Consider the following 115,343-nt stretch of genomic DNA (forward strand, 5'->3'; position numbering starts at 1 on the left):
AGCATTTTTATGATTCATTAACTATTTCCCGGGCAATAGATTTATCAAATGTATTGAAATTGATAGATGTTGGTACAGGAGCAGGTTTTCCTGGCATACCACTAAAGATTGCTTTTCCGCATTTGCATGTTACATTATTGGATTCTTTGTTAAAACGTGTTAACTTCCTCCAAGAAATTGGAGAGGCACTCGGTTTAAGAGATGTAAATTATGTACATGGCAGGGCAGAGGATATCGCAATGACAGATGCACACCGTGAACAATATGATTTGGCGACATCACGTGCAGTTGCAAAACTAAATATATTAACAGAGTATTGTCTGCCATATGTTCGAGTACATGGAAGTTTTATAGCACTCAAAGGTTCGAATGCTGGAGAAGAAGTTGCTTCAGCGAAACAAGCAATGTATTTATTAGGAAAGGCAGAGAAAAAAGTATATTCGCTTGAATTGCCAGAGCAAATGGGACAGCGAAACCTAATTATAATTAAAAAAAGTGAAAAAACGCCAAAAAAATATCCACGAAAATCAAATATAGTGAAGAAATCGCCACTTTAAAGCCTCTTAGGAGGTTTTTTTTAAAAAGAATATCAGAAAGAATAGATTTGACTGGCAGCGGTATATTTTGAGCATGAAAGGTAGAACTGCATAATAAATTTTCTAAAACTAGAATTTCTAGTATGTCTAATAAAAGACAAGGAAATAAAATGGATGGTAAAGGAGATTGCTATTGTCTCAACATGAAGAAGGTACAATTATTTAGAGAGTTATGATTACTTTCCATAAGAGTAGCTGGTTTCGTATCCTAAGAAAAAAATAGTCCTCATCTTGTTTATCAGATGAGGATGTTGTATTAGCATGCACCTAAGTTTTCCTAACAAAGAGGAACATTCTTGTAATGGTTAAGACAAAAAAGGAGGCCATTTCCTAAATGACGATGTCGAAATAGAAGCAAGTCCCTTAATAAATGGGGACTTGCTTCTATGTTAACCTAGGTTATTAATAAGATTGTGAAGTCCTCTCAGAGCAATTTTTCGTTTCTCGATTTTATCCATTTCCTGTCTCTTGCGATCATTACTGCTGGAGAAAGAAGGGAAGAAATCCTCAAAACTATTGTATCCATATGGCTCTTCGAATTCGATGGAATCAAATTTGAGATTGTCTGAATTGGTTTCCACATTATTTTGTTTTTCTTCAGTTTGATTTGTTTGTTCATCTTTTGTTTCTATAGAATTATTTAGTTTGTTTTCTTCATCTTCATCTTCTTCTAAATCTTGATGAATAATTGAATTTTGAACTAGATTAGAAAAAGATTTATCCGTTTTTTGTGTAGCAGAAGGTTGAATGATTGGGTTTGGGATTGTTGATTCCAATGTTGAAAACAGTCTGCTTTTTTTATTCCTTCTCCGAGAGGAGAAAGGCTCCAATGGAAAAACATCTGGCTTTTTTGTTTGTTCATCTTGTACATTATTTTTTGTTTTATCGCGTTTTCCAGGTTCTAACGTTTGTTCCGGTTTCTCTTGATGTAATTGATGGAATGAGAATTTCTTTCGTAAACGCAGATCACGATCTAACAGAAGAGCAGGGGACTCATTTGAGTCAACCTCTTCCTGCTCTTGTTGTGTATTAAGTTGTTCTATTTGTTCCACTGCTTTTTCTTTTGGTGTTTGTAAGTCAACGTCAGATGTTGTTTCATTCGAGTCATTTTCGTCTTCGAGTTGTGAATGAAGAACAAGTTCATCTAAACTAGGCAGTTTCTTTTTCTTTAATGGAGGAGCTTTTAGTGGATAATTTTCTAGTTTTTTCTCCAATTCTTCAAGTCTATCTTTATGTTCCTCTGAAACTGCAACTGTTTCTTCTTTCTTTTCCGTCGTGTCCTCTGCTTCTTGTACAGTATATAATTCTGAAGAGGTGCTAGGATTAGTCATCAAGTGCGGTCCGTGAAAAATAAAATTATTTTTGTTATTTAAAATCGCTATTTTTTCAACGGTATCTTTATCAAATGTTTCATTTTCGTCTTTCTCTTCTTGGGAAACAATCTCTTCTGTTTCCTCTGTTTCATTTTGATTTACTGTGTAAGGAAGTGGTTCAGTTTCTATTACTTCTTCGCCCTCAATTCGGATAGGGTTAAAAAGGTGATAAGAAGCAAGCATAGAACTATTTAATCCCGTTTTGTTCCGTTGAACCCCATATTTATTTGCCCGAATACCAAGCATTCGGTTGTCAATCAGTGAGCTTTCTTTTGCAAGCGGTGTTATCATAGGGAAAGTAAATTCTTTATGCTCCTCGTCAACTTCTTTTTCATTTATTTCTTCTTCTATATCGTCTTCAACTGTATTATCTGTTAATTCCTCTTCTGTCTCTTCTTCGATATCCTCTTTGATTTCTTCTTCGATTTCTTCTGTTTCTTCTAGAATAGAAGTATCTTCTTCGGTTTGATCCTCTTGCACGAAAACTTCTTTGTCTTCTGCCTCTAAGTTTTTGCCCTCAAGATTGATCTCATCTTCTAACAAACTTTCTGTATCGGTCTCTGTATCTAAGGACATATGTAATTCAAAAGTGTTCTCATCTTCCTCTGCGATTTCTTCACGATCTATATAGGTTTCTACTTCCATAACAGGTTGTATTAAAAAAGTAGTAGAACTTTGGAATGGTGTTTGCATGAGATGTTCTTGTATTTGAAGATGAGAAATAGTTTGTTCCGAACTCGGCTGGCTCACCTGCTTTTGCGACATCAATGTTATCATGGTTTGCGGATCTATTGGAATATAGAGTACTTTTTTTCCTTCGTTTTGCAATTGTTCTATTGTTACTTTGGTTTCATCATCAAAACCTAGAACAATGGTATCAAACATTTGTATTTTTTCATTCAACTGATTTCCCTCCTTTTATTTGTGAAATATAGATCGCTCATTTCTTCAACCCTATTATCTCTTTTTTTTCAACAGAAGGCTAGTTTCTTTTTGATATATTAACAGGCAAATAGTAAAGAATACAGCAGAATCCCCCAAAATGTTGGGGGATTCGCTTGAATAACACACTTCAAAGTAGATGAAATGTTGATCCTCTTATTTTTTTACCTTTTGCTGTGGATTCTGCTGTTTTTTATTCATAGCCTCACTTAAAGCATCTGGAACAGTAAATTCTTGTTGAATAGTTGCAGCAGCTTCCAGTAAGTCTTTTACAGGTACAGCTTTTGATTTTGATTGAGAGAATTTGCAAAGACCAAAACCATTCGCAAACTGTGCTTCTATTCCATAATCTTCTGCAAAGATGAGCTTATCACCGAAACGTTCTCTGTAGAATGGTTTAAATGGAATAGATGCTCCACCTGTTAAAATGATGTAAGTAATATCATCACCAAAATCTAATCGCTGCCAAACTTCTTCCACAAGGTTAGCTCCAACTTCACGAACACATTCTTGTACAATTGCGCTAACATCATGGGTTTTTCCTTTGAAACTAATTTCGCCTGAATTTACGATTCGAGGAAGACTCCAAATTGGATATTCTTTTCCGTTGTTTTCTGCATCTGCAGTGCGAGTAAATTCTAGTAATCGTTTGGATAAGAGATTGTATACATTTAACATCGCATGACGAGATGTAAAGCTTTGGCGTTTGATAATTGTTTCACCATGCAGTGTTTCAATGTCAGATGTTCCAAATCCAAGATCATTAATGCTAACTTTTTGAATAAAGAGATCCTCATTTAATAGTTTTCCATCACGATCTAGTGCGATATGGAATAGTGTCGCCATCGGCTGGCTAATAACAAAAAGATTTTCTTTTTTGATTTCAAATTCTATTTTTCTATATGGCAGATTACCTTGTTTTACTTCAAAAGTATGTTTCCCGATAAGACGTCTTTTCAATTCATCTTTGTAATCAATATAACTGTCAGTTGGGAGGGCCACAGATACAACTGGTTCATTATTTCCTTGCAACATCAAGCCAGTACTAACTCGGAACATAATGAGGTATTCCTGTTCACGAAACCAAGTAGGGCTGAAAAGACGACGTTTGTGAGAATCAAATAGTTCATCATCGCCAGATTGTTCCACTGCGAGCTTTCCGCAAAACCATTCACGGTCGCCGTCTGCTTCTCGATACATAATATTGTGGGGATCGTTGTTGTATGTAATTTCACCCACACGGTTAGGGACTACCATATTACGGATAAACATTTTATAGAATTTACCATTAGCACGGCTTACTACCTTCGTACCATAGTAACCTTGGTCATTACCTATGTAGACAGGTGTACTCATTTGGATTTCCTCCTAAAATAGTCACGTAGTTTTCTATGTTCCCTCTCAACGATTCTACCAATTACAAGTAATAGGATCAAGGACTTTCTATTGGGAACCTCTTAAATCCAAAAGAACATTTAGATGATGATGAAATATTAAGAAATGAAACGAGAGAGTTGGAATGAAAAATGTTCCACGTGGAACACCCAATTTTTAACTTTTTTAGCAGGTGCTAACGAATCGATATCGAAATGATAAGAATAAAAGATGTATCCTAATTTTTCTTAGTGACAAATGTAGTTACAAAGAGTACTAGAATAAGATGAACGGCGGTGGAGCGGTATGAAAGAACCATTTAGTCGACTGTTTGGGCTAGCAGAAAAGCAACAATTTGAACAAGTGAAACAAATACCTGTCAGCCTCATCAAACCAAGTCCATATCAACCAAGAGCTATTTTTTTAGATGATAGACTCGAAGAATTATGTCAAACCATCCGGCTTCATGGTGTAATTCAGCCAGTTGTAGTCCGACAAAGAGGGAAACATTATGAGCTCATTGCAGGAGAACGGAGATTAAGGGCTGTAAAGAAACTAAACTTCGTTACCATACCAGCCATTGTTCGAGAACTGAGTGATTCGCAAGCTGCATCAGCATCTTTAATCGAAAATTTACAGCGAGAGGAATTAACTTCGATTGAGGAAGCGCGAGCTTTAGAACAATTATTAGACGTTCATCACTTAACACAGGAGGGATTAGCGCAAAGATTAGGGAAAAGCCAATCGACAATTGCGAATAAGCTGCGATTATTGCAGTTACCGTCTTTTGTTCAAGATGCTTTGCTCGAAAGAGCGATAACGGAAAGACATGCTCGTGCACTTTTGGTTTTGAAAGATGAAGAACAGCAACATAAATGCTTATTAGAAATAATAGAGAAAGAATGGAATGTAAAACAAACAGAAGAGCGGATTCGAAAGTTAACAGAACCAAAATCTACTTCTAAAAAAACTGCTAGACCTTCGCGAGATTTTCGTTTAGCTGTCAATACCATTCGTCAATCTTTGGATATGATTAAGCAGACGGGTATGGATGTTACAGCATCGGAAGAAGAATTTGAGCAATATTATGAGTTGAAAATTCGAATTCCAAAAGGAACCTAACCAATTCAAGTTGTAGGTGATCGGAATCGGCTAAAGAGCGAGTGTAAAAGTTATTTAACATCCTACAATAGCAGTATTTCTTGAATTTTTTATTCTACTAAAAGAGAAGTAGATAAGACAATTGTAACTCAAAATAGTAGTCTAAGTATGAATTAGTTAAATGATTTATATCTCTATCTATTAGAGCATGGACGAGTGGGTGTACTCTTTCAGGAAACCTGATAGAATAATAGAGAAAAATGTTAAAAGTGAGTAGGTGACATCGTGGGCAGAGTCATTGCAATTGCAAATCAAAAAGGGGGTGTCGGCAAAACGACGACATCAATTAACCTTTCAGCAAGTGTTGCAGCAATGAATAAAAAAGTATTATTGATAGATATAGATCCTCAAGGTAATACCACTAGTGGATTAGGTATAAACAAGGCTGATGTAACCGAATGTGTTTATGATGTTTTAATGAATGAACAGAACCCTGCTGAGGTTATTATACCAACCAGCATGGATGGTTTATGGCTTCTCCCTGCTACTATTCAATTAGCTGGAGCTGAAATAGAATTAAGTCAGGCAATATCAAGAGAATTGCGTTTAAAATGGGCTATTCAACAAATAAAAGATCGATTTGATTATATTTTTATTGATTGTCCGCCATCATTAGGAATTATTACATTAAATGCACTGACTGCAGTAGAATCAGTTTTAATTCCTATACAGTGTGAATTTTATGCATTGGAAGGGTTAGGTCAATTGTTAAATACTATCCGGATTGTTCAAAAACATCTAAATAAACGATTAGAGGTTGAAGGTGTATTGCTGACCATGTTTGATGGACGTACTAATCTATCTATGCAAGTGATGGAGGAAGTAAAAAAATATTTTCAGAGTAAAGTGTATGAAACCGTTATTCCAAGAAATGTGCGCTTAAGTGAAGCACCGAGCCATGGTGTACCTATTCTTGCATACGATGCCAAATCACGTGGTGCAGAGTGCTATGTGAACTTGGCTAGGGAGGTAGTGGCGAATGGCTAAAGGTCTAGGTAGAGGTTTGGATGCACTGTTTACAAAGGTAGACGTAGAAAAAGAAGATGTGATCAGCGAAGCAAATGTAGAAGAACTTCGTCCTAATCCATATCAGCCAAGGAAGCATTTTGATGATCAAGGCATCCAGGAATTAGCGGATTCGATAAAACAGCATGGTGTAGTACAACCACTAATTGTGCGCAAAAGTATTCGTGGCTTTGAAGTTATTGCAGGTGAGAGGCGCCTTCGAGCTGCAAGGCTAGCACTTTTGGCAACGGTACCTATTGTCATTCGCGAATTTACTGATGAGCAAATGATGGAGATCGCATTGGTAGAAAATTTGCAACGAGAAGATTTAAATCCAATGGAAATTGCAACTGCTTATCATAAATTAATGGATCGTTTGACCCTTACACAAGAAGAGTTATCGGAACGGGTTGGTAAAAGCCGTCCACATGTCACTAATTTTCTGAGATTGTTACAGTTGCCAATGGAGATTCAATCAGATGTTTCACGTGGAACATTATCGATGGGACATGCTCGTGCAATTTTAGGTGTAAAAGATGAACAGCTGCAAATTCAACTCGCTACAAAAGCTATTAAGGAAAGAGCAAGCGTAAGACAACTAGAAGAGTGGATTCAGCGATTGAATCAACAACCATCGTCAAAAGGAAAAGAGAATCCTAAACGTATAGAGCCCACAATCAAACGTTATGAGGATATGCTGCAACAAGTTTTTAGCGCACCTGTGAAGATAAAACAAGGGCGTAAAAAGGGGAGAATTGAGATTGAGTATTACTCCGATCGAGAGTTAGAGAGACTCATTGAACTCATTCACCAAGATCATATGATTCAGTAGTGTTGTCAGGGAGGGGAAACTCTCCCTATTTTTGCGGGGTCAAATTAAATCTCATTCTCTAAAATGTTAAAGTTGATCTTGGGCTTTCGCTGTTTTCTTCTGTAGACCAATTATCAGTGGTTGGCCGAGTTGCTTGGATAATACTTTCTGCTATCATTTGCGCCATTCGCATTACGGTACTTAGACGGGTATTTTGCAACACCATGTATTCCATAAATCCCGCAACATTTACGATACCAGTAACATGGATCTGTCCGACTTCCGGCAATTGTTTGTTTACACCTGCACCAGGTCTGACAGGACCAATCCCGACTTGTATCGAACCAACACTTTTCAGTTTCCCCAAACATGCATCAATTGCAATAATCAATGATTGTGGATGAAACTGTTGGAGATTTGCTATTTTTTCTGGTAAATTTAAAGCATGAACAGGCTCTTCTAAAGTACCCATCACAGCAAAATTTTCTGACTCATATGGAGAGAGAAATGTTCCTACAAGTGGACCTAATGAATCGCCTGTAGATCTGTCCGTGCCAATACAAACACATACAATTTTTTGATAGGTAAACTGTCTTAGAACAGCGTGAATAGAATTGATAACATCTTGTTTGGCTGCAGGCTTAGTATGAGAAATACTGTAACAATTTATTTGATTCAAGGTTTCTCCCTCCATTGCTTTCAAGCTCCTTAACAGTATACGGAAGAACCCTCTGATTTATACGTGTTCTATCAATTCATTTACTAGATTAAAAGATTTGATAATAAGGGTATAGAATTGGAAGACTTCTGACTGCAAAAAGAAATACACTATTAGTAGGTGATAAATAGTGCAACGTAAAGAGTTTGGCTTAGGGGATGTAGTCCAAATGAAAAAAGGACATCCTTGTGGGACAAATGCATGGAAAGTGATTCGGATGGGAATGGATATCCGGATGAAATGCACTGGTTGTGAGCACAGTGTTTTGTTGCCAAGAACGAGATTCGAACAGCGATTAAAAAAGGTATTAATTTCAGCACCAAAAAATGAAAATGATGAACAGATGAATTGAATTATAAAGGGGCAAAAATGAAGTGGCTTTAATGACTGGAATAGTAGGATTACCAAACGTAGGAAAATCGACTCTGTTTAATGCAATTACAAGAGCTGGAGCAGAATCAGCAAACTATCCTTTTTGTACCATTGAACCGAATGTAGGCGTAGTAGATGTACCAGATGAGCGATTAACGAAATTGGCAGAATTGATAAACCCCCAAAAAGTAGTTCCAACAGCATGTCAATTTGTGGATATTGCAGGGTTAGTAAAAGGCGCTAGCCAAGGAGAGGGGTTAGGAAATAAATTTTTATCTCATATTCGTGAGGTAGATGCCATTTTACATGTCGTACGTTGCTTTGAAGATGAGAATATAACTCATGTTTCAGGAAAAGTAGATCCTGCAAGTGACATGGCTACTATTCAATTGGAACTAATCTTGTCAGATATGGAAACAGTAGAAAAACGTCTGGATCGTGTTGCACGACAAGCAAAAACAGGAGAAAAAGCTGCTGTTCAGGAACAAACCTTACTTTCCAAAGTATTGACTACGTTACAAGCAGAAAAACCAGCAAGAATGACGGAAGTCGATGAAGATGAGCGAAATCAACTGAAGTCATATAGTTTGCTAACAATGAAAGATGTTTTGTATGTAGCAAACGTTAGTGAAGATGAAGTCGCAATGGCTGATGATAACCCGTATGTAAAACAAGTAAAAGAGATAGCAGCTGCAGAAGGCGCTGGAGTAGTAACCATTAGTGCTCAAGTAGAAGCCGAGATAGCAGAATTAGATGGAGAAGAACGGGAAATGTTTTTGGAAGAATTAGGTCTACAGTTTTCCGGATTGGATCGATTGATACATGCAGCATATCATTTATTGGGATTGATCACTTATTTTACAGCGGGGGAGAAAGAAGTTCGTGCATGGACAATCCGCAAAGGAACCAAAGCCCCAGGGGCAGGTGCAGTCATTCATACCGATTTTGAAAGAGGTTTTATCCGTGCTGAAGTAGTAGGCTACGATGCTTTAATAAACTCAGGTGGATATGCAGGTGCAAGAGAAAAAGGGTTAATGCGTCTGGAAGGAAAGGAATATGTTGTGCAGGATGGAGATATTATAACCTTCCGATTTAATGTGTAGAAAGGATTGACTAATGGGTAACTTAGGGACACTGACTGGATTATTAGCTGGAGCATTTCTGCTTGCTATAGTAATTATTGTGGTTTTTGTGGTTATCCTGTTTCTTATTTACCGACAAATAGGACAAATCAAAGGTTTATTGCAAGGGAATAATTTTTATTTGATGACCTTAGTACAAACACTAGGAGAACGAAGAGCAGCAACTCGTGCAGCAATGCATCATTTTAAATTGACGGAAATAGAAGCAATACAATTTTTACAACTACTACATTTGCGTTTCCCTGAAGATGAAGAAAGTGATAGCTAAAGTATGTAAGATCGTATTTAGAAGAGTTGTTCTCGATGAGACAACTCTTTTTCATTTGTATCATGAGACGAACCCATAGCGGATTTTTTGATCTGATGAAAGCAAATATTGTAAAATAGAGATGTCAACGAAACCTCACAGAGGAGTTAATATGCGTTATTGTCCTGGCAATGGGAGATGGGTGACACGAGATAATAAAGAAATTTATCGTATCATCTTGAAGGGATCAGCAAAGGACAATTCAAATGGAGTTCTAGAGATTATTTATTCGTACATCGTAAATGCCAACACACTTGTAGATTGCCAAGTATTTTACAAACCTGTTGATGGAACGAAAGATCAAGGTTTTACAGGAAATTTCCACAGTGTTGAGCTGCAGTACAGCATAATGGAGATTAAGAATAGCAACGGAAAGGTATGCCACAAATTTAAGTTTTATCGTTCTCAAATGATAAAACATATTGTTTATTAGCTACTTTTTGAGGTTTAGCTCCCATTACTTCACTAGTTTTGGGAGCACATTCACTTGAAACATAACACTCATATGGGTATGGACAGCAATCTCCGTTTTTATTGGAGATTTGTTGCTGCTACCAACTATAGATCTAATTAAGATAGGAACACAATGAAATTAGAGGTTGCACGAGTGATCATTCCATTATATAGTAGAACATATATACGTATTGTTGTTTTTAAATCATTTGTCTCTATACATAATGTTAAATCCAATCCTTGCTTTTACTAGGGCTGTTTGCTAGAATAAGATATTGTGTGAGTATAGCTCACTCCTTGCTCTATGTAATCATAGGGCCGCTAGTCCAAAGGGAGGTGTAAATATGACAAAGTATGAGCTGATGTTTATTGTTCGTCCAGATGTGGATGAAGCTGCTCTTACCTCTACCCGTGAAAGAGTACAATCCATTGTAACTGATATGGGTGGACAGGTAGAAGATGTGAAAGACATGGGAAAACGTCGTCTTGCTTATTTGATTGATAATCATCGTGAAGGTTTTTATACTGTTACGACTTTCCAATCAAATGCAGATGCTGTACAGGAAGTTGAACGTGTTCTTAACATTAACGACAGTGTAATGAGATATCTGACCATTAACTTGGATCAAAAATAGAGAAAAAAGTGACGATCATCTTGCAAAAGGGAGAGGTTGCCAGTGCTTAATCGGGTCGTTTTAGTTGGTAGGCTTACGCGTGATCCTGAACTTAGGTATACTGCCAATGGGGCTGCAGTAGCTAAATTTACTCTTGCAGTAGACCGCAATTATACCAATCAACAAGGAGAACGGGAAACAGATTTTATCTTTATTTCCGTTTGGCGTGGTCTTGCTGAAAATTGTGCGAAATATACTCGTAAAGGTTCCTTGATTGCTTTAGAAGGACGTTTACAAGTAAGTAGCTATGATAACCAAGAAGGAAAAAAAGTATGGACTACAGAAGTGGTTGCTGATAATGTACGCTTCTTGGATTCTAGAAATAGCCAAAATAATGACAATAACTTTGGCGACAATACAGGCTACAACCAAAACCAACAAAGACAGCAGTCTAACCAAGACCCATTTCAAAGTGTAGGGAAACCAATCGACTTGTCGGATGATGATCTTCCTTTTTAATAAAAATCGGGAATATGATCAAAGGAGGGACCAAAGATGGCTCGTCGTCGTGGACATAAACGTCGTAAAGTTTGTTACTTTACAGTAAACAAAGTCAGCTACATCGACTACAAAGATGTCGATTTGCTTCGGAAGTTTGTAAGCGAACGTGGAAAAATTTTGCCTCGTCGTGTAACTGGTACTAGTTCCAAATATCAGCGTCAATTGACACATGCAATTAAACGTGCTCGTCAAATGGCATTGTTAGCATATACAAACGACTAAAATGAAGGAAAAACTGCTATTTTAAAGTGGCAGTTTTTTTCGTTTAAAGAAACCTTTTTTAACAAAATGTTTAAGAAAAAAATCAAATCCTAGATCAAATGATTCGGAGAGATCATGATTGTTGTAATATTTATTTCGCAAATAAACGATCAATACTGATCTTCAGGAAGGAATTCCCATTCCATTTGTGGAAATTTCTCCTAGATAGGAGGGATGGGAGTGTCTCGACCAGAACGGGGTATGCAGTTTGCGAAGAATATTCGTGTGATAGATTGGTTGAAAACGGAATTATTGGATCAAATATCAAATTTATTTAAAGGATTGCACCATGCAAATCAAAATATGATAATAGATAGCCTTTCCAGTTTGCTTGTAACAATTTATGTATTGGCTAGGAGGATGGGATTGCCATTTCGTGAATTGGATCAAGCAGTGACAACAAAACTTCGAGAACATGTTTCTGAAGGACATCAATTGGAGAATTGGTATGGTGATTTATCCACATTGGATGAATATTTGACAAAGCGCTAACACACAAAGTTTTTCGGCAATAGTTGATCGGACGTATATCTGGGGTAGAATAGACATATATAGTTCGATGGATAACTCTTTATCCGCTGTGAGGGAAATACGATGCCGAAATTTGTTATAGCTAGATGGCGCGGATTATTTTTTATTTGTGCCTTATTGTGGATAGTTTGGACCAGTTATGCTTGGTGGTCTCATAGATGGCTTATGATGGCTTTTATGGCTGTCAGTTTTGTTGTGCTTATTGTGGGGATAGTCTTTGTAGAGTCGATTTATTTACGACCATTCCGATCCTACACCAAAGATTTAGTTGATCAATTAGATACAGCAAGTAGATTGACACTGACAACATTGCCAATCGGTGTGTTTTTATATGATGAGGATAATAAGATTGTTTGGCATAACGCTTTTATTCAGGAAATGTTTGGTGACAGGCAGTTGATCGATCAACCTGTAACGGAAATTTTCCCAACACCAGAGTCCCCATCTGGTAGATCATTTTCATTAATAATGGGAGAAAACTCTTACCAGTTCACTCATTATCCGGAAAATCGCTTATTTATGATTCAAGATGTTACACCTCTTGCTACGTTGCATAAACGAATAGAATTAGAAAGAACCGTTCTTGGTTTCTTACAATTGGATAACTATGATGAAGCTGGCCAGGGATTATCTGATCAAGAAGAAGCAGAGCTACAAGCCAATATTTTACATACCATTACAACTTGGGCAAAAAAATATGATATGGCTTTAAAACGTATAGATACCGACAAAATGTTTGTTGTTACAAATCAACAAACTTTGGAACAACTCATTCAAAATCGATTTGATATTTTGGATACTGTTAGAGAACAGACTAGGCAGCATAAGATTCCAATTACCTTAAGTATAGGAATAACAAATGTTGGAGCGACTATGGTGGAACGATCCAATCATGCACAATCTGCGCTGCAAGTTGCACTGGCTCGCGGAGGAGATCAAGCAGCTGTACAAGGCAAGGAACGTGTAAAGTTTTTCGGCGGCAAAACAAATGCAATGGAGAAACGAACGAGGGTACGGGCCCGTGTTATTTCTGGGTCACTTGGAAAGATGATCGATGATAGCAAACAAGTACTAGTGATGGGTCATCGTGATCCCGATATGGATGCATTGGGAGCTGCTATCGGCATGATGCGTTTTGCTTCTCTTCATGAAAGACCCTCCTTTATGGTGGTGGATCGACCGGATATGACTACCCAGCGTTTAATGAGAGAGTTAAAAGAACATACATTAGGGGATAATCTTGTCTCTACTTCTGAGGCACTAGAAGTAATTGAAGAACCTGGTACACTACTTATCCTAGTCGATACAAATAAGCCGTCTTTTGCTATGGAGCCAGAAGTGATTGAGAGAGCAGAAAAAATTGTTGTCATTGACCATCATCGCCGAGGCGAAGATTATGTAGAAGATGCGGTGATTACATATATAGAGCCGTATGCTTCTTCTACTTGTGAATTAGTTACAGAGTTACTACAATATCAAGATGAGCTGACATTAGACCCATTAGAATCGACAGCGTTGTTAGCAGGAATTGTTGTTGATACGAAAAATTTTACTGCACGTGCAGGTTCAAGAACATTTGAGGCGGCTTCCTTTTTACGCAGGCATGGAGCTGATTTGTTCTTAGTACAGTCTTTACTGCGTGAAGATCTGCCAGCTTTAATGAATCGTTCAGAGTTATTACAGCATGCAAAAATCGTCTATGATCGCTATGCTATTGTGGCGGGAGAAGAAGATCATTATTATAATCAAATAACGATTGCTCAGACTGCAGATGCACTTGTAAACATTCACGGTATTGAAGCTTCATTTGTGATTGCAAATCGGGAAGATAAACTAGTAGCAATTAGTGCAAGGTCTGCAGGAAGATTAAATGTACAGGTGATCATGGAAGATATGGGCGGCGGCGGCCACTTGACAAATGCAGCTTGTCAGCTCAAAGGTGTTTCCGTTGAACAAGCAGAGGAAAAATTATTATCACTTCTAAAGGAAATGTTAGACAACGAAGGGGAGACGTAAAATGAAAGTGATTTTACTTCAAGATATAAAAGGTACAGGAAAAAAAGGAGAAGTAAAAGAGGTAGCAGAAGGATATGGACGAAATTTTCTCCTTCCACGAAAAATGGCTGTAGAAGCATCTGGCGGTAACATGAATTCTTTAAAAGAACAGCAACGTTTGGATGAAGAACGTAAAAAGAAAGAATTAGAAGATGCGACATCACTGGCAAAACAAATAGAAGAAAAAACATTGAAGCTGTATGCTAAAGCCGGGAAAGACGGGCGTTTGTTTGGGGCTATTACTTCGAAACAAATCAGCCAGACGTTTAAAAACCAATTCCAAATCGCTTTAGACAAGAAGAAAATAGCTTTAAAAGATCCAATTAAAGAAGCAGGGTTTGCTAAAATTCCTGTTAAATTACATCCAAAAGTAACAGCTACCCTAACCGTACAAATAATAGTGGAAGAAGGAAAATAATGAGGGGTATCTTAAGGGGTACTTAAAATGAGTGACTTAATATCAGATCGTCTACCACCTCAAAATATGGAGGCAGAACAAGCAGTATTAGGTGCGATATTATTAAATCCCGATGTACTCACAAATGTTAATGAACGGATACGTGCAGAAGATTTTTATCGCCAAGGTCATCAACGTCTTTTTCAAGTGATGAATGAATTAGCAGAAAAGCGGGAACCAATAGATTTGGTAACACTAACAGCGCTCCTGCAAGATAAAAATTTGTTGGAAGAAGTAGGGGGAGTCAGTTATTTGACTGAAATAGCTGCTCTTGTCCCTGCTATCTCCAACGTAGATTACTATGCTCAAATTGTTGAAACAAAAGCGATGCAGAGAAATTTAATTCGAACTGCTTCGGAAATTATTAGTGATGCATACACAAGTGAAGAAGATATTACTGGTATCATGGAATCAGCGGAAAAGAAAATTCTAGATATTGCCAAACGTAGAATTAAAGGTTCATTTGCTGCGATTAAAGATGTCTTAGTCGAGTCCTATGAACAAATAGAATCTTTACATTACAACAAAGGCGGTTTGAAGGGATTATCTACAGGATTCATTGATCTAGATAAAATGACTTCGGGGTTCCAAAAATCCGATCTTATCATTGTAGCAGCAAGACCGAGTATGGGAAAAACTGCATTCGCTCTTAATTTAGCTCAAAACGTCGCATTACGAACTGGGGAAACGGTGGCAATATTTAGCCTTGAGATGTCATCAGCTCAATTGGTAATGAGGATGATTGCTTCAGAAGGAAATATTGATGCTCAGGCTTTTCGTACAGGTAATCTAAGTGAAGACGATTGGGAAAAATTAACCATGTCGATTGGTACGTTGAGCGAAGCGTCTATATTTATCGATGATACACCAGGGATTACTGTGTTTGATATTCGAGCGAAATTACGCAGATTGCAAGCTGAGCACGGTTTAGGATTGGTGATGATCGATTATCTCCAGCTAATATCTGGGAGAGGTATTGACAGCCGGCAACAAGAAATTTCCGAGATTTCCCGTTCGCTAAAATTGATGGCAAGAGAGTTTAATGTCCCGATTATTGCTTTATCGCAGCTATCTCGAGCTGTTGAGCAAAGACAAGATAAACGTCCAATGCTGTCTGATTTGCGAGAATCTGGTTCCATTGAGCAAGATGCAGATATGGTTGCCTTCCTTTATCGAGATGATTATTACAATGAAGAATCGGATAAAAAAAATATAGCAGAAGTTATTATTGGAAAACAGCGGAACGGACCAGTAGGGAGAGTAGAGTTGTTGTTCTTAAAAAACTACAATAAATTTTTATCACTGGAGATTCGGCCGCAAAAATAACGAATATAAAGCCTATGATTTGGGTTAATGTTCGTTTTTTCATTTGACATGTTCTGTTACACACTATAAAATGTACATGGCTTGAAATGAAATAGCACCCTGGAGGGATTACATGTCTACCGCAGTTGTTGTTGGAACCCAGTGGGGAGACGAAGGAAAAGGCAAAATAACTGATTTTTTAGCTGAGAAAGCAGAAACTGTTGCAAGATACCAAGGCGGTAATAATGCAGGGCATACCATCGTATTTGGTGGAACGAAATACAAATTGCATTTAATTCCTTCTGGGATATTTTACGGGGATAAAAAATGTGTACTTGGAAATGGTATGGTTATTCATCCACTTGCTTTAGTGGAAGAGTTAGATTATCTGGAAGGTCATGGAGTGGATCTTCGCAACCTCAAAATTTCTGATCGTGCTCATTTGATAATGCCTTACCATATCAAATTGGATAAAGCAGAAGAGGCACAAAAAGGAACCGATAAAATCGGAACCACAGGGAAAGGTATCGGCCCTGCCTACATGGATAAAGCTGCACGTATTGGGATTAGGGTCGCTGATCTTCTTACACCAAGTGTTTTTGCTGATAAATTGCGTCGTAATTTAGAGCAAAAGAACCGTTTATTGGAACAGCTTTATCATACAGAAGGCTTGGACTTTGATGAGATTTATAATACGTATATGGCTGTGGTAGATCGCATCCGCCCATATGTAACAGACACTTCTGTTTTTCTAAACGATGCGATTGATCAAGGCAGACGTGTATTGTTTGAAGGTGCTCAAGGGGTCATGTTGGATATCGACCAAGGAACATACCCATTTGTTACATCTTCCAATCCTGTAGCTGGCGGAGTTTGTATTGGATCCGGTGTAGGACCTACGAAAATCCACCAAGTTATCGGAGTGGCAAAGGCCTATACATCTCGCGTAGGTGACGGCCCGTTTCCTACTGAGTTAAATGATGAAATTGGTGAGAAAATTCGTGAAGTAGGTCGGGAATATGGAACGACAACTGGCAGACCGCGGCGTGTAGGTTGGTTTGATTCCGTTGTAGTGCGACATGCAAGACGTGTTAGCGGAATTACAGGTTTATCCCTTAATTCCATCGATGTTCTCACAGGTTTTCCCACAGTAAAAATTTGCACAGCTTATCGTTACAAAAATGAAATCATTGAAAATTATCCAGCTGATCTTAGCATATTAGCAGAGTGTGAGCCAGTATTTGAAGAATTACCAGGGTGGACAGAAGACATTACCGGTGCTCGCACCCTTCATGAGTTACCACTAGCTGCACAGCATTATATTGAACGAATTACCCAATTGACTGGTATCCCATTGACCATCTTCTCAGTTGGACCAGATCGTGATCAAACAATCCAAGTAAGACCAGTATATGTATAAGTTAAAACATCCTCTTATAAAAATAGAGGATGTTTTTTATATTGAATACTTTTTTATTTGTCAGGGATGTTTTTTATGATTGCAAAAGATTTACACTTTTCATTTTTTTAATCTCTATAAACACAATGCAATTAGTGGAGCTCCAGTTCTCCCGAAAAAGAACTGGAGCACTACAACAGTTAAGCATGGTCCAGACGAGTGACCCGCGGAGCCTGCATAATAAGCATTCCATTATCAATGGTAAGCTTATTATCATCGCTAAACTTCCAACCTCTCATTGTCTTGGTAAGGATCATCGTCCCATGCTGGATTTTATCTCCTCGCCTCATCTGTTCAATGTTGGACAAATCGATTCCTGCATAGGTGATCTTTTCGGCAGTGATCCGTCCATTATCATAATTGGCGCGGAGGACGATGGCCTTGACACGGATGATCCCATAGTTGGTACCATTGAGTTCCAATACAAGAGAAGGGTCATCGATGATTTCACGATTGTCGCCATTAATGGTGCGCTTGGACATGCTGAGCCTTTCACACAGTTGTAGGAAATAGCAATCTAACATCAATAAAACATATTAATAAATGAAAAGCAATGTCTCACATTTATTTTGACCAATTGGAATCCTTTTCTGTGGAATATTATATGCTATTGATAGAACCTTAGAATAGGAGTATATGATTTTGAAAAATAGAAAAATAGCACTTGCTACATCTGAGCTTTTTCCAAATGGAGCAAAAGATACATCGGATTTGATGAAGGCATTGAATCGTAGAGACTGGCATACAGAAATCGTTGTTTGGAACGACCAAAAAGTAGACTGGCAAATGTTCAATGCAGTTTTTTTACATACTACATGGGATTACGTCCAACATTTAGCAGAATTTCGCAGCTGGCTGGATAGCCTCTCCAAACAAGTATCTTTTATAAATGAAACACAGCTAATTTTGTGGAATATCGACAAACGTTACCTAATTGAACTACAAGAAAAGGGAGTGGCTGTGCCAGTTACAAAAGTCTTAAAAGGTAGTGACTTACTGAAAAGCGAGGAAGTAGATTATCCAGTAGTAGTCAAGAAGGTAATATCCGCTGGCGGAAGAGGAAATTGGTTATGTTGGAGTCAAAGAGAGCTGGAAAAAGTAATCACGCAACAAGATCTATATGATGAGATAGTACTCATGCAGAAATATGAGGCTTCGATTCAAACAAATGGCGAATATTCTGCTGTATACTTTGATGGTGTATTTCAACATGGTATACACAAATTACCCAAACACGGGGAGTATCGGGTACAGTCTCAATATGGCGGTACGGAAAAACTAATAGTTGTTAATAGGGAAATGCTTGAATTCACAAACTATGTATTACAAGTTCTGCCAATGCATTCAAATTATATGAGAGTAGACTTTTTTCAGAATGAAGAGGGGCAGTACAAACTAATGGAAGTAGAGTTAATCGAACCAGATCTCTTTATGCGTTATAACCCAGTATCATTTGAGAATTTCGTAAGGATAATACAATAAAAAATAATATGATGATCAGACTGCCATTGGGCAGTTTTTTTATTTTTATTATTAGATCTATAAATAAATAAAATTAATTTTTCATTATAACCAATTTATTAAGTAGGTAAGAACTGTAAACGAGAACAATTTATGAAAGATAATAACAATTCAGGATAATGCTAATGGAAAACCTTATAATAAGTAGGGATCAAAAAATAATTTTACTGTTGAGAGGATGTTATTTTAATGGAATTCAAGAGTATCTTTTTAGAAGCTTCTAAAAAGGCTCCTGCTGATGCTGGAAGCCCTTTTCAGAAGGTATCGGACTTTTTGACAAATGATGTTATTGATGGATTGTTAAGTATTGCAACACCAATTGCTATATTAGCTTTTATTGGATTAGGCATTGCTTCTATGTTAGCATCGGATGAACATGCACGTGCAAAACTAAAATCTGGCTTGTGGTGGGTTGGGGCTGCTGCGGCTATATGTTTCATGGCAAAAAGTATTGTTACTTGGTTGCACGGATCTCTTTAAGAGGTTTATTACTATGGCTTCGGAAAAAAAGCGTTTTCTCATTCCAAATCAAATCACAAAATCCTTTCATATTTGGCGGAATATCACACTTCGTGATGGACTTATTCTATTTCCCCTGGGTTTAATTGGAATCGCTTGTTACATGTATATCATTCCTACATCGTGGCAATTATCATACCGCTTATTTTTAGCATTGTTTCCGGTTACGATTGGAGCCGCTATGTTGTTCGTTAAACCAATTCCAGAAAGAAAAAATATTGTGTTGTATCAGCAATTAATTTGGAGATTGCGATTTAATAGACGTCAACGAGTATATCCATATGGCAAAAAAATAGAGGAGAGATAAAGTAAGTTGCGTACTGCCCAAGATTTAATCCCAATAAAGACGATATATAATGAAATGATGGAAACAAATGATAAAAGACTGATTAAAGTGCTATCTGTCAGTGCTGTAAATACTCATTTGATGTCTTATGCGGAAGAAAAAGAAGTATTAGAAGGTTATGAGGCATTTTTACGTGGACTTCGGTATCCTCTGCAAATAGCACGGGTAGCAGAGCCGATGGATTTAGAAGAATACATTCTTCAATTAAAAACAAAGCTAAATCGTCTGCAAAATCCATTTAAGAAAAAAATGCTGGATAGCTATATCACATATGCCAAAGAGCTGCAAGAAGATCGGGATATGATTCGACGTAGCCGTTATGTGATATTGGACGAGTCATTTACGACTGATTCTGGCAAGGAACAAGCAATAGAAAAGTTAAAACAACGAACCAAAGATATAAAGTTAGCCATTGAAGATATGTTATATCGCCATAAGTTACAAGTTAGAGAATTGCTCAATCATGAATTAGCGAAATATATACATATGTTCTTTGACTATGAAAATGCACAGCTCTCTGCTGGAACGTATCAAAGACAATATCCATATATGATTGGACAAAGCAACTTGATAAAAGCTGTTGAACAATATAAGGCAAGGGAGGAACTGTAATCGTGTTTTCCCGTTTTTTTCAAAAGGCGAAACCAGTGGAAGAAGCCGATATTGAGCAATTGGTGACGGAAGAGAATTCATTGCTCGATATTTTTTCCCCAGATAGTATTGAAGAAAACGCGAATTATTTGCGTTTAGGAGGCAATTATGTAAGGACACTAGCAGTTTCTCACTTTGCCAACCAGGTGGAGGCAGGTTTCTTGGAGAAATTGCATACGATTTCGTCCAATGTTTCGGTGATTCATCATATTGTACCAACTCCTTCACATGAAATGATCAAAGCATTGAACAGAGCAGTGATTGAATACAAATCACGTCTACAGGAACCAAGGCTTCGACCAGTGGATCAAATTCAATTAGAAAATGACCTGCAAGATGCAGAAATCTTATTACAAAACTTGGTGAATGGTTCCAGTGAAATGTTTGTCGAGCATATGCTTGTACATATTCAAGCGGATAGTATTGAAAAATTAAATACAATTACCCATCAAGTCAAAACACAGATGAGTAAATCAATAAAATTATTAACACCGAATTTTCGTATGTTAGAAGCATTCCAAAGCGTATTGCCAATTCGCTCACATAAAATTCCTGAGATGACTTACCGCAACTTTGATAGCGAAGCAATCTCCTCATTATTTCCGTTTGATGAATGTGAAATTGTCAGTGAAAAGGGAATTATCAAAGGGAAAAACTTAAAGACCAATAGCATCGTATTGGTCGATCATGATGAATTATTAAATCGAAATGAAGTAGTGATTGCAACAAGCGGCGGTGGAAAATCCACCTATCTTTTTGGTGATATTATGCGCAGGTGGATGCAGGACACAACAATCCGCATTGTTGACCCAAAGGGAGAATTTGGGGAAAAGGTACAAAAACTAGGCGGAGAATGGATTAAGATTTCTCCGATGAATGACAATGTAATCAATCCGTTTGAAATTATGAATGCGACGATTGCCACTGATGAAGCCGGCCAACCGTTAGAAGCATCTTTACTTCATCAAAAAATCTCACGGTTAAAAACGATGTTTACCTTAATGTATAAAAAATTAAAAGAACAACAAGTAGCAATGGCACTGCTAGAAAAAGTGTTAGTAGAAATATACCGGGATAAAGGAATCGACTGGAATACTAACTTTAAATCGAAACAAAGTATCGACTATCCTACCATGTTTGATTTGTATCAAAAAATAGACCTGCTCATGCATACCGATGAGCAATATACTCCTTTAGCGGGTTTTTATCAAGTTCTTTATCCATATGTAGAAGGTTCTTATTCCAAAGCATTTAATGGAGTTACGAATGTAGATTTATCGAATGATTTAATTGCATTTGATTTATTTGACTTGCGTAATGAAGGCGATCTGCAGCAGGTAGCGATGTATAATATCCTTACATTTTTATGGGATGATGTCACAATGGACAAGCGGAAAGTACACCAGATTTTTGTGGATGAAGCACATATCTTGTCTGATCCAAAAAATCCACTGGCGATGGAGTTTCTAGCATCCATGTACAAGCTCATTCGTTCTTTTTCAGGTGGAGTGACTTCTGCTACACAGCAAGTAGGTGATTTTCTTAGTGCAGTAGAAGGTTCACGAAATTATGGGGAAGCAGTCATTTTAAACTCAGTAACCAAGCTGTATTTACCGATGGTACAAGAGGAAATGAACAGCATCAAAGAAAGGACTTCGGAAAACTTCTCTGAGGAGGAACAGCGGCTGCTTGTCATTCAAGATGCAGACAAACACCAGAACGCCGGGAAAGGCATCTATGTAGTTGGCAGTAAGAAGGTGCATATTCAAGTGGAATTAACTCCGGAAGAACTAAAATTGTGGGATGCAAATTGGTATGGGCAGAAATATGGCGGTAGATAGGAAATCCTTTTATGAGTGAAATCGATCCAAAGGACGTGAAGGAACGAAAATATGTTTAGGACAAATTATTTTAATCTTTTTCTTTGCGTCGGTTTTTTATTAATGAATCTTTTTACAATCGAAACTTCTTTTGCAGCGGAAAAAAAGCCAGTTAAGCAGGTAAATCCATTACAAGAAGCAAGAAAAAAGGAAGAGAAAACAAAAGCAAAACAGGAAGAAACCAAGGATAAATTGGATACAGCAAGAGATGATTTAGATGATGCGAAAGATGACTATGAGAATGCCAAAGAAGATGCCCAAGATGCAAAAGATGATCTCGAAGATGTCAAGAAAGATGGGGATGCAGAAGAGATAAAAGCAGCGGAGACAGATGCACAAAAAGCAGAAAAAGAACGAAAAAGAGTAGAAGTAATATACAAAAAAGCAGCAATGAATTATAAAACGGTAGCTGCAGAATATAAAAAAGCTGAACAAGCACATAGCAAAGCAGAAAAAGAACTGGAAAAAGTAGAAGAAGCATATAAAGATTGTGACTTGACAGCGGTAGGATGTCAAATTAAAAAATCGATGATTCATCAATCGAAAACTACGATTAAAAATACTAGTTCTATCTTTGATCTCTACTTATTTACTGGTAATGATTTTAGTAAAATGCCTGGGTTTAATCTTTATGCAAATGGATTGCGCGAGTTTTCTTGGACAGTGCTGCTGCTGTTTCTCTCCTATCAGTCCATTCGAATTCTGGCAATGTATGCATTTCAGGAAAATCAATCCCAGTTAATGCCATTATTTCGTAAAGTGGTCTTTGCCGCTGTGATGATTGGATCAATGCCATGGATATTTGGAAAACTTCTCTTGCTGAATAATGATATCGTAAAAGCAATTTTGGAATCGGTAAGTATGACTGATTTGACACTACCATTACTAACAGGTGTGGAACTTATCATGACTGAGAATCCAATCGTTATATTTTTAATGGCGGCAATCGGTTTTTGTTTCTTTGTTGTGTGTATTCAAATGGTTGTAAGGTATGCAGAAATGGCACTATTAGTTGCTATTGGTCCGATTGTCATAGCTACGAGTATCAACCAGGATTTTGATCTTTTTCCTACTTGGTGGAAAAATTTGCTTACTGTCATATTTACACAATCGGTGCAAGTACTTATACTCGTTATGGGACTTAAATACCTATCGTTAGATAGTAAATCGATCTTTGGTTTCCTATACAGTACAGGATTTTTCATTTTATTAATAAGAACACCAAGGTTTTTAAAGGAATGGATGCATTCAACAGGGTCGATTGGTATCGCTAAGATGATAACTACTGGTTTTTCAAAGTTATAAGATCATATTAAAGAAAGGAAGATGACTTATACAAATAAACAACTATATACGCCCCATTATTGGGGCTGTTTTATTGTCCATTTTTGCAATTTTATTGATAGATATTTGTGTAGCTATACTTTTGGTCGCAGTTCCGTCAGGTATGTTGGATAGCTCCTTTGATTGGACGAAGCTCCCTGATATTATCAAACAAGCTACCTCGATTGATCTATTTATACAATTTCAAGTAATCGCATTGGTTTTGTTTTGTGTAATCACATATAAATCGTTTTTTTTCTTAGCTGGCCGAAAGTATAAGCATGCAGCCTCCTACGGTGCACATGGGACATCCCGATTTGCCAAAAGATCAGAGCTGATGGATGATAAGCATTTTGCAAAGCATACATGGAATAAAAGGCCGGAAAATAATTTGCAAAATCCAGCAGGTATTTTATTTGGTTTATATCACAATCGTCCGCTTATTTTACCAGAAGAGACAACCATACCGAACCGGAATGTATTTTTAATCGGTTCCCCAGGTTCAGGGAAGACACAAGCATATCTGTTGACAAATTTGCTTCATGAACAAGAACGCTCGATTGTAGTAACTGATCCAAAAGGAGAGATATATGAACTCACAGCAAAAGTAAAAAGAGAGCAAGGCTATGAGGTTCATTTACTTAATTTTTTAGAGATGGATATTAGTGATCGATACAATCCAATCGACTATATTCACAAAGAAATTGAAGCAGAACAAGTAGCAACGACAATTGTGATGAATGCAGGGGAGAAGCAGCCCGAGAATGATTTTTGGACGCGTGCGGAAGTTGCGCTTTTAAAAACATTGTTGCTCTATGTAAAGTATGAGTGTCCAGACGAGGCAAACCTTGCAAAAGTAAAAGAAATTTTAACGGTAAACGGACGTACACCGGAAGAGATGGATGCTTTTTTTGGCAAATTACCTTCTGACCATCCTGCCTATCAAGCATATTTGATTGTACGAATGGCGGAAGACCGTACAAGAGCAAGCATTTTTATTTCTTTAGGGATAACATTGTCTAAATTTGATGCCAAAGATGTGCGGGCATTTACAAAAAAGAGTGATTTTTCACTTGATGATATAGGCAAGAGAAAAATGATTGTCTATTGTATTTTGCCGATTGCAGATTCGACTTGGGAGCCTCTTACTTCTACATTTTTCACACAGTTGTTTCAGCGTCTCTATTATGTTGCAGATCATAACTATAACCGGCTGCCTGTAAAAGTAAATTTCCTGCTGGATGAATTTGTGAATATCGGGAATATACCTCGGTTTGAGCAAGTATTAGCAACATGTCGAAGCTATGGGATAAGTATTAGTTCCATTGTTCAGTCGATGGGGCAATTAGTGGATAAATATACGAAGGAAAAGGCTGAAGGGATTATTGGAAATTGTAGTTTACGGTATTTACTCGGAGTAGATGATAAAATGACAGCAGAGTATTTCTCCGAGTTGATTGGAAAGACAACAATTGAGACCAAGTCGATTTCTAAGACAAAAGGAAAAGAGAAAAATAATTCGCTGTCCAAACAGTATGGAGAACGGTTACTGATCACTCCTGATGAGCTGACTCGTATGGATCGAAATGAAGGGATACTATTGACGTCAGGAATGTTCCCCGTGAAACTTCGAAAAACTTACCAATGGGAATTTTTTAAGGGGATGATTCATGCTGATAATCGATTAAGCCGTTTTCAATATGATGCTCCCATGAAGGAGGACAGAGCAGATGATAAAATAGAGGAGAAGAGGTTAGAGGAAACTTATTCCAGAGAGGAAGATGCCAATATTGTGGATTCTTCTTTACTTGCGACAGTCGAAAGTCTGGAGACACAAATTCGCTTTCATTTATCAATGGTAGAAAGAAAAAAATTAGAAGAGCAATTAACCAAACTACCATCATCAGCTCCTGATTATCTAGAAAAAAAATTTCATTTATTGCGTACTTTTTATACCAATATGCAAAAAAAATAACCAATATTCAAAGGTTAAACGTGTTAGCTGTAAGAAAGCTCATGATGGGTACATCAGAATGATGGTTAAATAATCATGAGCTTTCTTTTTTAAAGAATAAAGTCAATCTTCATTCGTCTCTTGGTTTTCCATTTTTGCAATTGCATCTATGGCTTCAGGTACACCTGCCCTAGATGCTTCTAAAATCCAAAAGATACCCTCCTCGGCAGTTTCGCGGTTTCTTAATAAATGATAGCCCAGTACATACATAGCTGGTGGAAAATGAGTAGCAGCTTTTCTCAGCCATTCGATCCCTTCACTAGGGGTTTTTTCAGGAATGTTGCCTTCCAGTATTTCTTTTCCGAGTAGATACATACTACCTGGAATATCGCTTTCGGCTGATTTTCTCAGCCAAAAAATCCCTTCTTCTATATTTTTATCGATATGAAAACCGTCTATTAACATTTTGCCGAGCACTTGCATGGCAATGGGGTGTTCAAACTGAGCAGCTTTTGTCAAATGCATAAAAGCTTCATCCATTGCCTCTTGCGTGCGAACTTCACTCATCAAATATTCTGCTAGATCAAACATTGTTTCTAGATTTCCATAAGATGCAGATTTTCGTAACCACTGCAAGCCAATAGATGTATTCTTCTCCAATTTTTCTCCGCTTAGCAAATGATTTCCTAGCAGGCGCATCGCATCAGGATGCCCTTTTTCTGCTGATTTTTGGAGAAGTTGAAAAGCCTCCTTGCCTGATCCAGGAAGTAAATCATTGACAATAAATTGTCCTAAATAAAAAAGAGCATAGGCTTCTTCCGCTTCGGAAGCTTTGCGTAGATAATTTTCCCCTTGCTGCCATTCTTCTTTGTATTCAATTAACCTCCATCCTAATTCTGTCATCGCATACACGTTACCTAGTTGAATTGCTTCTAATAAAAGCTTTTTTCCTTCTTCCCACTTGTTTTCTACTTCAATGAGAATGACTCCAAAACTAGCCATTGCTCTAGAATTTTTCAGATTGATTGCTTTGTAATAGAGTTGGTAAGCTTCAGCTTGATTTCTTTTTACACCTGCTCCTTGAAAAAGACGTCCAGCCAAATCATTCATAGCACGATCATCGCCTAGTTCAATCGCCTTTCGCAGCCATTTTTCCCCTTGTTTGGAGTGAATGGCGACGCCTTCTCCAGTAAAATATTTGCTCCCAAGATGATAGATTGCATTTATTTCCCCTTTCTCTGCGGCTTTTATCAGCCATTTTTCGCCTTCTTGGGAAGGAGATTTTGTATTCGAAGTTAACTGCATCCCAAGTTGATACATGGCTTTTATATTCCCATTTTTTGCGTTTGCTCTTAGTTGTTGAATATTCATTGGTATGTTCCTCTTTCTCGTTGATATAACTTTTTTCAACCTTGATATTAATTCGACAAACATTTTATGAAACCTATTTCCATAAATAATAATTTGTATTTTTGGATGATTCAACCATATACCTAGCGATTAAAAGGAGAAGAAAGGAAATGAAATAAGGAATTCACAAAAATATGGAAAAAAGATTGATATAATAAAAGTGAAGATAATATAAGAATGGAGCAGATCAGTGGCAGATAACTTTGCGATAGAGGAATTGTTAGAAGCAATTGAACGGCAGCAACGTGTAGCAAAAATAGAGGAAAAAATACGAGCACATTTAAAACCAGAGCAATTGGAAGAATTAAACCAAAAATTAAAAGCTATCGGAACCATTAATGGTCCAGCTTCCCCTGATGAAATTCATGATCATACAGATAAAGTAAGAGAAGTATTAAAACAGTTCATGGGATATTTTGAAGAAAATCTTCCTGAAACAACACAAGAGCAAAAAGATACATTGCTGTTTGAAGTTGGTTTAAATGACAATGGAGTACTTGTTCGATTTCAGGAAGAAGAGCATAAAAGAGCAGATTATCGGTATCGTATGAATGTAAAAAATGATGAAAACCGTTTGTTTGTAGAAGAGTATCTAACCAGCCAATTTCAATTTATATGCAAAAAAGAAACGGAAATTGCCCAAGGAATTATTAATTGTTGTTACGGTGATAAAGAAGAGGAAGATGGATATTGGCATTTTGTTTATGATAAAAAAGGCAAGCTGCTGCATTGCTATGAGTTGAAAGGACAACTCCGAATGATATATGAGAAGAGATTAGATACATTAAAAAGAATAAAAATGGGTGCAGAGAAAGAACTAGCAGAAAAGATATTAGCAGATGCTGGATATGTCCCTATCGGCGAGATACAACGCGATTCAATTGGCAGGGAATCCATGCAAAGATATGGATATGTAGAAGCTAACATAGAAGAAGAAGTTTTTCTCATGATTTACAATTCAAAAGATGAGATAAAGCGAAAACGATTTATTCAAACAGACGATTTAAATTAGGGGGATGCTTATATGTCAGATTGGATCGGATTACCAAGATATTATATAGAAGAGGAATTAGGAAGAAGATCTTTGGAGTTGAAAAAAGAGGTGGAAGATGGAGATAAGACGATTTGTTATTATGGAGATCCTTTAGATGAAGAGGGATATTGGGAATATATTTATGATAATAGTTCTATATTAGTAAGTTATAGAAAACTGGATGATGTGTTAGAGAAAATAGTTAAACAAAATATAAGTGAGGATCTAGATAATTTTGTAATATTGGGTACAGATAAAAAAGAAATGGAAACTATTATCAAAAGACACATGTTCTTTGAGCCTATTGGAGGAGAATCGACTATTGATGAACTAGTAGTACAGCAGTACGGAGTAAAGAGTAAAAGTAATTCAAAAGCTTATATAGCTGTTTATTATGATAGATCAGGCAAAGTTGTAAATCGAAAATTGATCTAGCAGTACTTTTTAAAATTAAGAGGAGGTTTTAAAATCAGTTATTTATTTTCAGATCGAATGTTGTTAAATTCCTTATCGAATACAAAACATTATGTAATGAAGGCTTTTTCAAGAAATGTATTTTCATCAAAAAGGAAGGGTGGAAATATATCTTTAAGAAGGATAAACAATAGTGATTTATTGGTAACAAAAAGAATCATAAAAAAATATCCATCTTTAGGGAATGTCTTGACTAATGTGGATTCCTTTAATGGTTTAGTTACATTATATCAACTAACTAAAAACGACAAGTTTGCAAGTTTAATTAATGAATCAATCAAGAATGATAAAATGATTTTTTCATACTTTCATGATGACCTTCAAAAATTAGGAAGGATGGATCAACAAGAAATTGAAGGAATGAATAAAAGGTTAGATAAGGTACGGGAAGATATAAAAAAAATGGACATGCCTCCAGATGATAAAGTTAAACTTTTAAGAAAAATTTTCAATAACCCCGAGACCTATTTCAAATTTGGCCGCTCCAATGACTGTATGAAAAATGGTTTCACATCAAATGCGTTTTCGAAAATTTTAGAAGAAAATGGTTATAGTAAAGCAGATATTACGAAGTTGATGAGTTATATTCATCTGCCAGCTTGTTGTGCAACAGAAAAAGAATGGAGATTTCTAGAAGAAACACGTGCAGTATTTGCTCCGATTCAAGAAGGAGTAAGAGTCATCCACGATAGTGAAATAGATAGATACTTAAAAGGAGAATTTACAGGAATAATCGGATTTGTGGCTGACGAAGCGCTGTATGAAAATAAGTTTAACCGTGCAGATTTGGTCTTAGCTGTTCTGCGGCTGGATTACCCAAATACGAACCATTTTATCAACGATACCGAAAGAACCTATGCCATCTATTTTTATGGATCAGAAGTAGGAGAAAAATGTATTCCGCCTGTACAGCGGGAAATAACGGTGGACAGCAAAGGCAATGTATCTGATAATGCCCCGCATAATCCGCATACAGGAAACGCCTATACATCTGCACGAAACAATATGATCATCCCAGAATTTAAGATTAACGGAGATAATGCTATTCCGCTTAAAGACTGTCAGATGATTCTTGGGTACTTTGACAACAAAGGAGAATTTCACCCCCAGCACGCTTATATGCAGAACAAATGGGTGTCTGTGGAAGCTTTTTTTGAAGCTCACAAAGAAATCAAAACAACTGATCTTGATCGATCAGGGAGAGAGCCTATCGTGCAGCAAGAGCAAAAACCAAAAGATATCAAATATGATGGGTTTGAAAGATAAATTTGAATGAGGAGGGGAAAAGATGATTGGAGCACCAAGATATTATGTAGAAGAACAACTTCAGCGAGGTTCATTGGAATTAAAAAAAGAGATAAACAAAGGAAATCAAACGATTTGCTACTATGGTGACATTTACGAAGATGAAGGTCATTGGGAGTATATTTTTGATGAAAATGAAATTTTGGTAAGTTATCGCGAGTTAGAAGAGATTTCAAAAATTCGTATTGCTAGAAAACTAAAAGAACAGTTTGATGCCATGATTGTTATTGGAGATACTCGCGAAAATACAGAGAAAAAGTTGGCTGATTATCTTTTTTTTGAACCAATTGGAGTTGAAACTAAAACTAAAGTTGGAGTAATTCAAAAGTATGGGATTACAAGATTTGGAGAGAGTAAGTTCGAGGTAAGTATTGAATATGATGAGAATAACAATGTTAGCACATTTGATTTGATTAATTATACAAAGGAGGGATAATTATTAAAATCTTAATGTCAGATAAAATGGTACAAAAATATATATCCCATAATAAAAAATATATATTAAAACAAAAAAACTTCGGACATATTAGGGTTTATCGAGAGAAAGAATCTTTGAAAAAAAGTATAGCTATACTTGATTTGAAAATTGGTAGGAATATTATAACAAATAGTTCTCCCCTATTAAAAAATACGATTAGAAGAATAGAACAATTAAAAGGGATAGTTAATTTACATTATTTAAGTGGATCGACTAATTTTTTAAGGAAACTTGAGGGGGATCTACGATCTGATTCAGCTATTCAACCTTATATTTCTACCGATTTAGGAAGACTAGGCTGTATGACTGACTCGGAAAAGGAAGATGCTTTAAAGAGGATAAAAAAAGTAAGACAAGACATACTTGGTATTCCTAATTTACCAATGGATAAAAAATTAGAACTTATTCTTAATGTATTGAACACTCCCGAAACTTACTTCAAATTTAGCCGTTCCGCAGATGTTAAACGAGTGGGTTATACACCGAATTATTTCTCAGAAGCTTTAGAAAAGAAAGGATACAGTAAAGAAAAGTTAACAAGACTTATGAGTCTCATACATTTGCCAGCATGTTGTCTGACAAATGAAGAATGGAAGTTTGTGGAGGAATCTCGATTACTGATCCCCCCTGTCAAAGAAGGATTTAAGGTAATGCATGTTAATGAATCATGGAGTCACCTCGGTTATGGAAAGAAAAAAGGAAGAGATAATTTCAAAGGTGTAGCTGGCTTTTGGGCTGATGCTAACTTATACAACGATATATTTAATAAAGCAGAGATAACATATGGTGTTCTTCGTATAGATTTTGGGGGCAGCCCTCATGTTGTAAATGGTCGGAATCGTACTTATGCAATTTACTTTGATGCTACAAATATAGATGAAAATAGTGTTATTCCTTTTGATAGAGAAATCGGTCTTGATAAAAATGGACGACTCATTGACAATCTCCCATACAATCCTTATACGGGAAATGGATTCACTTCTACTCGAAATCATATGATTGTTCCAGAAAATAAAATCCCATATGAATCACCATATCTTTTCCAAGAAAATCAGATGATATTCGGCTATTTTGATAAAAATGGCGAGTTTAACCCAACTTTTGCTTTTATGGATGGCAAATGGAAACTGGTGAAAGATTTCTTTGCTGCACATAAAGAGATAAAAACATTAGAAAAAGATTATACAGAACGTATACCATCAACGGAAAGGGTTTCGACGCGGTCAAAGGATCAGAGAGATAATGATATAGCAGGTTTAGATAGATGACCATTGAGCTTATTTAATAAGGAGAGTTATTGTTTGAAGCGAATATCACATAGAGATGGGACTTTTGTGTTAGATGCAAATCAAGTTCGTTATGAATTGCCGCTTTCGAAAGTACATATACATAGTTATCAAGAATATAGCGAAGCAGTACCAGATATTGAAAGTGCTGCTCCCTTTACATTTGAAAATCACATAGAAGACAATCTGTTTCGTATTTTTTTTGAAATTGATCCTGGTTATTTTCCTTTAGAAAAATTTCGTTTGGAAAAGTCGATATCCGAGATTATTCATCAGTTATTATTTATTGGACAGTATTTTGAGCGACAGAGCCAAGTCTTTACTTTTTTTCATCCTATAAATATGATAGTAGGTCCCAGCCATGATGTAAAAGTTTTGTTTCGTGGAGTGCATGGGTTGCTTCCTTATCAGGAAGAAAACTCTATTCTCACAGAAGTAAAACAACTAATATATTATTTATTATCCTCAGTCTCATTTGGTGAGATCAAACGATTAAATAACGAAGCATGGACAAAGTTACATCCAGCATTTGCTCCCGTCGCAAAAAAAATAATGAAGGCTTCGACATGGAGAGAGCTGGAAAAGTTAGATTACTCTCATACAATAGAAGTAGAAGAAACAACCTCTTCGAAGGTAAGCAGATCATTTTTTTCAAAAATAAAAAAGCCCAAAAATGAACCAAAAAGGAATACATCCATCCAAAAGATGAAAAAAAAGGGCATCTCTATTCAACCAAAATGGATTGCGATCTCTCTTGGTGTTCTCGCGCTTTTGACTCCATATCTCTTGCCGGAACAAAAAATAAATCATGCTGAACCGGTAGAGAATCAAGTACAACTACAGGCCAAAGCGTTAGAAAATGGCATTCATTTTGCTGCCATGGGAAAATACAAAGAAGCAGCTGCAGAATTTAAACATGTTCCATTTTCAATTGTACCCAAAAAAGACCGCCAAGTGGTCTTGTATACCTATTTACAAACGGAGCAGTTGCAATATGCTCTTGATCTCGATCCGAGTTATGCTGAAAGTATTGTACATTTTGCGGAAGAAGAGCAAAAATGGGATCAGCTTTTAGCTTTAAAGAGCAATTCGCCAATTATTATTTTTGAACAAGCAATTATAAAGAAAGACTATCATACAGTTCTTCGCTTGCAAGATAGTGTAGCAATTACACTGCGTAGAGGCAAAGCAATTGTGCGTGCATATATGCAAAATGGAGAAAAAGAAAAAGCGATGGAATTTGCGCATCAAACCAATCAGCCGAAAATTATTGCATATGCAAAACTGAAAACGGGAATGAAATGAGTTTTTGGAAGAATGTCAGGCGAAAGAAGATGATTTTCTGATTTTATAGAACAGAATTTTTTTATGAATGGATATACCCTCCTGACCGAAGGGGTGAATATCCTTTTTTTATAATGATCCTGATAATTTTAGGAAAATGTTATTCTGCTCATACTGGGTTTGCTGTTGCTTTATTCACACTCTCTTTCTTCCATCCATAAACTAATGGAAAAAGGGGTGAAACGATGCCCAATATTGATATATCCTTATCCAAGAGAAAATTATTTCTATACAATGGACATAACTTAATTAAAAGTTATCCCATTGGAATCGGGAAAATGCTTACACGTACGCCGATTGGCAACTATGTCATTATCAACAAAGTTCCATATCCATACAGTCATCCAGGCGGTAGATTAAGTCCTTTTGGAACGTTATGGATGGGGTTATCTCGTCCTCACTATGGCATCCATGGAACAAACCGCCCATCCTCTATCGGAAAAATGGTCTCACATGGTTGTGTTCGTATGTATAACAAAGATGTAGAAGATTTAGGGAGGAGAGTGAAAATTGGAACTCCTGTGACCATTCATCCATAAAAATAATGGTCTATTTTTCTTTGAATATTTCATCATTATTTAGAAACATTGTTATATTGTAAAATATATTCTCTTTTTCTATTAAGATCTTAAAACCATTTTTCACTACATTTATTGTTCCTTCATCAATTGGCTTTTTAACCCATTGGTCTGTTACAACTCCATATTCTACTTCTAATCCATTATTATAAAAAACTCTTAGAGAGGTCAAAATACCCCATAATTCATGTTTGCTACTCTCAATAATACCGAAATGAAAGTTGTCTTTAATGGTCTCTAAAGTTAAGTTTACATTCGTAGAAATAATCGTTAAATCCACATCTGATTTTGCGTGAAAATCACCCCTTGCCAATGAGCCGACAACCGCCACACCTTTTATATGGGTTTGTTGGTCAGCCCATTCTTTAAAATTTCTCAAAAATAAATTTGCCTTTTCTTCCATTGCAAAACCGCCTTTTCATCATTTTATGAAGCAGAATAAGAGATGGAATAGGAGCTTTATTTATGATAATTTTCGCCGCGAATGATCTTAAATGCCCGATAAATTTGCTCCAATAAAAAGACACGCATGAGCTGGTGGGGAAAGGTCATTTTTGAAAAGGAAATTTGCAAATCTGCCTGCTTGATTATTCCATCTGATAATCCATCTGAGCCGCCAATGATAAAGGTTAGATGGCTATTTCCATAGGTACCGAGGTCGTTTATTTTTTCGGCAAATTGCTCAGAAGTAAAGCTTTTACCCTTGATTGCTAAGGCGATTACAAAAGTATCATTTGTCATTTTCTTTTGTATTCTTTCTGCTTCTTTTTGTTTGCATATTGCAGGCGGTCCTTTTTTTTCTTCATCGATTTCTATGATAGTTACTTTGCTGTATGCTTGTAACCTTTTTAAGTACTCTTGACAAGCTTCACGTAAATATTTTTCTTTCAAATTACCAACTGCTATTAAATTAATCTGCAATGTCTTCTTCCCCTTCTTGTAAAAGCACGTAGGAAGCATGCTTTTTACACCAATTACAAGCTTTTTTATTGGAAATATGAAGTAGCTCCAAAGTAGGAGCCACTTCATATTCGTCAATAAAATCTTCCATTACAAAATCCAAATGTTCATCACATGCGTATAACATCTAAATTACCTCCCATCGAAAAATGCTTCGCAAATGAATGCGAAGCATTTATTTAAACAATAGATTATTAGGAACTAGGTCCTTCGGCAAGCGTTACCGTAACAGATGTTTTTTGTCCATTTCGATATAGATTGAGTGTAACTTTGTCGCCGATTTTCTTTGTGTACAAATACTTGCGTAACTCAGAGCTATTGGCAACTGCTTTTCCATCAAGTGCTACTATTACGTCACGTGATTTTACACCAGCTTTTGCTGCAGGTGTATTGCTGTCTACGGTTTTTACCAGTACACCATTCTGTACAGTAGTAGGTAATTTCAGTTCATTCCAAACAGATGGCAGCATTTCTTGTAAGTCATATAATTGTACACCAAGATAAGGTCTAGGTACTTTCCCTTTGCTGATTAATTGTTGAATAATTGGTTTTGCATCGTTACTAGGGATTGCAAAACCAAGGCCCTCCACTCCACTCTCAGCAATTTTTAAACTATTGATACCAATTACTTGTCCTGCAACATTAACAAGGGCTCCCCCGCTGTTCCCTGGGTTAATTGCTGCGTCTGTCTGGATCACATCAGTGGCATTGGTTTCGGAAACATCAATGGTACGTTTTGGCGAACTGATAACCCCAACGGTAACGGACTGAGAAAATTGTGGTCCGAGTGGATTACCGATCGCGATCGCAGGTTCCCCAGCTTGTAATGATTCTGAGTCTCCAAATTGAGCAACCTCTGTCACTCCTGCTGAAGGAATTTGCAGTACTGCTAAATCAGTTATCTGATCATATCCCAAAACAGTTGCCTGCACCGTTTTGGATTTATCATTGCTCAATGGAACAACTACTTGTACTTTTTTGTTACCTTCAATCACATGGAAGTTGGTAACAACTAAAGCTTTATCTCCATTTTTTTCAAAAATAATTCCTGAGCCTGTTCCTTGTTTTACATTTTCACTGCTAAAGGGATCGTCAGAACTTCCTATATTCTCTACTCCAACGACAGCTGAACGAACTTTATTTACTGCATCCGTAATCTGCGAGTTGACTTTTACACTGGTCGTTTTGGTATTGGCAAATTGTTCGCTTGCTTGTTGTTGTTCCGTGTTTTGAAAATATCCTTGTTTGCTTAACAGTGGTACAAACAGCAAGGTAATCAATCCGCCGATTATTGCGGAGACGAGACTTAAGAAAATATAGGAACGACGCCGCGGCCGTCCATTGTTATAGTAGTTGTCATTGCTATAATACCCCATCATACATATCCTCCTGGAGAACACTGAGTAAAAAGATCATGTACATGCTAGCATAAATACTGGAGATGTACCTTTGATCTTTTGCTATTCATTACTTACCTACAAAGTATTTGAAACTACATGATAGAATATGCAATTTACACACTGGTTATTGCTGTTTGTATTTTTACTTCTTGTAGAGATGTTGCTCGATCAGGATATGTTTCTCGAAGTTTGATATCAGTACCTACCATAAGCCCTGCATCTTCTAATGCATTTTTTACAGTTAAATGTGCTAATTCAAGTAAATTATTATCCTGACTTAAGTGTGCAAGATAAACTTGTTCTCCCACACCACGTACAATTTCCAAAAGAGCAGCAGCTGAGTCTTCATTTGATAGATGCCCTGTATCACCAAGAATTCTGCGTTTTACATTCCAAGGATATGTTCCCATTCTGAGCATATTCACATCGTGATTGCTTTCCCAAATCAAACTATCGATTCCATCCAATGAACGAATGATTTTTTCATTTACATAACCCAAGTCAGTTACAATAGCGAGAGATTCATCCTTTTTGTAAAAGCGAAATCCAATAGGTTCTGCTGCATCATGGGAGATGGCTATTGATTCAATTCCAATATCGTCAATTGCCAGCGATGCCCCTGTCTCTAAAAAATGCAGAAGAGTAGAAGGAATATCTCCAACACTCGACGGCAAGTGTTGATATGTTGCTTCATTTAGGTATATTGGTAGCTGGTATCTTCTTGCCATGACACCCAGTCCTTTTACATGATCGATGTGTTCATGGGTTACTAAAATCGCAGTAAGGTTTTCTGGATTCACTCCGATCTGTGCAAGACGAGCATTCAGCTGTTTTCCACTCAATCCAGCATCGATAAGTAACCTAGTGTCCTCTGTTTCTATGTAAAGGGCGTTTCCAGAGCTACCACTTGCTAATACACTAAACTTCACAATAATATTCCTTCTCTCGTCTTTGTTTTATTTGACTACCTCTACATTTTTTATAGAGCCGTAACTGATTGCGTGAACATCATATTCCTTTTTATCCAATTGAATACGCCAAACTGGGATAAAGAAATAGGTTTGATTATTGTAAAATTGAGTTTGATATCCCAGCTGAATTTTTTTAATGTGTTGTGTTTTGTTACTGGCGGCATAGTTGATCAAATTGTAGAGAGCCGTATTAAAATCAGTAACTGTAGCAACATTTGATGTTTCTTGTAAATTGTAGTGAGTCATATACAATGACTTAATTTGATTTTTGGCAACTTCTACTTCTACTCTACCATCATAGATTGGTCGTTGATCAATATGTTGTACAAATACCCATTTCCCTGTCATTTTGCCAGGGCGTAATAGGAGTTTGTACTCAGAAAAGAATGGTACTTCTTTCAATAAGGTTCGATTTAATTGATTCGCGTCTTTTACAGGGAATGTGCCTGTTGCAAATCTCTTTTGATAGCCATGTTCTAGTTGCTGCCAACCGACTATTTTCGAAGGGGTTCCTTGCCAAATTTTTAGTTCATCTACATCTTTTGGTCTTGGTACATCAAGTTCGATTTTGTTATCTGTTAATAAACTCTTGATTTGTGTGTTGCTGATCTTATCCACTGCTAAAGATGCATTTTTTTGTTCCATTGTTTGCTGGATTTGAAACATCAAAAATAAATTAACCAATATGAAGGCGGTGATCAGGTAAGTTTGGGCTCGCTGCCAGTCCATTAAGCCCCACCTCCGATCTGAATCGATTCCCCATTGGTTTTTTCAATGTGCCAGCAAGGGGTTAATTGGACTTCTCCACGTTTTGTATACTCTGCTTGATAGATTGGGTAAATACGCTTGATAACGGATAATGGAATTTGTTTATTGGTTAGTTGAGCCAAAATTTCTTCTTTACCTGGAAGTTTTACAGATTCCTGTTGTTTCGGGTTTTTTGCTAAATAGTTGAGTGATCGCACATATTTGGAAACAGCATTAAAACTAGAACCAGCCTGCAATTGTATCGTATCAAGATGTGGATATTTGTTATCACCTTCCCAATAGACAGGTAAAGACTGGCTGAGCAGACGGAATGTATAAAGATGAGAGTTTTCTTGCTTGGATACGGTATCCAGTACATAGTTTCCAGTCCATCCATGATGTTTGGACATGAATTTGCTATTGATCATATCTATTTCCGTACTAACCGCATTAACTGTGGTTCCATCTGTTCTAGCATTGTCTGTATAAACCATATACGATTGTTGTTTGTAAAAGGTTAAGATTTGGTTGTTATCCATAAAAACTGATTCATTTTTTGATAGATCGATTGGTTCGATTTGATCTCCTTGAAATAACCATTCTTTTATACTGTCAATGCTGATCGTTTGTTTATTATAGAGTGTTTTATTTATGGAGATATTTTGATCAGGTAAATATAAAATTCGAGAAAAAGGTATATTTTGGTTGGTTTTATCCCATGGGTTTTTGCTGTTGGTTGGGATAGCATCCATTTTCATTAGATTTTTTGTTTTATTGATATTCGTCTGTATTTCCGTCCAATCGCCAGCAGAAAGATTACTTTTTGCCTGAATCACTTTTCCGTCTTGATCCGATATGAACCAGACATTGATTTTTTGGTCGTTTGGATTTTGGTAAATCCAAACTCGGCTGATGGAAGAAAGACCTTTAAAAAGTGGTTCGTTATTAAGAAAATGGTAAAAGAAAGCGTCTAGTTGATCTACTTGCATATCTTGGAAAAAGGACAGCTCCAGCCCAGTAGACTGTAAGAACAACATATTCCAATCTTCTGTTGTCGGAGATACCAGTTCGAAGTTATCCAGCTTCATACCATGAGCATCATGAATCAGTTGTGAAAAGAGTTTGCTGTTTTGTTGTGTTATCAACTGATGTTGTCCACGGTTGTGTGAAATGAGAAAAGGTGGAGCAGTCAGTTGATATAAATTTTTGGCTACATAATTGTCTTTTGCAACATAGGGTGCAGGGATATAGTCTACGTTTTGTTCATCATAAGATGGAGTACTATACCATAATACTGCTGTTAAAATGATGCTGGAAATAACAAGTACAGCCAGACTAATGGTTTTTATTCGGTTGATCAGTTCCATTAGCCTCACTCCTTATAGGTAAAGTAAAAAAGACCGTTGTTCCGTGTTGGAATTCACTTTCAATCCATATTTTCCCGTTATGAGAATGGATTATTTCCTGGGCAATAGAAAGTCCTAATCCTGTCCCGCCCAGTGTTCTCGAACGAGCCTTATCTACACGATAAAATCTTTCAAATAACCTGTTTAGATCCTGTTTTGGTATACCTAGTCCTGTATCGGCGATGGACACTTGCACATGGTCCTCATCATATCGTATTGCTTTAATAGAGATAGATCCATGTGCAGAAGTGTATTTAACCGCATTAGAAATTACGTTGTCCAGAACCTGATCCAGCTTATCTTTATCCACCTTAACAGTTGGCAGCTCATCTTCTATGGAAAGATTCAGCTGGATATCTTTTTGCTTACATGTCATAGTAAATCTTTCATAAGCTGGTTTTAATAAGTTTTCTATCGATATTATTTTCTTTTCAAAATAAGATTCTCTCGCATCCAAACGAGACAATTGCAGTAAGTCGCTAATCAACCGAGCCATCCGTTCGGCTTCTGTATCTGCTACATTTAAAAAATGCGTTGCAATTTCGTGATCGTGAATAGCACCATCTTTAAGCGCTTCTAGATAGCTTTTTATTGTTGTTAAAGGAGTACGTAACTCATGGGATACATTGGCTACAAAATCTTTCCTCTGTCGATCTAATTTTTCTTCCTCTGTCACATCACTCAGTACCGCTATAAGACCAACTGGTTCCTTCTCACGACTTTTGATCGGGGTAAAAGTAGCCTTGATCATCATAAATGCATGTGGGTCATTTGGATGAAGTTCGATATATTCTTCATGTACTTGTTTAAATGGAAACGAGATTTTTTCTTCTGTTGGTAATATATCTTTTAATTTATCCCCAAGGGATATATCTTGTCCTAACATTTCTTCAACCCATCTGTTTTTTACGATGATATTTCCTTTATGGTCTGTTGCCAGTACGCCGTCACTCATATTCGATAATACGGTTTCTAGTTTCTCCCGCTCTTCTTCATTTTGAGAAAGTGCCCGTCTTAAATGTGCTGCTAAGTAATTAAATGATCGGGCTAATCGTCCTATTTCATCATCGCTTTTGACAGCAACCTGCTGGTTAAAATCACCTGCTGCCATCGCTGTAGCTTGTTTTGTTATTTCCTTCAATGGTGTGGTAATCGTTCGTGACAAAAGGACGATTAGTATCGCAGTCGCAACCAATGTTACTAAAGATGATTTTAAAAGTAATTCCCCTATTTTACGTGTTTTTTGATATATCGGATCAAGCGAAGCTTCAATATATATCGTACCAATTCGTTGGTGATTTCCATTTTCCAATTGTTTTACATAAGTTTGATAATCTCTTCCAGTCGCTCGATCCCGACGAATAAAGGTAGAGTCGAGTTTGCCGGTTGCATTTTGTGCACGTAAATTTTTCTTTCCTATATTCTTGGAATTTTCAGCGCTGGAACTTAAAACATATCCTGACTCATCTAATATTTCTATTTCTACTGTAGTAGTTGTTCCAGTTTTGGTGTTGAGATAGACCAATTGTTTTAATAATTTGTCAAGTACAGTCTTGGTTTCGCTTGGAGATTTGTTTTCTTCTAATACTGGTGTCATTTGAGAATTTAATAGATCAGCTTGGGAACGAAGGCTACTTATAAAATCCTCTGAGTAGAACTTTTGTAAGGAATTGATAAAAGTTACTCCTATCAATTGGACAGAAATCAGGATGAGTAACGAGAAAATAACAACTAATTTCCATTGTAGGTTTTTAAATACTTGAGACATAACAAGTTAATGCTCCGATTGTGGGTTTCGCATCGTATAACCGATACCGCGTCTTGTAATGATATAGCTGGGTGCTCCTGGATCATCTTCGATTTTTTCTCTTAACCTACGAATGGTTACATCGACGGTCCTTACATCTCCAAAATAATCATATCCCCAAACGGACTGTAACAAGTGTTCCCGAGTTAAAACTTGGTTTAAATGTTTGGATAAGTAGAGCAGCAGTTCAAATTCGCGATGTGTTAAATCGATCGTTTTCTCTCGTTTTTTTACAACAAAGCTAGTGCTGTCGATAGCAAGGTCACCAATAGCGAGAATATTTTTATCCGGCAGTTGTGTGACTAATTTATCTTCTGATTGTTTGCTTCTCCGTAGATTTGCTTTCACCCTTGCCAATAGTTCTCGGTTACTAAAAGGCTTTGTGACATAATCATCTGCGCCCATTTCCAGCCCGATTACTTTATCTACTTCCGAATCTTTTGCTGTGAGCATAATAATAGGAAGATCGGAAACTTGTCTCACTCTTCGACAGACCTCAATCCCATCTGATCCTGGAAGCATCAAATCCAATAACATGAGATCTGGAGGATTAGCCAAAGCAGTTTCGATTGCTTCATCACCATCATGCACACAATTTACTTCATAACCTTCTTTTTGAAGGTTAAATTTTATAATATCAGCAATTGGTTTTTCATCTTCTACTACTAAAATCTTTGCATTCAAACATACCCACTCCCGTAATACAGATAAAGCTATTTTCGCATAATTGCACGGAGGAAAACAACTTATGTCACATGATCGAATTTTTTTGTTGAAAAGATAGTACAAAAAGAAGAGGAAAACGGAAGTTAGCCTGATACATTCATAAAATAAAGCAGTAATCTGCCTCCTTATCAATTTGTTTACTTGATATAAGCAGAAGACATGTTACTGGTACATGTATGCCTTTTTGTTTGTTCTTAACGTAAAAAATGGGCTGGCTACCTTATCGAAAGGCGAATAGGATAGTTTATAGAGGAGGAAGGTGTATGCGAGTGAAAAAGAGAGCATTTCAAGAAATTGCCAGTAAAGGGTTAAAAAACATCATTTTAGAACAGGATGAACAACTAAAACCTTATCTTCCCAAAACTTCTTGGTTTAAAGAAGATGCTTTGTCAGCAATGCTGAAACAGTATGGGACTGTCTTTATCAAACCGGATAAAGGCGGTGGGGGAGTTGGGATTATTCGCGTGAAGATACTTAAAAACGGGCTGGTTGAGTGTAAAAGTTTAAAAAGGCGTAAGATTATCCCGCTAAATCAGCTGATGTCACTCATCCAGTCTTCTCTGCTTCCAGAAAAACGATATTTGATTCAACAAGGGATACCATTAGCTACACTCCATGGTCGACCTTTTGATATACGGCTTATGTTACAGCGTACAGACAAAAAGTGGGATTTAACCGGAATAGCAGCAAAAATAGCAGCTCCTGGTAAAATAGTAACCAATTTTTGTAAAGGCGGACAGCCGCATCAAGCGAGTGATGCGGTTCGTCGAGTTTGTGGTTTGACAGAAGCACCCAAAAAAATGCATGAATTGAGTAAGATGGCTTACCGTGTAGCAGATGTCCTATCCAGAAGGTTTAAGGGACTTCGTGAATTAGGCATTGATGCAGGAATGGATAATAACGGACAAATATGGATATTTGAAGTGAATACGAGACCGACCTATGGAATGTTCCGCAAGTTAAAAGATTTGAAAATGTATTACAAAATAAGAAGAAATAGAAAATTGATTGTATAATTGGTTTAATTTTTCCATTTATGGGTATCAAATGTTCGTATCTTTGCTGTTGTAACATAAAATTAACATGCGAAAAGCATGTTTTTTTCATTATCGAGCATATACGAGCTTATTCGACAAAGTATTCTGTTGACGCAGACTATTGGATACTGCTACCATAATTATTAATTCAAAGTAATTTAACAAATTTAATTGTTTAGCATTTAAGTTTGTTAAATTAGATTAAGACCAAAATTTTGAATAAAGGTGTGTTGACTATGTCATCGATTACAGTTGGGGTATATCTAGGTAAGAAAGATCGTTTGGTTCGTTATTGGTACGAAATTTTACCAAAAGGCCAATTCCCAATGTTGGTAAAATATTGCATTCAATCCTATCTTCGTAACAATTATTTTCCATTACAATCCATTTGTGATCCACGTATGTTGAAAGAACAAATTCAAACCAAAAGTGACTATGTTCCTACACAGCGCAATGTGACGTTCACTCCTGATGATGGTCCAGTTTATCAGTGGATTAAAAACCTAGAAAGCGGTTACCGTAGTGAGGAAATTAAGAATATTCTAAAAGAAACAGTTGTCCATACTCTTTTACAGGATCAACAGTTATTTGTACCGCGTCATGTTGGACAAGCAGCATATGTCAATGAACCACAAGCAATGTATGCCTATGGCGATGATGCGCAAAAATTAACACTCCTCAAAAGGGATCAGATTGCTGTAGAAGAAGCATATCCAATGTGGGAAAAACCTTCTAATCAAACAGATGCAGAAAAAAAAGAGGTACGTGATGAGAAAGGATTTACTCATCTAGTCAATTATATGGGTTAAGGGTATATGTATCCCCTACGTGCTTTTCCCATTTATGAGGAAAAGTATTTTTTTTTTGCCTAAAAAGATAAGAGAAAAATTAAACATACATAATTACTTCTATTGTTTATACAATGACTTATAACATATTTGTTAATAAATGTCCTTGAATAGAATAGGAATGTGACAATGAATTATTATTTTTTTGCTATAATCTTAAAATATCTCGAAATTTGATAGGTTTTGTCGAAAAACCAGCAAATAGGAGGATTTTTAGAAGAAAAAGTGGAAAGAAATTGAAATACCACTTCTGATTAAAAATAATAATTTAATGTTATAGAGAGAATAGGAGGACGAAACTTGCGAGAAGATTGTCAACGTTTTTATACTCGTTACCTCTATCATATTTTTGACCCATTGTATATCAGTCATCCTCTTTTATATAGTACTATCCTTGCAGTTTCTATTATTTTGTTAACTTGTTTACTGCTCCTGAATAATAAAGTCATTGCCAAAATGCCAAGGTACTTTTATATGTCTTGTGTTCTTCTTGTGGTAGCTTTAATTGATACTTTATCAATGAAGTTATCAATTTTCCCTGTCTACTTAATTGTTTTTGGTATTGTGTTGGTTCGTTCTGATCGAGAGCGTATTAGTGTCATGACTTTATTATTTACTGGAGTTTATCTGGGATTAAAAGTATCTACATCTTGGTATTCCAGTCAAAACTATGACATGATTGCCAAGTTTATCACGTTTTCATTGGTTAGTTGGATTGGCAGTAAGGTTCGACAATCATTTCAAGAACTGCGCATGATACGTGGAAAAAACTTGCATTTAGTCAATAAGTTGAAGGAAGCGCAGCATCGTTTATGGGATTATAATGACGAGATTGAAGAAACATATCGCCGTGATTATTTAACAGGTTTATATAACCTTGGTGGATTTCAAGAACAAGTTCATCGTGGACTAGAAAAATGCTGTAATCATGAGGCATATCATGTAATCAGTATCGATCTTACTGATTTCAAACGGGTTAACATGAAAGAAGGAATAGAGTTTGGTGATCAATTGCTCATCCGGCTAGGATCACTGCTCAAGAAGTATTTACCGCCATATGTTCATCTTGCGCGTTACGATGGAGACCAATTTGCAATTGGTTTACTTGCGGATAACAAAGATCTGCGAAATGTTTTGCAGTCGATTGATATTGTAATGGAAGAACTGCGCAATCAACTTCCATACTTGCGTTATTGTATTGGTACTGCAACATATCCTGAGGATGCGAGAAACTCAGACGAATTGATCCGTCGAGCAGAAGAAAGGCTTGCTATTGAGCAAAGAAGAGTTCGCCACAACGAAGAAGAGAAAAGACGCCATTTGGAGAAACTTTCAGCAGTTGGGCAATTGGCAGCGGGGTTAGCCCATGAAATTCGCAATCCACTCACTTCTATACGAGGATTTGTACAGATCTCAGCAAAAGAATCAAAAGAAGTAAAGAAATGGGAGTCAATCATTTTACCAGAAATTGATCGAATCAATGATTTATTAAAACAATTCCTCAATCTCAGTGAAATCCGACCGACAAAATATTCGACTTTTTCATTGGATCAGTTGATGAATGATGTCTTTAGTTTAATGGAGCCAAAAGCTATTTTGATGGGACATGAATTAACTTGTATCCCGCCGAAATCGCCAGTAAATATGGAAGCGGATAGTGAACAACTCAAACAAGTGCTTATCAATTTGATACAAAATGGTTTGGATGCATTGGTGGCCAAAGGAAGGGTAGAGCTGAGTTGGAAAGAAATGCGGGATAGGGTGTGCATTCATATTCACGATAGTGGAGAAGGAATAAAACCAGAGAATATGAATCGAATTTTTGATCCATTTTTTACAACAAAAGATGAAGGAACTGGAATGGGATTATCTATTTGCCATCGCATTATTATGGATCATGGCGGCCAGATTCATATGACGAGTTTACCGAGCCGAGGTACAACTTTCCATATCCATATTCCTAAAGCTTTACAAGATTCCTCTTGTATGAAAGCGGATTTAGAGGCTAATCTAGAGATTAGTAGCTAGATAGGAGAGGATCAAAAATGGATGAGAAAAAACAAAAGCCTCAGTTCCAGATTTTAGCTGGAAAATCAACTACTCATGGTGCATACCATACAGGTGTCCTAAACCTGAGTAATCTGTCAGCACTATGGTTGAATAAAGAACAAGCGAAAATTGACTTAGGTCTAATTCATGCCAAAAGTGCTCTGGAACGCGGCATAAAGTTTACTACTAATCGAGAAGAAGTAGATGGAGATTTATATTGGGTAGTCTGGGTGGCAGTGGATCGTAATGAAAATGGACCCTACTATGCAGGAATAGCGGTTTGCCCAATGGTAGTAAACAAAGAGACACGACGCGGCTGGAAAAATCTCGCTCAGCATGTAAATAGAATGGATGACGCTTTAAAACGTAAATTGCGCATAGAGGAATTAGATTCAGATGAGAAATATCAATTAAAACATTTTCTCATACAGCATGATGAGAAGATGTGGGAAAATAGTTCAGAGGATTTAAAGGGGATGCTGGAACAGTAATAAATGCATGGCCAAACATTTATAACATTGCGAGCGAGAAAACCCACGGTTTAAATCGTGGGATGAAAGCGAGCATTGAACGAGGGTAAGGAATTTTCCTTCACTAGTTCAACCTTTGGAAAAAAGCAAGTTTACAAACAAACATTCCCATGGTAATATAGTATAGTCGTGACAGACGAAAACCAAGTTTGCTCGCGGCAAAGAAGAAATCAACAAACATAAACCGTGGGGCGCACGGGGTTAGCTTGGTAATGAAATAGTCATGAGGCTATCGTCCCAAGAATCCAACGGCTTTAGCCGTATGGAGTTGTCAAAGGTTGTTTCAATTGCAACTAGCTTTAGTTATTGCTGGGGAAGAAGTGACAAAATATCGAACAAAGATGATTTTGTATTGTCAGCGGTAGCGGATATGATAAAATTACAATGTTTGGAACCTTGCTAGGACACAAAAGAGGCGGAACTCCACAAATACGTGGATCCGCCTTTTTTGCTGCGAGTAGATTATTCAAACCCAAACCACTTGATCAATTTTTTCATTATAGATGGGGCTGTTGGTAATTTTTCTTTAATATCTTGGGTAGGACAAGAAATGTTCGGTTCTGTCCCTTCTACAAAGTATTCGAGTTTTTGACTTGGACAGTTTTCGTTTGCCACATACCCGGATTTTTCATCAACATACACCGCTTTTATTCCTGAAGGTATCGTATACATACCAAGGGGATGATAGGTGGAGACTTGCCGCATATATCTACCCCATATATACTGGGATAGCTTTGCTTCTTCGTGAGGAAGGGCTCGGTCTTTATCATATCCAACCCACACAGTGGTTAATAAGTTAGGATGATACCCGATCAGCCATCCATCTTGATTTGTTGTACCTGTCTTCCCAGCTATTGCCCCAGAAAACATCTGTTTGACACGATGTCCTGTTCCTCCAGACTGAAAAACACTGGATAACAGATTGGTTAGCAAAAACGCGTTAGCAGGAGTAGTAACGGTTGTCGATTTTGGTTCATTGGAGACAATGGTAACTCCATCTGAGGTAACAATTTTACGAATACCAAACAACGATTGTTTTTTCCCTTCTGCTGCAAAAGCAGTGTAAGCACCTGTTATTTCGAATGGAGTTACAGGATAACTTCCAAGAGCAAGTGATGGAGTTGCGGCCAGATCACTATGTATTCCAAGTCTCTTTGCCATCTCCACTTCTTTCTCCATACCTACTTGGAATTCTGTAGTTACGGCATAAATATTGTCTGATTTTGCAATCGCTTCTCGTAAAGTAATCGGGCGGTTAGCATAATTTTGCTGGTAATTTTTTGGGCGATAAACGCTACTGCCATACTGGAAGGAAGTTGGCTGACTCATTATCTTTGTAATTGGAGTGAATCCATTTTCCAAGGCACTCAAATAAAGTATGGGCTTAAATGACGAACCAGGTTGCCGATGCGCAAAAACGCGGTTATATGGGGAAGATTGATAATCTCTTCCACCAACCATTGCTTTGATTTCTCCAGTTTTTGGATTGACGGACAGCAGGGAACCTTGTAAATCTGGATGAGTTTTTAATGTTGTTATGACTGACTTCTCAGCATCGCGTTGCATTTTTTTATTTAAAGTAGTATAGATTTTCAAACCGCCACTGCGTACCCAGCTTTCATCTAGACCAAACTGATTGACGGCTGTTTGAATTACATAATCACGAAAATAATTGGCTTTTTGAGTCTCTAATTTTGTGGGATTTTGAATGATGAGCTTATCTTTCATCGCAGCTTTTGCTGTTTCATTGGAAATCATGTGGTTTTTAGCCATCAGCCCTAATATTATATGTTGCCGTTGTTTTGCACGTTGGTAATGTTCATAGGGAGAATAATATGCTGGGCCTCTTGGAATTCCTACAAGAAATGCACACTGAGCCAAGCTCAATTTTTCAACGGGCTGATGAAAATAAACCTGTGCTGCACGATTTACACCATATGCTCCATTTCCATAGTAAATTTTATTGAGATACATTTCTAATATCTCTTTCTTACTATAATGAAGTTCTAATTGCACAGTCAGCAATGCTTCTTTTATTTTTCTGTTCCATGTGCGATCATGGGTGAGGTAGAGATTCCTCGCTAACTGTTGTGTAATAGTACTTGCTCCTTGAGTAACACGACCAGCGCTTATATTGGCCAATGTTGCTCGAGCAATCCCTTTTATGGAAAAGCCAAAATGGTGATAAAAATTTTGGTCTTCCACTGCAAGGGTTGCGTCTATGAGAGACTTGGGGATTTTATTCAGATGTACAGGTTCTCTCATTTCTCCATTATCTATCCGATCCATTGGTCTATCTTGATCATCATATATCATACTAGATGCTCCGATATCAGGTGGTGGAAGGGCTTTGGATTTTAAATAAAGGACTAGTATTAAGAGACAAGCAGAGCAGATGAATCCAAACAGGAGAAATAGACGAAATAACCGTTTTGCTAATCTAAGGTGCTGCCACCATTTACTATTGTCGATGGAGCTTGTATCATTCTGCATGACAATCCTCTTTTCTCGGCCACTGTAAATCAACAAGGATAGTTTGTGGAAAAAAGAGGTATTCCATTCATCTTTTGGAAAGTAAACAACGGAAAAATTCAATTATTCTATCTCGCAGTTGGTAACCGATTTTTCTTATGTTAATTGGTTACGATAGGGATAACAGGTTATATTTAAAGGGGATATGTAAAATGGATATGGAACTCTGGTATACAGAAAAACAGACGAAAAATCATGGAATAACTACAAAAATTAAACGAACATTGCACTCTGAAGTTACTCCATTCCAGACGCTAGATGTGGTAGAAACACATCAATTTGGTAATTTACTTGTGTTGGACGGAATGGTAATGACAACAGATAAAGATGAGTTTGTTTATCATGAGATGATTTCTCATGTAGCATTGCACACACATCCCGATCCAAAACAAGTTTTGATTGTAGGCGGTGGAGACGGCGGTGTAGTTCGTGAAGTTTTAAAACACCCATCCGTTGAACGTGTAGTGCTGGCTGAAATTGATGGAAGAGTTATCGAAGCTTCTAAAGAATACTTTCCTGCAATTGCAGCAGGACTATCTGATCCAAGAGTAGATATTCAAGTAGTGGATGGCATTCGACATATTGAAGAGAATCCAGACACATACGATGTTGTACTTATTGATTCGACAGAACCGGTAGGGCCGGCTGTAGGACTTTTTCAAAAACCTTTTTATCAAAAAGTGGCAGAGGCATTGAAATCAGATGGCATAATGGTTGCTCAAACTGAATCTCCTTGGTTTAACCGTGATCTTATTCGTCAAGTTTTTGCTGATATTTCCAGTACTTTTCCGACAACTCGTCTCTATACTGCAAGCATACCTACTTATCCAAGCGGCCTATGGAGTTTTACATTAGGTTCAAAACAGTATGATCCATTGGAAGTGGAAGAATCAAAAATAGAACAATTGGATACCAAGTACTATCATCCAAATATGCATAAATCACTATTTCAATTACCTGTTTTTGTTCGAGAACTGACGGAAAATAAGGAGTAGGGCAAATGCGGTTTGATGAAACATATGCAGGGAATGTATTTATTGGAGCATCGGATAATCTGGAAGAGTCTCAGGCCGTTTTATATGGGATGCCCATGGATTGGACAGTTAGTTTTCGGCCAGGTGCCCGTTTTGGACCTGCTCGTATTCGAGAATCATCTTTGGTACATGAAGAGTACAGTCATTACTTGGAGAGAGAGCTCACCGAAATTACGTATTACGATGCAGGAGATATTCCGCTTGCTTTTGGTAATCCGGAAAAAAGTCTAAAACAAATTGGCGAGTTTGTCAGCCAGATACTTGCACAAAAGAAAATACCAATTGGAATGGGCGGAGAGCATCTGGTCACATGGCCAGTTGTAGAGCAAGTAGCAAAACATTATCCAGATCTTGCAGTGCTTCATTTTGACGGACATGCTGATCTGCGTCCGGATTATGAAGGTGAAATATATTCACATGCTACTCCGCTTTATAAGATTTCCCAATTAATTGGCGGAAGAAATGTTTATCAATTTGGTATTCGATCCATGACAAAAGAAGAAGTAATGTATACAAAAGAAACAGGCATTCATTTTCATCCATTTGATGTGTTGGAACCATTGAAGAAGGTACTGCCCACACTTGCCGGCCGCAAAGTTTATGTAACAATTGATATTGATGTCCTAGATCCTGCACATGCACCAGGAACAGGTACACCAGAACCAGGTGGAATAACAACTCGTGAGCTCTTACAAGCAATTCATGCGATTGCAAAATCAAGTGTGCAGGTAGTAGGAGCAGATTTGGTTGAAATTGCACCTGCATATGATCCGACAGAAAAAACACCGATTACAGCTGCTAAGTTAATTCGGGAAATGTTATTAGGTTTTGTGAAATAGGGCTTATGAAAAGCCCTATTTTCATCTACTTTTGTAGACGAAAGGAGACAGCAAAATGAGAACCGCCTTAACTATTGAATCGACGATTCATGCCGCAGGCGCGGAAAAAGCAGATGTCGTAAAACAAAAATTGGAGGCAGAGTGCCGAAAAAATACAGATCATATTCTCATCACTTATCAAGAAGGGGATGGTGTGGAACAATCAGACGTAAGTTTATTGGCCTACGATGATCGTATGTTGATAATCAGAAAAGGGCCTATTTCGTATAAACAAGAATATGTTCCTAATCAGTCAACGATTTGTGAAATGGAAATGCCTGTAGGAATAATTAAAATGCGAGTTCAAACATATGATTACAAAATAAATCCAAATGGAAAAATTTTCTGTAGATTTGCTCTCGAACAAGAAAATGCCATAATAGGAGAGTATCAATTACATATAGCATGGGAATTGTAAGCACTTACATAATTTTAACAAATTAGACAAACTTAAACTAAATTCCTACTTTCGGTGACTTGATTTAAAAAATATAAACATTGGTTTTTTCTTTTAGATAGACAAAGTCTTATAAATTCCCTTATACTACAAACAATGATACTACTAGAAAAAGCGAAGGAGATTTGCCATATTTAGCCATTAATTAAGTATATTTAATCCCTTCATCAGTGAGTTATCTGAGGTTGATAAGTGTTTAGGATATGTTTCTTCTCTATTATTTTTTCCAACTGAATTACTTAAAAATTTAATATCCTTAATTAAAGAGAAATGTATTGTTGTTCTGTCAATACCCCAAATTTCCACAATTATCAATCCATATAACTTACTTCTTTTTTTGAATCGTATAGTCAACTACCAATTGATGTTATAAAATATGGTGGAGGACTCATGATTCTTATTGGATATTGGTTTAGGTGGGAGGAGATTACCTTTGAACCCAACACTACTTGAACGGCTAAAAACAGCTGGTAGAATTTTCGTCTACATTGTACTGGTAGTCTTCTTGATACGCAATGTATTGGATGTTGCGAGACAATTATCAGGTGCAGATAAACCTGTTGTTCAACAGCAGTCAGCTACATCAGATGAAGTGCCAGTCACAGCTAAAAGTGTTGCAAAATTATTTTTGGAAAATTGGTATTCCGTTGGTACTGATCAAACCGATGATCAGCGTCTGCAAAAGATGAAACCTTTTATGACACCCAGTCTAATCGACTATATTACTAGTAACGCTGATTTGCGGCTTTCTAATCAAGGCAATGGACTTATTAATCAACAACAGCAGCAACAAACGAACAATACCAGTGATGAACAGACAGCTTTCAAAGGAGTTACCGCCAAAGAAGTTGAGGTTTGGCAAGCAACATGGACTGATAAGACAGCTGGTGAGACAAAAATAGTCGCACGTTTACTTACATCGGATGATAAAATCTTATTTTTCTCACTCCCTGTTGTAAAATCCGGAAATACATGGCAAGTAGATGCAATTCCGGCACTTGTAGCAGAGCCAAAAGGATCAGATAAAACAGAAGAAGATCCAAATATCGATATTACCAACCAAGAAGAAGCGATTAAGAAAGTATTGGATAGTTTCTTCCAAGATTGGTTGAGTGGAAATACAGAGGCAATCAAACGTTACATGGTTAATGGACAATCCATCCCAACAACGGACTGGCTAACAAATCTGGATGCAAAATATGAAGGAGTTCAGTCAATTACACCAATTGCACAAAATCCACTAAAAGTCAAAGTAGTTATTATGGTTCAAGATTCCAATAATGTGCAAATGCAATTGAATTATTATATGACTCTGCAACAGAAAAATGGGTCATGGAACATTGTTTCCCTTGACTAAATATAAGGAGGAATCACATTGTTACCTATCATTCATCATCTTTCCGCATATCTTATCGATGAAAACTTATTTAAACAAGCATCTCAATGGGTTTTAGATCAAGCTAGTTTTGTTATTCTAGCAGCGCTCGTTATATTGGGACTGCAAGCGTGGATGAATGGACGATTGATGGCATTGTTTGGCGGGATTGTTGTAGCAGGTATTCTCTACCTATTCACCCTGGATAAAAGCGGCGGTCTCCTAAAACAGTTGTCCACAGCCATTCAAAATATATTTAGTTAAAAAGGGGAGCAGGTAGATGAGACCAGAGCGGATTGTAACTTTTGATGCGGTATGGGGACTGAAGAAAGTATTTTACCACATCGAGCGCTTTCGTCTCCCCATTCCCGTTAGTTTATCTGAACTATTAATTGTCGTTGTGTTAGAAGGATTTTTTATCCTACTATCTAATAAATTCGACTTATCTTTTATCCCGCCAGTTTTTCGTTTTGCGCTAATACCATTTGGTGCTGCTTGGCTGTTATCACGAGTAGATCTGGAGGGAAGACCTCCTTATCAATATTTTTGGAGTTCTTTTACACATATGTTGTCGCACAAACTTTGGTCAAGAGGGGTTCCTATTCCAGATATTACAGAAGAAGCAACACTTCATTTGACCAAGATTGTTGGAGGGGTAAAACACTATGCTACCGATACCGACACAGATTGAAAAAAACGTAGCCTTTATCGATGGACGACCTTGGGCTTTTTACCGGGTTGTCCCCTTTTCATATTCTCCTTTGTCCGTTGACGGCAAAAAAAATGAATGGATGAATGCAACTCAGTTTTTCCGACAAATCCAAGAGCCAGGTTTGGCAGCGCAGATCTGGATGGTACGTCGTCGATTTAACTGGTTAGATTATTTGGATCGTTTGGTGAAAACCGTTCCAAAAGAACGACGTGACAAAGCAAAAGAGTCGATGAACAGCTGGTTAAACTTAATTGAGCAAGGGACACTTCCAGATTATGATTTCATCATTGCTTTTGAGCTGCCACTGCCAATCCCGCAAAATTATCGCTGGATTACACAGACTTTTGGAATTCCGATGCGTACATTGGAATCATTTTTAGGATTGCGCAAAAAGATTTTCAAAGAAGAAAAAGATGCTGCATTTGATAAATCTTATGACTACGCTTGGTCAAAACGTACTTTTGAAGAGCGGGCAGGTTCACTCAGTCGTCTTGATCCATTGACAGAGTATGAGATTGCTGACTTTTATCGCCATCATTTCTATCGAGGAATGCCATTAAAGCCGCTTCCGCAAGCAATTCGCAAAGTGTGGCCAAAAGGCCCGCAAGATTATGCATGGCTTGCAGAGGGAAGACGAGCATATGGGTATCGCTATGTTCTCTGTGACCAAGAAGAAGATGAGCGTTTTGTAAGTTTTATCTCGTTAGGAGCTTTTCCAGATGAAATATATACTCCTGGTACGGAGTTGTTTCACCAGCTCTCCAGTGAGTTTGATTTTCCAGTAGAAGCGACTTTCCGTTGGAAAATGATTGCGAACAAACAAGCAACAGGGATGGTTACTCGGAAACGAAAAGATATCAAAGATGCAACGAGTCATATTGGCATGGTAGATCAAATTCCACTTGACCTCCAGCAACAAGAACAGCTCGCGGAAGGTTTAGAGTTTGAATTGAAGAAAAATCGTCCGCCTATTTTGGATAGTCGCATGATCTTTGTTGTTGATGGAGAGGATCAAGAAGAAGTAAACAGCCGTACAGAGCAAGTAGTCAACTTTTTTGACCGTAAGGGATTTGTAGCAGCAAGACCGACAGGTGAACAGCGAAATCTGTTCAATGCATGGCTGCCTTCAGATCGCTATCCAGCTCGCGGATATGTGAAAAAGATGTTACCAGAAGTTGCAGCATCCATTGTAATGCCTGGGGCATCGGAAATTCTTGGCGATCCAAATGGTGTTCCTGTAGGACTCACCCGTCGCGGATCCGTTGTAAAAGTCAATCCTGAACGTGGTCCACAGATTAACCAGAACGCTTCTATGGTTATCACTGGTACTTTAGGATCAGGGAAATCACATACATTAAACAATTTGATTCATAAGACAGCGCTTTTCTGGAATGCAAAGATTTTCGTTGTTGACCCAAAAGGAGAGCGCAGCCACTGGGTTGGCCGTTTGCCAGGATTAGAAGATCGTGTCCATGTCTTGAAATTAGACGGTCGTCAAAATCCAGGAGCACTTGATCCATTCCAACTGCTCAGCCATGACCCTGAATTTGCTAGTGAGATCGCAGTTTCGGTTATTTCTCAGTTTGAAGGAAACCTTACCCGTGGAGATAAAAACATGCTCTTGTCTGCGGCGGAACGTGCTTTGAAATCAGGCAATCCAAGTATGGCGCAGATGGTAGAAGAATTGCACAAAGATGACATGGGGCGAGACTTAGCAGAATACTTGATGCGAATTGCCCGTCTGCCGCTTGGAAAATTGGTATTTGGACAAGGGGATGGGGTTCGTGTACCAGATACTGGAATTATCTTGCTGCAATTAGAAGGTTTAGAGCTGCCTGCCGAAAAGCAAAGGGCAAGCGGCTTGCGTCAAGAGGCTTCTGTAGCAGTTATGTCCATGACAGCCATTTTGGCAGAACAGTTTGTATTACGTGGTACAGGCGGTTTCCGTGTTGCAGCACTCGATGAAGCATGGATTTGGCTTCGTACCGACCAAGGGAAGGCACTTGCCAATCGTTTGGAACGTGCAGGTCGTTCGGCAAATGCTGGTATATGGTTTGCAACACAGAATCCATCGGATGTTGATCCGGAGATATTGAACAACGTAAGTGTTTATGTCTGCCTAGGGACAAGTGATGAAAATGAAACCACGCTAGCGATTGAAGCGCTAAATTTAGATACCAACGATGAAGGTCTGCGAAATATACTGCAAGCCAGAAGAAGCAAAGCTCTATCAGGATATGGATATATGAAAGACTTAGAAGGAAGATCTGGCTTTATTCAATTCATCACTCCTGAAGAAGAACTAGTCGAACTGTTTAACACCAAACCAGAAGCTAGTGAAGCATCTAAGATAGTCTCCGAAGGAGGAGTCTAAGGGGGGAATGGAATGAAGAAGCTCAGATCGATTGCCATAACACTCTTTACCTTGTTTTTTCTTTCTTTTGCCTTAGTTACCCCTGTTCATGCTGATGGATCATCAGATGTTAGTGACTCAAGTCTACAGGGGAATGGCTTATACAAGCAAGAAAAAACGGATAGCTCAGACAAAAATCCTAATATCTACAATAAGTATCCCCTTGGCAATTATGAATTAACGTATATTTCCAGCCAAGAAGATGTCGGTGGAAAAGAGTGTGACGATGGTCTCCTTAGTTTAGGAATGGGCTGTGAAATTGAAGGAGCCTTAAACGGAGCGCTTTTCAAACTCACGGACATGATCTGGTGGTTATATCTCGTGATAGCCAAGTGGCTCATTGATGTCATCAGCTGGGGATTTACGATGGAAGTCCTTGATTATATGTTCAATGCTTATAGTGCAACACTGGAAGGAATGCAGAAAACATTTTGGCAGCCATTTATGTTTTTGATGTGGGCGGTAGCAGTTGCGTGGATGGTTTATTACTGGATGAGCGGAAAATCGACAAAACTATGGTCTACGCTGATCAGCTCGCTGCTCATTATCGCCCTTACCGCAACGATTATGAGTAATTTACCTAATTTCCTTCGATCACTGAATGACGTCAGTACCGAAACTTCGGCTTTAATCCTTAGCGGTTTGTCAAAAGATACATCTGATAAACCGACCAAAGGGAGTGCGAGCGAAACAGCAGTCGATTCCATGAAAAACAGTCTGTTTAAATTTGCGATTATCATTCCCTACAAAATGGTCCAGTTTGGTTCTGTCCCACTCTCGCAAGAGAATATAAAAGTTGATGGGAAGGACTATAAATTTTGGGAAGGAATCGTCAGCCGGGATAAAAGCAGTGATCGTGACAATGTTATTACGGATGCCTATAAAAAAGAATCAAACCAAGATGCGATGAAAGATAAGTATGCTTGGTTTACCAAAGAAAAAACGGGAACAAGATTATCTTTCACCACGATTACCTTTTTTGCTAGTATCGCATGCTTGCTCTGTTTCGTCATGTATGCATTCTACTGTATTATGTGGCAGTTGATTGGATTGGGAAGAGCAACGCTGGCATCGATTTATTTCCTGCTCAGCTTATGGCCGGAGTGGGGAATGATATTAGCAGTTCAACATATGTGGAAAGTAATCGTTGCGTTTTGGATGAGGCTTTGGTATGTTGTTTTGCTAGCTATTTTTATCAACATGGTAAACGCTCTTACACAGCAGATGGAAAAAGATAATATTGGGATGCTCAGTTTATGGCTGATTATTTTCGCACTGTTCTTAGGTCTCAACGAAGCAATCAAAGAATTGCGCTCCACTGTCGATAGTATCCCACTTGGCAATGGTATCAGCTTAGAAGGTGTTACCGATAAAGGAGAAAGATTAGGTAACCAAGTTGCAGGTGCTGCAATGATGGCAGCAGGGGCCGCAACTGGTACGGGAGTTCTTGTTGCGGGTGGTCTTGCCATGCAGCAAGGCGGAATGAGTAATGTATTCAAATCAGCTGGACTCGGAGCAGTTTCCAAAGTCGGCGGAATGATGTCCGGCGTCCGGAAGACCGTGACAAAAGGAGCCGCAAAAGGTGCGCTTGGAGTGATTAAAGGCACTGGAGGCGTAGTTGGAAAAGCAGCCGGATGGGTTGATGATGCCGTCCTGCAAGGGAAGGTTAAGAAGAAGACAAATGCTGCTATCGATAAAGCAAGAGATCTAAAAGACAAAGGAATAGCGAAAGTCAATAAAGGATTAGATAAAATTGGCTGGAAAGCTATTAAAACCTCCACTGCGGATCGTTTAACTCGTGATGACAAGCAATTGATGAAAGATGCAAAAGAGATTTATGGACTGGATCTTAAAAATCGCGCAGATCGCGATCAATATGTAGCGATGCAAAAAGGTAAAAAAGCTCAGAAGGCAGCAAATAAGAAAATCCAAAGGCTAGAAGAATATTTCAACGATGAGAAGCGATTGGTAAAGAAACTGCCTAAAAAGCTACCTCCAAAAAATAGTGCAGAATATACAAAATATGTAGAGCAGTATGGCGAAGATGTACTTGATGTTTATACAGCAACTCGTCTGCAAATGCGGTCAGCAAAACAAGCAAATCGCCAAAAACCATTAAAAGACCGAGTGAAACCACAAAATTTTGTTGCTAATTCTAGATTTGGGGCAAATAGTGATCAAAACTTTGCTCAAGCATTCCATAATAATTTAGCGACTAAAGCGAAGAATTCCGGATATAAAGTTCCTGTTCAAAACATGAATTTTGGAGGAGAAGGAAGATCACTTCCTGTATTTGCACAATCTGCAGTGCAGTCTGCTATTCAAGCGCAAATAACTGCTCCGAATGTTAAAATTGATATCAATACAAAAGAAATTGCTGATTCTATCCGGAAGCAACTTTCTTCTCAAATTGAAAGCATGATGAGTGGTACTGCAAGAGGAATTAAGAAAAGTTTTGATTTATCGCTTCGCGATACGAAAAATCGCAATCAAAAAGTAAAACTTGAGTTTAGTGACTTACAAAATCTCTTTGCCCAAAACAATCCAATTGCTGCAAGTAGGATGCAGGCAACACAAGCAATTCAATTTGGGCAGACAGTCACTGGATCAGATAATCTTGCAGATATTAATAAAGCTCTTGGTAGTTTTAGACAAGAGATGCATCAAGCACTTGCCCATGTTCAAGGTGGAGGCAGTCTTGAGAAGTTTAAAGGATTTGAACGTTTAGATCGACTTTATCCTGAACTTCGAAGTCTAGCGACTAACCTAGAAAAAGTGCAAAGAGTTGGTGAAATGCTCTCTGGATCAAAATTGTCGCTTGAACAAGTGACAAGATTACTCGATGATAACGCAAAATCACTTCGTCCACCGACTCCAAAATAAGACGGCAAGGAGGCTTCACTGAATGAATGAAGAACGAAATAATCCAGATCAGGAGAAGAAAGGCCGTCCGTTTAAAGAGAAGGCGCTCGAAGGATGGGCAGAACTCAAGTATCTTGCAGGCACATGGTTTGAAGATATTGTATCGAATAAAAAGAAGCTGATCCCAGCAGCGATTATTTTGTTTCTTGCTCTGTTTGGTTTTCTACGAGGTGTGTACAAAGCCTTGTTCTTCTAAGCCTCTGCCTTCGGTCAGGGGCTTTCCCTTCCTAGAAAGGAGTGAAAAGCATGTTCGGTGACGACGATTTGGATATAACGCAGTTTAAAGAGTTTCAACGCAAACAGCAAGGCGGCGTGCTTGCGATGGAATTTCTTGGAGCACTGCTGCTCATTATCTTTTTGTTTATTCCGTTTGTCGTAAGTGTTATTTTGACAATTATCGGTGTACGTCAAGCGTGGAAACCAGCTTGGTTTATATGGAGTGGACTCATCTTAACTGTGTTGTGCATCCCTTTTGGGTTATTCATGTTGTATTTCAAAGGGATGATGCACTTAGTAAGCCAATATATTGCCGGGTACAAAGTAGATCAAGCGGGTGCCTATTTTTGGAAGGCTTTCCCTACGGATTTATGGCATATGACTCCGGTGTCTGTTGCTGCAAGTCTTTTGGTAGCAGGTCTATTTATGTGGTTTGTAAAATACCGTCCGGAATTACTGCCAATTCCAGTAAAACCGCCAAAAGAAGAAAAACCTGTGGTACACAGTATGAGTAAACTTACTAATTTACCAACGATTGATGACGGAGTTGTCCTTGGGTTGGATGACTTTGGAAAACCAGTTCCCCTCTATGACAAAGAAGTCAATATGCACGTTTTTGTCAGCGGGGCAACAGGTGCAGGGAAAACCAATACACTCACGGTTATTTTGGAAAGCGCCATCCGCCGTGGCAAGCCTGTGATCATCATTGATGGAAAAGGAGACAGTAGTTTTCTTGAGGAAATGAGGGAGATGTCCGAGGCGTATGGTCGTGAGTTTCAAGGATTTTCATACACTGGAGACATGCACTATAACCCATTTCGCCATGGCCGGGCTACAGAGCTGAAAGATAAAATGATGGCGATGGAAGAATGGTCAGAACCTTACTACAAACGAGCAGCCGAGCGTTATCTGCAGCTTGTCTTCCGTGTGCTCCAGCTAGCGGATACTCCTGTCGATCTCCACGTTGTACAGCGTATGCTCGTTCAGAAAAATTTAATGAACGTGGTTAAAAAATTGAAAAACATCGACAAGGAAGAAGCCGACAGCATGAAAGAGTACATCAACGGTCTGGACAAAGGACACAAAGATGCGATCGATGGACTTGCTGACCGTGTGGCACTGCTGGTGGAAAGCGATGTGGGCGATCTGTTCCGTGATCGTCCCGGCGCCGCTGCGATCGATTTGCTCGAGGCCGTACGTAACAAGCGTGTGGCGATGATGTCGTTGTCAGGATTGAGCTATTCCTCCTTTACCCCTGCGCTTGGGGCGATGATCGTCGAGGATCTGAAGAGTGTCGCTGCGGCGATTATCGAAGAAGGTCGTGATGATTATATTTATGTCATTCTTGACGAGTTTAACTTATTTGCTGGGGAACAAGTAGTAAACATGATTAACAAAAGCCGTGCGGCTGGTTTCTGCTGCTTTATTGCTACACAGGAGTTAGCAGACTTATCTGCTGCAGGCGGCGAAGAATTAGTTGGTCAGGTTATTGGTAACACCAACGTAAAAATCGTTCATCGACAAGACGTTCCAGACTCGGCAGAATATTTATCCAACGTAGTAGGAACACATAAAATTTTAGTGAAGACAACCATGACGGAAGAAAAACTGATTGGGAATATGTCTAGGCAAATGGGAACGGTGCGAGAAGATGAAGAACTTGTCATTCATCCAAATGTACTGAAAAATCTCCGCCAAGGGGAAGCGATGCTGATCAAAAAGATCCCTGATAATACAGTATGTAAAACCCAAGTAAGGCCTGCCCCGCAGCCGCCATCTAAACAAGTAGTATAACTAGCACAAAGGACTTCTATCATATGGAAGTCCTTTTGATTATTGAACAGACTTGTTGATCTTATCATTTATGCAAACAAACAGCTACTGACTTCCATCCTCGCAACACATTATGCAGCTGGCGTTGTGGTTGATCAACTGCTTCTATTTTTTCCACATGTTTTATTAGTGATCCTATAATAGCTTCGAATTCTAAGATAGCCAAATGAATTCCTGCGCATTGATGTACTCCTTTGCCAAACGAGAGGTGATCTTTGGCATTGTTTCTAGTTATGTCAAATTGATCGGCGTTTAAGCCCCACTTCTGCTTATCACGGCATGTAGAACCAAATAAAAGCAAAACTTGATCGCCTTGGGGAATGATCGCATCACCAATATGGACATCCTGGCGAATTCTGCGCCCAAAAAATTGGATTGGTGCTTCGTATCGCAAGGTTTCGTGAAAAGCATTCGTTACTTTTTCTGGACACTTTTTTAGCTTCCGCCATTGATCAGAATTGGTTGCGAATAAGTATATAGCATTGGATATTGCATGAATTGTTGTATCAATTCCTGCTACCACATATGCAGAGAGGAGCGAGAGACATTGGGATTCTTCGATTTCCCCCCGATCTGCAGCATCGTATACCGCTCCTAACCAACTCCTTGCTGTTACCTGTACCCGCGTGGCATTTTTTTGTAAATATTGGAATAATCTCATTGCTAATGGTGCAGCCTGCCTCGATCTTTCGTTCTCTGGTCCAAACATTTCAAAAGAAGCAGCAGCTAATTCGATAACTTGCTCTCTGTTTTCTTTTGGCAGTCCCATTAAATCTAAAACAACATTACAGACAAATGTTTCCGCTAGGTCTTGCACCGCATCGATGTTTCTTTTTGAAATAAGTTGTTGAATCAATTTATCAGCGCGAGCAAAGATGGTGTCTCTGAGCTCTTCAAGTGCACGAGGAGACAGTTGTTTGGATAAGATTTTCCGTAAAACAGTATGAAAAGGGGGATCACTGCCCAGGACAGAACCTTTTAGCATTTGACGATTGAAGTTGTCATTGAGTGAAACGCCATCTTCGGAGGAGAAGACTTCCCAAACTCCTAATGCTTTTTCTACCTCAGCATAACGTGGCAAGACCCAAACACGATATTTTTCTAGGTAAATAACAGAGCCAAGTGACCGAAGTTCTTCATAAACAGAATAAGGATTCACTAAAACATCTTCAGCAAACAAATCGACAGAACTCGTTGGATGCATAAAATTCTCCTTTTGTTAGGGGATGAAAGAAGTTTTATAATCTTTCCTCTATTTTATCAAAATGAAATAACATATTTAACAAATATAAAGACCAACATGTAGCATGTTGGTCTGTTAAAGTTATTCATTTGTTTCTGATGGGTAAATTGTATACATATCGGGAGGAAGTTCCATTTCGGGTGAATTTCCAATTTCATAGGAAAAACCAATTTTTTCTTCTGTTCCTAAATAATAATGGAAGTCTTCAGCGAAATTTCCATCTTGAGTTACAGGAATGCCTTTTTCTTTATATCGTTCTATGATATCCAACAGCACTGGTTTTTCGGTAATTTTCTCTTTGATGTGATGTAAGCCTTCCCCGTTTTCTTGCAAAAATTCTGCGTAGATGGTAGGGCCTTTGACTGGTTGAATTAATTCAAATTCCATGTCCCTTACTTTTGCTAGAGCAATAATAAATTCAAATGGCTCTGTGATTTTTTTACCTTTAAAATGAAAATAGTTTAATGACTTTTCATTGACAGTTACTACGATCCATGGACCGATAGCTAAGTTATCTACCCATGCTTTCATCGTCTTTTGAATATCTGGAGTTACGATTGCTATTTGTTGTATTTTCCTCTTTCTGTTCCATTCGATTAATTCTTTGCTGGTCATCATAATCATCCTTTTCTTTTTATTTGATATTGATGACGAAACGAAAAAGAAAAAGATGCATTTCTATTAAAAAATTTTCATGAAAGAAATTTTCGCCTATAATATATAAAATGACATGGAAGTTGAATAAATAGAAAGAGGTGTACATTATGCAAGTAGATGTATTATGGGATGAGTACTATGCACCATTAAAAAGATTTATTGCTTTTAGAGTGAATGATCCATTTATTGCCGATGATATTTTACAAACAGTTTTTATAAAAATCGACAGACATTTGAGTGAAGTAAAAGATGAGAGGAAAATGAAAGCTTGGATTTATCAAATTACAAGAAATACCATCATAGATTTTTATCGATCACAGAAATCGATAGCATCATTACCAGATAACCTTCAAATAAGTCAGGAAAAAGTGGAACAGAACTATAATCAGGATGTAATAAACTGTTTAGAATCTACCATTCAAGTATTGCCTGAAAAATATAGAGAAGTATTGCAGCTATCAGATATAGAAGGTTTGTCTCAAAAGGAACTTAGTGATCGTCTAAAAATTCCCTATTCTACAACGAAATCGCGTGTGCAGCGTGGCAGGGAGAAATTGCAGAAGTTGTTAAAAGGCTGTTGTCATATCGAATCGGATTCTTATGGGAACATCGTAGATTTCCATATTAATTTTCGGTATGAAGACATGAAAAAAATAGAAAACCAAAATTAGATCAACACGCTTAATTTGGTTTTCTATTTTATATTTGCTTATTTTAATTTATGAATTTGGTATATGTACAGCAAATCCATTCGATAAATAGTTCAGCTTTAATCTGCTTACCATTTCTCGGTCTATTTATGTAGTTAGATTTTGTTCATTATGGGTTGTAACTGAGTAATTTCGTCTTTGTATAGGCATCTAATACTGATGCATCATGTCCTTGTTTATTGAACTTTTCTTTTGCTTTATCGGAGTAAATTCGTCCTGTTTGGCCAGTAAAAAAGAAAATGTCTCCGGCGTTTGCTTGAAGTGCAGTTCCCATCATATCTACGATTTCAGGAGAAGTTAATACATGGTTCATAATTTCTTCAGATTCAAAGTGTGCTTCGATAATGAAGTTGATCTTACCAAGATCTCCATCCATCATTGGCTTTACAGTAGTAACATCTGTGCAGATAAATCCTGGTAGGTTGTAGAAAACAGGCAAAAGCTGTTCTAAATACAATCTACGAAATGTTTCCTCATCGATATTTCTGAAAAAAGTGATTGTTTTGTACATTGCAATCCTTCCCTTTCGATCGATATGCAAGAGGCAGTAAATTTCAACGATATATAATTTATTTATCTTATGGAATGAAGTCAATGTTATTAGTGTTAGAATTTAAGCTGAGTAAGAGTAGCAGGATAGTTCGTTTGCCATAATAATACATATCTATTGAATAAATGAAATATTAACTCGATTATACTACTATATAATATAAAATTCAATAAATTAACATATTTTTAGAATAAAAAAAGCAATCCCGTAAAGAGATTGCCAGAAATTTATTTTTTGAACATTTGTTTCACAATAAGTTCCAGTCTATTTTTGACTTTTTCCTCTGAATTTAATTCTTCGGCAGTTATTTCAAATCTCCGTATCTTTTCGTCCATGTGGAACATGTCGATCAGTGCAGAGTAATCCGAAGTGCGCTGTTCACCTACTTGGAATACTCCTTCAATACTGTCTCGTCCCAGATCATGATGGAAATAGACTGCTATTTCATTGCAAACTCCATAAAAATAGGTTGTTGGATGGTATTGGATCAGTTGAGACCAACCCTGTTCATCTGTTACAAGACCTTCCCAATCTTGTTTAAAACCAAGTTGTTTAAAACCATTTAGAAACTGCGCTACTCTTTTATTTGGCAAGACTTTTATGTAGTCTCGGTCATGAGAGTCAATTGCATTTTTTATCTCTAAATTGGTAACAAAGAAGTATTTTGTATTGATTGATGATGATGGAATACTAGGCGGACAGGTAAAAGAAAATGGGAAATTCATTGTTTCATTTGGTTGAATGGTGAATTCATCATGAGTAATATCAATCATTGCAACCCGTTCGGTTAATTTGTTTCCATTTCGTGCATGTACGGATTGGAGCATTAAGTATACCGAAAGTCCCTCTATTTTTTGCTCTGCACTACCTCCGGTTACGACGATCTGCCCAGTTACTTCTTCTCCGGTAGTAACAATATCTTTGATTAAACGCAAGTCAATCTTTGCTGCTCCCATTCCCATGGATGCTAGTACAGTTTCAAACAACTTTTCTTCCTCCCATAACAGGTCTTTTTTTCTATCATACCATGCAAGCATTACTTCGAGTAGAGAAAGATAATCGCTTTTCATTCATATGAACAAAGGTTTCTCACAGCTGTTCTAGTTTTGTTATAGATTGGCAGATTGCTTCACGGTTTTTTGATGATTTGATCCATTTTGGCAGTGTGCTTTCTATACTGCGGTAGTAAGGATAACTGTCTCTGATATCCGCTTCTACATATTTTTTTACATATTGAAGATGTTCGTGATTGTAAAACCATAACATTTTACCACAATAAGCTGTTTGTAAATAGAGGCATAGCCGAAATACCAATCAAATGCACCGCCAATACAAATGGCGCCCTCTTTGAACGTGGTGCCATAATAAATTATATTTTGCTTCATTCGATTTTTCTTTGACAGAAATTCTTTTGTCTGGCCACAGTGGGTGCAAATCACTCGTTTTGCGATATTGCGGATAAATGGATAAGGTTCCCCTAGTGATAGTACTGTTGCTTGTTTCCTGCAGTTAGGACATATAATGAGAAATTTGTATCCAAAACTCTCAAGTGTACGATGTTGATTTTTGAATGTTTTCTTCATGATTTAAGTTTAACATGAATGATCATGGATGTTTTTTGTAATGGAAATAGGTTAGGACTCTTTAGGGAAAGGGAGTTCAACTAGGACAATATTTGATGATAAAATAATATAAAACTTCGATATTTTACTATCAAAAAAATTGAATTAATTCTATATATATACAAATGTAGTAACAGATAGAAAGAAACGTATATATATCACATGGGATATGTATACAATTCATTTATTTGGAAGGAAAAAAGGCGGTAGGATAGAATATATTTAGATAACAAAATCATTATCGTTTACTAGAATATTTTAAACTTCTTCCTATTGATGAGTGAGTAGAGGTGATATATATACTAAATCATTACTATGGCTTGCATCGATCGTTGTCTCCCAAAGGATCGTTTCCTCAACCCGCATGGTCGATTGACCCTAGTTTGCCAATACATTCATCTGAACTGTTGATTGATATCCATGCTCTTCACATTGATTCCGCATCATTTGCTCAATTAAAACAAGCATCCAATCATTGTGCCGATCACATTAAATCACAAATCCTTCAAATTGTTTCAGAACGTGGGAAAATGCATAATCCAGTGACAGGTTCCGGTGGTATGTTGATCGGTCGAATAAAAGAAGTAGGAAAGGATTTCCCAGATCATTCTCTTCAATCAGGTCAAATGATTGCTTCGCTCATTTCACTTACTTTAACTCCTCTCTTCATCAAACAAATTAAACAGATAGATATGTCTACTGGTCAGATAGAAGTAGAAGGATATGCTATTTTATTTGCAAGTAGCCCGTTTGCCCGTTTACCAAAAGATGTAGATCAGAGAGTCGCATTGGCTCTCTTTGATGTTTGTGGTGCTCCTGCTCAAGCTTCACGTCTCGTCCAATCCAATCATGTGGTGGTCGTTCTGGGAGCTGGAGGAAAATCGGGATTGCTAACATTGGCATCAGCAAAACGTAAAGTAGGAAAACAAGGAACAATAATAGCGATTGAAAACAATGTTGACGTATGTTATGAAATCGAAAAGTTAAATTTGGCACATTATGTGTGCTCGGTAAATGCGACAAACCCTGTAGCAGTTTTAGAAACAGTTTCAACAATTACAGATGGTGCATTAGCCGATATCACTTTTAATTGTGTTAATGTTCCTAATACAGAACTCTCCTCTATTGTTGTTACCAAAGACAGCGGGATTGTTTATTTTTTTAGTATGGCTGTTCAGTTTTCGGCTGCTGCTCTAGGAGCTGAAGGAATAGGTAAAGATGTACAGTTAATGATTGGTAATGGTTATGCGCCAGATCATGCGGATTTTGCATTAACATTGATAAGAAACTCCCCATCTTTGCTGGAACTTTTCACTCGACGTTACGGCTTTTAGCCAACTTTAAAGATATAATAATTTATATTTAATATGTTTTTATTTTATAGGTAATTGGCATGTACAGGATCAGATGTGCATACAAATGGTAAGGATATTATGATGAATTGTAAAAAACACCAAAGAAAGGGAATTTAAAGGGGTTTTGAAATCGATGATTTCATCTGAGTAAAACAGTATATGATTATTATTAAGCGTGATGAAACTCATCTTTACATGTTTATCCGCAAAAAAAGCATTTACCATAAACATTGTAAGAATTAAAAGTGTTGATTGTAAGTGGATTGCATTCATCTCATCAGGAACTTGCTGGAGCACTTGAATCAAGAGAAGGTGTTTTCTACTTTGTTCAATTGCTTATAAGGAAATAGGTTGATTTGTATATCATCCTTTTTTTATCCATTCCAAAGAAAAGGAGCAATGCACATGCAACCCATTTATTGGTTTCATATTAGTTTCTTTATTCTATTAACTTTAGCTTCTCTCTTTTTATTTGGAAGGATTGTTTATGCTCGATATAAGTATATTCGTCTTGGGAAAGCAAATGACTGGGAATGGAATCTGTCAGGTACATGGGGATATATTTTTGGTCAAAAGAAATTGTTAAAGGACAAAAAAAGCGGCTGGATGCATGTCATCATGTTTTACGGATTCATCCTTATTCAGTTCGGAGCAATTGACTTATTTATCAAAGGTTTATTTCCCGGTCATCGTTTGCCCATTCCTTTATATCCGGCTTTTCAATTTTTGGAGGAAATCACTGTACTTTGTGTATTTCTTGCTACTGCTTACGCTTATTACAGAAGATATGTTGAAAAGTTACCTCGGTTAAAGAGAGGATTCCGTTCGGGTTTAGTAATTTTGTTTCTGACTTCTCTCCTCCTTTCGATTATTTGGTCATCTTCATTTGAAAAGGTTTGGCTTCAAGAAAATTTATCTTGGTTTTCGCCAATCTCTTCGTTTATAGCTCTCTTTTTTACAGCATGGATGTCTCCAGCTAGTGGAGAAATATTATTTTACATCGGTTGGTGGATGCATGCAGTGATTTTATTCAGTTTTTTGCTGTATGTTCCGCAATCCAAACATTTTCATTTATTTATAGCTCCTCTCAATGTGTTACTGCGTCGTAAGAAAACCTCTCTATCAAAGATAGATTTCGAAGATGAAACAGTAGAGACATACGGTGCAGGAAAAATAGAAGACTTTGAGCAAAAGCAATTGGTCGATCTATATGCATGTGTGGAATGCGGCCGGTGTACATCTGTCTGTCCAGCTTCCGGCACAGGAAAAATGTTATCGCCAATGGATCTGATTGTAAAAATGCGCAATCATTTGACAGCAAAAGGTGCAGCAATAACCTCTACGACTCCTTGGGTTCCTGCCTTTGTTTTTGCGACAGAGGCAGCAGCTGCGATAGAAGCGAAGGAACAAGATTTAATTGGCGATGTAATCACTCCCCAAGAACTGTGGGCTTGTACCACATGCAAAAATTGTGAAGATGCTTGTCCAGTAATGAATGAACATGTGAGCAAAATTATCGATATGAGAAGATTTCTTGTTTTAACTGCGGGAGATGTCCGCCCGGAAGCATCTCGTACATTAAATAATATCGAGCGCCAAGGAAACCCTTGGGGATTGAGTAAGAAAGAACGCGCCAGTTGGACAAAAGAAAGCAAGGTATCGGTTCAGACGGTAAAAGAAAATCCAACTTTTGATTATCTCTTTTTCATCGGCTCGATGGGATCCTATGATACACGGAGCAAACGTATAACAGAAGCAGTGGTTCAGCTCTTGACACATGCAGGGATATCGTTTGCAATTCTCGGTAATCAAGAAAAAAACTCTGGAGATACCCCAAGAAGACTCGGCAATGAATTTTTGTATTTGCAGCAGGCAGAAGAAAATATTGCCTTGTTTCAAAAATATAAAGTGGAAAAAATCGTGACCATCGATCCACATGCATTTAATTTATTTAAAAATGAATATGGGGAATTAGGTTGGAATGGTGAGGTTCTGCATCATACGCAGTTATTAGCACGTTTAGTAAAAGAGAAGAAACTCGTTCCTTCAAAACCAGTTGCAGAGAGAGTAACCTATCATGATTCCTGTTATTTGGGCAGATACAATGACGAATATGAGGCACCGAGGTATATTTTGCAGCAGATACCTGGAGTGAAACTGATTGAGATGGAACGAAATCGTGAAAATGCCATGTGCTGTGGTGCAGGTGGTGGTATGATGTGGCTAGAGGAAACAGAAGGCAAACGTGTGAATCTTGTACGGACAGAACAAGCATTAAAGACCGCGCCTACCGTGATCAGCAGTGCTTGTCCCTATTGTTTGACGATGTTATCGGATGGTACGAAAGCAAAAGAAATGGAAGATACAGTGCAAACATATGATATTGCAGAACTACTTTACCAATCAATAGATTTGGAGGCAAAAAATGAGTGATTTACGTTACCCAATTGGCAGATTCCAAATACCGGCTGTATTTAAAGATGATTTGCGAAAACAACACATACAAGCGATTGCTATGCTCCCGCAGCAATTAGCAGACGCAGTAGAGGGGCTCGGCGATCAACAATTGGATACTCCTTATCGGGAGGGCGGCTGGACGGTTAGGCAAGTAGTACATCATCTCGCAGACAGTCATCTCAATAGTTATACACGCTTTCGGCTCGCTTTAACAGAAGAAACTCCTACAATACGTCCCTATGATGAGCAGAAGTGGGCAGAATTGAAGGATGCCAAACATGCACCGGTATCTGCTTCTTTAGCAGTCTTGGACGGTTTACATGCCCGTTGGACTTCTTTATTGCAATCATTTACGGATGAATGGCAGAAATCTTTTGATCACCCAGAGACAGGTGTGATGTCATTGGATGTAGCGACAGCACTCTATGCGTGGCATGGGCAGCATCATACGGCACATATTACAACATTGCGAAAAAAACAAAGCTGGTAAAATAATTGTTATTTCAACTCCTTGGTGCTCCAAGGGGTTTTTGTTTTGTTTCTATGGTGATACAATATAGCCAAAGAGTACATCAGTACTTTCCCAACAACAGTATCGTAATAGGAAGGCTTAGACTATCATGGCGCAGACCACCAACACGGTTGACATCGAAGACCTGCAGTTCTTTTTCATCGGTGACAACAAGGCAAACGTCACCGCATGGCTGAACGCGCATCTGGTCGGACGAAACTTCGGCAAGATCAAGTCTCTGGAGATCACCGTCGCCTCGACGAAGATGACTGCTGAGAAGCTCACCTCGATGCGTATGGGTGAGTGCATCACGACGGGCATCAACGAGGGCATCCTCAAGCTCACCCGTAAGGGACAGAACGAGTGGCACATCGAGTTCCAGAGCGTCATCAACAAGGTGACGATCCTCGAAGGCGGCACTCTGCTGGAGATGGAGTATCTCTCCGGTGATGTCCCGGAGGACAACGGAGTTCGTACCACTGTGGTGGAAGGCAACCACCAGACTGGTGTCGTCAAGACGGTCACCGATGGACGTGCCACCGTCAACATGTACGGCGGTGTCGGCAACCAGGGCATCGTTTACAGGAACAAGTAGCCTCTGGCTTCGCCCGACGGATACTGTTGTGGGGGCTCCACTTGCACATTTGCGAGTAGAGTCCCACAGGCAGATAAATTACTGAATATTTGGATATATGCCATAAATTTTAATCGTATTAAAATATATTCACGAGGAAGTAATTGTATATAAAATAGATTTGTAGAAAAAAATTTATAAACTAGGAGTTAGATGATTCACGTTACTGCCAAAGTAAGGAATACATCCTATACTATGAAGTGGAAGACTGGTGATTTCACTTCATATGTTGTAACAAAGATGGACGGGATGATTGTAGAAGGCAAGGAAGCATCAGAGATGCAAAGAAAGTACGGGATGTTCTCCATGGAAAGAGGATTTCTGGAGTGGCTATTCAAGATGGAAATCGGAATGATGGATTCACAAATAAGATTTCATTTCATGAGAGAAGTCTATTTTGTGGGATGTCGGTTAGTCGTGCAGAAAGGTAAATGTTACTTCTTAGGATAGAAAGTGCCTACTTCAATAAGTAGGCATCAATCTTATTTTCAAAACTAAATTTCTACAGATATATTTTGTTTTTTCGTCTGTATTTTCCCATTTACGATGATAATACTCATGCATACTAGTATCAGGCCTAAAAACGTATACCTATTTAGTTTTTCTGATAAGAAGACAGAGGAATAAAATACACCAAAAATCGGGATGAGGAAAAGGAATACAGAGGCTTTACTGACAGGATGATAGTGTAATAGTGTATTCCAGCCAAACGTACCGATCAGAGCTACAAATGAAAGATAGAGCAGCGTAATACCAGAAGATAGATGAAATACAAAGGGAAAGACACCTGCTGTCCAAACACTAACCCCAATCAAACAGAGGGAACCGATAAAAAGTTGATAAAAGGTAATTATTCCTATATCAAATTTGGCGGCCTCTCTGCGCGCCATTAGATTACCTGAAGCTCCTGCCAGATTAGATAAAATCAATAACCACTCGCCCGTTCCAAATCCAAATCCACTCTTCATCGAATGAAGGGTCACTACAAATATTCCAAAGAAACCCACGAGGACACCTAATATTTTGCGTATCGTCAGTTTGTCGTCTCTATCGATAAAATGTGCAATAACGATTTGAAAAAGAGAGGAAGTTCCCGTCAAAATGACGGTGATCATACTAGTGGACATGCTAACGCCGATATAAAAGAATATATATTGCAGAAAATTTTGTACAAATCCTACTTTGCTGAGGGAATGAAAGGCAGAAGAATGAAAGATCTTTTTCTTAGTAGTGCATTTCAAAATGAAAAAAAGAATAAGAGCAGATAGCAAAAACCGATAACCTGCCAGAAGGATGGTTTCACTATAATTGTGTTGATCAATTGAAAGCCATGCATAACTTAATTTTATAAGTGGAGCAGGACTGCCCCATAATAAGGTAATGATAAGAATGCTGACAAAGAAACCAACAGGTTGTGTGATAAATTTCTTCAATTTTATACCTCTCTATATTGAATCTAGTTAAACTACTTGTAGAGTATATCGTTAAAAAGAAAAAATGGGGAAATTATTTCTTGAAACAAATTATGGAAAGTATAACGTTTCCACATGTGCTTATTAATGGATAGTTAATGTTGACAAGAATGCGAAACCAAGTGTTTTCTATTTTTCATTGGAAATGGGATATATCAACATGAAAACAATAAAATAATAGTAATTGTGAACAAATTGTAAAAGTTGATACAATAAGGTATTCTTAATATTGATAACGTTTTCATTTGAAAATGAAAAAAGCTTTTATCCTGCTTATAGGGGTGGGAAGATGAAGGAAGTAGTAATTTTAGAAGGTGCACGAACACCCATAGGGAAACTTGGTGGAGCTCTGCATACTATGTCTGCTGTATCGCTTGGTGGAATAGCGATGAAAGAAGCACTGCTCCGAGCAAATGTTTCCGCTGATTTAGTAGATGAAGTGATAATGGGCATGGTTCTTCAAGGAGGAGCTGGTCAAATTCCTTCTCGTCAAGCTGCTCATCTTGGGGGAATTCCATGGCATGTACCGACGGAGACGATTAACAAAGTATGTGCTTCTGGATTGCGGAGTGTCACACTGGCAGAGCAAATTATTCGCTCTGGTGACAGCGAGCTGATCGTTGCAGGCGGAATGGAAAGTATGAGCGGTGCCCCGTACATGGTTCCAAATGCACGCTTTGGTGTGCGAATGGGCAATAGTGAATTTGTTGATTTAATGATTCATGACGGGCTTTGGTGTGCGTTTCAAGATGTGCATATGATCAACCATGGAAATACGACTGCTCGTATGTATCAGATCAGCAGGGAAGAGCAGGACCATTGGGCGGTACGTAGCCATGAATTAGCCAATCAAGCTATCACAGCTGGGATGATTGGGGAAGAGATCGTTTCTGTCGAAGTGAAAAATCGAAAGTCTTCTGTGTTAGTAGACAGAGATGAAGCAGTGCGAAGTACAACATTTGATAAATTAAGAGTATTGCAAGCCGCATTTGCTGCAGATGGAACCATTACTGCTGGAAATGCACCAGGTGTAAACGACGGTGCTTGTGCGATGGTTATCAGTTCACGCAGAAAAGCAGAAGAGTTAGGTATCTCTCCTCTTGCGAGCATTCGCGGTCACGTGACGGTAGCGATGCAGCCGGAGGAGTTCCCAGTGACCCCAGCTTATGCCATACAAAACTTATTGCAAAAATATAATCTACAACTCTCGGATATTGATTTATTTGAAGTGAATGAAGCTTTTGCTGTTGTTCCACTTGTTACAGGGAAAATACTTGGGTGGGATGAAGAGAAAGTAAATATACATGGTGGAGCCGTTGCATATGGTCATCCGATTGGAGCTAGTGGAGCCCGTATTCTGCTCACACTTGCTTATGCATTGCGTCGTCGCGGCGGCGGGATAGGAGTGGCGGCAATTTGCAGTGGTGCAGGGCAAGGAGATGCGGTTTTGCTGGAAGTAAAGTAGCTCTATTCAACGCAAAAGCGCAGATGTGCACCTCAGACAATGGCACAAGTCTCGCTGTGTTCTTAGTCTCGCTTTGAGTGGATGGAGCGTCCTTTGTGTTTTCCAACAACAGACGCGAAAAACATAGCGCAACTTGTCATGTTAGTGGCTTAGTGCGACTTGTGCCTTAGGTGCACACACATCAAGCGACTTTATCCAGCGTTCAAATTTATTTATGCAACAACTGCTATAAGAAAGAAGGATTAACTTGGAAGAGATTCGATCGATTGCAGTGATTGGTGCGGGCCAGATGGGAAGTGGGATTGCCGAGGTGTCGCTTCGCGCTGGATACTCCGTTTTTCTGATAGACGAAAGCAAAGATCAATTGTCACAGGCTTTAACTAAGATTGATCAAAATTGGAGTAAATTGATAAACAAAGCGAAAATGACGGAAAAAGAAAAAGCGATTGGTTTGTCTCATCTAGTGACAAGTTCGTCACTAGACGATACCGCTGCAGCAGGACTGATTATCGAAGCAATTGTAGAAAAGAAGAAAGCGAAAACAAATTTGTTTCGGACGTTAGATAAAATAGCTTCCCCTGGTACTATTTTCGCAAGCAATACCTCTTCCCTTCCAATTACAGAATTGGCAGCGGTTACATCACGGGCGGATAAAGTAATTGGTATGCATTTTATGAATCCCGTCCCGATTATGAAACTAGTAGAAATTATACGTGGACTAGCAACAAGTGAGCAGACCTATCAAATGATATTAAAAGTTTCGCAAAAATTGGGAAAGAAATCGGTTCTTGTTAATGACTTTCCAGGATTTGTTTCCAATCGTATTCTTATGCCAATGATTAATGAAGCTATTTATACTTTATATGAAGGTGTTGCTTCGATTGAGGATATTGATAGTGTGATGAAATTGGGAATGAATCATCCAATGGGACCTTTGGAGTTAGCGGATTTTATTGGATTAGATACTTGTCTTTCCATTATGGAAACATTGTATCAAGGATTTGCTGATAGCAAGTACCGGCCTTGCCCTTTGCTAAAAAAATACGTTGCTGCTGGTTGGTTAGGCAAAAAAAGTCATCGAGGGTTTTACGACTATGGGAGTGGAGTTTGATGCAGTTTACTTTTACACCTGAACAAAAAATGATGCAGAAATTGGTTCGACAGTTTGCAGAACAGCAGATCCCACGTTTTATTCCCAAGATGGAGGAGCAAGAGGAGTTTCCAAAAGAAGTGATCAAGAAAATGGGACAAATGGGCTTTATGGGTATTCCAATTCCAGCTGATGCAGGTGGTGTAGGCGCAGATTTTATCACCTATATTATTGCCTTAGAAGAGTTTTCAAGGGTGAGCGCAACGATTGGGGTGATTCTTGCGGTACATACATCTGTTGCAACGATGCCTATTTTAAACTTTGGGACAAAAGAACAAAAAGAAAAATATCTGCCTGATCTCTGTTGGGGGAGGAAAATTGGTGCATTTGCCTTGACAGAACCACAGGCTGGGTCGGATGCAAGTAAGATTCAAACAAGAGCAATTAGGGAAAAAGATAAGTATCTACTAAGTGGTAATAAAGTATTTATCACAAATGCAGAAATAGCTGAGGTATATATTGTTTTTGCCGTTACAGATACAACAAAAGGGACAAAGGGAATCAGCGCATTTATCGTGGATAAGAATACGCCTGGTTTTTCGTTTGGCAAAAAAGAAAAAAAGATGGGCTTAAATGGTTCTAGTACAGGTGAATTAATTTTTGATCAAGCAGAAGTTTCTATCTCGCAGCGACTAGGTGAAGAAGGACAAGGGTATGAAATAGCTCTTGCGCATTTAGCAGGAGGTCGAATAGGAATAGGAGCGCAAGCACTTGGGATAGCGCAAAGTGCATTGGAACAATGCGTAAGTTTCGTACAGCATCGCCGCCAGTTTGGCAAGCCTCTGGCTGATATGCAAGCAATACAGCATAAGATAGCAGATATGGCGACAAAGATTGAAGCTTCAAGGCTGCTGATTTACAGAGCTGCTTCCTATAAACAAGCAGGTAAAGCATGTAAACAAGAAGCATCCATGGCAAAACTGTTTGCTTCTGATGTAGCAATGCAAGTAACTACAGAGGCAGTTCAAATTTTCGGTGGAAGTGGATACAGCAGAGATTACCCTGTCGAACGATTATTCCGTGATGCAAAAGTAACCCAAATTTACGAAGGAACTAATGAAATTCAACGAATGGTGGTAGCGGGAGCTTGGAAGTGAGAGGGGAAGAACAAGGATGGATTTTATTTGGGATGAAGAGCATGAGATGATGCGGAAGATGGTTAGGGAATTTGCTGAAGAGCAGATCAAGCCAACAGCGAGTATTCGAGATGAAGAAGAGAGGTTTGACCGCAAACTTTTTGATCAAATGGGTGAATTGGGTTTGACAGGCATACCTTGGAGTGAAGATTTTGGTGGAGCTGGCAGTGATTTTTTAAGTTATGTTATAGCTGTGGAAGAATTATCTCGTGTCTGTGCTTCTACTGGTGTTACCTTGTCTGCCCATATTTCACTTGCTAGCTGGCCCATCTATGCTTATGGTTCTGTTGAACAAAAAGAACGCTTTCTACGGCCGCTAGCAGAAGGGAAGAAACTTGGAGCGTATTGTTTAACAGAATCGACCTCTGGTTCGGATGCAGCGAGTATGAAAACGGTTGCGAACCGAGATGGCGAAGATTATGTGCTAAATGGAAGTAAAATATTTATCACTAATGGCGGAGAAGCTGAAATCTATATCGTTTTTGCAGTTACAGAACCATTGCAAAAACACAAGGGTATCAGTGCATTTATCATCGAAAAAGGCACTCCTGGACTCACCTTCGGCAAAAAGGAGAGAAAGTTAGGTATTCGTTCTTCTCCAACAGTAGAAATTATATTGGAAAACTGCCGTATTCCTGCAGAACAAAGACTTGGAGCAGAGGGCAAAGGATTTACCATTGCTATGCGTACATTAGATGGCGGCCGGAATGGAATAGCAGCACAGGCTGTTGGTATCGCACAAGGTGCACTTGATGCAGCAGTAACATATGCAAAGGAACGAAAACAATTTGGAAAAACATTATTTGACCAACAAGCAATCCAGTTCAAATTAGCAGATATGGCCACCCAAATTGAAGCCGCAAGGTTATTGACCTATCAAGCAGCATGGATGGAGAGCAGCGGTTTGGAGTATGGAAAAGCGTCGGCAATGGCAAAATTATTTGCTGGAGATACTGCGATGCAAGTAACGACGGAAGCAGTGCAGGTTTTTGGAGGTTATGGATACACAAGAGATTATCCAGTTGAGCGTATGATGCGTGATGCAAAGATTACACAAATATATGAAGGAACGAATGAAATACAGCGAATCGTAATCGCAAGATACTTGTTGAAGGACTCTAAGTGACACACGAGGTGATCGGTTTGAAGAAATGGATGCAGCTTCTTCGCGAAAAAGATAAGCGAACAATTGCTCAAACCATTAGCCGCATTGAAAAGCAGGATAAAGAAGCGGTGCAAAAACTATTATCCGCACTGTCCCCGTATACAGGCACATCTTTTGTGATTGGAATTACAGGACCTCCTGGCGCGGGGAAAAGTACACTTATCAGCAGCTTGATTGCTTTTTTGCGTGAGAAAGGCTTAACGGTTGGCGTTTTGGCGGTAGATCCCACGAGTCCTTTTACTGGTGGTGCTATTTTAGGCGATCGAATACGAATGAATCGACATGCAACAGATCAAGGCGTATTTTTAAGAAGCATGGCAAATCGAGGAAATGTTGGAGGTCTCTCTAAACATACAAGGAATGCAGTACGAGTATTAGATGCTGCTGGTTTTGATATTGTTCTCATTGAAACGGTTGGTGTTGGGCAGTCTGAGCTTTCTATTACCCATCTCGCTGATTCAATCTGTGTTGTCCTGCATCCTGGTGCAGGGGACATGATTCAAGTTACTAAATCAGGAATGATGGAGATAGCGGATATATATGTTGTAAATAAAGCCGATCAAAGTGGCGCACGCAGGGTAATTGCTGAAATAGAGGACTATCTACAGACTGCTAAAACGAAAAAAAGCGATTGGTTTCCTGCTGTTGTGTCAACAAGTGCACAACTCAATCAAGGATTAGAGTCATTGTGGGAGGCAGTTCAAAAGCATAGAGATTACCTGATGAATTCAGGTGAGTTGGCAGATCAACGTTCTGTACATCTTTCTCAAGAAATAAAGGATGAGTTACAAACTATTTTTGAGCAAAAAAGTCAAATATTATTCAAACAAGCAGAAGTTCAGCAAATGCTTCACAAGCTTCAGATCGGCGAATTGTCGATCCAAGAAGTGATAAAACAATTAGCTGATCATTTGTTTGTAAGTGAGTGAAAATGGCATGAGGGAAGGGATGACAGATGGAACAAATCAAACGTTATCCAAAACATGCAATCCGCTTTGTTACTGCTGCAAGTTTATTTGATGGACATGATGCATCTATTAATTTATTTCGTCGCCTGCTTCAAGCATCAGGGGTTGAAGTGATCCATTTGGGACATAATCGTTCGGTAAAAGAAATTGTAACTACTGCGATTCAGGAAGATGTTCAAGGAATCGCTCTTTCTTCTTATCAGGGCGGGCATGTTTCTTTTTTTACTTATTTGATTGATTTGTTACGGGAACAAGGAGCAGATAAGATTCGAGTATTTGGTGGAGGAGGTGGAGTGATCATTCCTTCTGAGATAGCATATCTCGAGTCATATGGTATCTCGAAAATATTTTCACCCCAAGATGGACGGTCTTTAGGGCTCCAAGGAATGATTAATCACATGATCCAAGAAACAGATTATCCTATCTTGCGGGGCACTTCTTGGCAGGAACAAAATGTACAAGATGAATATGCTATTTCCCGGGCAATAACCTATGTCGAGCAAGGTGGAGAACTGCCCAAGTCTGAAAATAAATCCCCTGTAATTGGTATAACTGGAACAGGGGGAGCTGGAAAAAGTTCTTTAACCGATGAGATTGTTCGTCGTTTTTTAAACGATTTTCCAGATAAACGAATTGGTATATTGTCGATTGATCCGTCCAAACAAAAAACTGGTGGAGCATTGCTTGGTGATCGCATCCGCATGAATTCGATTTATCATCCCAATATTTTCGTTCGGAGTTTGGCGACACGTAAAGCGAGGTCAGAATTGAGCGAAGCAATTGAAAATGCGATTGAAGTTTTACAGCATGCTCATTTTGATCTAATATTTGTAGAAACAAGTGGTATAGGGCAAGGAAATGCAGATATTGTCCCGATTAGCGATTTATCCATTTATGTGATGACAGCGGAGTATGGTTCTCCTTCTCAATTGGAAAAAATTGAAATGCTTGATTATGCTGACTTGGTTGTTATCAATAAAAGTGATCATAAAGGTTCGGAAGATGCTTTACGTGACGTAAAAAAACAAGTCCAGCGCAATCATGAACGATTTCATCTCCCTGTGGAAGATATGCCTGTATTTGCTACAAGGGCTAATCAGTTTCATGATTCAGGCGTCAATCAGTTTTACCTCGCTCTCCTTCAAAAAATCAATTCTATCTCTGATATAACTTTTGCAATGAATAAAAAATGGGACGAGGTCAAAAAGCAAAGCTGTTCCATCATCCTGCCTGAACGAGCACATTACTTACGAGAAGTTGCTGCTGCGGTGCGTGATTACCATCAAGAAAGTGAAAACCAAGCTCAAATAGCTACAAGTTTATATCAGATCGATGGAGTTTTGAAGCTGGACTCTGAAATAGAAAAGTTAAAAATGAGAAGCAGTGAATTATGGGAGCAGTTGAGTGTTTCCAGTAGAAACTTGCTTGCTGACTGGTCGTCTTCACAGGAAAAATATAAACAAGCAGAATTTATTACCCAAATAAGAGAGAAACAAATAAAAATACCATTATTTACGAAAACACTTGCTGGCAGTAATATTCCAAAAATTGCATTCCCAACTTTTCGTGATTGGGGAGATCGATTGCGTTGGTCATATAAAGAAAATGTACCAGGGAAGTTTCCATTTACCGCTGGTGTTTTTCCATTTAAACGTCAAGACGAAGATCCGAAAAGGCAATTTGCGGGGGAAGGTTCTCCTGAAAAAACGAATCGACGGTTTCATTATTTATCAAAAAATGATGTGGCTAAGCGGTTGTCTACTGCTTTCGACAGTGTCACATTATATGGGGAAGATCCAGCAGAGCGCCCGGATATTTATGGGAAAGTGGGTGAATCTGGAGTTAGTATTTGTACTCTTGAAAATATGAAAACATTGTTTGCAGGATTTAATTTGTGTGATCCACATACAAGTGTATCCATGACGATCAATGGACCAGCTCCAATCCTGCTAGCCATGTATTTAAATACTGCAATTGAGCAACAAATCAGTTGTTTTATCCAAGCTCATCATCGAAAACCAAATAGAAAAGAAGAAAAAGAAATTTTTGAGCAAACGATGCAAAAAGTGCGCGGTACCGTACAAGCAGATATTTTGAAAGAAGACCAAGGGCAAAACACATGTATTTTTTCTACAGAATTTGCTCTTCGAATGATGGGGGATGTCCAGCAGTATTTTATCGATCACCATATCCGCAATTATTACTCTGTCAGTATTAGTGGCTATCATATTGCAGAAGCCGGAGCAAACCCAATTACACAACTGGCTTTCACATTGGCAAATGCGTTTACTTATGTGGAGTACTATTTGAGCAGAGGGATGAAAATCGACGATTTTGCCCCGAATCTGTCTTTTTTCTTTAGTAATGGACTAGATGCAGAGTATGCTGTGATTGGCAGAGTTGCTCGCCGTATTTGGGCGGTCGTCATGAAACAGCTGTATGGTGCAAATGAACGCAGTCAAAAACTAAAGTACCATATTCAGACTTCTGGACGGTCGCTGCATGCCCAAGAAATTGACTTTAATGATATACGTACTACCTTACAGGCATTATTAGCCCTGCAAGATCAATGTAACTCCCTCCATACCAATGCTTATGATGAAGCAATCACAACCCCAACCGAAGAATCTGTCCGCAGAGCGATGGCAATACAACTTATTATCACAAAAGAGTTGGGGATTGTTAAAAATGAAAATTTGCTGCAAGGTTCATTTATTATCGAACAATTGACTGACTTGGTAGAAGAAGCTGTTCTGAAAGAATTCGAGCGCATCAGTGATCGCGGGGGAGTACTGGGAGCGATGGAAACGCAATATCAACGCAGTAAAATTCAAGAAGAATCCTTGCTCTATGAAACGAAAAAGCATACAGGAGAGCTTCCGATTATCGGTGTTAACACATTTGAGAATCCAAATAGTGAAGGGCAAAAGGCAAAGATGGAGCTGTCGCGGGCAACAGAAGCAGAGAAGCAATCACAAATCGCACATGTACTTGCCTTCCAGCGACAACATGAAATGGAAGCTGCCAGTGCTTTGGAAAGGCTGAAGAAAGTAGCTCTTCAAAATGGAAATATATTTGCAGAGCTGATGGAGACAGTCAAAGTTGCCAGCCTTGGCCAGATAACAAAAGCGCTTTATGAAGTAGGAGGGCAGTATCGGCGGAATATGTAGTGTCAGGGCGCTTTCTATTTGTTTATTCATATGAAATTGGTGCGGGGTATCTGTTGTCATATCCAGATACCCCACTGTTTGCGTTTCTTACATAGATCAAATCAGCAAGGAACGCGAGCAAGAGCGAATACTAAATCTTCACGCCTGCGCGCTTCAAAGCATCACGAAGAATCGTATTATGGTCAAAGGCGAGGGTCTCTTTCAACGCTTCGGTCACCGGAATCCACTCGGCCTTTCGTGCGTCGTCGCCTGCTTTTGGCTGTGGCATGCCGGGAATCACGACCACAAAGGCGTCGCTGGCGACATCCCCCCTTGGGTCACGTCCGGGTTTACCGTATTGACCGACCTTTGTTAGGGTGACCTTCACCTGTAGGTTTACCTCTTCGTAAGTCTCACGCCTAGCTGCGGTCTCGGAGTCTTCCCCCGGCTCAACGTATCCGCCAGGCAAGGCCCTCTTCCCCTTATACGGATCCCAACGTCGCTCGATGAGCAGCACATACCAAACACCGTCATGCTCGGTCAACATAATCATGTCGGCCGTGTCTGCCTTACGCATTTGTTTCTCCTCTATCTCAGTCACGAATAGGCAATTCTCATTATAAATCATATAGTCGCTTTGTTCACACTATTTTTCTTATTTTTATGTGTATTGGTTTCAATAGAGTAGAGAAGGAAAAAAGCCTTTTCCTCGAGAATGAAAGTCGAACGAAAATGCTGATTGAGACCGATAACTTCGAGCGCATCGACACCAACGAAGACGTTGAGGTTATCGAAGACAACTTCGGGACGATTGTCACCTCCAAGGGAGTGAAGATCTACGGAATCAACAATAAAGAGATCACCGCCACCACTGTTTGAGTGGGAATAGGCATATCAATACTGATTGCATCAAGTTTATCTGATCGATATGTCACTTGTCGGGTGATCTTTCCCATGTAGTAAGGTCACCCGGCTCCGCTTTTATCCTATCTTTCATCTAACTAACGGAATAAAAAAGGGTCATATGCACATCAACCTAATAACAAAATAATTCCCCAAAAACGAAAAGATACGCTATTCTTTCTCTATGACTAAAAAGGGAAGGGATAACGTGTTTTTCTGTGAATGTTTCCATCCAAGAAGGACTTCATTTTTTTCCACAAGTATTGAAAAAATATCTTACCTACGAATTCGCTTCTAGATCCTTAACAGAATATTATCCAGACGCCGGGGAGTTGTTATACCGCTGTTGTGAAAGTTCAATTGGAATATGACTTACTTAGTGGCCGTTTTTGAATCTAAACGTAGGATTTGGAAAAAAGAACGACAAAACGTTTGTACCACTTGCTTATCCACCTTCCAACCGGGAGACTTGTGTATACGGAGACCTTGCTATTTTTCGTTAGAAGATCTGGAACAGATGGATGAGCACCGATCTTTTATTCCACGAAAGATGGGATGAATAGAGTGAATATAAGAAAGTGTTTTAAGAGAGGAGATAATAATGCAGACAAAGATATTGGTCGCAGATGATGAAGTGAGTATGACAGCGATTCTTTCCTATGCACTGCGCAGGGAAGGTTACCAAGTTGACGTTGCACACGACGGTGAAGATGCATTGCAAAAGATATATCAACAAAAACCCAAGGTTGCTCTTTTAGATGTAATGATGCCAAAGATGAGTGGTTATGATATTTGCCGAAAGCTGGAATCACAAAAGGATATAGGTATTATTTTACTTACAGCCAAAAACGATATTGTAGACAAAGTAGTAGGAATGGAATTGGGTGCTGATGATTATATTACTAAGCCTTTTGATATACGAGAAGTATTAGTAAGAGTGAAATCTTTACTTCGCAGGCTGCACAACCAGCAGGAAGAGAAGATCGAGGAAGGCATTCAAATCGATGATCTAGCAATCAATAAGAAAAATAGAGAAGTAACAATAAAGGGAAGAGGTTTAAATTTAACACTCAAAGAATTTGATCTATTATTTTTATTATTGAAGCATGTAGGTAGAGTATATACAAGAGATGAATTGCTTGAGTTAGTTTGGGGTATCGAATATATGGGTGGAACCCGGACAGTAGATATTCATATTCGCAGACTGCGGCAGAAGCTAGGTAAGTCATATGGTTGTCTGATTAAAACAGTACATGGGATTGGATACAAAGCCGTTCATACATTGGAAGAAAATATATGAAAAACAGTATCAAAATAAATTCTAGCGTTTTTTTGGCACTTTTATTAATTTCAACCGTATCTTTATTAGGTTTTTTGATTTTAAAAGAAATAAAAGAAGATCAGAAATCACGACAAGAATCATATTTACAAGAACAAAGTAATATTGCAAATGCATACATCGAACAAACGATCTTGTCTGACCCAGCTTACAAAGATGATTACGATCAACAGCAGAATATTCTTCGTAAAAATGGATCACAACTAGCAATGCAGTTAGGAACGGTTACAGGGATGCATGTTGTGCTCTATGATAGGCGAGGGAAAATGATTGGAGATTCCGTATCTTCCATCGGTACAAAAATAAGTAAAAAACTTATCCTATATGGACTGAACAATAAAATAGCATATCAAACAATAGGAGATACACTCTATTATGTAGCGCCGCTTAACAATGGACAAAATGGCGTTATCCAATTTGAGTACTCTCTGCAAGAAAGCACTCGTTTTTACAATAAAATGAAGAACTTGTTTTTGCAAATCGGTACCGCAATTGTAATCGTTAGTTTTTTGATCGCTTATTTATACTTTTACCGTATAACAAATGGAATTTTACTTTTAAAAGAAGCAACAGAGAAAATCGAACAGGGTGATTATCCAGCAAATATTTCGTTGAAGCGATCTGATGAGCTTGGAAAGTTAAGTCAAGGTATTTATTCAATGAGCAATCGAATCGAAGAAAACGTGAAAAATATGCAAGCGGAACAAACAAAATTGAATTTAGCTGTGGCAAAACTGCGGAAATTAGAAGCTCAACAGAAAACATTTATCGGAAATATTACCCACGAATTCAAAACACCTCTTTCCATCATTCTTGCATATATGGATTTACTGGAGATGTATGCGGATGATCAATCATTGGTACAAGATGCGAGAGAAAATGTGAAAAAAGAAGCACAACGATTGTATGATATGGTGGAAAAAGTTTTGCATTTAGCATCTTTTGAACGATATGATTTTGAACTTCAACAGGAAAAGTTAGAATCAAAAGAGATATTGGATGAGCTCTGCGATCGAATGAGAGGCAAAGCACAAAAGTTCGATGTGACTATTGTTTCCGATTTGCAGCCAGCAACACTTTGGATAGATAAAGAAAGTATGTACCTTATTTTCATTAATTTACTAGACAATGCGATCAAATACAATGTTCCCAAAGGAAGTATTACGCTCCGTAGTGAGGTGAAAAAAGACAGGCTCTTCATCCTTATAAAAGATACAGGTATCGGTATTCCTCAAAAATCGCTAAATAAAATATTCGATCCATTTTATATTGTCAGCAAAGATCGATCCAAACTTTCTGGAGGAACGGGTTTAGGGTTAGCACTAGTCAAGCAGTTGGTTGAAAAACAGCAAGGTACGATTGAAGTTAGTAGTATTGATCAACAAGGAACAGAAGTGCATCTCTCTTTTCCGCTTTGTGTAAAATAATTAGTTTACATTTCGGAAACAATTCGGTTTTTATTTCGAAAATACTTCACCATAAGATACAGGTAGATCAATTAGAGGAGAGATGCACAATGATGAAGTGGTGGAGAACAACGGGAATCAAGACAATTATTTTGGCAACAACAATTATGTTTACGGCAACTGGATGTAATGCAAATGCAGATGGGATTATTGTAAAAGAAAACAACAATATTTCCACTAATAAAGTTGCTATGAAAAAAATGGACACATACAAAAATGTTCATGCCGAAGGTTGGCTAGACAATGACCATGTGCTCAGTCAATTACATCAATATGATCTGAATACCAAAAAAACAACCTCATTATACCCTGAAGCAAATTCCGTGATGGCTTCTGCACTTTCGCCAGATAAAAAACATCTGTACTACAACAGTACGGATAAAGACGGCAGAGACTTACATTTTATCTTGGATTTGGTGACGAAAAAGAGAGTGGTGATTGCAACTGCTGATGGGGCGATAGATCCCTATGACGTCCATTGGATAGACAATGAGCATATAACTTTTTCGAATGAGAAGCTCGAAAGTTATATGTCTGATGTCAATGGCAAGATTACAAAGCTTGATCAAGGAAGTATGACGAACGTAACGAAGGCTCAAAACGATATGTTTTATATAAAAGAAAGGAAGCTATATGTTTGGGATACGGATACCAATCAAAAGAAACTGCTGATGGACAATGTGGAGAATTATACACTTTCGCCGGATAAAACAAAGTTAGCTGTTGAGAAAACCGAAACAGACAAACAATCCCTTATCACAATGGATATAGATGGGAAAAAGCAAAAAACAGTGATGGAAAGTAAAATGGTTGGTGGAGTTGGTTGGTCCCCTGATTCTAGTAAACTCGCATATTCTGCAGTGAAAAGCGAGCAGTCAGCTCAAACCGAATTATATGTAACAGATGTAAATAGTTTAAAATCGACTCTTTTATCCGTTAATATTTTTTCTTTCTTTAAAAGTGATCCAGTTATTTGGAGTCCAATGGGAGACAAACTTCTCATAAATGGTTACATCAGTGGTTCTTCTGAAGAGACCAGTCCTCCTTCTCTGTATGTTATTTCTTTTAAATAAATGCTAAAGGATCGAATGACCGATTTCTATTTGAAAATCGGTCATTTTTCACCATGCTGTTAGGTGTTATTATTCTGCTGAAATATCAAAGTTTACTTCTTCAAATTACTTCTCCATTCGGGCTGTAAATAAGAGCATTGCATATTTTCAGGATAGGTTCTCCTAATGATAACAACATCGGTTCAATACAGGGAGTTACGCCATGAGCGAGCGCTTTGTAATAAACGTAAAGTATCGGCATTATCCCTTCAATTGCTTCAAAATTGCGCTTAGTCTATATGAATACCTTAATGGTTCAAGAAGTTCTTTATGAGAGCAATCAATACTGGTTGAAGAAAATGATACCAGAAGACTTTAGGGGATTATCTCCCTTGTTTTATCATCATGTTAACCCGTATGGAACTTTCAAACTGAATATGGAAAAGCGAATAACCATTAAATTGGATGTAGCTTAATTTATAAAAAAAGGCGGGTTATCTTATTGGAGTATCCCGCCTTTTTTACTGATTGATCCATGAGTTAGCAGATTAATCAAGAAACGATATCATCTCAAAGGACAATGGAATGGATCGTTAAACGAAAAATTAATTACTAATAGCGGGAGATTTTTGGATAAATCTTGTATCATTTACTTGTTCAAGAAAAAACGCTGCCATATCGGCACGTGATAGACCCGTTTGGATTTCTCCATGACCATAGTAGCCAACACTGACCTTATTTGTTTTCAATTTATTATTAAGAATAGGAACCCGTACTAATGTCCAATCTAGATCTGTTGAACGTATCATTTCAGCTGCGTTTAATACTTCTTGATATGTTTTTGGGATCGTCACTTTTACAAAAGTGACCAAAGCCTTAAATTTTATATCAAGTTGATCTTTTGGATCAGTTACACTAGGAGTAGACACCGCAATAATGCGTCGTACTCCATGCTTTTTCATCGCAGAGAGTATATTTTTTGTACCAATGCTAACTGCTCCAACCAATTCAATAATCACATCTGAACCACTCACAGCACTTTCAATGGACTTTAAATCCGTCAGTAAACCTTTTACTATCGTTAATTGATCATGTTTTATTTGGAGTTTTGCTGGATTACGAGCATAGGCAGTGACTTGATGTCCTTCTTCTAGGGCTTGTTTAATAAGTATCGTTCCGGTTTTTCCAGTAGCTCCAAATACAGTAATTCTCATGTTTTCACCTCATATAAATTTATAGATAAATCAACAGATGCTGTTTAATTCATTCGGATTACCTATTATGTTAATAGAGAACAAGTAGCTGAACCATTAGCAAAACAACCAAAGTGTTGGATAAACAACAGATATAAAAAATTGACGTTATCTGTTTCATAAAGGAGGAGAGAGGATCCATGACTATTCATGTGAATGTAAAAGATCCTCGTGTCAAAAGAACACGACAATATTTGAAGCAAGCTTTTTATGACTTGATTTCAACAAAAGACTTTGAGAATATTACGGTTCGCGAAATCACAGATCAAGCAGGGGTAAATCGAGCTACTTTTTATAGTCACTTTAAAGATAAGTATGATCTGCTAGATGAAACAATTGATGAACGATTTAGCGGAGAAATTTCACGATGGATTGACATAGATACTGCAATGAATGAAGAAACATTACGTAACCTTTTGTTAGGTGTTTGTCATTGGCATTCACATTTTCGCCCAAAATGTATGAATCGTGCATTCACTTTTGCATTTCATATAGAAGCGAATGTAAAACAACTTTTGTACAACATTATTTTTTCTTGGATTCAACAAACGAAAATCACTCACTTGAAAAAACGAGAAAGAATGGAAATAATCGCAACTATGCTTAGTTGGTCGATTTATGGAATTACCTTACAATGGGCAAACGAAGGAAGAGCAAAAGAAGCCGAATCTTTAGCTAACGATGCATTACCACTCATTATGAGTAGTGTATTTAGGTAATCTAATATAGATCTCTTAAGCAGAGGATTTATTCACATACGAAGAATTTTGAAACATAACATCATTTTTGTTTATTTTTTTTTACCATTTTAGCTACAATATTTATCAAAAAGGAAACATAATTGATGAAAAGAGTGTATGAATTCGATGAAACATAATTTATCAGAAGAAGATCCTCTTCATTCGTTCAACAATATTTGATCTCGCATGAAAAATCTCCAAACACGATTTTCTCTTATCTATCTTCTGTGAAAGCATACATTTGGTGGTTTCAAGATCGATTTCAGAAGGTTCCACAGCAGTTGTTTATGGAGAATGTAGCAGATTATAAAGTTTTCCTTCAGCAAAGAGAGATTGCTCCGAGTATGATTAACTCTTATATGGCTGGTTTGCGTTCTTGGAATGAATATCTGATTCAAACATCCTGAAGTAAAACCACATGTAGCCAATAGATAAGTCAGGTTGGATCGAGGGTTAGTTAGGAAGTGTAGAAGTGTTATCGAATCAATATTTTGAAGATAGATATAAGCAAACGGTTACAGTTTATGTTGAATGTATGAAATTAAGACATAGAAATGGAGTTGGCTGCGAACAGTATCGTCCGCAGCCATTTCATCTATCTATTCCTTCGTTTTTGGAGGACGCCCTGTTCTTCCTTTAATGATAATCTCCGACTGGATTTCTTTCTTACACTTGGGGCATGTTTCGCCGTCTTGGATGGTGTGAGTGAGCTCCAAAATTTTATGCTGAAAATTACCTCGACGGGAATTTTCTAGCATTTCTTGAAAAGCTTTTGGCGTGCGGTTAATACAATATACCGCTTTGTTTCCATTTCTGCGGTTTTCTACTTTATAGACGTAGTGGAGTTGATCTGACCGCTTTCGAGAGCGCACTTTGTCTCCTTGTCTGGGGATAGATGGCTCTTTTACTGTAACAAATTTCGACTTGATTTTCTATTTTTGCAAGCAAAAAACCAGTTACCTGTGAAGAGATAACTGGTTTTTATTTATATTGTCGATCATTATCTACGGGTCGTCGAGGGATTGTTCTCCTGGTATGGAGACAATGTCGACGTGTGTTCACACCGCTCGAGAGTTTCACTCGAATATGGTTCACCCTTTTCAGGTCGACCTCCCCCCCACGCATCGACTCTAAGTAAAGTGAACTCTCACTTAGAGGAGCGTGCATGCCACCACATCCTCGAGGGTTTTGCCTGCCCTCGATTCAGTAGTACCTATTGGCATGGGCATTTCTGGGGGGTGGGGGACCCGAGCAATAGGGTGCTCAGGTGTGAAGCCCTCCGTGTCATAAAACCACGGAGTCCCTGCCTTGACTGGATGTCATAGGCAGGAATTCAGACACAAGCGGCTCTCTTGTGTCTTCTTATAACTAGAATATATAATAAAGCGAAAAGTAAGTCAATAATCGCAAAGTATTTAATCTTATACAATTTTTGCATGGTGCTCTTTTTTTATCACAACTGGTTTGACTTGGTTCTTAATTTGGATACAATAAGTTGTACGAGCTTTATTTAGAGGGGATGAGCGGATATATGGGAAACGCGCAAGTGACCGAAAAAATTCGTGAAACGGCAATGGTCGATTTAGCATATGATCTTTTGAAATCATCACGGGAACCGATGCTGTATCGGGATATTATGAACTCTATCGCGGGCCAAAAAGGATTTACAAAAGCAGACGTAGAGCAATACATAGCACAACTGTATACAGAGATTAACATTGATGGACGTTTTGTTTGTGTTGGGAGAAGTCTGTGGGGCTTAAAACACTGGTATCCGATAGAAACCTCCACGGATGCTTCTATTGTGGCAAATGTGAAAGATGATTATGATGCAGACCTAGATGATGAAGATTTATTTGGTAACGATGATGATGACTTCACAGATGAAATTGATGACTTAGAAAGTCGCGAAGATTTTGATGATGATCATGATGATGAAGAAGAAAGTTTTGCAGGTGAAGACGATGCAGATGAAGATGATGAGGAAGAAGAAGAAGATTATTAAAAAGGAAGTATAAATGCTTTATTGACAAAGTAAAGTTCCTTCTATAAAATACTTGTTGGGCTCCACAAGAGCGATAAACTGTGGAAATTCGAAACGCCTCTCTAATTTGGAGGGCGTTTTTTCTATTTTATTGGGAATCATAGGTAAATGGGAGGATTATAACATGACCAAGTATATTTTTGTAACTGGTGGAGTAGCTTCTTCCTTAGGAAAAGGTATTACAGCATCTTCATTAGGACGACTACTAAAAAATCGTGGTTTAAAAGTTACCATTCAAAAGTTTGACCCATACTTAAACGTAGATCCAGGAACAATGAGTCCATACCAGCATGGAGAAGTTTTTGTGACTGATGATGGTGCAGAAACGGACCTTGACTTAGGGCATTATGAACGTTTTATCGATATTAATCTCAGTAAGAACAGCAATGTAACAACAGGGAAAATTTATTCCAGTGTCATCAATAAAGAACGTCGTGGGGATTACTTAGGGGCTACTGTTCAAGTGATTCCTCATATAACGAATGCGATTAAAGAACGTGCTTTTCGTGCAGCCAAAGAAACAGGTGCAGATGTATTGATCACGGAAATTGGCGGCACAGTCGGAGATATTGAAAGTTTGCCTTTTTTAGAAGCGATTCGGCAAATTAAAAGCGACGTAGGTCGTGAACATGTCATGTATATTCACTGTACTTTGGTTCCTATGTTACGGGCGAATGGTGAGTTGAAAACAAAACCGACCCAGCATAGTGTAAAAGAATTACGCAGTATTGGTATTCAGCCAAATGTTATTGTGTGCCGTTCGGAAATTTCGCTGTCAGAAGAAATGAAACAGAAGATTGCATTGTTCTGTGATATTGATCGCGAAGCAGTTATTGAAGCATTGGATGCAGATACATTATATGAAGTACCATTAATGTTACAAGAAGAAAAATTAGATGAAATCGTTGTTCGTTATCTGGGACTGAATGCTGGACCTGCGGATATGACGGAATGGGAAGCATTAGTGCAGAAAGTAAAAAATTTAAAACACGAAACAAAGATTGCGATTGTTGGGAAGTATGTTTCCTTGCCTGATGCTTATTTAAGTGTAGCAGAGGCACTCCGTCATGCTGGTTTTGAAAGCAACAGTGACATCTCCATCAAATGGGTGAATTCGGAAGATGTAACAAATGAAAATGTAGATGAATTACTTGGTGATGTAGATGGTGTGTTGGTTCCTGGTGGATTTGGTGATCGCGGAATAGATGGAAAGATTATTGCTACACGCTATGCAAGAGAAAATCGTGTACCATTCTTCGGCATTTGTCTTGGAATGCAGTTAATGTGTATTGAAGGTGCACGCCATGTTCTCGGTTTAACAGGAGCACATACTTCGGAGATCGATCCAAAAACTCCCTATCCAATCATCGATCTATTGCCTGAACAAAAAGATATTGAGGATCTTGGCGGAACCATGCGTTTAGGGCTTTATCCTTGCAAAATAGTAGCTGATACATTAGCAGAAGAAGCATACAAAGATGATCTGATTTATGAACGCCATCGTCATCGTTACGAATTTAATAATCAATATCGTGAGCAAATGGAACAAGCGGGTTATGTATTCTCTGGTACTTCCCCTGATGGCCGTCTAGTTGAGATTGTTGAATTGAAAGATCATCCTTGGTTTTTGGCATCGCAATTTCACCCAGAGTTTACTTCAAGGCCAAACCGTCCCCAGCCATTATTCCGTGATTTTGTAGCAGCTGCATTAAAATGCAAACTAGGACAAAATTCCAAGGAAATGATTGAAAGTAATTAATAGCATACACCATCTGTCGCAAAGATAGATGGTTTTTTATTTGAAGTAAGGGTGATGACAAGTGTATGATGTGACGATTATTGGAGCGGGAGTAGCTGGCGTATTTCTAGCATACACTTTGGCGGATACGGGTCAGAAAATATTGTTGATCGATAAGGGGAAAGCATTAAACGATCGATTTTGCCCCTTGGAGCATGGACAAGCCTGTGATTGTCAAACTTGTGATACCTACCTTGGTTTTGCAGGGCTTGGAAAATCAGAGGGGAAATTTAATTATTCCAGTAGTTTTGGTGGAGAGCTGGAACGAAAAACAGGAATAGATACCTTCCAACAGTTGATGAAGGAAGTAGATGATATTCTTTGCCGATTTGGAGGAGAGAAAAGACAAAAGTATTCTACTGAAAATACTTTTCTTTCCATGCTAGCGGAACAAGCTGGATTGCAAATGATCGATACGGAAGTGAGGCATTTAGGAACTGCATTATCTTTTGATGTTTTTCAGCAACTTTACTTGTACTTACAACAACACCATGTAGATATGCAATTTCAAACAAATGTGTTATCTATTAATCCCCAACAAGACCATTTTTTGATTACCAGTGAACATAGAGGCTTTCTCACCAAAAAAGTAGTTATTGCTACTGGAAGAACAGGTGTAGATTGGTTAACAAATATTTTACAACCGTTAGGGATAAAGCAAACGGAAACCCGAGTAGATATGGGAATTCGTGTGGAGATGAAAGAAAAACAGTTTCGTTCTATTTTGCAAGAAACATTTGAAACCAAGCTCGCCGTTCGAGAAACAAATCATACTGCTATGACTTATTGCATGAATCCCAGAGGACGCGTCGTGCGAAAGTATCAAGAGGCTTTGGTCATGCCTGATGGACAAAATTATCAAGAGAAAACAGAAGAAGGAAGTAGGAACTTAAATTTTACTCTATTTGTTCCTCAGTATTTTTCTACTCAAAAAGCGGCAGATGACTATGCTCATAAAATAATTAAGGGGATCAACCGAGGCAGAGATCGTATTGTGGTTCAAAGGTGGGGTGATTTGATGCAAGGAAAATCTACAATCCCCCTTCAGATAAAAACAAATGAAGTAGAACCTTCCTTAGAGGCTGAGTGTGGAGACTTGTCGGTTGAGATTCCTTCTTTGTACATACGCATGTTACAAACCTTTTTTACTCGATTGGAACATTTTATCGGCCAGCCTATTCACGACGATACATTGCTTTATGGAATCGATGCTAAGTTTTATGCTCCGATGATGGAGACAGATGTTGATCTGCAAACGGCAATACCAGGGTTATATGTCATTGGAGATTGTTCTGGGATCACCAGTTCTTTATCGCAGGCAGCTGCAAGTGGCATTTATGTTGGGAATCGGTTGATACACAATATGCAGGCAGTATCCAATCTTTTTTCTAGCATGAATCAATTTGTAATAAACAAAAGCAAAGTATAGTCTTTTTAAAGTAATTTATTTATCGTGAATAGGGAGAACGATACAATAATAGTAATACATTACACTTGTCCATTCAAAGGATTAGATCTAAGAGGTATTGCGCATCTGAAATTTCAAGGAGGAAAAAGAATGGACGCAGGAACAAATAAAAACTTCATTCCTTATTTGCTGTTGCTTTTTACTATGATCTTCTGGGGAAGTGCTTTTACAGGAGCAAAACTTGTGGTAAGTGAAGTTCCGGCAGAAGTAGGTGCTTTTTTACGGTTTGGTTTTGGAGCCATCTTTATGTTTCTTATATTGTTTTCTCGACAAAAAGGCAGAAAAGATGCCGTATCAATAGAGAAAAAATATTGGTTTCCCATTGTACTGCTAGGAATTTCAGGGGTTGCACTTTATAATTTATGCTTTTTCTGGGGTGTTACGTATTCATTTGCTTCTGATGGAAGTAGTATTGTACCTACAATAAGTCCTGTAGTAACCACTATTTTAGCAATAATATTTTTAAAAACCAAATTGAAGCAGCAGCAAATTGTTGGACTTATTATTTGTTTGATTGGTGCGAGTATTTATTTTATGGGAATGAATCATGCAGGGGACGCTTCTCATCGTATATTGGGAAATCTATTCTTTCTTGCATGTGCATGTTGTTGGGGATTTTATACGATATTAGGCAATAAAGTGCTGACAACATTAAATCCGCTATCTGTTACCGCATATGCGACGTTAGTTGGAGCAATTATACTCGGCTTGATTGCACTGCCGAAATTGGTTTCCATCAACTGGAGCACGCTTGGACTCCATTTTTGGTTATTGCAGCTTTATTTGGGTTTTTTCTGTACTGCACTAGCGAATTGGTTTTATTCACTAGGAGTAAAACAAATTGGGGCATCAAAAGCCTCTGCTTTTATGTATTTTGTGCCGATAAATGGTCTTTGGATATCTATGGTATTTTTACAAGAGACGTTGTCCATCATACAACTTATTGCCATACCAACCATGTTAATCGGAGTCTGGTTTGTAAATAAACGATCTGCAAAACATAAAGTTAGTATAGAAGATAACTCTATTAAAATGAAAACAACATCTTGAACAAAGAATAACCCTCTCTTTCCATGATATTCAATGGAGCAGCGAGGGTTTCTTTTTATAAATTTAATAAACAATATATTGGAACTATTCTATACAGGTGTTACATTAAATTCGCTCCCTAGTATCAGCAGTAGAATTTTCTCTTTCGAGATTTCCGTTACCGAGACTAGGGTGCTCGTCAGGAGAGTGCGAGTCCGTAGTAGGACTGGTACCTCTTGTTTCCCGAGATGAACTCCTGCCAAGCGGGGAATGCCTCCTTGATCGGCTTCTGCGCCTCGACGATGATCTCGTTGATTCGCTGCATTGCTTCGAACGCCTGATCCAGTTCCATGACGGTGTCCTCGAATTGGATCTGCTGCTCAAGATTGCGGCATACTTCGTTGATCGCCGCTTGCATGGTCAACTCTTCGTCGGACAGCGAGAACGGCGGGAACAGGCGCTCATCCTCAACATAAAGGAGCTCAAACCGCACTGCGAGATCCTTGCTGTGCCACTTGTGCCGTCGGTCGAACGAGATCAGCGGCAAGACGCCTTCGAAGGAGAAGATTTCTTGTTCATCTCTGTTCCACGGCTTAGGAAGTACCCGGAATCGTCCCTCGGAGACGGGGGTGAGCATAGCCGGAACGGAAACGAACGGCATGATCTGCATGCCATCCTCCTAAGGAGTGATCGGTTAGGATTTGTATCTATTATATTGGAATAACAGTGAAAAAAATAGTATTTTTCATTTGCAGTAGAGTAATAAGTAGTAAATATACAGATGGAAGGGAAGACAGTGGTCTACATCACGCTGGAAGAGTACCTCGAGTGCCGGATGGAATCACTGAGCACTGGGAAGGACACCGCAGCGAATCGAGCTTCTTGGAAAAGGCTGGAGGAGCAGATCGACCAGGCTACCCTTGAAGAGCGCTTCGGCGAGATGGTGGATTCTTCCACTGGTCAGCCCATGCAGGTGAACTTCAGCTATAGCACCTGAATCCCCCTTCCTGCCCAGGTTGTGAGCCATGCATGCGCATAGAACTCCTTCTTGGGACCCGACATACAATGCTATTTATACACAAAAAAACAGAACCAATGAAAGGTTCTGTTTTTTTGTGTATTGTCAAATTTGTTGATTTCGGGCTTCGGTTTTAGCAAGTCCACTCTTTATGAGTGAACCACTGCTAAAACCGAAGTTCCCACCCTCAGGCGGCCTGGGAGAACTCCTGCACTGCCTCATCGATCATACGCTGCGCCTTGCGCTTGGCGTCCTCCAGGAAGGCGATCGTCTCCTTGGCAGTCACCTTGCTGGTCCTGCCGTAGATGACCTTGGCCTTCTTCTGCTCCTGATCGCGGAAGTACTTGACCGCCTCGACGATCTTCGCCATCAGCTCAGGCTCACTGGGCTGATATGAAGGCTTGACATTCTCGACGGTGACACCATACATCATCGTCTTGCTTCCGGTCTTGCCCATCACAAGGACGGGGTTGATCTTGATCGTCGCCAGCAGGACGAGAGGGGTCTCCTTCTTGGAGGTGTTCTGAACGGATCGCTTGTTGCGTGCCATGGTCGGCTCCTAGGGTGCATCAGGTGGTGGTTGATTAATTTTATTATACATAATTTTGAGATAAATAAAAATGGCTGCTTATTCAGGAAACACAGCAAGTACCAATTCTTTTAACTTTGGAGAGTTGATGTCTGCTAAGATTTTATCCAGTGAATCTTTGACAAACAAAAGATCTTTTTTCTCTTTCTCTGCGCGGGAATGGTGTACTTCGCTATTTTCTGCCTCTGCTAGTCGTTTATAAAACAAATAGACATGTGAAAATGCCCATACTCCATGTAAAACACCATACGCAGGCCGATTGGTTTGTCTCCAAGGGGACCAGTATAAATCATCGGGCATTTTTATAGCCAATGCTTCTAAGTAATAATTGAGGAGGGAATGTGCAGATTCATGGACAATTGATTCAGCATAGGCGAGGGTATTATCTGACCAATCGGTGTAAATAATTCCTTGAATTTGCGTTGAGTAGGCAGTGATGTCATTATCATCTGTTCGATGGTTCATATTAACCACTACACTGCCGGCCTGTTCAACTAGCGGCAGAAAATTTGTTTTCTCAATCATTTTCCAGCTTTCATGCAAATAATCCGTTGATACTGCCTGAAATCCTCTTTCTAGTGATTTTTCGGTCAATAGGATGATATCTTTTTTCTTTTCTTCATAAAATGGAGGTCTTGAACTGCAATGTTTTATATCCAAAAGAAGCCATGATTTATCTGTATAGGTAAAAGATGATCTTTTCCCTTTGATTAAATGATCCCAAAAAGAGAGTGCTTGTTGAATGGTGGTGAAATCTTTTTTCTTCGAGCTATGTAAACAGAGAAAAAACACATATTTTAACAGAGAAAACTCCCAGTTTATAGGAAAATGATTGTCACGCCGTCTAAAAGTATGGCTCAATTTTTCTAAAGAGGCATACATCCCCTCTGTTTTTTGTTGTTTCCATGGAAGGACGATTTCATTGTACATATCTTCACTCCTTATAGAAAAAAGGGAACAATGTCAGCCATAGTTCCCTTAAAAATTTTATAGATTATTTGGATTCTGGTCGAGTTCTACCTACATTATCAATCGTTAATTCGATAAAACTTGGATCGATATTGTCCAATTTCTTTTCTTCTACTTCTTGTTGAAAGGCATCTACATTCAATTCTTTTTCCATCTCAAAACAGCTCCTTTATATTTTGAATAGAAAAATAGCTCACTATTCAAAATATAAACGAAAATATATAAAAATACAATGTTATCTTTTTGATTGTAAGGATATGATTGGAAATAGTTTTTGATAAAGCGGTATAAAAAGTACACCAATGAGAATTCCTTTTAGTAAGTTAAAAGGAGCAACGCCATAAAATACAAGCATATTTTTTGTTTCTCCGGTTATTGTCCAATTAATCAAATAACTGTATAACGGAAAGATAACATAGTAGTTGGCAATTGTAAGCAAGATCGTCATCAAAACCGTTGCGATGGATGTACCGATGATCATGCCTTTGATCCCTGTTATTTTTTTACTGATCCATACAGAAGTTATTACAAATAGACTTCCAGCGAGAAAGTTTGCGATTTGTCCAAGTGGAATCGCACCTGTTTCACTGCCGGATAATAAAAAATGCAGGGTGTTTTTTAATAACTCAATGATTACACCTGACAAAGGCCCAAATAGAAATGCACCGATTAGGGCAGGAACTTCACTGAAATCAATCTTTAGAAAAGATGGAAACAGTGGCAATGGAAAGTTGAGATACTGCATGAGTAGTGCAATTGCTGTTAAAACAGACAATAGGACCAGCTTACGTGTTTGTGAGGAAGATTTACTCACAGAAAACATCTCCTTTTTTAGCTGGTTCCTGGGGCGTAAAAAACCCCCAAAAGCGTTTGCTCTCGGGGGTTGTAGTCATGATAAATAGGCTTTTTTAGTAATAGCCAAAAAAGCACATCGAAACAGAACAAGAGAAAATCTATCTTTTTTCTTGTTGCGTTCCTTTATCCTTCTCCCATCCAGACTATACTGTCGGCTTCGGAATTACACCGAATCCACCGCTCTGGCATTTGCCAGCTCGGGTCACGGACTGAGGTTTGTTTGATTAACCATCACCGCCGGTCGGGATTTTCACCCTGCCCCGAAGGATACCATATGAAGTTTATACTTTTTTATTATATATCGGAATACTTTTTTGTCAATGTCATGAATAATTCAGGGATAGAAGATCATCTTCTACAAAATTTTGATCGATCCTACCGAGTTGACCAATTCCTCCTTTTTGCAAAGAAGGTATAAAATAGATTTGGCATTTTGGGTGCTCTGGCAACATTTATCGTAGCTGCCAGAGCTGGAATATTCCAAATGAAAGTTACATCAGGGATTTAGCTCAAACGCTTGACTGTACAAATGTCCTCTCCGTTTTTACCCTTCAGCGTTTTCTGTTCAGATGGCTCTAGATCAAGTATTGTATCTACAGAACCACCGCGAGGATTGCTATCAAGAACAATATCTACACCCAGTACAGAAATCCTAATCTGGTAGTCACCAACGACGGCAAGCTGAGTACCAGGAACCTTATTTTTGAGGATATTTTCTCTCTTGATTTTCAAATGGCAGTCGATCTCCCACTTTTTGCGGAGTACGGGTTCAAGCGTGAGCTTAGGCATCGTAAAATCCCTTCCATTAGAGGAGAGCTGATTATTCAGCCTAAGCTTATTATAATAGATAGTCTATTTTATTCACACATACATTTACGATGTTACAGGAGTACTCCTCTTTTTTATCAACCATCCACATAAACAACAAACAATAAGCGATAAAAGTCCAATGACAACCCCTACCCATAATCCTGGAGGTATGTATGTACATGCTACATTTTGTGTGTTTTTATCAAGCGGAATACTTATTAGTCCCATAAAACTTCGAATTCCAATGGTTGAATGGTTTGCTTTACAAGTCCAGCCAGGTGCTGTCGGAATGGAAAATACAGCAGAACCTGTACTTCCTTTTGGGAGAGCAGCGCGAATGCTGTGTCCAGCTATTTCTACTTTGGTGGCTCCTGTTTTTTGTAGTTTTGTTACCGCTTGATTTAATTTTTTCGGATCAAGACATCCAATTGGATGTCGATCAAAGTCGCCGACTTTATCTGTTTTAATTATTACATGAACTTCTCCAGATGATGGTGTTTTCCCAAGATTCATCATCGGCGCTAAGTATGCTTTATGTGAGCCTAATATATGCTGTGCCGGTTGTCCTTGTAATTTGGCAGTTCCATATAAGTAAGGAGTATACAAATAGACAGTGGAACTAGGCTGGCATTTGGTTCGCAGGAAATAGGTACCCATTTGATGGTTTTTTTGTTCTGGAATAAGATATCCTGCCTTGGTCACTCCCAAAGGTGTAGTGCCATTTGCCTCTGATGCCTTTGGAGCGGGACGATCATATACTTTGCTCCCTAGCAGTTGTTCTTGATTGAAGAAAACATCATTTTTTTTATTCTTTGGTGTATTTGTATGAACTGTTACAAGCGATGGAACGCTATGTTTTTGGACTTGTACCTGCATTTTGCCATTATCCGATGGGATTGAAATAATTCTCGTTCCAATGGAAAAGATGGCATCTGTTACTTCATTATTTAAGCTGAGGATTCCTCGTCCCCATCGATCCCATCCAAACCCTAGATCTGTAAGCATTTTCGTAGTGGAAGCCATTGTTAGACTGCTATAGTAGACAGCCCCTTGCCCACCAAGAAGCCAAGGATCATTTTTGGTAATAAAATTTGTTCCTGTATCTGTACGATATATAGGAAAATGCTTATTTTTTGCTACGGCCGTCCTCATCTGATCATGCCAAGCACCCCATTCCGGGCTGGAAGTGAATCTTGCATAACGAATTTCATCGATTTTTACAGAAGAAACTATCGATTCTCCTAAAAATACAAGTGTCAACATAATACTTGCGATCCCGCAGAGCCAAAATAATTTTTGTTCTGCTTGTATATATTTCAAACATACAAGTGCAATGATTGTTACGAATGCTGCGATTGCCACAATCGGAATGGTAATTGGTGTGATCAACGGGCTATTGCGAGTAAAGACAATCAATAGTGTAAATAAAATACTAGCACCGACAAGAGAAATGCCATTGATTTTCTTACTATCGTGTATTGCTGACCAACTGAGCATTGTCAGTATGCCGCAAAAAATAAAAGCTTCCCGAAATGAACTTCCATTTGGAGCTGCAAAAGCATGCCAAAATAATTGCGTTGGGTTCCATTGAAAGGATAAGAGTACCAATAAGGCCGTTAAACACCAGATGAATCGGGTTCGAATGGAAATCGAAGTTTGAAAGATGAAAATCAAAGCAAGCAGAAGGGAAGGCGTACCAATAAAGATACTAGGGCTGAGTCCGATCCCTTCTGTTATTGGGAACAATCGGGAGAAAAGATGTGTCCATGGTACTGCTTCAAATGGCTTTGTCGAAGTAGGCTGTGCTATTTTCGTCGCTTTTAATATAGGGTAAATAAAAGGCATCGCCAGTCCAACGCCGAGCCCTAACATCAATGCGCCACGCAAAAGGGACAGACTGTGCTGTTTGCGTGCGGCTTTTTCCGTAAACATACGAATGAGAATAACAATAATCGCACCAATGGTAGCCATATAAGCAGTATAAAAATTTGCTATCCAAGCAATTGCTACAAGCGCGGTTCCAAAATAAAAGCGTTTTTGCTGCATTGCCCATTGTCCAACCAAACAAATGAGCGGAAAGGCAATAAGTCCATCGAGCCACATCGTTACATATGCAGCGTCATCAATTGCCCAGCCGCATAATCCATAAGATGCTCCGAGTAGTCCAGCAAAAAGCCAGGATCCTCGTTTCCATGAAGCTAAATAATATGCCATCATCGCTCCTGCTGTTGCTAACTTGAGTACAGTGATCACATAAACAGCGAGATTGACCTGTGCTCTGGGAAAGAAATATACCAACAGCGAAAACGGGCTGCTCAAATAAGTGACAAAATCAGCATAAAAACCAGTGCCGAATGCGCTGCGCCAGTTATAAAATAAATCTCCTTCTGCTCTTCCGTGTAATAAGTCCCAATAGTATGTATGTGCAGGAACAAACTGATTACCCAGATCATTGACACTTCGTGTGATATCACCAAATGGAAAAGAGCCGCGCATTATTCCGCTGAGACACATGGAGAGAATGATGAGACAAAATGCGAATATGACAGCATAACTCTTTTGTTCACTTAACCACCAGATTGCTTTTTGATCACAATGTTTCGTTCTATCAGATGACATACGTTGCTCCTATTCCCATTATCAATTTTTAATTAAAGAAAATAACCCCTAGTATTGGGGTTATTTGTTTCACTACAAAATCTATTATAATTTGCGTTTCAAATTTTTCAATCATTAGGCGGGCAGTCAAATCGGCTTGGATTGACTGCCCATAGAGAGAAATAACAGTTGGTGACAATTAATTTACTGTTCCTCTTCTGTATTATCATCCGGAATCGGCTGGTTAGGAGGACGCATTGGTTCCAGTCGAATCCTCAGGTCCCTACCAGTTTCTTTCTTGTATTTTTTTGCCAATTCCTCCAGTTCAGAAGGCAAGGCAGTCATGGCGCTTCCTCTCTTTAGCGTGGTAATGTCAAAAAGTATTATACATAAAAAATGGGAAGTTAACCATCTTTTTAATTTAAAAATTTTGTAAATGTTGAGTTAATCTATGGATAGATTTATTGCCTTTGCAATGTTGCCTGAAGAGGAATAATTAAAGCTGCCTTGTATCATTTTTGTATTCAAATTGGAATGTGCAAAAAAATAAAAGATTCAGTATAATAAAAGCAAGCGCTTCCAACTGACTCGTGGGAGGGGGTAGAAAGTGGAACCATCGTTAAATAAACAGTCCTCTGTACCGGTGAAAAAAACACGATCAACCTCGCGTTTTCTTTGGTCATTTATGTGGATGGTATTGTTTACAGCACTTTCGTTTTATTTAGTGGCATATCCTCATTTCACCTTTACCACAACATTTTGGATTATATTAGGAGCGGCAGTTGTCCAAGTTTTTCTTCAGCTATTTACGTTTATGCATCTCAATGAGAAGGGGCATACCATACCAATTATCTTTATGGGATTGGGTTTGTTGATTGCGGCTGTCTCTGTTGTAGGAATTTTGTTGATGTAGGGAATATTCGTGAAGGATACAGATTAATCTGTATCCTGTTTGTCTGCCTTTTGGACTTTGTGTACAAAGTTAAAGGCTGCGCTGAATTTCTTTGGCTTTCTGGACATCCCCGTCCCGAAGAGCATACCGAAGACGGTTCAGCTTTTGGTCACTATTATCAATTTCGTGAATAATTTCAGGGGACTCCATCTTCCGATAGATGGATAGAATTTCATCTTGTGCTCTCACAGGATCATCCAGATTGACTTTCTTAATAGCGGTGATAAATTCCTTTACGGTTGCCATCAGTTATCTCTTTTCTCTTGAAAAACAGAGGGTGCTTCCCTCTAGTTTGATTATACCAACGTAGTGCTGGTTTTCGAAATATTTTTCCTCAAATATATGAAGTATGTAATGTGTGCTGGAAGAGGGCTGATAGCATAGGCTATTCAATTGGGATGAGCATCGTGGAGATTTTGTTGATAGCGGTTAAAATTAGTGCAGGAGACAGGATAACCTGCCTCCTGCATTTGGCACTTATTTACTTATCATCGTTTTCTTCATCGTTGTCGTCATCGCCATGGAGAAGATTCTGATATAGTTTTGCCCTAGCAGGGTCTCCATCTTCAAGTGCCTCTTCGAATTTGTCAAACATCGAGCGACGCAATGGATCGTGAGCGAGTTCCTCCTCTACATCCTCACCTTTTTCTAGATTTAGAAGATCAAGCTCTTGACGAGCTGCACCTGTACTGCTTACGTCAATCTCTTCCACATCATCGAGATACTCTTCATAGCGATCGTTATCGCGATCGTCACTCATTTGAAAATCCTTTCTATTCACAAGAGGAATATTTTTTCCTCTATTTTTAGTATAGCATAAAAATTTTGATTGATTTTTGGTGGGAACTTTCAGTCTCTTAAAGATAGATCGGGGTTTACTGTATTGCGGTGATCATTGTTTTGAAAATTATAATGAGAGTCTGAAAACCAAAAGCAGGAGACATCTTGAATGTCTCCTGCGAATTCGCTGTTATGATTTGGTTATTTTTCACGAAGAAAATGGTTAGAACCTAGTTTGTTTCTTTGGATGTTTGGTAGATCGAAAGCGTACTGTAAATGGTTTGCAATATGGGAGTGTCCAAATCATCTGGTGCTAACTCCAAAAGGGTCCGATGAAAATGGTCAGTTTCAATTGGCAGGCCTTTTTCCATATCACGAAGCATCGAGGACTTCATGCCGTCAGGCAGCGTGCGAACACGACCGATTGTTTGCTCCCAAACGTCAGCATCCAACGAAGGTTCTTGATATTTGCCTATCGTGCAAATTTCATGTAAAAGACGCTCATATATTTGTGGACCGCCGGGAGAGTGCATGATGGGGCCGATACTGCTGCGAGTGAGGCAAGTCATTCCTGCCATTGCACTGATAAAAATGTATTTTTTCCAGATATCATTTTGGATATTGTCACTTGAGACGAATTCAAGGTTTGCTCCAGTAAATAATTGTTCGATTCTTTTGATGCGCTCGGTTTTTTCATGGTTAAACTCACCAAAGACAACCCGGTGATTGACGCTATAGTGTTCCACCTCACCTTGCGTATTTAAAGTGGATTCAATAAAACATAAACCGCCAATAACTTTTTCTGTACCAAAATAGTTTTTCAAAACATCAAAATGAGCAATTCCATTTAAGAGTGGAAGAATAGTACTATTTTCAGCCACATAGGGCGTAATCGTCGGTAATACATCTTCTAAATGGTACGCTTTCGTCGTTAAAAGGATGAGATCAAATGGCTCTTTTTTCTCACCAGCTACGAAGGTGTTCACTGGTAAGGAAGTATCCCCTTTTACACTATGTAGGACAAGCCCTTTGGCATGCAATTGTTTCTGTCGATGTTCCCTGACTAGGAAAGTTACATCTGCTCCTTTTTCAACCAATCTACCACCAAAGTAACCGCCTACAGCTCCAGCGCCAATAACCAAAACTCGCATGAAATTCACCTCTTATTTTCCAATAGTGTTTCTTTTATTGTACACAATCTGTAAAGAGACGCTTACAAGAAGAATAATTGTATAATAGGAAATGATAAATATTATACAATTTTCTGGCTATTTTTCTTCGAATATACAATATTTAGTGTATACTTTTATTTTAATTCATTATTTTTTTCGATTAGTAAAATATCATCTATCGAAAAAGCAGGAAAAATATGTACATATAAGGAAAGTTTAAAAATGATCATAATGTGAAAACGGAGAAGCTGAAAAAGGAGGCCTGGAAAATGCAGATGAGCCCGAAAAAGGTACTTGTGGTGGATGATCAATTTGGAATTCGTATTTTAATTAAAGAAGTCTTCTCCAAAGATAATTTGGTAGTCTTTCAGGCAGCTAATGGCAAACAAGCTTTGGATATCATTTCTTTGGAAGATCCTGATTTGATTTTGTTAGATATGAAGATGCCTGGTATGGATGGATTAGAATTATTACGTAGACTACAATTGGTATCTTGCCGCTCCAAAGTGATTATGATGACTGCATACGGAGAATTAGATATGCTTGATGAAGCTACAAAATTAGGAGCACTTGCACATTTTACCAAGCCGTTTGACATTGAGGAATTGCGATCAGAAGTGATTCGCCAACTCGTTTCCTGAAAAAGTGTAATTTATTACCAATATACTAGGAGAACATTTATTTTATATAAATGATTATTTTCCTAAGAAGGAAAGGTTATATATAGAAACCGACAGGTGATTTTTTTGAAATTTCTTCCAAAACAGAGGCAGGATTTCCCCAAGAACTTTGACCTGAGCCTATAAATTATAATAAAATAGATAAAGTCCTAGCCGACCTTTGGGGGTTGGCTTTTTGGTGATTACATATAATAAAGGAGTAATGAGAATGCCACTTGTCTCCATGAATGAATTTCTGCCTAGAGCAAAAAAGGAAAAGTTTGCAGTTGGTCAGTTTAACATGAATAATTTGGAGTTTGTCCAAGCAATCGCAGCAGCTGCGAAAGAAGAGCAGTCTCCATTTATTTTTGGTGCTAGTGAAGGTGCTATCCGATACATGGGAATCAAAAATGTAGTTGCATTGGCCCGTATCGCTGCAGAGGAATCTGGGGTACCAGTAGCACTTCATCTCGATCATGGTAGTAGCTTTGAAGTCGTTATGCAGTGTATTCGTGAAGGTTTTTCTTCCGTTATGTTCGATGGTTCTCATTATCCACTTGAAGAAAATATTCGCCTGACCAAACAAGTGGTAGCAGCTGCACATGCAGTTGGTATTTCCGTTGAAGGGGAATTAGGTACGATCGGTGGAGTCGAAGACGATCTCAACGTTGCGGATGAAGATGCATCGATTGCTAATCCAAAGGAAGCCATTCGCTTCTGGCAAGAAACAAGAGTAGATGCAATGGCGATTGCTGTTGGTACCGCTCATGGAATGTATAAAGGGGAACCAAAAATTCATTACGAAATTATTGAAGAAGTAAGCCAGTCGATTGAGGCGCCAATTGTTTTGCATGGTGGATCTGGTGTACCAGATGAATCGATTCAAAAAGCAATATCTTTTGGGGCGGCAAAAATCAATGTAAACACCGAAAACCAAGTCGCAAGTGCTGGAGTAGTAAGAGAATTGTTGACCACAAAACCCGACATGATAGATCCACGCAAATACTTAGGACCAGCTAGAGAAGCGATCAAAGAAGTGGTTCGAGGAAAAATGCGTCTTTTTGGAAGTTCTCACAAAGCGTAAATTTAACATAAGAAAGGAAAGTTCTGATGAAAATTTTCTTAGATACAGCACATGTTGATGAAGTGAAAAAAGTAGTTCCACTTGGGATTGTTTCAGGTGTAACCACAAATCCATCGCTGATTGCAAAATCAGGAAGAGTTTTTGAAGATGTTTTAAAAGAACTTACAACAATGGTTGAAGGCTCCATTAGCGCTGAAGTGATGAGTCCGGATGCTCAAGGAATGATTGAAGAAGGGGAAAAATTGGCAGCAATTGCACCACAGATCACTATTAAATGTCCGATGACATGGGATGGACTCCAAGCAGTTCACCACTTTTCCCAAAAAGGAATAAAAACGAATGTTACTCTTATTTTCTCTGTCAACCAAGCTCTAATCGCCGCTCGTGCTGGCGCGACTTATGTCAGTCCATTTGTTGGTCGTTTGGATGACATCGGAGAAGAAGGTATATTCTTGATTGAGCAGGTAGCTGAGTTATTCAATACTCATTCCCTTCCAACGCAAATTATCGCCGCAAGTATCCGCCATCCAATGCATGTGACTCAAGCTGCGCTTGCTGGTGCTCACATTGCTACGATGCCATACAATGTTGTAAAAACACTTGTAGAACATCCTTTAACCGCACAAGGAATTGCAAAATTCGAAGCCGATTGGAAAAGTCGTAATTAATCAAAAGGCTTGGTACAACAAGTGCCAAGCCGAATTTTTTTCTCAAACTGACAGAAAAAAAAGAGGTTTTCTAAGAATCGATTATTCCAAATTTCCGCCGCTTGTGTTACCTTACAAAGAAGAAGAAGGAGTTGAAGCAATTGGAACGAAGTTTAACGATGGAGCTTGTACGTGTTACAGAAGCCGCTGCCATTGCTTCTGGTAGATGGATGGGTTTTGGCAAAAAGAATGAAGCAGATGATGCCGCGACGACTGCAATGAGAAAAGTATTTGATACTATTCACATGAAGGGAACAGTTGTGATCGGTGAAGGGGAGATGGATGAAGCCCCTATGCTTTATATTGGGGAAAAACTAGGGACAGGTTTAGAGCCCAGAGTAGATGTGGCTGTTGACCCACTTGAAGGAACCAATATTGTTGCAAGTGGTGCTTGGAATGCACTAGCTATTATCGCTATTGCAGATGAAGGTTGTTTGTTACATGCACCAGATATGTACATGGACAAAATTGCTGTTGGTCCAAAAGCAGTAGGTCTCGTTGACTTGGATGCATCTGTAGAAGACAATTTAAAAGCAGTAGCAAGAGCAAACGGAAAAGATGTGGAAGATTTAGTTGCAGCATTATTAAATCGGCCCCGCCATGCAAAGTTGATTGAAGAGATCCGCAAAGCAGGCGCTCGAATTAAGTTGATTACAGATGGGGACGTTGCAGCTGCGATAAACACTGGATTCCCTGATACTGGTGTCGATATTTTGTTTGGATCAGGTGGAGCACCAGAAGGAGTTTTAGCTGCTGTTGCACTGAAATGTTTGGGTGGAGATTTTCAAGGTAGATTATTACCGGAAAATGAAGAACAAAGACAACGCTGTATTCAGATGGGAATAGCAGATCCTTCTCGTATTTTGCGAATGGAAGATATTGTAAAAGGTGACGATGCTATTTTTGCTGCCACTGGTGTTACAGATGGAGAACTACTAAAAGGAGTTCGATACAAAGGTAACATTGCTACGACACAGTCATTGGTTATGCGGGCAAAAACTGGTACAGTAAGATTTATCGATGGAACCCATCGTCTAGAAAAGAAACCGGACTTGGTCTTAGGAACCTAAGCCTGAAAAAGTGGTGAAATGAATTGGATTATACGATTAGTGAATTGGAAAACCAGAAGCTCACAGAGCTTTACAAACTGGCCAAGCGTTATCAAATTCCATACTATGGTCAGATGAAAAAGAAAGAACTTATTTTTTCTATTTTAAAGGCCCATGCAGAAAAAGATGGATTTTTCTTCATGGAGGGTGTACTAGATATTTTATCAGAAGGCTATGGATTTCTTCGACCAATTAACTTTTTGCCTTCATCAGAAGATATATACATCTCAGCCTCTCAGATTCGTCGATTTGATTTGCGTGCAGGTGACTTAGTATCAGGAAAAGTTAGACCGCCTAAAGAAAACGAGCGTTACTATGGATTGTTACATGTAGAAGCTGTCAATGGTGCTGATCCCGAAACTGCTGGTGAAAGACTTCACTTTGCTGGACTTACCCCACTCTATCCACAAGAGAGATTACTACTAGAAACCGCACCACACAAAACATCCACTCGAATCATGGACTTGATAGCTCCCGTTGGACTCGGCCAGCGTGGTTTAATTGTTGCACAGCCAAAAGCTGGGAAAACTATGTTACTAAAAGAAATTGCCAATAGTATTTCTGAAAACAGACCAGATATAGAGCTGTTTGTTTTGTTAATTGATGAACGTCCTGAAGAAGTTACAGATATGCAGCGTTCGGTCAAAGGAGAGGTCGTTAGTTCTACTTTTGATGAATTGCCAGAAAATCATATAAAAGTAGCCGAATTGGTTTTAGAACGTGCCCAGCGATTAGTAGAACACAAACGAGATGTGGTTATATTACTAGATAGTATTACAAGATTGGCTCGTGCTTACAATCTGGTAATTCCACCGAGCGGCAGAACATTATCTGGTGGTATTGATCCGGCTGCTTTCCACCGTCCAAAACGATTCTTTGGTGCTGCTCGTAACATTGAAGAAGGTGGTAGTTTAACAATATTGGCTACTGCTTTAGTAGATACAGGTTCTCGTATGGATGATGTGATCTATGAAGAGTTCAAAGGAACAGGTAATTTAGAACTTCACTTGGATCGCAAATTGGCAGAGAGAAGGATATTTCCTGCTATTGATATTCGTAAGTCTGGAACAAGACGTGAAGAGTTGTTGCTGACAAAAGATGAACTGGACAAATTATGGTCTATTCGCAAAGGATTGAGTGATAACCACGATTTCACAGATGCTTTTCTACGTAAACTGAAGAATAGCAAAAATAATCAAGAATTTTTAGCCTCACTAGAGTCCCGTCCTGCCGAACGAAAAAAAGCCCATTAAATTCATCAAAACCCCTGTTCTGATCCCCTACTGAGAATTAGAACAAGGGGTTTTGTCATTAAATTATAAACAACGATTACAATTATTCGTGGTAAAGGAATCAATCAGTACCCAATTTCGTCCTAGGCGATTAGTGCATCGTCTCCCTCTAGTTTGACATACTCTTCGTATTCTGCCAGAGTTACGGTGGCGATACACACAGCATCGTACATTTCTTCTTACAGGGTTACCGACTCGACGGAACTGATCTGGTCCAAAAAATCCTTGCCCAAATCGTTCTCTTTGAAATTGATCTGGTCCAAATTGGCGTTGAGCTAAATTCGAGTAATGATCAAACGTATGGAAATCTAAGTCTCCCTCAAAGTCATCGTAATCATCGTCATCAAATTCAATGTCAAAAGTATTCAAATACTCATCCATGTAATCCATATAAATCCTCCTTTTATTCGTGAAACCAATTTTCTTTCGTCCTTGCTTTCAAACAAATGACTAGCAAAGACTCTTTAACTAGTTATGCAAATGTGTATTTGGTTGTTTGGACAAGTGCCCAACTTTTTTCAAAATCCGATAAGATAAAGGCTAAAGCCGGCTTTTTCAGCCCATGTTCTAGTCGAATATAGATAGTTCTACCAAAAATTTTCATATGTTGTGGGTTAGGTGCATAAAGTGGAGTCATGGGTACCCAATATCATGGATATGAGGTGTTGTGATGTCTGGTAAGAAGACGCTCCTAGCCTCGAGTATCGGTGTATGTACAGCTTCGGCTGCTACAGCTGTGGCTTGGGCTGGAAACACGAATTCCCATCCGATTGTGGCGCAGTTATTAGCAGAAAACAAATCAGGTGGGAAATTGGCTACTATTGATGCTAAGGAAACTCTTTATCAATCAGGAAAGCAACTGACCATCTCCATTGGAAATAAGCTCACTTATGAGGTGAGCAAAGGGGATACGTTGTATGCAATTGGATTGCGTTTTGGCATTCATTATCAAGAAATAGCAAACCTAAACAACATAAGCAATCCAAATAAGCTTGTCGTTGGTTCCAAACTAAAAATTCCACTAGCCATCAAGGAGTACACCTCCAAAGGAAATGAGATGGTGTATCAACTTTGCAAACAACAGAAAATGTCATTACAATTGTTTTTTAAACTAAATCCGAAAGTTAACTTGTTAGAGCCGTTGAAAGCTGGACAAAAAGTACTTATTGTCAAAAAAGAGAAGATTCCAGTTCCAGTTGCCAAACCAGATAATAAGCCTCGAACAAAAACCAAACATAAAGTCGTAGTAGTCAGTAAATATGACAAAGTTTCTGTAGGTAATTTTCAATTTCAATGGCCTGTGTCTGGAATGATTACTAGTAATTTTGGTTGGCGTCATGGCCGGATGCACAAAGGTTTGGATATATGGAGCTCCAAGAAATCCAAACAAGTGATCGATGTTTCACTAGGAGGAAAAGTAATCCAAGCCGGATATCACAATGGATATGGAAATATGGTGATGGTAGATCATGGCGGAGGCTGGGTCACATTATATGCCCATTTAAGTCGTATTTTAGTAAGCACTGGACAATATTTAGAAACAGGACAGCAATTAGGATATATGGGTGAAACAGGAAATGCGACAGGATATCATCTACACTTTGAGGTACATAAAAATGGAGAAGTTATAAATCCTCTTCGAGTTCTAAAGTAGCTTTTTGAAAGAGACATTTGCAGTTTGTTTTGCAATGTCTCTTTTGTTATGGAGCATTTTAAGTCAAGTGGTCGATCAAACTGACCAAAAAACAAACCACAATGAAAACATATACAGCGAATTCAACATAGTTGGCATAGGTTAATGATGCCCAAAATCCTTTCTTTTTTGTCGATTTCTCCGTTTTCGGTGTTTTCCATTCAGACATATGTATCGATGACTCCTCACCATTACAAATTAATATGAATATGTAGTTTATTTCAAGACTCTATTGTAAACGACAAGCACTCTACTCATTCCGTGAAGTTCTAAACATATTCCAAACTTATTTTTATTAAAACTATACATTTATAAAATAAACAATTAGTATAAAGATACAACCAACCGGATGCTTTGGAGGACAAGAAATGAAGGTTTATGCAACGGTCGACGGTGAGAAGTACGCCGCCTCTTTTTACAAGGGCATGGAGGACTTCGAGGTGATCCCCGTTGGAACGTTGGAGGATATCACTCCTGACCAGGAGCGTCAGATCGCCGAGCGTGTCTGGCAGGTCATGAACGGTGCAAACGACAGTGGTGTCGAGATCCGAGAGCCGCGTTCGACGTTCTCGTCGAGCTCCGCCACTGTGACCGCCAACGGAACCACCAAGAAGTACACCGCCAGCCCCAGTGGCGACACGCGTGTCTACCAGTCTGGCAGGAGGACCATCGTCAATGGTCGCGTTCTCCCGCCGGGTGCCTCCATCATCCGTTCCGACGGAGACATGGAGATCAACGAGTTCTAGTAAGTGTCCGGTTCCGCCATCCGCTCGATCAGAGCGGATGGCGGAGGGATGCCTATCTTCTATTGGAGGTATGGTATCCTCCCATGAAAATAATGAGTAGTTTAAATAGATCTTCCAAATACTCCATTTCGCACTGTTCTTGCAGCTAGTGGTGTAACATGCTATAATACTCCAGTGGTTTTATACAGACCGTACGAAAGAGGTGACTAGAAATGAAAACAGCAATACACCCAAATTATAAAACAGCTACTGTAACTTGTATGTCCTGTGGGACTACCTTTGAAACAGGTTCAACAGTAGAAGAATTAAAAGTTGATGTATGCTCCAAATGTCATCCATTCTATACTGGTAAGCAAAGAATGGTAAACGCAGGTGGTCGTGTAGACCGTTTCAAAAAGAAATACAAAATCGACTAATATTAGGGGCAAGCAAAACTGCTTGTCTTTTTTTTGTGGAAATTTTTAGAAGGCAAGGAGCATTGCAAACGTGATTGCCATCGATTTTAAAGATATGCACCTAAGAAAAAAACAACCCGAACGAATAATAATAGCAGAAACAGTAGAGCAGGTGCTTCCTGCTATACAAGAAATAGAGGCGCTATGGAAGCAGGGATACTATGCAGCAGGGTTTATTTCTTACGAGGCCAGCCCAGCATTTGATTCGACATTAACTGTGCATACAAAACCTAATTTACCACTGGTTTGGTTTGCTGTCTTCCGAGAATTGGATCCCATAAAAGATGATGATTGGATAACGGATGGGAATTATGAGGTTTCTTCTTGGTTGCCTGATAAATCCAAAACGGAATATCAGCAGTCTATCCAAGCAATTCATGATGCGATTGCAAGAGGAGATACTTATCAGACCAATTATGCTATTCGGCTTCATACTGCTTTTCGAGGAGATCCGTGGGCGTATTATCAGCATTTGACCTCGCTTCAGGATGGATACAATGCTTTTATGGATACAGGAAATTTTCAAATATTGTCTGTTTCTCCTGAGCTTTTTTTTCATTGGGAACAGGGGAAGATCACCACTCGTCCAATGAAAGGTACGACAAAAAGAGGAAGATCCTCAGAAGAAGATCGATTATGCGCTGCGCAATTAAAACATTCAACCAAAGATCGTGCTGAAAATTTGATGATTGTCGATCTGCTTCGGAATGATTTAGGCAAGATTGCTGTGCCTGGCACGGTTCATGTCCCTCATTTATTCACGGTTGAACGCTACCCCACTCTTTGGACGATGACATCTACGATTGAAGCGAAGACACATTCAACAACAACATTATCAGATGTATTCACTGCTTTGTTCCCATGTGGTTCGATCACCGGAGCACCGAAACGAAAAACGATGGAATTGATCCATTCGTTGGAACAATCTCCCCGAGAAGCATATTGTGGAACAGTTGGTTATTTAAAACCAAATGGAGAGGCAGTTTTTAATGTAGCCATTCGTACTGTAATTTTGGATAAAGAAAAGCAAAGAGCTACTTATGGTGTTGGTGGAGGAATTACCTGGGATTCTACAAGTCATGGGGAATACGAAGAAGTGATTACAAAAGCAAAAGTATTAGAATCACAGCCGTATAATCACCAATTACTGGAGAGTATTCGTTTGGAGAATGGAACATATACATTGTTGGATCGCCATTTAGAAAGATTAAAACTAAGTGCGAATTATTTTGGTTACTGTTGTCCTCTTGATGAGATTGATCAACGCTTGAAACAATTAGCAGTAAAATATGTATGTGGAGTATATAAAGTGAGACTGCTTGTATCAGCAGCCGGTGGAATCAGTTTAGAAGCAGAACCATTAAAAGAGATATCTGAGCCGCAAATGATAACACTAGCAGAAATTCCTATCGCTAGTGATGATATCTATTTATTTCATAAAACAACACAGCGATCGACATACGAAAAGCTTAAGATAGATGGATATTTTGATACATTGCTATGGAATGAACGAGGAGAAATAACCGAGTTTACGATTGGTAATGTTGTTCTGAAGCTGGATGGAGAACTTGTAACTCCTCCACAAAAAACTGGTTTATTAGCAGGGACCATGCGAGCAGAATTGTTAGCATCAAAAGAAATAACGGAGAGAGTCATTTATAAACAAGATGTTTTTCGCGCCGATGCTATTTGGCTGGTGAATAGTGTTCGCGGATGGATAAAAGTAGAGATTCAATAAAAATAATTGGGCTGGGCATTCAAACGAGTGACCTAGTCTTTTCGTTTTTCAAAGGAATAGTAACTGTGTAGTCAGGGGACATAATCGGAATACATTTGTAAATTATTTTCTTTAAAAGGATGACATTATCATATGTGATCATACTAGTAGAAGATTTTAAATGATGGTATGCCAATGAAAATCAAGTCGTTTTGTATTGGTTCTAAAACGAAATGAATCAAAGGGGAGAGCAGCATTTATGCATGACAAGGAAAATTTTGAGCCAGATAGTACCGCAGTAAGAGTAGCATTGTGGCGGGCGCTGCATGTACAGGTTGATTCTCCGCCGTTCATATTTGAAGATGAGATAGGTCTGCAACTTGCAGATCCGGAAAAGGCATGGCGAGGGCGTCCTGATATGGAGCCTGAAGGTACCATGATTTTTCGTGCATCTATCGTGGCCCGTGCCCGATTTATTGAGGATCTGGTCGCTGAACAGCTTGATAAAGGAATAAACCAGTATGTTATTCTCGGTGCTGGCCTTGACACATTTGCTCAGCGTCGGATAGATATCGCCTCTCAGATGAAGGTATTTGAAGTCGATCATCCTGATACACAAGCATGGAAGAAGCAACGACTAATCGAACTCGGACTCGGCATCCCCAAGTGGTTACGACTTGTGCCGGTTGACTTCGAAGCAGGATGGTCTTGGTTCGATCAGTTGAATGATGCTGGTTTTGATGCAGGCAAACCAGCTGTGGTGGCATCTGCAGGTGTGACACAGTACCTAACCAAAGATGCAATCTTTGCTACACTGCGTCAGGTGGCGATACTTGCACCAGGCTCTACACTGGCAATGACGTTCATCATGCCGATTGAGCACCACGGGGCAAGAAGAGCGTTCCAAGGTTGAGAATGCAGAGAAGGGTGCACGAGCAAGCGGTACACCTTTCATCAGTTTCTTTACACCATCAGAGATGCTAGATCTGGCTCACAAGGCTGGTTTTCAGGAAGTCCAGCATGTATCTCCGGCTGATCTTAACAAGCGATATTTTACTGGTCGAAACGATGGTCTTTCGCTTTCGAGCGGAGAGGAGTTTCTGATAGCGACTACTTAGAGTAGTGATTATAGTACAAAATCTTCAATGTCGATAAGAAAACACATAAGCGTGATTTGACTCCGTGCTCTTTCGAAGACGGGGTTTTTTATCAGTAATAGGAATTAAATTTTGAAAATCGTTTTTTACTTAAATTAACGATGTATACACGAATATCCTTCGAAGCGGTTGGAATAATGATCTACCGGTTTCAATGATGACATAAAACTCGGAAAATTACATAACCTTAATGGTATTCTTTATCAAGTTAAAGTAGAATAGTTCAAACAGATAGAATCTAGGCGTAAGGATTTATTGTGAATAAAGGAGCATGGTGCAGCGGAAGACACCCAGTCCGAATTAATGGAGATCGATTTGAAATCGGAGAAGAGAAGATTATCCCTGGTATTGGTAATACCGTAATCAGATTGGATGAAAAAAGATTTCAAATCAGGCAAGGAAAAAGAAAAAAGACAATTACTCCTGACAAATCGGGGGATCTTGGTGGAACAACATACCGTGTGATCCTTAGTTAGACAAATATAAAACCCAAATAGAACCGATCCTGTTTTTATATCAGGGTCGGTTCATACATGTAAAGTGTCTTAAATTACGATAAGACCAAGGTCTTGTATAACTTCATGCTTAAGATTGTTCTTCCAAAAGTTGTTTTCTCTTAGAATGAAATCATTCTAAATAAGAGAGAGGAAACAACATCATGTTAAACCGCATATCCACTAAAACCATATCAAAAAGTATCGCTATTGTTTTATCTATTTTATGTTTGGTCTTATCAACAAATATCCTTTATGTGAATGCCGCATCATCTAAAAACTATCAAGAAAGAGAAGTAACTTTTCAAAGCAATGGGACGACGATGCATGGTACGATTTTGATGCCATTGGGGGCTGGAAAGCACCCAGGAATTGTGCTGGTTCATGGCTCCGGTCAAAAAGAGCGGGAGAAACTTAGACAAGATGCAGAAGTGTTTGTAAAAGCTGGGTTTGCCGCTTTGATTTATGATAAACGAGATAAATCAAAAAATCGGACGTTAGAAGTATTGTCACAAGATGCGTTAGCTGCGATACACACGCTACAAGCTCAAAAAGATGTTGATTCAAAAAAAGTAGGAATTTGGGGATTTAGTGAAGGTGCATGGGTTGCTCCGATGGCAGCTGCGAAATCACAAGACATTTCATTTGTTGTATTATTAGGAACACCAGTTATAACACCGATTCAACAACAAGATTTCA

The 115,343-nt window shown here is 38.5% G+C and carries 115 protein-coding genes, 2 pseudogenes and 1 riboswitch (2 of these 118 cut by a window edge); of the genes and pseudogenes, 80 read left to right on the top strand and 37 right to left on the bottom strand.

All coding sequences use genetic code 11. The features are described from left to right. Positions 1-557, top strand: the 3' portion of a protein-coding gene (rsmG, locus tag AC5WOC_RS11000; RefSeq protein WP_496055465.1) for a 16S rRNA (guanine(527)-N(7))-methyltransferase RsmG. The gene continues 139 nt to the left of window position 1, outside the view; 557 of the gene's 696 nt are visible here — the last part of the coding sequence; the start codon falls outside the window, past its left edge; its stop codon occupies positions 555-557. Positions 558-985: 428 nt separating this feature from the next. On the opposite strand, the gene AC5WOC_RS11005 is transcribed toward rsmG, so the two are convergent. Both AC5WOC_RS11005 and AC5WOC_RS11010 read right to left on the bottom strand, forming a co-directional pair. Beyond that, positions 986-2,872 carry a hypothetical protein gene (locus AC5WOC_RS11005; RefSeq protein ID WP_496055466.1) on the bottom strand — a complete coding sequence of 629 codons (1,887 nt, stop codon included), beginning with the start codon at positions 2,870-2,872 and terminating at the stop codon, positions 986-988. Positions 2,873-3,067: 195 nt separating this feature from the next. Beyond that, positions 3,068-4,267, bottom strand: coding sequence for a ParM/StbA family protein (locus AC5WOC_RS11010; protein ID WP_496055467.1), 1,200 nt, complete (start codon positions 4,265-4,267; stop codon positions 3,068-3,070). A gap of 324 nt (positions 4,268-4,591) precedes the next feature. Here AC5WOC_RS11010 and noc point away from each other — a divergent pair, with 324 nt between their 5' ends. The 3 genes from noc (at position 4,592) to AC5WOC_RS11025 (ending at position 7,283) form a co-directional block, all read left to right on the top strand. Next, positions 4,592-5,407 carry a nucleoid occlusion protein gene (gene noc, locus AC5WOC_RS11015; RefSeq protein WP_496055468.1) on the top strand — a complete coding sequence of 272 codons (816 nt, stop codon included), beginning with the start codon at positions 4,592-4,594 and terminating at the stop codon, positions 5,405-5,407. A 264-nt stretch (positions 5,408-5,671) separates the two neighbouring features. After that, positions 5,672-6,433, top strand: coding sequence for a ParA family protein (locus tag AC5WOC_RS11020; protein WP_496055469.1), 762 nt, complete (start codon positions 5,672-5,674; stop codon positions 6,431-6,433). Then, positions 6,426-7,283 carry a ParB/RepB/Spo0J family partition protein gene (locus tag AC5WOC_RS11025; RefSeq protein WP_496055470.1) on the top strand — a complete coding sequence of 286 codons (858 nt, stop codon included), beginning with the start codon at positions 6,426-6,428 and terminating at the stop codon, positions 7,281-7,283. Before AC5WOC_RS11020 ends, AC5WOC_RS11025 begins: the two co-directional genes overlap by 8 nt. A gap of 58 nt (positions 7,284-7,341) precedes the next feature. On the opposite strand, the gene yyaC is transcribed toward AC5WOC_RS11025, so the two are convergent. Next, positions 7,342-7,956, bottom strand: a complete 615-nt coding sequence (gene yyaC / locus AC5WOC_RS11030; protein ID WP_496055471.1) for a spore protease YyaC — start codon at positions 7,954-7,956, stop codon at positions 7,342-7,344. Positions 7,957-8,110: 154 nt separating this feature from the next. Here yyaC and AC5WOC_RS11035 point away from each other — a divergent pair, with 154 nt between their 5' ends. The 12 genes from AC5WOC_RS11035 (at position 8,111) to AC5WOC_RS11090 (ending at position 17,458) form a co-directional block, all read left to right on the top strand. Next, complete coding sequence (locus AC5WOC_RS11035; RefSeq protein ID WP_496055472.1) at positions 8,111-8,332, top strand: DUF951 domain-containing protein; 222 nt, start codon at positions 8,111-8,113, stop codon at positions 8,330-8,332. A 22-nt stretch (positions 8,333-8,354) separates the two neighbouring features. After that, positions 8,355-9,455, top strand: coding sequence for a redox-regulated ATPase YchF (gene ychF / locus AC5WOC_RS11040; protein WP_496055473.1), 1,101 nt, complete (start codon positions 8,355-8,357; stop codon positions 9,453-9,455). A 13-nt stretch (positions 9,456-9,468) separates the two neighbouring features. Then, positions 9,469-9,762, top strand: a complete 294-nt coding sequence (locus AC5WOC_RS11045; RefSeq protein ID WP_496055474.1) for a hypothetical protein — start codon at positions 9,469-9,471, stop codon at positions 9,760-9,762. A gap of 151 nt (positions 9,763-9,913) precedes the next feature. Further along, positions 9,914-10,234 carry a hypothetical protein gene (locus AC5WOC_RS11050; RefSeq protein ID WP_496055475.1) on the top strand — a complete coding sequence of 107 codons (321 nt, stop codon included), beginning with the start codon at positions 9,914-9,916 and terminating at the stop codon, positions 10,232-10,234. Positions 10,235-10,598: 364 nt separating this feature from the next. Next, on the top strand, positions 10,599-10,889 hold the full coding sequence (gene rpsF / locus AC5WOC_RS11055; RefSeq protein WP_496055476.1) for a 30S ribosomal protein S6: 291 nt from the start codon (positions 10,599-10,601) through the stop codon (positions 10,887-10,889). A gap of 42 nt (positions 10,890-10,931) precedes the next feature. Then, on the top strand, positions 10,932-11,387 hold the full coding sequence (locus AC5WOC_RS11060; protein WP_496055477.1) for a single-stranded DNA-binding protein: 456 nt from the start codon (positions 10,932-10,934) through the stop codon (positions 11,385-11,387). Positions 11,388-11,423: 36 nt separating this feature from the next. After that, on the top strand, positions 11,424-11,651 hold the full coding sequence (gene rpsR / locus AC5WOC_RS11065) for a 30S ribosomal protein S18 (protein ID WP_496055478.1): 228 nt from the start codon (positions 11,424-11,426) through the stop codon (positions 11,649-11,651). Positions 11,652-11,864: 213 nt separating this feature from the next. After that, positions 11,865-12,182 carry a MazG-like family protein gene (locus tag AC5WOC_RS11070; protein ID WP_496055479.1) on the top strand — a complete coding sequence of 106 codons (318 nt, stop codon included), beginning with the start codon at positions 11,865-11,867 and terminating at the stop codon, positions 12,180-12,182. A 102-nt stretch (positions 12,183-12,284) separates the two neighbouring features. Then, complete coding sequence (locus tag AC5WOC_RS11075) at positions 12,285-14,237, top strand: DHH family phosphoesterase (protein ID WP_496055480.1); 1,953 nt, start codon at positions 12,285-12,287, stop codon at positions 14,235-14,237. Position 14,238: 1 nt separating this feature from the next. Continuing rightward, positions 14,239-14,694, top strand: a complete 456-nt coding sequence (gene rplI / locus AC5WOC_RS11080) for a 50S ribosomal protein L9 (RefSeq protein ID WP_496055481.1) — start codon at positions 14,239-14,241, stop codon at positions 14,692-14,694. A 27-nt stretch (positions 14,695-14,721) separates the two neighbouring features. Beyond that, complete coding sequence (gene dnaB, locus AC5WOC_RS11085) at positions 14,722-16,059, top strand: replicative DNA helicase (RefSeq protein WP_496055482.1); 1,338 nt, start codon at positions 14,722-14,724, stop codon at positions 16,057-16,059. A 112-nt stretch (positions 16,060-16,171) separates the two neighbouring features. Beyond that, positions 16,172-17,458: an adenylosuccinate synthase gene (locus tag AC5WOC_RS11090; protein WP_496055483.1), complete on the top strand. Its 1,287-nt coding sequence runs from the start codon at positions 16,172-16,174 to the stop codon at positions 17,456-17,458. 179 nt (positions 17,459-17,637) lie between these two features. On the opposite strand, the gene AC5WOC_RS11095 is transcribed toward AC5WOC_RS11090, so the two are convergent. Next, on the bottom strand, positions 17,638-17,979 hold the full coding sequence (locus AC5WOC_RS11095) for a hypothetical protein (RefSeq protein WP_496055484.1): 342 nt from the start codon (positions 17,977-17,979) through the stop codon (positions 17,638-17,640). A 160-nt stretch (positions 17,980-18,139) separates the two neighbouring features. Between AC5WOC_RS11095 and AC5WOC_RS11100 the strand changes: the two genes are divergently transcribed. The 7 genes from AC5WOC_RS11100 (at position 18,140) to AC5WOC_RS11130 (ending at position 25,712) form a co-directional block, all read left to right on the top strand. Continuing rightward, entirely contained in the window at positions 18,140-18,979 is an 840-nt protein-coding gene (locus AC5WOC_RS11100) for an ATP-grasp domain-containing protein (protein WP_496055485.1), read from the top strand. 228 nt (positions 18,980-19,207) lie between these two features. Next, complete coding sequence (locus AC5WOC_RS11105; RefSeq protein WP_496055486.1) at positions 19,208-19,498, top strand: pilin; 291 nt, start codon at positions 19,208-19,210, stop codon at positions 19,496-19,498. Between the two features lie 13 nt (positions 19,499-19,511). Continuing rightward, positions 19,512-19,844, top strand: coding sequence for a hypothetical protein (locus AC5WOC_RS11110; protein ID WP_496055487.1), 333 nt, complete (start codon positions 19,512-19,514; stop codon positions 19,842-19,844). Between the two features lie 6 nt (positions 19,845-19,850). After that, on the top strand, positions 19,851-20,495 hold the full coding sequence (locus tag AC5WOC_RS11115) for a TraC-like domain-containing protein (protein WP_496055488.1): 645 nt from the start codon (positions 19,851-19,853) through the stop codon (positions 20,493-20,495). 2 nt (positions 20,496-20,497) lie between these two features. Next, a complete protein-coding gene (locus AC5WOC_RS11120; RefSeq protein WP_496055489.1) occupies positions 20,498-22,375 on the top strand; it encodes a VirB4 family type IV secretion system protein in 1,878 nt (625 codons plus the stop codon). 102 nt (positions 22,376-22,477) lie between these two features. Next, on the top strand, positions 22,478-23,719 hold the full coding sequence (locus AC5WOC_RS11125; RefSeq protein ID WP_496055490.1) for a conjugal transfer protein TrbL family protein: 1,242 nt from the start codon (positions 22,478-22,480) through the stop codon (positions 23,717-23,719). Between the two features lie 73 nt (positions 23,720-23,792). Continuing rightward, entirely contained in the window at positions 23,793-25,712 is a 1,920-nt protein-coding gene (locus AC5WOC_RS11130; protein ID WP_496055491.1) for a VirD4-like conjugal transfer protein, CD1115 family, read from the top strand. A 102-nt stretch (positions 25,713-25,814) separates the two neighbouring features. Here the strand turns inward: AC5WOC_RS11130 and AC5WOC_RS11135 are convergent, their stop codons facing one another. Further along, positions 25,815-27,062 (bottom strand): tetratricopeptide repeat protein, encoded by a 1,248-nt coding sequence (locus AC5WOC_RS11135; protein ID WP_496055492.1) that lies wholly within the window; start codon positions 27,060-27,062, stop codon positions 25,815-25,817. A gap of 229 nt (positions 27,063-27,291) precedes the next feature. Here AC5WOC_RS11135 and AC5WOC_RS11140 point away from each other — a divergent pair, with 229 nt between their 5' ends. The 7 genes from AC5WOC_RS11140 (at position 27,292) to AC5WOC_RS11170 (ending at position 33,560) form a co-directional block, all read left to right on the top strand. Continuing rightward, on the top strand, positions 27,292-28,113 hold the full coding sequence (locus AC5WOC_RS11140) for a hypothetical protein (RefSeq protein WP_496055493.1): 822 nt from the start codon (positions 27,292-27,294) through the stop codon (positions 28,111-28,113). A gap of 12 nt (positions 28,114-28,125) precedes the next feature. After that, complete coding sequence (locus tag AC5WOC_RS11145) at positions 28,126-28,569, top strand: hypothetical protein (protein ID WP_496055494.1); 444 nt, start codon at positions 28,126-28,128, stop codon at positions 28,567-28,569. Between the two features lie 228 nt (positions 28,570-28,797). Beyond that, the gene (locus AC5WOC_RS11150) at positions 28,798-29,874 is read left to right on the top strand and encodes a hypothetical protein (RefSeq protein WP_496055495.1); all 1,077 of its coding nucleotides are present in this window, start codon (positions 28,798-28,800) and stop codon (positions 29,872-29,874) included. A gap of 22 nt (positions 29,875-29,896) precedes the next feature. Continuing rightward, positions 29,897-30,349 carry a hypothetical protein gene (locus AC5WOC_RS11155; protein WP_496055496.1) on the top strand — a complete coding sequence of 151 codons (453 nt, stop codon included), beginning with the start codon at positions 29,897-29,899 and terminating at the stop codon, positions 30,347-30,349. A 26-nt stretch (positions 30,350-30,375) separates the two neighbouring features. Then, complete coding sequence (locus AC5WOC_RS11160; protein ID WP_496055497.1) at positions 30,376-31,659, top strand: hypothetical protein; 1,284 nt, start codon at positions 30,376-30,378, stop codon at positions 31,657-31,659. A 33-nt stretch (positions 31,660-31,692) separates the two neighbouring features. Further along, the gene (locus tag AC5WOC_RS11165) at positions 31,693-32,982 is read left to right on the top strand and encodes a hypothetical protein (RefSeq protein ID WP_496055498.1); all 1,290 of its coding nucleotides are present in this window, start codon (positions 31,693-31,695) and stop codon (positions 32,980-32,982) included. 224 nt (positions 32,983-33,206) lie between these two features. Further along, positions 33,207-33,560, top strand: coding sequence for a L,D-transpeptidase (locus AC5WOC_RS11170; protein WP_496055499.1), 354 nt, complete (start codon positions 33,207-33,209; stop codon positions 33,558-33,560). Between the two features lie 10 nt (positions 33,561-33,570). Here AC5WOC_RS11170 and AC5WOC_RS11175 read toward each other — a convergent pair whose 3' ends face one another. From AC5WOC_RS11175 to yycF, 9 genes are all read right to left on the bottom strand, one after another. Beyond that, positions 33,571-34,002: a nucleotidyltransferase domain-containing protein gene (locus tag AC5WOC_RS11175; protein ID WP_496055500.1), complete on the bottom strand. Its 432-nt coding sequence runs from the start codon at positions 34,000-34,002 to the stop codon at positions 33,571-33,573. A 56-nt stretch (positions 34,003-34,058) separates the two neighbouring features. After that, entirely contained in the window at positions 34,059-34,520 is a 462-nt protein-coding gene (rlmH, locus tag AC5WOC_RS11180; RefSeq protein WP_496055501.1) for a 23S rRNA (pseudouridine(1915)-N(3))-methyltransferase RlmH, read from the bottom strand. Next, positions 34,510-34,686 (bottom strand): CxxH/CxxC protein, encoded by a 177-nt coding sequence (locus AC5WOC_RS11185; RefSeq protein ID WP_496055502.1) that lies wholly within the window; start codon positions 34,684-34,686, stop codon positions 34,510-34,512. Before AC5WOC_RS11185 ends, rlmH begins: the two co-directional genes overlap by 11 nt. 67 nt (positions 34,687-34,753) lie before the next feature. Further along, positions 34,754-35,935 carry a S1C family serine protease gene (locus AC5WOC_RS11190; protein ID WP_496055836.1) on the bottom strand — a complete coding sequence of 394 codons (1,182 nt, stop codon included), beginning with the start codon at positions 35,933-35,935 and terminating at the stop codon, positions 34,754-34,756. Positions 35,936-36,072: 137 nt separating this feature from the next. Next, positions 36,073-36,888 carry an MBL fold metallo-hydrolase gene (locus tag AC5WOC_RS11195; protein WP_496055503.1) on the bottom strand — a complete coding sequence of 272 codons (816 nt, stop codon included), beginning with the start codon at positions 36,886-36,888 and terminating at the stop codon, positions 36,073-36,075. A 27-nt stretch (positions 36,889-36,915) separates the two neighbouring features. Continuing rightward, entirely contained in the window at positions 36,916-37,659 is a 744-nt protein-coding gene (yycI, locus tag AC5WOC_RS11200) for a two-component system regulatory protein YycI (RefSeq protein WP_496055504.1), read from the bottom strand. After that, on the bottom strand, positions 37,659-39,044 hold the full coding sequence (gene yycH, locus AC5WOC_RS11205) for a two-component system activity regulator YycH (protein ID WP_496055505.1): 1,386 nt from the start codon (positions 39,042-39,044) through the stop codon (positions 37,659-37,661). The genes yycI and yycH overlap by 1 nt, the downstream gene beginning before the upstream one ends. Continuing rightward, positions 39,013-40,851, bottom strand: a complete 1,839-nt coding sequence (locus AC5WOC_RS11210) for an ATP-binding protein (protein ID WP_496055506.1) — start codon at positions 40,849-40,851, stop codon at positions 39,013-39,015. The genes yycH and AC5WOC_RS11210 overlap by 32 nt, the downstream gene beginning before the upstream one ends. A 6-nt stretch (positions 40,852-40,857) precedes the next feature. Next, a complete protein-coding gene (gene yycF / locus AC5WOC_RS11215; protein ID WP_496055507.1) occupies positions 40,858-41,574 on the bottom strand; it encodes a response regulator YycF in 717 nt (238 codons plus the stop codon). Between the two features lie 305 nt (positions 41,575-41,879). Here yycF and AC5WOC_RS11220 point away from each other — a divergent pair, with 305 nt between their 5' ends. The 4 genes from AC5WOC_RS11220 (at position 41,880) to AC5WOC_RS11235 (ending at position 46,041) form a co-directional block, all read left to right on the top strand. After that, positions 41,880-42,632, top strand: coding sequence for a YheC/YheD family protein (locus tag AC5WOC_RS11220; protein ID WP_496055508.1), 753 nt, complete (start codon positions 41,880-41,882; stop codon positions 42,630-42,632). A 257-nt stretch (positions 42,633-42,889) separates the two neighbouring features. After that, positions 42,890-43,462 carry a hypothetical protein gene (locus AC5WOC_RS11225; protein WP_496055509.1) on the top strand — a complete coding sequence of 191 codons (573 nt, stop codon included), beginning with the start codon at positions 42,890-42,892 and terminating at the stop codon, positions 43,460-43,462. Between the two features lie 339 nt (positions 43,463-43,801). Further along, positions 43,802-45,529 (top strand): sensor histidine kinase, encoded by a 1,728-nt coding sequence (locus AC5WOC_RS11230; protein ID WP_496055510.1) that lies wholly within the window; start codon positions 43,802-43,804, stop codon positions 45,527-45,529. Positions 45,530-45,546: 17 nt separating this feature from the next. Then, entirely contained in the window at positions 45,547-46,041 is a 495-nt protein-coding gene (locus AC5WOC_RS11235; RefSeq protein WP_496055511.1) for a YwhD family protein, read from the top strand. A 501-nt stretch (positions 46,042-46,542) separates the two neighbouring features. Here AC5WOC_RS11235 and AC5WOC_RS11240 read toward each other — a convergent pair. Next, positions 46,543-48,573, bottom strand: a complete 2,031-nt coding sequence (locus tag AC5WOC_RS11240; RefSeq protein ID WP_496055512.1) for a transglycosylase domain-containing protein — start codon at positions 48,571-48,573, stop codon at positions 46,543-46,545. 197 nt (positions 48,574-48,770) lie between these two features. Here AC5WOC_RS11240 and speE point away from each other — a divergent pair, with 197 nt between their 5' ends. From speE to AC5WOC_RS11290, 10 genes are all read left to right on the top strand, one after another. After that, positions 48,771-49,607 carry a polyamine aminopropyltransferase gene (gene speE / locus AC5WOC_RS11245; RefSeq protein WP_496055837.1) on the top strand — a complete coding sequence of 279 codons (837 nt, stop codon included), beginning with the start codon at positions 48,771-48,773 and terminating at the stop codon, positions 49,605-49,607. Between the two features lie 5 nt (positions 49,608-49,612). Further along, the gene (speB, locus tag AC5WOC_RS11250) at positions 49,613-50,485 is read left to right on the top strand and encodes an agmatinase (RefSeq protein ID WP_496055513.1); all 873 of its coding nucleotides are present in this window, start codon (positions 49,613-49,615) and stop codon (positions 50,483-50,485) included. Positions 50,486-50,540: 55 nt separating this feature from the next. Next, a complete protein-coding gene (locus AC5WOC_RS11255; protein WP_496055514.1) occupies positions 50,541-50,942 on the top strand; it encodes a YwiB family protein in 402 nt (133 codons plus the stop codon). Positions 50,943-51,414: 472 nt separating this feature from the next. Continuing rightward, positions 51,415-52,338, top strand: coding sequence for a conjugal transfer protein (locus AC5WOC_RS11260; RefSeq protein ID WP_496055515.1), 924 nt, complete (start codon positions 51,415-51,417; stop codon positions 52,336-52,338). An 18-nt stretch (positions 52,339-52,356) separates the two neighbouring features. After that, positions 52,357-52,620: a hypothetical protein gene (locus AC5WOC_RS11265; protein ID WP_496055516.1), complete on the top strand. Its 264-nt coding sequence runs from the start codon at positions 52,357-52,359 to the stop codon at positions 52,618-52,620. A gap of 16 nt (positions 52,621-52,636) precedes the next feature. Next, positions 52,637-53,047, top strand: a complete 411-nt coding sequence (locus tag AC5WOC_RS11270) for a TcpE family conjugal transfer membrane protein (protein ID WP_496055517.1) — start codon at positions 52,637-52,639, stop codon at positions 53,045-53,047. Beyond that, positions 53,022-55,442: an ATP-binding protein gene (locus tag AC5WOC_RS11275; protein WP_496055518.1), complete on the top strand. Its 2,421-nt coding sequence runs from the start codon at positions 53,022-53,024 to the stop codon at positions 55,440-55,442. Before AC5WOC_RS11270 ends, AC5WOC_RS11275 begins: the two co-directional genes overlap by 26 nt. A gap of 12 nt (positions 55,443-55,454) precedes the next feature. After that, on the top strand, positions 55,455-58,364 hold the full coding sequence (locus tag AC5WOC_RS11280) for a CD3337/EF1877 family mobilome membrane protein (protein ID WP_496055519.1): 2,910 nt from the start codon (positions 55,455-55,457) through the stop codon (positions 58,362-58,364). A 22-nt stretch (positions 58,365-58,386) separates the two neighbouring features. Then, positions 58,387-58,599 (top strand): hypothetical protein, encoded by a 213-nt coding sequence (locus AC5WOC_RS11285; RefSeq protein WP_496055520.1) that lies wholly within the window; start codon positions 58,387-58,389, stop codon positions 58,597-58,599. 50 nt (positions 58,600-58,649) lie between these two features. After that, positions 58,650-60,413 carry a type IV secretory system conjugative DNA transfer family protein gene (locus AC5WOC_RS11290; RefSeq protein WP_496055521.1) on the top strand — a complete coding sequence of 588 codons (1,764 nt, stop codon included), beginning with the start codon at positions 58,650-58,652 and terminating at the stop codon, positions 60,411-60,413. Positions 60,414-60,477: 64 nt separating this feature from the next. On the opposite strand, the gene AC5WOC_RS11295 is transcribed toward AC5WOC_RS11290, so the two are convergent. Both AC5WOC_RS11295 and AC5WOC_RS11300 read right to left on the bottom strand, forming a co-directional pair. Then, complete coding sequence (locus AC5WOC_RS11295; protein WP_496055522.1) at positions 60,478-61,656, bottom strand: cytochrome P450; 1,179 nt, start codon at positions 61,654-61,656, stop codon at positions 60,478-60,480. 120 nt (positions 61,657-61,776) lie between these two features. Continuing rightward, positions 61,777-62,310 (bottom strand): VOC family protein, encoded by a 534-nt coding sequence (locus AC5WOC_RS11300; protein ID WP_496055523.1) that lies wholly within the window; start codon positions 62,308-62,310, stop codon positions 61,777-61,779. 149 nt (positions 62,311-62,459) lie between these two features. On the opposite strand from AC5WOC_RS11300, the gene sigZ reads away from it, so the two are divergent. Then, a complete protein-coding gene (gene sigZ / locus AC5WOC_RS11305) occupies positions 62,460-63,023 on the top strand; it encodes an RNA polymerase sigma factor SigZ (RefSeq protein WP_496055524.1) in 564 nt (187 codons plus the stop codon). Between the two features lie 148 nt (positions 63,024-63,171). Here sigZ and AC5WOC_RS11310 read toward each other — a convergent pair whose 3' ends face one another. Both AC5WOC_RS11310 and AC5WOC_RS11315 read right to left on the bottom strand, forming a co-directional pair. Beyond that, entirely contained in the window at positions 63,172-63,573 is a 402-nt protein-coding gene (locus AC5WOC_RS11310) for a hypothetical protein (protein WP_496055525.1), read from the bottom strand. Positions 63,574-63,839: 266 nt separating this feature from the next. Then, the gene (locus AC5WOC_RS11315; RefSeq protein ID WP_496055526.1) at positions 63,840-64,598 is read right to left on the bottom strand and encodes a sporulation protein; all 759 of its coding nucleotides are present in this window, start codon (positions 64,596-64,598) and stop codon (positions 63,840-63,842) included. Between the two features lie 926 nt (positions 64,599-65,524). Between AC5WOC_RS11315 and kdd the strand changes: the two genes are divergently transcribed. The 5 genes from kdd to AC5WOC_RS11340 all read left to right on the top strand — a co-directional run bounded on the left by kdd (position 65,525) and on the right by AC5WOC_RS11340 (position 70,641). Then, positions 65,525-66,568, top strand: coding sequence for an L-erythro-3,5-diaminohexanoate dehydrogenase (kdd, locus tag AC5WOC_RS11320; RefSeq protein WP_496055527.1), 1,044 nt, complete (start codon positions 65,525-65,527; stop codon positions 66,566-66,568). A gap of 426 nt (positions 66,569-66,994) precedes the next feature. Continuing rightward, positions 66,995-69,022: a (Fe-S)-binding protein gene (locus tag AC5WOC_RS11325; RefSeq protein ID WP_496055528.1), complete on the top strand. Its 2,028-nt coding sequence runs from the start codon at positions 66,995-66,997 to the stop codon at positions 69,020-69,022. After that, the gene (locus tag AC5WOC_RS11330) at positions 69,015-69,536 is read left to right on the top strand and encodes a YfiT family bacillithiol transferase (RefSeq protein ID WP_496055529.1); all 522 of its coding nucleotides are present in this window, start codon (positions 69,015-69,017) and stop codon (positions 69,534-69,536) included. Before AC5WOC_RS11325 ends, AC5WOC_RS11330 begins: the two co-directional genes overlap by 8 nt. Positions 69,537-69,666: 130 nt before the next feature. Next, positions 69,667-70,152 (top strand): hypothetical protein, encoded by a 486-nt coding sequence (locus AC5WOC_RS11335; protein WP_496055530.1) that lies wholly within the window; start codon positions 69,667-69,669, stop codon positions 70,150-70,152. A 192-nt stretch (positions 70,153-70,344) separates the two neighbouring features. Then, on the top strand, positions 70,345-70,641 hold the full coding sequence (locus AC5WOC_RS11340) for a hypothetical protein (protein ID WP_496055531.1): 297 nt from the start codon (positions 70,345-70,347) through the stop codon (positions 70,639-70,641). Positions 70,642-70,685: 44 nt separating this feature from the next. Here AC5WOC_RS11340 and AC5WOC_RS11345 read toward each other — a convergent pair whose 3' ends face one another. Beyond that, a complete protein-coding gene (locus AC5WOC_RS11345; RefSeq protein ID WP_496055532.1) occupies positions 70,686-71,624 on the bottom strand; it encodes a DMT family transporter in 939 nt (312 codons plus the stop codon). A 328-nt stretch (positions 71,625-71,952) separates the two neighbouring features. On the opposite strand from AC5WOC_RS11345, the gene AC5WOC_RS11350 reads away from it, so the two are divergent. The 6 genes from AC5WOC_RS11350 (at position 71,953) to icmF (ending at position 80,717) form a co-directional block, all read left to right on the top strand. Then, on the top strand, positions 71,953-73,128 hold the full coding sequence (locus AC5WOC_RS11350; RefSeq protein WP_496055533.1) for an acetyl-CoA C-acetyltransferase: 1,176 nt from the start codon (positions 71,953-71,955) through the stop codon (positions 73,126-73,128). 247 nt (positions 73,129-73,375) lie between these two features. Further along, positions 73,376-74,239, top strand: coding sequence for a 3-hydroxybutyryl-CoA dehydrogenase (locus AC5WOC_RS11355; RefSeq protein WP_496055534.1), 864 nt, complete (start codon positions 73,376-73,378; stop codon positions 74,237-74,239). Further along, complete coding sequence (locus AC5WOC_RS11360; RefSeq protein ID WP_496055535.1) at positions 74,239-75,375, top strand: acyl-CoA dehydrogenase; 1,137 nt, start codon at positions 74,239-74,241, stop codon at positions 75,373-75,375. Before AC5WOC_RS11355 ends, AC5WOC_RS11360 begins: the two co-directional genes overlap by 1 nt. 16 nt (positions 75,376-75,391) lie before the next feature. After that, the gene (locus AC5WOC_RS11365; protein ID WP_496055536.1) at positions 75,392-76,540 is read left to right on the top strand and encodes an acyl-CoA dehydrogenase; all 1,149 of its coding nucleotides are present in this window, start codon (positions 75,392-75,394) and stop codon (positions 76,538-76,540) included. Beyond that, complete coding sequence (meaB, locus tag AC5WOC_RS11370; protein ID WP_496055537.1) at positions 76,537-77,508, top strand: methylmalonyl Co-A mutase-associated GTPase MeaB; 972 nt, start codon at positions 76,537-76,539, stop codon at positions 77,506-77,508. Before AC5WOC_RS11365 ends, meaB begins: the two co-directional genes overlap by 4 nt. A 26-nt stretch (positions 77,509-77,534) precedes the next feature. Then, complete coding sequence (gene icmF / locus AC5WOC_RS11375; protein ID WP_496055538.1) at positions 77,535-80,717, top strand: fused isobutyryl-CoA mutase/GTPase IcmF; 3,183 nt, start codon at positions 77,535-77,537, stop codon at positions 80,715-80,717. Positions 80,718-80,847: 130 nt separating this feature from the next. Here the strand turns inward: icmF and AC5WOC_RS11380 are convergent, their stop codons facing one another. Beyond that, entirely contained in the window at positions 80,848-81,273 is a 426-nt protein-coding gene (locus AC5WOC_RS11380) for an NUDIX domain-containing protein (protein WP_496055539.1), read from the bottom strand. A 653-nt stretch (positions 81,274-81,926) separates the two neighbouring features. On the opposite strand from AC5WOC_RS11380, the pseudogene AC5WOC_RS11385 reads away from it, so the two are divergent. The 4 genes and pseudogenes from AC5WOC_RS11385 to AC5WOC_RS11400 form a co-directional block, all read left to right on the top strand. Then, positions 81,927-82,137: pseudogene (locus AC5WOC_RS11385) on the top strand (IS4 family transposase); the annotation flags it as partial. A 63-nt stretch (positions 82,138-82,200) separates the two neighbouring features. After that, positions 82,201-82,899: a response regulator transcription factor gene (locus AC5WOC_RS11390; RefSeq protein WP_496055540.1), complete on the top strand. Its 699-nt coding sequence runs from the start codon at positions 82,201-82,203 to the stop codon at positions 82,897-82,899. Continuing rightward, a complete protein-coding gene (locus AC5WOC_RS11395) occupies positions 82,896-84,365 on the top strand; it encodes a sensor histidine kinase (RefSeq protein ID WP_496055541.1) in 1,470 nt (489 codons plus the stop codon). Before AC5WOC_RS11390 ends, AC5WOC_RS11395 begins: the two co-directional genes overlap by 4 nt. Before the next feature lie 89 nt (positions 84,366-84,454). After that, positions 84,455-85,477: a TolB family protein gene (locus tag AC5WOC_RS11400; protein ID WP_496055542.1), complete on the top strand. Its 1,023-nt coding sequence runs from the start codon at positions 84,455-84,457 to the stop codon at positions 85,475-85,477. Positions 85,478-85,577: 100 nt separating this feature from the next. Here the strand turns inward: AC5WOC_RS11400 and AC5WOC_RS11405 are convergent, their stop codons facing one another. Next, complete coding sequence (locus AC5WOC_RS11405; protein WP_496055848.1) at positions 85,578-85,718, bottom strand: hypothetical protein; 141 nt, start codon at positions 85,716-85,718, stop codon at positions 85,578-85,580. Here AC5WOC_RS11405 and AC5WOC_RS11410 point away from each other — a divergent pair. Continuing rightward, a pseudogene (locus AC5WOC_RS11410) lies at positions 85,703-85,932 on the top strand (Tn3 family transposase); the annotation flags it as partial. The gene AC5WOC_RS11405 and the pseudogene AC5WOC_RS11410 sit on opposite strands and share 16 nt — an antisense overlap. Positions 85,933-86,061: 129 nt before the next feature. Here AC5WOC_RS11410 and AC5WOC_RS11415 read toward each other — a convergent pair. Then, entirely contained in the window at positions 86,062-86,670 is a 609-nt protein-coding gene (locus tag AC5WOC_RS11415; protein ID WP_496055543.1) for an NAD(P)-dependent oxidoreductase, read from the bottom strand. Between the two features lie 179 nt (positions 86,671-86,849). On the opposite strand from AC5WOC_RS11415, the gene AC5WOC_RS11420 reads away from it, so the two are divergent. After that, on the top strand, positions 86,850-87,428 hold the full coding sequence (locus tag AC5WOC_RS11420) for a TetR/AcrR family transcriptional regulator (protein ID WP_496055544.1): 579 nt from the start codon (positions 86,850-86,852) through the stop codon (positions 87,426-87,428). A 620-nt stretch (positions 87,429-88,048) separates the two neighbouring features. Here AC5WOC_RS11420 and AC5WOC_RS11425 read toward each other — a convergent pair. Continuing rightward, positions 88,049-88,321, bottom strand: a complete 273-nt coding sequence (locus tag AC5WOC_RS11425; RefSeq protein ID WP_496055545.1) for a hypothetical protein — start codon at positions 88,319-88,321, stop codon at positions 88,049-88,051. A 659-nt stretch (positions 88,322-88,980) separates the two neighbouring features. On the opposite strand from AC5WOC_RS11425, the gene rpoE reads away from it, so the two are divergent. From rpoE to AC5WOC_RS11445, 4 genes are all read left to right on the top strand, one after another. After that, complete coding sequence (rpoE, locus tag AC5WOC_RS11430; protein ID WP_496055546.1) at positions 88,981-89,454, top strand: DNA-directed RNA polymerase subunit delta; 474 nt, start codon at positions 88,981-88,983, stop codon at positions 89,452-89,454. 163 nt (positions 89,455-89,617) lie between these two features. After that, complete coding sequence (pyrG, locus tag AC5WOC_RS11435) at positions 89,618-91,252, top strand: CTP synthase (protein ID WP_496055547.1); 1,635 nt, start codon at positions 89,618-89,620, stop codon at positions 91,250-91,252. Positions 91,253-91,313: 61 nt separating this feature from the next. Further along, positions 91,314-92,720: an FAD-binding protein gene (locus tag AC5WOC_RS11440; protein WP_496055548.1), complete on the top strand. Its 1,407-nt coding sequence runs from the start codon at positions 91,314-91,316 to the stop codon at positions 92,718-92,720. Between the two features lie 129 nt (positions 92,721-92,849). After that, positions 92,850-93,809, top strand: coding sequence for a DMT family transporter (locus tag AC5WOC_RS11445; RefSeq protein WP_496055549.1), 960 nt, complete (start codon positions 92,850-92,852; stop codon positions 93,807-93,809). 178 nt (positions 93,810-93,987) lie between these two features. Here the strand turns inward: AC5WOC_RS11445 and AC5WOC_RS11450 are convergent, their stop codons facing one another. Next, a complete protein-coding gene (locus tag AC5WOC_RS11450) occupies positions 93,988-94,458 on the bottom strand; it encodes a hypothetical protein (protein WP_496055550.1) in 471 nt (156 codons plus the stop codon). Positions 94,459-94,584: 126 nt separating this feature from the next. Here AC5WOC_RS11450 and AC5WOC_RS11455 point away from each other — a divergent pair, with 126 nt between their 5' ends. Beyond that, positions 94,585-94,785 carry a hypothetical protein gene (locus tag AC5WOC_RS11455; protein ID WP_496055551.1) on the top strand — a complete coding sequence of 67 codons (201 nt, stop codon included), beginning with the start codon at positions 94,585-94,587 and terminating at the stop codon, positions 94,783-94,785. 208 nt (positions 94,786-94,993) lie between these two features. Here the strand turns inward: AC5WOC_RS11455 and AC5WOC_RS11460 are convergent, their stop codons facing one another. The 7 genes from AC5WOC_RS11460 to AC5WOC_RS11490 form a co-directional block, all read right to left on the bottom strand. Beyond that, positions 94,994-95,356, bottom strand: a complete 363-nt coding sequence (locus tag AC5WOC_RS11460; protein ID WP_496055552.1) for a hypothetical protein — start codon at positions 95,354-95,356, stop codon at positions 94,994-94,996. Between the two features lie 78 nt (positions 95,357-95,434). Beyond that, on the bottom strand, positions 95,435-96,325 hold the full coding sequence (locus AC5WOC_RS11465; protein WP_496055553.1) for an aKG-HExxH-type peptide beta-hydroxylase: 891 nt from the start codon (positions 96,323-96,325) through the stop codon (positions 95,435-95,437). A gap of 64 nt (positions 96,326-96,389) precedes the next feature. Beyond that, positions 96,390-96,518, bottom strand: a complete 129-nt coding sequence (locus tag AC5WOC_RS11470) for a hypothetical protein (protein ID WP_496055554.1) — start codon at positions 96,516-96,518, stop codon at positions 96,390-96,392. An 81-nt stretch (positions 96,519-96,599) separates the two neighbouring features. Continuing rightward, complete coding sequence (locus AC5WOC_RS11475) at positions 96,600-97,178, bottom strand: ECF transporter S component (RefSeq protein ID WP_496055555.1); 579 nt, start codon at positions 97,176-97,178, stop codon at positions 96,600-96,602. 163 nt (positions 97,179-97,341) lie between these two features. Then, positions 97,342-97,491: riboswitch (FMN riboswitch) on the bottom strand. Positions 97,492-97,723: 232 nt separating this feature from the next. Then, a complete protein-coding gene (locus AC5WOC_RS11480) occupies positions 97,724-98,008 on the bottom strand; it encodes a hypothetical protein (RefSeq protein ID WP_496055556.1) in 285 nt (94 codons plus the stop codon). Positions 98,009-98,092: 84 nt separating this feature from the next. Continuing rightward, positions 98,093-100,648 (bottom strand): YfhO family protein, encoded by a 2,556-nt coding sequence (locus AC5WOC_RS11485; protein ID WP_496055557.1) that lies wholly within the window; start codon positions 100,646-100,648, stop codon positions 98,093-98,095. Positions 100,649-100,831: 183 nt separating this feature from the next. Then, positions 100,832-100,972: a hypothetical protein gene (locus tag AC5WOC_RS11490; RefSeq protein WP_496055558.1), complete on the bottom strand. Its 141-nt coding sequence runs from the start codon at positions 100,970-100,972 to the stop codon at positions 100,832-100,834. A 262-nt stretch (positions 100,973-101,234) separates the two neighbouring features. Between AC5WOC_RS11490 and AC5WOC_RS11495 the strand changes: the two genes are divergently transcribed. After that, complete coding sequence (locus tag AC5WOC_RS11495; protein WP_496055559.1) at positions 101,235-101,540, top strand: cytochrome C oxidase subunit IV family protein; 306 nt, start codon at positions 101,235-101,237, stop codon at positions 101,538-101,540. Positions 101,541-101,609: 69 nt separating this feature from the next. On the opposite strand, the gene AC5WOC_RS11500 is transcribed toward AC5WOC_RS11495, so the two are convergent. The 3 genes from AC5WOC_RS11500 to AC5WOC_RS11510 form a co-directional block, all read right to left on the bottom strand. Next, positions 101,610-101,825, bottom strand: a complete 216-nt coding sequence (locus AC5WOC_RS11500) for a hypothetical protein (protein WP_496055560.1) — start codon at positions 101,823-101,825, stop codon at positions 101,610-101,612. A 235-nt stretch (positions 101,826-102,060) separates the two neighbouring features. Further along, complete coding sequence (locus AC5WOC_RS11505) at positions 102,061-102,339, bottom strand: hypothetical protein (protein ID WP_496055561.1); 279 nt, start codon at positions 102,337-102,339, stop codon at positions 102,061-102,063. A 250-nt stretch (positions 102,340-102,589) separates the two neighbouring features. Then, positions 102,590-103,510 carry a ketopantoate reductase family protein gene (locus AC5WOC_RS11510; protein WP_496055562.1) on the bottom strand — a complete coding sequence of 307 codons (921 nt, stop codon included), beginning with the start codon at positions 103,508-103,510 and terminating at the stop codon, positions 102,590-102,592. Between the two features lie 296 nt (positions 103,511-103,806). Here AC5WOC_RS11510 and AC5WOC_RS11515 point away from each other — a divergent pair, with 296 nt between their 5' ends. The 5 genes from AC5WOC_RS11515 (at position 103,807) to rho (ending at position 108,343) form a co-directional block, all read left to right on the top strand. Next, on the top strand, positions 103,807-104,172 hold the full coding sequence (locus AC5WOC_RS11515) for a response regulator (RefSeq protein WP_496055838.1): 366 nt from the start codon (positions 103,807-103,809) through the stop codon (positions 104,170-104,172). Between the two features lie 247 nt (positions 104,173-104,419). Continuing rightward, complete coding sequence (gene fba / locus AC5WOC_RS11520; RefSeq protein WP_496055839.1) at positions 104,420-105,274, top strand: class II fructose-1,6-bisphosphate aldolase; 855 nt, start codon at positions 104,420-104,422, stop codon at positions 105,272-105,274. A gap of 26 nt (positions 105,275-105,300) precedes the next feature. After that, on the top strand, positions 105,301-105,942 hold the full coding sequence (gene fsa / locus AC5WOC_RS11525; protein ID WP_496055563.1) for a fructose-6-phosphate aldolase: 642 nt from the start codon (positions 105,301-105,303) through the stop codon (positions 105,940-105,942). Positions 105,943-106,082: 140 nt separating this feature from the next. Beyond that, the gene (glpX, locus tag AC5WOC_RS11530) at positions 106,083-107,051 is read left to right on the top strand and encodes a class II fructose-bisphosphatase (protein ID WP_496055564.1); all 969 of its coding nucleotides are present in this window, start codon (positions 106,083-106,085) and stop codon (positions 107,049-107,051) included. A gap of 23 nt (positions 107,052-107,074) precedes the next feature. Beyond that, complete coding sequence (gene rho / locus AC5WOC_RS11535) at positions 107,075-108,343, top strand: transcription termination factor Rho (RefSeq protein ID WP_496055565.1); 1,269 nt, start codon at positions 107,075-107,077, stop codon at positions 108,341-108,343. A gap of 63 nt (positions 108,344-108,406) precedes the next feature. Here the strand turns inward: rho and AC5WOC_RS11540 are convergent, their stop codons facing one another. Then, a complete protein-coding gene (locus AC5WOC_RS11540; RefSeq protein ID WP_496055566.1) occupies positions 108,407-108,772 on the bottom strand; it encodes a hypothetical protein in 366 nt (121 codons plus the stop codon). Positions 108,773-109,052: 280 nt separating this feature from the next. On the opposite strand from AC5WOC_RS11540, the gene AC5WOC_RS11545 reads away from it, so the two are divergent. Continuing rightward, entirely contained in the window at positions 109,053-110,036 is a 984-nt protein-coding gene (locus tag AC5WOC_RS11545; RefSeq protein WP_496055567.1) for a peptidoglycan DD-metalloendopeptidase family protein, read from the top strand. A 58-nt stretch (positions 110,037-110,094) separates the two neighbouring features. On the opposite strand, the gene AC5WOC_RS11550 is transcribed toward AC5WOC_RS11545, so the two are convergent. Then, a complete protein-coding gene (locus tag AC5WOC_RS11550) occupies positions 110,095-110,244 on the bottom strand; it encodes a hypothetical protein (RefSeq protein WP_496055568.1) in 150 nt (49 codons plus the stop codon). 199 nt (positions 110,245-110,443) lie between these two features. Between AC5WOC_RS11550 and AC5WOC_RS11555 the strand changes: the two genes are divergently transcribed. From AC5WOC_RS11555 to AC5WOC_RS11580, 6 genes are all read left to right on the top strand, one after another. Beyond that, a complete protein-coding gene (locus AC5WOC_RS11555; protein WP_496055569.1) occupies positions 110,444-110,821 on the top strand; it encodes a hypothetical protein in 378 nt (125 codons plus the stop codon). A 212-nt stretch (positions 110,822-111,033) separates the two neighbouring features. Next, positions 111,034-111,237, top strand: coding sequence for a 50S ribosomal protein L31 (gene rpmE, locus AC5WOC_RS11560; protein WP_496055570.1), 204 nt, complete (start codon positions 111,034-111,036; stop codon positions 111,235-111,237). A gap of 70 nt (positions 111,238-111,307) precedes the next feature. Next, positions 111,308-113,014: an aminodeoxychorismate synthase component I gene (gene pabB / locus AC5WOC_RS11565; RefSeq protein WP_496055571.1), complete on the top strand. Its 1,707-nt coding sequence runs from the start codon at positions 111,308-111,310 to the stop codon at positions 113,012-113,014. A 238-nt stretch (positions 113,015-113,252) separates the two neighbouring features. After that, positions 113,253-113,906 (top strand): class I SAM-dependent methyltransferase, encoded by a 654-nt coding sequence (locus AC5WOC_RS11570; protein ID WP_496055572.1) that lies wholly within the window; start codon positions 113,253-113,255, stop codon positions 113,904-113,906. A 501-nt stretch (positions 113,907-114,407) separates the two neighbouring features. Then, positions 114,408-114,626 (top strand): hypothetical protein, encoded by a 219-nt coding sequence (locus AC5WOC_RS11575; protein WP_496055573.1) that lies wholly within the window; start codon positions 114,408-114,410, stop codon positions 114,624-114,626. A gap of 182 nt (positions 114,627-114,808) precedes the next feature. Next, positions 114,809-115,343: the 5' end (the start) of an alpha/beta hydrolase family protein gene (locus tag AC5WOC_RS11580; protein ID WP_496055574.1), read on the top strand. Its footprint extends 884 nt past the window's final position; 535 of the gene's 1,419 nt are visible here — the first part of the coding sequence; the start codon lies at positions 114,809-114,811; the stop codon falls past the right edge of the window.

It is taken from the genome of Shimazuella sp. NTD247 (genome assembly GCF_059510415.1).

Bases quoted from the DNA above. Each gene is read 5' to 3' on its own strand.
- AC5WOC_RS11540 (WP_496055566.1), bottom strand. From the start codon at position 108,772: ATGGATTACATGGATGAGTATTTGAATACTTTTGACATTGAATTTGAT.
- rplI (WP_496055481.1), top strand. From the start codon at position 14,239: ATGAAAGTGATTTTACTTCAAGATATAAAAGGTACAGGAAAAAAAGGA.
- AC5WOC_RS11335 (WP_496055530.1), top strand. From the start codon at position 69,667: ATGGCGCAGACCACCAACACGGTTGACATCGAAGACCTGCAGTTCTTT.
- AC5WOC_RS11270 (WP_496055517.1), top strand. From the start codon at position 52,637: ATGAGACCAGAGCGGATTGTAACTTTTGATGCGGTATGGGGACTGAAG.
- AC5WOC_RS11310 (WP_496055525.1), bottom strand. From the start codon at position 63,573: ATGTACAAAACAATCACTTTTTTCAGAAATATCGATGAGGAAACATTT.
- AC5WOC_RS11330 (WP_496055529.1), top strand. From the start codon at position 69,015: ATGAGTGATTTACGTTACCCAATTGGCAGATTCCAAATACCGGCTGTA.
- AC5WOC_RS11450 (WP_496055550.1), bottom strand. From the start codon at position 94,458: ATGCAGATCATGCCGTTCGTTTCCGTTCCGGCTATGCTCACCCCCGTC.
- AC5WOC_RS11175 (WP_496055500.1), bottom strand. From the start codon at position 34,002: ATGGAAGAAAAGGCAAATTTATTTTTGAGAAATTTTAAAGAATGGGCT.
- AC5WOC_RS11465 (WP_496055553.1), bottom strand. From the start codon at position 96,325: ATGTACAATGAAATCGTCCTTCCATGGAAACAACAAAAAACAGAGGGG.
- AC5WOC_RS11070 (WP_496055479.1), top strand. From the start codon at position 11,865: ATGGGAGTGTCTCGACCAGAACGGGGTATGCAGTTTGCGAAGAATATT.
- fsa (WP_496055563.1), top strand. From the start codon at position 105,301: ATGAAAATTTTCTTAGATACAGCACATGTTGATGAAGTGAAAAAAGTA.
- noc (WP_496055468.1), top strand. From the start codon at position 4,592: ATGAAAGAACCATTTAGTCGACTGTTTGGGCTAGCAGAAAAGCAACAA.
- AC5WOC_RS11145 (WP_496055494.1), top strand. From the start codon at position 28,126: ATGTCAGATTGGATCGGATTACCAAGATATTATATAGAAGAGGAATTA.
- pyrG (WP_496055547.1), top strand. From the start codon at position 89,618: ATGACCAAGTATATTTTTGTAACTGGTGGAGTAGCTTCTTCCTTAGGA.
- AC5WOC_RS11105 (WP_496055486.1), top strand. From the start codon at position 19,208: ATGGAATTCAAGAGTATCTTTTTAGAAGCTTCTAAAAAGGCTCCTGCT.
- AC5WOC_RS11390 (WP_496055540.1), top strand. From the start codon at position 82,201: ATGCAGACAAAGATATTGGTCGCAGATGATGAAGTGAGTATGACAGCG.
- AC5WOC_RS11075 (WP_496055480.1), top strand. From the start codon at position 12,285: ATGCCGAAATTTGTTATAGCTAGATGGCGCGGATTATTTTTTATTTGT.
- AC5WOC_RS11570 (WP_496055572.1), top strand. From the start codon at position 113,253: ATGCATGACAAGGAAAATTTTGAGCCAGATAGTACCGCAGTAAGAGTA.
- AC5WOC_RS11045 (WP_496055474.1), top strand. From the start codon at position 9,469: ATGGGTAACTTAGGGACACTGACTGGATTATTAGCTGGAGCATTTCTG.
- AC5WOC_RS11350 (WP_496055533.1), top strand. From the start codon at position 71,953: ATGAAGGAAGTAGTAATTTTAGAAGGTGCACGAACACCCATAGGGAAA.
- AC5WOC_RS11280 (WP_496055519.1), top strand. From the start codon at position 55,455: ATGAAGAAGCTCAGATCGATTGCCATAACACTCTTTACCTTGTTTTTT.
- AC5WOC_RS11135 (WP_496055492.1), bottom strand. From the start codon at position 27,062: ATGAATATTCAACAACTAAGAGCAAACGCAAAAAATGGGAATATAAAA.
- fba (WP_496055839.1), top strand. From the start codon at position 104,420: ATGCCACTTGTCTCCATGAATGAATTTCTGCCTAGAGCAAAAAAGGAA.
- AC5WOC_RS11555 (WP_496055569.1), top strand. From the start codon at position 110,444: ATGAAGGTTTATGCAACGGTCGACGGTGAGAAGTACGCCGCCTCTTTT.
- AC5WOC_RS11400 (WP_496055542.1), top strand. From the start codon at position 84,455: ATGATGAAGTGGTGGAGAACAACGGGAATCAAGACAATTATTTTGGCA.
- AC5WOC_RS11415 (WP_496055543.1), bottom strand. From the start codon at position 86,670: ATGAGAATTACTGTATTTGGAGCTACTGGAAAAACCGGAACGATACTT.
- icmF (WP_496055538.1), top strand. From the start codon at position 77,535: ATGGAACAAATCAAACGTTATCCAAAACATGCAATCCGCTTTGTTACT.
- AC5WOC_RS11190 (WP_496055836.1), bottom strand. From the start codon at position 35,935: ATGGGGTATTATAGCAATGACAACTACTATAACAATGGACGGCCGCGG.
- AC5WOC_RS11090 (WP_496055483.1), top strand. From the start codon at position 16,172: ATGTCTACCGCAGTTGTTGTTGGAACCCAGTGGGGAGACGAAGGAAAA.
- AC5WOC_RS11380 (WP_496055539.1), bottom strand. From the start codon at position 81,273: ATGCGTAAGGCAGACACGGCCGACATGATTATGTTGACCGAGCATGAC.
- AC5WOC_RS11155 (WP_496055496.1), top strand. From the start codon at position 29,897: ATGATTGGAGCACCAAGATATTATGTAGAAGAACAACTTCAGCGAGGT.
- AC5WOC_RS11460 (WP_496055552.1), bottom strand. From the start codon at position 95,356: ATGGCACGCAACAAGCGATCCGTTCAGAACACCTCCAAGAAGGAGACC.
- AC5WOC_RS11255 (WP_496055514.1), top strand. From the start codon at position 50,541: ATGAGAACCGCCTTAACTATTGAATCGACGATTCATGCCGCAGGCGCG.
- AC5WOC_RS11490 (WP_496055558.1), bottom strand. From the start codon at position 100,972: ATGACTGCCTTGCCTTCTGAACTGGAGGAATTGGCAAAAAAATACAAG.
- AC5WOC_RS11545 (WP_496055567.1), top strand. From the start codon at position 109,053: ATGTCTGGTAAGAAGACGCTCCTAGCCTCGAGTATCGGTGTATGTACA.
- AC5WOC_RS11285 (WP_496055520.1), top strand. From the start codon at position 58,387: ATGAATGAAGAACGAAATAATCCAGATCAGGAGAAGAAAGGCCGTCCG.
- AC5WOC_RS11340 (WP_496055531.1), top strand. From the start codon at position 70,345: ATGATTCACGTTACTGCCAAAGTAAGGAATACATCCTATACTATGAAG.
- AC5WOC_RS11325 (WP_496055528.1), top strand. From the start codon at position 66,995: ATGCAACCCATTTATTGGTTTCATATTAGTTTCTTTATTCTATTAACT.
- AC5WOC_RS11300 (WP_496055523.1), bottom strand. From the start codon at position 62,310: ATGACCAGCAAAGAATTAATCGAATGGAACAGAAAGAGGAAAATACAA.
- AC5WOC_RS11290 (WP_496055521.1), top strand. From the start codon at position 58,650: ATGTTCGGTGACGACGATTTGGATATAACGCAGTTTAAAGAGTTTCAA.
- AC5WOC_RS11050 (WP_496055475.1), top strand. From the start codon at position 9,914: ATGCGTTATTGTCCTGGCAATGGGAGATGGGTGACACGAGATAATAAA.
- AC5WOC_RS11485 (WP_496055557.1), bottom strand. From the start codon at position 100,648: ATGTCATCTGATAGAACGAAACATTGTGATCAAAAAGCAATCTGGTGG.
- speB (WP_496055513.1), top strand. From the start codon at position 49,613: ATGCGGTTTGATGAAACATATGCAGGGAATGTATTTATTGGAGCATCG.
- rpmE (WP_496055570.1), top strand. From the start codon at position 111,034: ATGAAAACAGCAATACACCCAAATTATAAAACAGCTACTGTAACTTGT.
- yycI (WP_496055504.1), bottom strand. From the start codon at position 37,659: ATGGACTGGCAGCGAGCCCAAACTTACCTGATCACCGCCTTCATATTG.
- AC5WOC_RS11170 (WP_496055499.1), top strand. From the start codon at position 33,207: ATGCCCAATATTGATATATCCTTATCCAAGAGAAAATTATTTCTATAC.
- AC5WOC_RS11360 (WP_496055535.1), top strand. From the start codon at position 74,239: ATGCAGTTTACTTTTACACCTGAACAAAAAATGATGCAGAAATTGGTT.
- AC5WOC_RS11365 (WP_496055536.1), top strand. From the start codon at position 75,392: ATGGATTTTATTTGGGATGAAGAGCATGAGATGATGCGGAAGATGGTT.
- AC5WOC_RS11445 (WP_496055549.1), top strand. From the start codon at position 92,850: ATGGACGCAGGAACAAATAAAAACTTCATTCCTTATTTGCTGTTGCTT.
- AC5WOC_RS11235 (WP_496055511.1), top strand. From the start codon at position 45,547: ATGGATGAGAAAAAACAAAAGCCTCAGTTCCAGATTTTAGCTGGAAAA.
- AC5WOC_RS11295 (WP_496055522.1), bottom strand. From the start codon at position 61,656: ATGCATCCAACGAGTTCTGTCGATTTGTTTGCTGAAGATGTTTTAGTG.
- AC5WOC_RS11025 (WP_496055470.1), top strand. From the start codon at position 6,426: ATGGCTAAAGGTCTAGGTAGAGGTTTGGATGCACTGTTTACAAAGGTA.
- AC5WOC_RS11500 (WP_496055560.1), bottom strand. From the start codon at position 101,825: ATGGCAACCGTAAAGGAATTTATCACCGCTATTAAGAAAGTCAATCTG.
- AC5WOC_RS11240 (WP_496055512.1), bottom strand. From the start codon at position 48,573: ATGCAGAATGATACAAGCTCCATCGACAATAGTAAATGGTGGCAGCAC.
- AC5WOC_RS11210 (WP_496055506.1), bottom strand. From the start codon at position 40,851: ATGTCTCAAGTATTTAAAAACCTACAATGGAAATTAGTTGTTATTTTC.
- AC5WOC_RS11420 (WP_496055544.1), top strand. From the start codon at position 86,850: ATGACTATTCATGTGAATGTAAAAGATCCTCGTGTCAAAAGAACACGA.
- rpsF (WP_496055476.1), top strand. From the start codon at position 10,599: ATGACAAAGTATGAGCTGATGTTTATTGTTCGTCCAGATGTGGATGAA.
- AC5WOC_RS11470 (WP_496055554.1), bottom strand. From the start codon at position 96,518: ATGGAAAAAGAATTGAATGTAGATGCCTTTCAACAAGAAGTAGAAGAA.
- AC5WOC_RS11480 (WP_496055556.1), bottom strand. From the start codon at position 98,008: ATGCCTAAGCTCACGCTTGAACCCGTACTCCGCAAAAAGTGGGAGATC.
- AC5WOC_RS11275 (WP_496055518.1), top strand. From the start codon at position 53,022: ATGCTACCGATACCGACACAGATTGAAAAAAACGTAGCCTTTATCGAT.
- AC5WOC_RS11405 (WP_496055848.1), bottom strand. From the start codon at position 85,718: ATGCCGATACTTTACGTTTATTACAAAGCGCTCGCTCATGGCGTAACT.
- rpsR (WP_496055478.1), top strand. From the start codon at position 11,424: ATGGCTCGTCGTCGTGGACATAAACGTCGTAAAGTTTGTTACTTTACA.
- yyaC (WP_496055471.1), bottom strand. From the start codon at position 7,956: ATGGAGGGAGAAACCTTGAATCAAATAAATTGTTACAGTATTTCTCAT.
- dnaB (WP_496055482.1), top strand. From the start codon at position 14,722: ATGAGTGACTTAATATCAGATCGTCTACCACCTCAAAATATGGAGGCA.
- AC5WOC_RS11515 (WP_496055838.1), top strand. From the start codon at position 103,807: ATGAGCCCGAAAAAGGTACTTGTGGTGGATGATCAATTTGGAATTCGT.
- AC5WOC_RS11550 (WP_496055568.1), bottom strand. From the start codon at position 110,244: ATGTCTGAATGGAAAACACCGAAAACGGAGAAATCGACAAAAAAGAAA.
- AC5WOC_RS11160 (WP_496055497.1), top strand. From the start codon at position 30,376: ATGGTACAAAAATATATATCCCATAATAAAAAATATATATTAAAACAA.
- yycH (WP_496055505.1), bottom strand. From the start codon at position 39,044: ATGGAACTGATCAACCGAATAAAAACCATTAGTCTGGCTGTACTTGTT.
- sigZ (WP_496055524.1), top strand. From the start codon at position 62,460: ATGCAAGTAGATGTATTATGGGATGAGTACTATGCACCATTAAAAAGA.
- AC5WOC_RS11395 (WP_496055541.1), top strand. From the start codon at position 82,896: ATGAAAAACAGTATCAAAATAAATTCTAGCGTTTTTTTGGCACTTTTA.
- AC5WOC_RS11220 (WP_496055508.1), top strand. From the start codon at position 41,880: ATGCGAGTGAAAAAGAGAGCATTTCAAGAAATTGCCAGTAAAGGGTTA.
- AC5WOC_RS11505 (WP_496055561.1), bottom strand. From the start codon at position 102,339: ATGAGTGACGATCGCGATAACGATCGCTATGAAGAGTATCTCGATGAT.
- AC5WOC_RS11010 (WP_496055467.1), bottom strand. From the start codon at position 4,267: ATGAGTACACCTGTCTACATAGGTAATGACCAAGGTTACTATGGTACG.
- AC5WOC_RS11110 (WP_496055487.1), top strand. From the start codon at position 19,512: ATGGCTTCGGAAAAAAAGCGTTTTCTCATTCCAAATCAAATCACAAAA.
- AC5WOC_RS11095 (WP_496055484.1), bottom strand. From the start codon at position 17,979: ATGTCCAAGCGCACCATTAATGGCGACAATCGTGAAATCATCGATGAC.
- AC5WOC_RS11225 (WP_496055509.1), top strand. From the start codon at position 42,890: ATGTCATCGATTACAGTTGGGGTATATCTAGGTAAGAAAGATCGTTTG.
- speE (WP_496055837.1), top strand. From the start codon at position 48,771: ATGGAACTCTGGTATACAGAAAAACAGACGAAAAATCATGGAATAACT.
- AC5WOC_RS11125 (WP_496055490.1), top strand. From the start codon at position 22,478: ATGAATCTTTTTACAATCGAAACTTCTTTTGCAGCGGAAAAAAAGCCA.
- AC5WOC_RS11510 (WP_496055562.1), bottom strand. From the start codon at position 103,510: ATGCGAGTTTTGGTTATTGGCGCTGGAGCTGTAGGCGGTTACTTTGGT.
- rpoE (WP_496055546.1), top strand. From the start codon at position 88,981: ATGGGAAACGCGCAAGTGACCGAAAAAATTCGTGAAACGGCAATGGTC.
- AC5WOC_RS11185 (WP_496055502.1), bottom strand. From the start codon at position 34,686: ATGTTATACGCATGTGATGAACATTTGGATTTTGTAATGGAAGATTTT.